The sequence below is a fragment of the Pseudomonas sp. BRM28 genome (assembly GCF_002939405.1).
In the GTDB taxonomy this organism is placed as follows: Bacteria; Pseudomonadota; Gammaproteobacteria; order Pseudomonadales; family Pseudomonadaceae; genus Aquipseudomonas; species Aquipseudomonas palmensis.
Genome location: NZ_PEFV01000001.1, coordinates 791521 through 906863 on the forward strand (window position 1 = coordinate 791521; position 115343 = coordinate 906863).

At 62.4% G+C, this 115343-nt stretch carries 92 protein-coding genes, 2 tRNA genes, 1 other RNA gene and 3 pseudogenes (2 of these 98 only partly in view); 53 read left to right on the forward strand and 45 right to left on the reverse strand.

Annotated elements, in window-relative coordinates; all coding sequences use genetic code 11:
* The 3 genes in view from hemL to CR917_RS03785 are tightly spaced (at most 23 nt apart) and all read right to left on the reverse strand, a layout consistent with a single transcriptional unit that may run on beyond the window.
* Nucleotides 1-920: the 5' portion of a glutamate-1-semialdehyde 2,1-aminomutase gene (gene hemL, locus CR917_RS03775; RefSeq protein WP_104571898.1), read on the reverse strand. It extends 361 nt beyond the left edge of the window; only the first 920 of its 1281 coding nucleotides appear in the window; its start codon is at nucleotides 918-920; its stop codon lies off the left edge, out of view.
* 11 nt (nucleotides 921-931) lie between these two features.
* Complete coding sequence (thiE, locus tag CR917_RS03780; protein WP_104571899.1) at nucleotides 932-1558, reverse strand: thiamine phosphate synthase; 627 nt, start codon at nucleotides 1556-1558, stop codon at nucleotides 932-934.
* Between the two features lie 23 nt (nucleotides 1559-1581).
* On the reverse strand, nucleotides 1582-2379 hold the full coding sequence (locus CR917_RS03785) for a hydroxymethylpyrimidine/phosphomethylpyrimidine kinase (RefSeq protein WP_054916370.1): 798 nt from the start codon (nucleotides 2377-2379) through the stop codon (nucleotides 1582-1584).
* 261 nt (nucleotides 2380-2640) lie between these two features.
* Between CR917_RS03785 and CR917_RS03790 the strand changes: the two genes are divergently transcribed.
* The 4 genes from CR917_RS03790 to CR917_RS03805 all read left to right on the forward strand — a co-directional run bounded on the left by CR917_RS03790 (nucleotide 2641) and on the right by CR917_RS03805 (nucleotide 8534).
* Nucleotides 2641-4629 carry a sensor histidine kinase gene (locus CR917_RS03790; RefSeq protein ID WP_104573138.1) on the forward strand — a complete coding sequence of 663 codons (1989 nt, stop codon included), beginning with the start codon at nucleotides 2641-2643 and terminating at the stop codon, nucleotides 4627-4629.
* A 74-nt stretch (nucleotides 4630-4703) separates the two neighbouring features.
* Complete coding sequence (locus tag CR917_RS03795; RefSeq protein WP_104571900.1) at nucleotides 4704-6356, forward strand: acyl-CoA dehydrogenase family protein; 1653 nt, start codon at nucleotides 4704-4706, stop codon at nucleotides 6354-6356.
* 69 nt (nucleotides 6357-6425) lie between these two features.
* Nucleotides 6426-7898 (forward strand): AMP nucleosidase, encoded by a 1473-nt coding sequence (gene amn / locus CR917_RS03800; RefSeq protein ID WP_043863881.1) that lies wholly within the window; start codon nucleotides 6426-6428, stop codon nucleotides 7896-7898.
* Nucleotides 7899-7904: 6 nt separating this feature from the next.
* The gene (locus tag CR917_RS03805; protein WP_043863880.1) at nucleotides 7905-8534 is read left to right on the forward strand and encodes a pseudouridine synthase; all 630 of its coding nucleotides are present in this window, start codon (nucleotides 7905-7907) and stop codon (nucleotides 8532-8534) included.
* On the opposite strand, the gene CR917_RS03810 is transcribed toward CR917_RS03805, so the two are convergent.
* Both CR917_RS03810 and CR917_RS03815 read right to left on the reverse strand, forming a co-directional pair.
* The gene (locus CR917_RS03810) at nucleotides 8531-8734 is read right to left on the reverse strand and encodes a DUF2788 domain-containing protein (RefSeq protein WP_043863879.1); all 204 of its coding nucleotides are present in this window, start codon (nucleotides 8732-8734) and stop codon (nucleotides 8531-8533) included. The two genes, CR917_RS03805 and CR917_RS03810, sit on opposite strands and share 4 nt — an antisense overlap.
* Before the next feature lie 55 nt (nucleotides 8735-8789).
* Nucleotides 8790-9266 carry an Lrp/AsnC family transcriptional regulator gene (locus CR917_RS03815; protein ID WP_043863878.1) on the reverse strand — a complete coding sequence of 159 codons (477 nt, stop codon included), beginning with the start codon at nucleotides 9264-9266 and terminating at the stop codon, nucleotides 8790-8792.
* Between the two features lie 400 nt (nucleotides 9267-9666).
* Between CR917_RS03815 and CR917_RS03820 the strand changes: the two genes are divergently transcribed.
* On the forward strand, nucleotides 9667-10464 hold the full coding sequence (locus tag CR917_RS03820; RefSeq protein ID WP_104571901.1) for a DUF6515 family protein: 798 nt from the start codon (nucleotides 9667-9669) through the stop codon (nucleotides 10462-10464).
* Between the two features lie 90 nt (nucleotides 10465-10554).
* Here CR917_RS03820 and CR917_RS03825 read toward each other — a convergent pair whose 3' ends face one another.
* Together CR917_RS03825 and CR917_RS03830 are read right to left on the reverse strand one after the other, a co-directional pair.
* On the reverse strand, nucleotides 10555-11427 hold the full coding sequence (locus tag CR917_RS03825) for a cation diffusion facilitator family transporter (protein ID WP_104571902.1): 873 nt from the start codon (nucleotides 11425-11427) through the stop codon (nucleotides 10555-10557).
* A 21-nt stretch (nucleotides 11428-11448) separates the two neighbouring features.
* The gene (locus CR917_RS03830; RefSeq protein WP_043863875.1) at nucleotides 11449-11868 is read right to left on the reverse strand and encodes a hypothetical protein; all 420 of its coding nucleotides are present in this window, start codon (nucleotides 11866-11868) and stop codon (nucleotides 11449-11451) included.
* 118 nt (nucleotides 11869-11986) lie between these two features.
* Between CR917_RS03830 and hrpB the strand changes: the two genes are divergently transcribed.
* Nucleotides 11987-14512 carry an ATP-dependent helicase HrpB gene (hrpB, locus tag CR917_RS03835; protein WP_104571903.1) on the forward strand — a complete coding sequence of 842 codons (2526 nt, stop codon included), beginning with the start codon at nucleotides 11987-11989 and terminating at the stop codon, nucleotides 14510-14512.
* Between the two features lie 3 nt (nucleotides 14513-14515).
* Here the strand turns inward: hrpB and CR917_RS03840 are convergent, their stop codons facing one another.
* Entirely contained in the window at nucleotides 14516-15595 is a 1080-nt protein-coding gene (locus tag CR917_RS03840; protein WP_104573139.1) for an endonuclease/exonuclease/phosphatase family protein, read from the reverse strand.
* Nucleotides 15596-15658: 63 nt separating this feature from the next.
* Entirely contained in the window at nucleotides 15659-16333 is a 675-nt protein-coding gene (locus CR917_RS03845) for a hypothetical protein (protein ID WP_043863873.1), read from the reverse strand.
* Between the two features lie 152 nt (nucleotides 16334-16485).
* Between CR917_RS03845 and CR917_RS03850 the strand changes: the two genes are divergently transcribed.
* The 3 genes from CR917_RS03850 (at nucleotide 16486) to CR917_RS03860 (ending at nucleotide 18441) form a co-directional block, all read left to right on the forward strand.
* Nucleotides 16486-17241: a DUF2076 domain-containing protein gene (locus tag CR917_RS03850; protein ID WP_054916353.1), complete on the forward strand. Its 756-nt coding sequence runs from the start codon at nucleotides 16486-16488 to the stop codon at nucleotides 17239-17241.
* 96 nt (nucleotides 17242-17337) lie between these two features.
* Nucleotides 17338-17817, forward strand: a complete 480-nt coding sequence (locus CR917_RS03855) for an NYN domain-containing protein (RefSeq protein ID WP_043863871.1) — start codon at nucleotides 17338-17340, stop codon at nucleotides 17815-17817.
* An 18-nt stretch (nucleotides 17818-17835) separates the two neighbouring features.
* Entirely contained in the window at nucleotides 17836-18441 is a 606-nt protein-coding gene (locus tag CR917_RS03860) for a PolC-type DNA polymerase III (protein ID WP_043863870.1), read from the forward strand.
* Here CR917_RS03860 and CR917_RS03865 read toward each other — a convergent pair.
* Entirely contained in the window at nucleotides 18438-18896 is a 459-nt protein-coding gene (locus tag CR917_RS03865; protein WP_043863869.1) for an Lrp/AsnC family transcriptional regulator, read from the reverse strand. The two genes, CR917_RS03860 and CR917_RS03865, sit on opposite strands and share 4 nt — an antisense overlap.
* 152 nt (nucleotides 18897-19048) lie before the next feature.
* Between CR917_RS03865 and yedA the strand changes: the two genes are divergently transcribed.
* The 3 genes from yedA (at nucleotide 19049) to CR917_RS03880 (ending at nucleotide 22230) form a co-directional block, all read left to right on the forward strand.
* Nucleotides 19049-19981, forward strand: a complete 933-nt coding sequence (gene yedA, locus CR917_RS03870) for a drug/metabolite exporter YedA (protein WP_104571904.1) — start codon at nucleotides 19049-19051, stop codon at nucleotides 19979-19981.
* Nucleotides 19978-20832, forward strand: coding sequence for a hypothetical protein (locus CR917_RS03875; protein WP_146094979.1), 855 nt, complete (start codon nucleotides 19978-19980; stop codon nucleotides 20830-20832). Before yedA ends, CR917_RS03875 begins: the two co-directional genes overlap by 4 nt.
* Before the next feature lie 66 nt (nucleotides 20833-20898).
* A complete protein-coding gene (locus tag CR917_RS03880; RefSeq protein ID WP_054916356.1) occupies nucleotides 20899-22230 on the forward strand; it encodes a DEAD/DEAH box helicase in 1332 nt (443 codons plus the stop codon).
* Nucleotides 22231-22311: 81 nt separating this feature from the next.
* On the opposite strand, the gene CR917_RS03885 is transcribed toward CR917_RS03880, so the two are convergent.
* Both CR917_RS03885 and CR917_RS03890 read right to left on the reverse strand, forming a co-directional pair.
* Entirely contained in the window at nucleotides 22312-23547 is a 1236-nt protein-coding gene (locus CR917_RS03885) for a TIGR03862 family flavoprotein (RefSeq protein WP_104571906.1), read from the reverse strand.
* Nucleotides 23548-23698: 151 nt separating this feature from the next.
* Nucleotides 23699-24613 (reverse strand): histone deacetylase, encoded by a 915-nt coding sequence (locus CR917_RS03890; RefSeq protein ID WP_054916358.1) that lies wholly within the window; start codon nucleotides 24611-24613, stop codon nucleotides 23699-23701.
* Nucleotides 24614-24711: 98 nt separating this feature from the next.
* Between CR917_RS03890 and CR917_RS03895 the strand changes: the two genes are divergently transcribed.
* The gene (locus CR917_RS03895) at nucleotides 24712-25137 is read left to right on the forward strand and encodes an EamA family transporter (RefSeq protein WP_043863863.1); all 426 of its coding nucleotides are present in this window, start codon (nucleotides 24712-24714) and stop codon (nucleotides 25135-25137) included.
* Here the strand turns inward: CR917_RS03895 and CR917_RS03900 are convergent.
* The gene (locus CR917_RS03900; RefSeq protein WP_104571907.1) at nucleotides 25103-25948 is read right to left on the reverse strand and encodes a phosphatase PAP2 family protein; all 846 of its coding nucleotides are present in this window, start codon (nucleotides 25946-25948) and stop codon (nucleotides 25103-25105) included. The genes CR917_RS03895 and CR917_RS03900 overlap by 35 nt on opposite strands.
* A gap of 2 nt (nucleotides 25949-25950) precedes the next feature.
* Nucleotides 25951-26643, reverse strand: coding sequence for a histidine phosphatase family protein (locus CR917_RS03905; protein WP_104571908.1), 693 nt, complete (start codon nucleotides 26641-26643; stop codon nucleotides 25951-25953).
* A gap of 246 nt (nucleotides 26644-26889) precedes the next feature.
* On the opposite strand from CR917_RS03905, the gene CR917_RS03910 reads away from it, so the two are divergent.
* The 4 genes from CR917_RS03910 to CR917_RS03925 all read left to right on the forward strand — a co-directional run bounded on the left by CR917_RS03910 (nucleotide 26890) and on the right by CR917_RS03925 (nucleotide 31240).
* On the forward strand, nucleotides 26890-29073 hold the full coding sequence (locus tag CR917_RS03910; RefSeq protein ID WP_104571909.1) for a TonB-dependent siderophore receptor: 2184 nt from the start codon (nucleotides 26890-26892) through the stop codon (nucleotides 29071-29073).
* 65 nt (nucleotides 29074-29138) lie between these two features.
* On the forward strand, nucleotides 29139-29708 hold the full coding sequence (locus CR917_RS03915; RefSeq protein ID WP_043863860.1) for a GNAT family N-acetyltransferase: 570 nt from the start codon (nucleotides 29139-29141) through the stop codon (nucleotides 29706-29708).
* A 75-nt stretch (nucleotides 29709-29783) separates the two neighbouring features.
* On the forward strand, nucleotides 29784-30653 hold the full coding sequence (gene tesB, locus CR917_RS03920; protein ID WP_043863859.1) for an acyl-CoA thioesterase II: 870 nt from the start codon (nucleotides 29784-29786) through the stop codon (nucleotides 30651-30653).
* On the forward strand, nucleotides 30650-31240 hold the full coding sequence (locus CR917_RS03925) for an HAD family hydrolase (RefSeq protein WP_054916361.1): 591 nt from the start codon (nucleotides 30650-30652) through the stop codon (nucleotides 31238-31240). Before tesB ends, CR917_RS03925 begins: the two co-directional genes overlap by 4 nt.
* Nucleotides 31241-31306: 66 nt before the next feature.
* On the opposite strand, the gene CR917_RS03930 is transcribed toward CR917_RS03925, so the two are convergent.
* The 3 genes from CR917_RS03930 to CR917_RS03940 all read right to left on the reverse strand — a co-directional run bounded on the left by CR917_RS03930 (nucleotide 31307) and on the right by CR917_RS03940 (nucleotide 35332).
* A complete protein-coding gene (locus CR917_RS03930) occupies nucleotides 31307-33778 on the reverse strand; it encodes a TonB-dependent receptor (RefSeq protein WP_080922927.1) in 2472 nt (823 codons plus the stop codon).
* Nucleotides 33779-33882: 104 nt separating this feature from the next.
* On the reverse strand, nucleotides 33883-34830 hold the full coding sequence (locus CR917_RS03935; protein WP_104571910.1) for a FecR domain-containing protein: 948 nt from the start codon (nucleotides 34828-34830) through the stop codon (nucleotides 33883-33885).
* Between the two features lies 1 nt (nucleotide 34831).
* Complete coding sequence (locus CR917_RS03940) at nucleotides 34832-35332, reverse strand: sigma-70 family RNA polymerase sigma factor (RefSeq protein WP_104571911.1); 501 nt, start codon at nucleotides 35330-35332, stop codon at nucleotides 34832-34834.
* Nucleotides 35333-35473: 141 nt separating this feature from the next.
* Between CR917_RS03940 and CR917_RS03945 the strand changes: the two genes are divergently transcribed.
* The 3 genes and pseudogenes from CR917_RS03945 (at nucleotide 35474) to CR917_RS03955 (ending at nucleotide 37141) form a co-directional block, all read left to right on the forward strand.
* Nucleotides 35474-36484, forward strand: coding sequence for an NAD(P)-dependent alcohol dehydrogenase (locus CR917_RS03945; protein WP_054916363.1), 1011 nt, complete (start codon nucleotides 35474-35476; stop codon nucleotides 36482-36484).
* A 171-nt stretch (nucleotides 36485-36655) separates the two neighbouring features.
* A pseudogene (locus CR917_RS27600) lies at nucleotides 36656-36800 on the forward strand (type II toxin-antitoxin system HicA family toxin); the annotation flags it as partial.
* Nucleotides 36800-37141, forward strand: a complete 342-nt coding sequence (locus CR917_RS03955) for a type II toxin-antitoxin system HicB family antitoxin (RefSeq protein ID WP_104571912.1) — start codon at nucleotides 36800-36802, stop codon at nucleotides 37139-37141. The pseudogene CR917_RS27600 and the gene CR917_RS03955, both read left to right, overlap by 1 nt.
* Before the next feature lie 82 nt (nucleotides 37142-37223).
* On the opposite strand, the gene CR917_RS03960 is transcribed toward CR917_RS03955, so the two are convergent.
* From CR917_RS03960 to CR917_RS03975, 4 genes are all read right to left on the reverse strand, one after another.
* Nucleotides 37224-39515, reverse strand: coding sequence for an autotransporter outer membrane beta-barrel domain-containing protein (locus CR917_RS03960; protein WP_104571913.1), 2292 nt, complete (start codon nucleotides 39513-39515; stop codon nucleotides 37224-37226).
* Nucleotides 39516-39978: 463 nt separating this feature from the next.
* Complete coding sequence (locus CR917_RS03965) at nucleotides 39979-41034, reverse strand: membrane protein (protein WP_043863850.1); 1056 nt, start codon at nucleotides 41032-41034, stop codon at nucleotides 39979-39981.
* Nucleotides 41035-41130: 96 nt separating this feature from the next.
* The gene (locus tag CR917_RS03970) at nucleotides 41131-41511 is read right to left on the reverse strand and encodes a RidA family protein (protein ID WP_104571914.1); all 381 of its coding nucleotides are present in this window, start codon (nucleotides 41509-41511) and stop codon (nucleotides 41131-41133) included.
* Nucleotides 41512-41539: 28 nt separating this feature from the next.
* On the reverse strand, nucleotides 41540-42676 hold the full coding sequence (locus CR917_RS03975) for an FAD-binding oxidoreductase (RefSeq protein ID WP_104571915.1): 1137 nt from the start codon (nucleotides 42674-42676) through the stop codon (nucleotides 41540-41542).
* Between the two features lie 181 nt (nucleotides 42677-42857).
* Between CR917_RS03975 and CR917_RS03980 the strand changes: the two genes are divergently transcribed.
* On the forward strand, nucleotides 42858-43472 hold the full coding sequence (locus CR917_RS03980) for a helix-turn-helix domain-containing protein (RefSeq protein ID WP_104571916.1): 615 nt from the start codon (nucleotides 42858-42860) through the stop codon (nucleotides 43470-43472).
* Nucleotides 43473-43535: 63 nt separating this feature from the next.
* Here the strand turns inward: CR917_RS03980 and CR917_RS03985 are convergent, their stop codons facing one another.
* The 4 genes and pseudogenes from CR917_RS03985 to CR917_RS04000 all read right to left on the reverse strand — a co-directional run bounded on the left by CR917_RS03985 (nucleotide 43536) and on the right by CR917_RS04000 (nucleotide 48300).
* Complete coding sequence (locus CR917_RS03985; protein WP_043863846.1) at nucleotides 43536-44573, reverse strand: ABC transporter substrate-binding protein; 1038 nt, start codon at nucleotides 44571-44573, stop codon at nucleotides 43536-43538.
* A 420-nt stretch (nucleotides 44574-44993) separates the two neighbouring features.
* A pseudogene (locus CR917_RS03990) lies at nucleotides 44994-46863 on the reverse strand (DNA/RNA helicase domain-containing protein).
* Nucleotides 46864-46887: 24 nt separating this feature from the next.
* A complete protein-coding gene (locus CR917_RS03995) occupies nucleotides 46888-47271 on the reverse strand; it encodes a nucleotide pyrophosphohydrolase (protein WP_104571917.1) in 384 nt (127 codons plus the stop codon).
* A gap of 549 nt (nucleotides 47272-47820) precedes the next feature.
* A complete protein-coding gene (locus tag CR917_RS04000) occupies nucleotides 47821-48300 on the reverse strand; it encodes a very short patch repair endonuclease (RefSeq protein WP_104573140.1) in 480 nt (159 codons plus the stop codon).
* Between the two features lie 430 nt (nucleotides 48301-48730).
* On the opposite strand from CR917_RS04000, the gene CR917_RS04005 reads away from it, so the two are divergent.
* Genes CR917_RS04005 through CR917_RS04020 form a run of 4 tightly spaced genes read left to right on the forward strand, consistent with a single transcriptional unit; the run spans nucleotide 48731 to nucleotide 55674 of the window.
* Nucleotides 48731-50395: a DNA cytosine methyltransferase gene (locus CR917_RS04005; protein ID WP_104571918.1), complete on the forward strand. Its 1665-nt coding sequence runs from the start codon at nucleotides 48731-48733 to the stop codon at nucleotides 50393-50395.
* Nucleotides 50392-52410 carry an ATP-binding protein gene (locus tag CR917_RS04010; RefSeq protein ID WP_256589617.1) on the forward strand — a complete coding sequence of 673 codons (2019 nt, stop codon included), beginning with the start codon at nucleotides 50392-50394 and terminating at the stop codon, nucleotides 52408-52410. Before CR917_RS04005 ends, CR917_RS04010 begins: the two co-directional genes overlap by 4 nt.
* Nucleotides 52410-54728: a Z1 domain-containing protein gene (locus tag CR917_RS04015; protein WP_104571919.1), complete on the forward strand. Its 2319-nt coding sequence runs from the start codon at nucleotides 52410-52412 to the stop codon at nucleotides 54726-54728. The genes CR917_RS04010 and CR917_RS04015 overlap by 1 nt, the downstream gene beginning before the upstream one ends.
* Nucleotides 54721-55674: a PD-(D/E)XK motif protein gene (locus CR917_RS04020; protein WP_104571920.1), complete on the forward strand. Its 954-nt coding sequence runs from the start codon at nucleotides 54721-54723 to the stop codon at nucleotides 55672-55674. Before CR917_RS04015 ends, CR917_RS04020 begins: the two co-directional genes overlap by 8 nt.
* A gap of 154 nt (nucleotides 55675-55828) precedes the next feature.
* On the opposite strand, the gene CR917_RS04025 is transcribed toward CR917_RS04020, so the two are convergent.
* The 9 genes and pseudogenes from CR917_RS04025 to CR917_RS04070 all read right to left on the reverse strand — a co-directional run bounded on the left by CR917_RS04025 (nucleotide 55829) and on the right by CR917_RS04070 (nucleotide 68378).
* The gene (locus CR917_RS04025) at nucleotides 55829-57796 is read right to left on the reverse strand and encodes an ATP-binding protein (protein WP_104571921.1); all 1968 of its coding nucleotides are present in this window, start codon (nucleotides 57794-57796) and stop codon (nucleotides 55829-55831) included.
* 251 nt (nucleotides 57797-58047) lie between these two features.
* Nucleotides 58048-58323 carry a hypothetical protein gene (locus CR917_RS04030; RefSeq protein ID WP_104571922.1) on the reverse strand — a complete coding sequence of 92 codons (276 nt, stop codon included), beginning with the start codon at nucleotides 58321-58323 and terminating at the stop codon, nucleotides 58048-58050.
* Nucleotides 58320-59300 carry an integrase domain-containing protein gene (locus tag CR917_RS04035; RefSeq protein WP_104573142.1) on the reverse strand — a complete coding sequence of 327 codons (981 nt, stop codon included), beginning with the start codon at nucleotides 59298-59300 and terminating at the stop codon, nucleotides 58320-58322. Before CR917_RS04035 ends, CR917_RS04030 begins: the two co-directional genes overlap by 4 nt.
* Nucleotides 59301-60246: 946 nt before the next feature.
* Nucleotides 60247-61502: pseudogene (locus CR917_RS04045) on the reverse strand (integrase domain-containing protein).
* 187 nt (nucleotides 61503-61689) lie between these two features.
* Nucleotides 61690-62081: a transfer-messenger RNA gene (ssrA, locus tag CR917_RS04050) on the reverse strand.
* A 101-nt stretch (nucleotides 62082-62182) separates the two neighbouring features.
* Nucleotides 62183-62464: a hypothetical protein gene (locus CR917_RS04055; RefSeq protein ID WP_043863844.1), complete on the reverse strand. Its 282-nt coding sequence runs from the start codon at nucleotides 62462-62464 to the stop codon at nucleotides 62183-62185.
* A gap of 147 nt (nucleotides 62465-62611) precedes the next feature.
* Nucleotides 62612-65422 carry an FAD-binding and (Fe-S)-binding domain-containing protein gene (locus CR917_RS04060; protein WP_104571923.1) on the reverse strand — a complete coding sequence of 937 codons (2811 nt, stop codon included), beginning with the start codon at nucleotides 65420-65422 and terminating at the stop codon, nucleotides 62612-62614.
* A 74-nt stretch (nucleotides 65423-65496) separates the two neighbouring features.
* Nucleotides 65497-66642 carry an FMN-dependent L-lactate dehydrogenase LldD gene (gene lldD, locus CR917_RS04065; protein WP_043863842.1) on the reverse strand — a complete coding sequence of 382 codons (1146 nt, stop codon included), beginning with the start codon at nucleotides 66640-66642 and terminating at the stop codon, nucleotides 65497-65499.
* 68 nt (nucleotides 66643-66710) lie between these two features.
* Nucleotides 66711-68378: a lactate permease LctP family transporter gene (locus tag CR917_RS04070; RefSeq protein ID WP_043863841.1), complete on the reverse strand. Its 1668-nt coding sequence runs from the start codon at nucleotides 68376-68378 to the stop codon at nucleotides 66711-66713.
* Nucleotides 68379-68631: 253 nt separating this feature from the next.
* Between CR917_RS04070 and CR917_RS04075 the strand changes: the two genes are divergently transcribed.
* Entirely contained in the window at nucleotides 68632-69399 is a 768-nt protein-coding gene (locus tag CR917_RS04075; RefSeq protein WP_043863840.1) for a GntR family transcriptional regulator, read from the forward strand.
* A 99-nt stretch (nucleotides 69400-69498) separates the two neighbouring features.
* Here CR917_RS04075 and smpB read toward each other — a convergent pair whose 3' ends face one another.
* Nucleotides 69499-69981 carry an SsrA-binding protein SmpB gene (gene smpB / locus CR917_RS04080; RefSeq protein WP_043863839.1) on the reverse strand — a complete coding sequence of 161 codons (483 nt, stop codon included), beginning with the start codon at nucleotides 69979-69981 and terminating at the stop codon, nucleotides 69499-69501.
* A 170-nt stretch (nucleotides 69982-70151) separates the two neighbouring features.
* Between smpB and CR917_RS04085 the strand changes: the two genes are divergently transcribed.
* Both CR917_RS04085 and CR917_RS04090 read left to right on the forward strand, forming a co-directional pair.
* Complete coding sequence (locus CR917_RS04085) at nucleotides 70152-70586, forward strand: type II toxin-antitoxin system RatA family toxin (RefSeq protein ID WP_043863838.1); 435 nt, start codon at nucleotides 70152-70154, stop codon at nucleotides 70584-70586.
* Nucleotides 70579-70890 carry an RnfH family protein gene (locus tag CR917_RS04090; protein ID WP_078481341.1) on the forward strand — a complete coding sequence of 104 codons (312 nt, stop codon included), beginning with the start codon at nucleotides 70579-70581 and terminating at the stop codon, nucleotides 70888-70890. Before CR917_RS04085 ends, CR917_RS04090 begins: the two co-directional genes overlap by 8 nt.
* Nucleotides 70891-70947: 57 nt before the next feature.
* Here the strand turns inward: CR917_RS04090 and CR917_RS04095 are convergent, their stop codons facing one another.
* The gene (locus CR917_RS04095) at nucleotides 70948-71472 is read right to left on the reverse strand and encodes an outer membrane protein assembly factor BamE (protein WP_043863836.1); all 525 of its coding nucleotides are present in this window, start codon (nucleotides 71470-71472) and stop codon (nucleotides 70948-70950) included.
* Nucleotides 71473-71569: 97 nt separating this feature from the next.
* Here CR917_RS04095 and fur point away from each other — a divergent pair, with 97 nt between their 5' ends.
* Nucleotides 71570-71974 (forward strand): ferric iron uptake transcriptional regulator, encoded by a 405-nt coding sequence (gene fur, locus CR917_RS04100; protein ID WP_043863835.1) that lies wholly within the window; start codon nucleotides 71570-71572, stop codon nucleotides 71972-71974.
* Nucleotides 71975-72082: 108 nt separating this feature from the next.
* Here fur and recN read toward each other — a convergent pair whose 3' ends face one another.
* The gene (gene recN, locus CR917_RS04105) at nucleotides 72083-73756 is read right to left on the reverse strand and encodes a DNA repair protein RecN (RefSeq protein WP_104571924.1); all 1674 of its coding nucleotides are present in this window, start codon (nucleotides 73754-73756) and stop codon (nucleotides 72083-72085) included.
* Between the two features lie 229 nt (nucleotides 73757-73985).
* On the opposite strand from recN, the gene grpE reads away from it, so the two are divergent.
* The 8 genes from grpE to CR917_RS04145 all read left to right on the forward strand — a co-directional run bounded on the left by grpE (nucleotide 73986) and on the right by CR917_RS04145 (nucleotide 84330).
* A complete protein-coding gene (grpE, locus tag CR917_RS04110; protein WP_043863833.1) occupies nucleotides 73986-74540 on the forward strand; it encodes a nucleotide exchange factor GrpE in 555 nt (184 codons plus the stop codon).
* A 102-nt stretch (nucleotides 74541-74642) separates the two neighbouring features.
* Nucleotides 74643-76559, forward strand: coding sequence for a molecular chaperone DnaK (gene dnaK / locus CR917_RS04115; RefSeq protein WP_043863832.1), 1917 nt, complete (start codon nucleotides 74643-74645; stop codon nucleotides 76557-76559).
* A 192-nt stretch (nucleotides 76560-76751) separates the two neighbouring features.
* Nucleotides 76752-77876: a molecular chaperone DnaJ gene (dnaJ, locus tag CR917_RS04120; protein WP_043863831.1), complete on the forward strand. Its 1125-nt coding sequence runs from the start codon at nucleotides 76752-76754 to the stop codon at nucleotides 77874-77876.
* Nucleotides 77877-77889: 13 nt separating this feature from the next.
* Nucleotides 77890-78693, forward strand: a complete 804-nt coding sequence (gene dapB / locus CR917_RS04125) for a 4-hydroxy-tetrahydrodipicolinate reductase (protein WP_058540555.1) — start codon at nucleotides 77890-77892, stop codon at nucleotides 78691-78693.
* 267 nt (nucleotides 78694-78960) lie between these two features.
* The gene (gene carA, locus CR917_RS04130) at nucleotides 78961-80097 is read left to right on the forward strand and encodes a glutamine-hydrolyzing carbamoyl-phosphate synthase small subunit (RefSeq protein ID WP_043863829.1); all 1137 of its coding nucleotides are present in this window, start codon (nucleotides 78961-78963) and stop codon (nucleotides 80095-80097) included.
* A 108-nt stretch (nucleotides 80098-80205) separates the two neighbouring features.
* Nucleotides 80206-83427 (forward strand): carbamoyl-phosphate synthase large subunit, encoded by a 3222-nt coding sequence (gene carB / locus CR917_RS04135; RefSeq protein ID WP_043863828.1) that lies wholly within the window; start codon nucleotides 80206-80208, stop codon nucleotides 83425-83427.
* Entirely contained in the window at nucleotides 83424-83906 is a 483-nt protein-coding gene (gene greA / locus CR917_RS04140) for a transcription elongation factor GreA (RefSeq protein ID WP_078481340.1), read from the forward strand. The genes carB and greA overlap by 4 nt, the downstream gene beginning before the upstream one ends.
* Nucleotides 83907-83934: 28 nt before the next feature.
* Entirely contained in the window at nucleotides 83935-84330 is a 396-nt protein-coding gene (locus CR917_RS04145; protein WP_104571925.1) for an MFS transporter, read from the forward strand.
* 12 nt (nucleotides 84331-84342) lie between these two features.
* Here the strand turns inward: CR917_RS04145 and yhbY are convergent, their stop codons facing one another.
* Nucleotides 84343-84651 carry a ribosome assembly RNA-binding protein YhbY gene (yhbY, locus tag CR917_RS04150; protein WP_038606752.1) on the reverse strand — a complete coding sequence of 103 codons (309 nt, stop codon included), beginning with the start codon at nucleotides 84649-84651 and terminating at the stop codon, nucleotides 84343-84345.
* 101 nt (nucleotides 84652-84752) lie between these two features.
* Between yhbY and rlmE the strand changes: the two genes are divergently transcribed.
* The 15 genes from rlmE (at nucleotide 84753) to pnp (ending at nucleotide 100094) form a co-directional block, all read left to right on the forward strand.
* Entirely contained in the window at nucleotides 84753-85376 is a 624-nt protein-coding gene (gene rlmE / locus CR917_RS04155; protein WP_043863826.1) for a 23S rRNA (uridine(2552)-2'-O)-methyltransferase RlmE, read from the forward strand.
* Between the two features lie 212 nt (nucleotides 85377-85588).
* A complete protein-coding gene (gene ftsH, locus CR917_RS04160; protein WP_043863825.1) occupies nucleotides 85589-87496 on the forward strand; it encodes an ATP-dependent zinc metalloprotease FtsH in 1908 nt (635 codons plus the stop codon).
* 8 nt (nucleotides 87497-87504) lie between these two features.
* Complete coding sequence (folP, locus tag CR917_RS04165) at nucleotides 87505-88356, forward strand: dihydropteroate synthase (protein ID WP_043863824.1); 852 nt, start codon at nucleotides 87505-87507, stop codon at nucleotides 88354-88356.
* A 20-nt stretch (nucleotides 88357-88376) separates the two neighbouring features.
* Complete coding sequence (gene glmM / locus CR917_RS04170) at nucleotides 88377-89717, forward strand: phosphoglucosamine mutase (RefSeq protein WP_054916542.1); 1341 nt, start codon at nucleotides 88377-88379, stop codon at nucleotides 89715-89717.
* Between the two features lie 66 nt (nucleotides 89718-89783).
* Nucleotides 89784-90539 (forward strand): triose-phosphate isomerase, encoded by a 756-nt coding sequence (tpiA, locus tag CR917_RS04175; protein ID WP_043863822.1) that lies wholly within the window; start codon nucleotides 89784-89786, stop codon nucleotides 90537-90539.
* A 3-nt stretch (nucleotides 90540-90542) separates the two neighbouring features.
* Complete coding sequence (gene secG, locus CR917_RS04180; RefSeq protein WP_078481335.1) at nucleotides 90543-90929, forward strand: preprotein translocase subunit SecG; 387 nt, start codon at nucleotides 90543-90545, stop codon at nucleotides 90927-90929.
* Nucleotides 90930-90948: 19 nt separating this feature from the next.
* Nucleotides 90949-91034, forward strand: a tRNA-Leu gene (locus tag CR917_RS04185).
* A 98-nt stretch (nucleotides 91035-91132) separates the two neighbouring features.
* Nucleotides 91133-91209: transfer RNA gene (locus CR917_RS04190), tRNA-Met, on the forward strand.
* A gap of 130 nt (nucleotides 91210-91339) precedes the next feature.
* Nucleotides 91340-91798 (forward strand): ribosome maturation factor RimP, encoded by a 459-nt coding sequence (gene rimP / locus CR917_RS04195; RefSeq protein ID WP_158255574.1) that lies wholly within the window; start codon nucleotides 91340-91342, stop codon nucleotides 91796-91798.
* Nucleotides 91799-91857: 59 nt separating this feature from the next.
* On the forward strand, nucleotides 91858-93339 hold the full coding sequence (gene nusA / locus CR917_RS04200) for a transcription termination factor NusA (protein ID WP_043863821.1): 1482 nt from the start codon (nucleotides 91858-91860) through the stop codon (nucleotides 93337-93339).
* A gap of 26 nt (nucleotides 93340-93365) precedes the next feature.
* Entirely contained in the window at nucleotides 93366-95870 is a 2505-nt protein-coding gene (infB, locus tag CR917_RS04205) for a translation initiation factor IF-2 (RefSeq protein WP_043863820.1), read from the forward strand.
* 122 nt (nucleotides 95871-95992) lie between these two features.
* Nucleotides 95993-96394: a 30S ribosome-binding factor RbfA gene (gene rbfA, locus CR917_RS04210; RefSeq protein ID WP_043863819.1), complete on the forward strand. Its 402-nt coding sequence runs from the start codon at nucleotides 95993-95995 to the stop codon at nucleotides 96392-96394.
* Nucleotides 96395-96397: 3 nt separating this feature from the next.
* Complete coding sequence (gene truB, locus CR917_RS04215; protein WP_043863818.1) at nucleotides 96398-97315, forward strand: tRNA pseudouridine(55) synthase TruB; 918 nt, start codon at nucleotides 96398-96400, stop codon at nucleotides 97313-97315.
* A gap of 153 nt (nucleotides 97316-97468) precedes the next feature.
* On the forward strand, nucleotides 97469-97738 hold the full coding sequence (rpsO, locus tag CR917_RS04220; protein WP_010222985.1) for a 30S ribosomal protein S15: 270 nt from the start codon (nucleotides 97469-97471) through the stop codon (nucleotides 97736-97738).
* Nucleotides 97739-97988: 250 nt separating this feature from the next.
* Nucleotides 97989-100094, forward strand: coding sequence for a polyribonucleotide nucleotidyltransferase (gene pnp, locus CR917_RS04225; RefSeq protein WP_043863817.1), 2106 nt, complete (start codon nucleotides 97989-97991; stop codon nucleotides 100092-100094).
* Nucleotides 100095-100169: 75 nt separating this feature from the next.
* Here the strand turns inward: pnp and CR917_RS04230 are convergent, their stop codons facing one another.
* Complete coding sequence (locus CR917_RS04230; protein ID WP_104571926.1) at nucleotides 100170-105242, reverse strand: hypothetical protein; 5073 nt, start codon at nucleotides 105240-105242, stop codon at nucleotides 100170-100172.
* 326 nt (nucleotides 105243-105568) lie between these two features.
* Between CR917_RS04230 and CR917_RS04235 the strand changes: the two genes are divergently transcribed.
* Nucleotides 105569-105922: a BON domain-containing protein gene (locus CR917_RS04235; protein ID WP_043863815.1), complete on the forward strand. Its 354-nt coding sequence runs from the start codon at nucleotides 105569-105571 to the stop codon at nucleotides 105920-105922.
* 137 nt (nucleotides 105923-106059) lie between these two features.
* Here CR917_RS04235 and CR917_RS04240 read toward each other — a convergent pair whose 3' ends face one another.
* From CR917_RS04240 to panC, 6 genes are all read right to left on the reverse strand, one after another.
* Entirely contained in the window at nucleotides 106060-108996 is a 2937-nt protein-coding gene (locus CR917_RS04240; RefSeq protein WP_104571927.1) for a DUF748 domain-containing protein, read from the reverse strand.
* Between the two features lie 101 nt (nucleotides 108997-109097).
* Nucleotides 109098-110114: a class I SAM-dependent rRNA methyltransferase gene (locus tag CR917_RS04245; protein WP_078481329.1), complete on the reverse strand. Its 1017-nt coding sequence runs from the start codon at nucleotides 110112-110114 to the stop codon at nucleotides 109098-109100.
* Nucleotides 110115-110173: 59 nt separating this feature from the next.
* The gene (locus tag CR917_RS04250) at nucleotides 110174-111043 is read right to left on the reverse strand and encodes an oxygenase MpaB family protein (protein WP_058540550.1); all 870 of its coding nucleotides are present in this window, start codon (nucleotides 111041-111043) and stop codon (nucleotides 110174-110176) included.
* Nucleotides 111044-111076: 33 nt separating this feature from the next.
* Entirely contained in the window at nucleotides 111077-113011 is a 1935-nt protein-coding gene (gene acs, locus CR917_RS04255) for an acetate--CoA ligase (protein ID WP_104571928.1), read from the reverse strand.
* Between the two features lie 132 nt (nucleotides 113012-113143).
* Nucleotides 113144-114808, reverse strand: coding sequence for a glucose-6-phosphate isomerase (pgi, locus tag CR917_RS04260; RefSeq protein ID WP_088514000.1), 1665 nt, complete (start codon nucleotides 114806-114808; stop codon nucleotides 113144-113146).
* A 103-nt stretch (nucleotides 114809-114911) separates the two neighbouring features.
* On the reverse strand, nucleotides 114912-115343 hold the 3' portion of the coding sequence (gene panC, locus CR917_RS04265) for a pantoate--beta-alanine ligase (protein ID WP_054916534.1). Its footprint extends 426 nt past the window's final position; 432 of the gene's 858 nt are visible here — the last part of the coding sequence; its start codon lies off the right edge, out of view — the gene reads right to left on this strand; its stop codon occupies nucleotides 114912-114914.

Sequence of the window (115343 nt, forward strand, 5' to 3'; positions counted from 1 at the left end):
GCGGCCATGGCCAGCGGGTTGCCCGACAGGGTGCCGGCCTGGTACACCGGGCCCAGCGGCGCGATCTGCTCCATGATGTGGCGCTTGCCGCCGAAGCAGCCCACCGGCATGCCGCCACCGACGATCTTGCCGAAGGTCGACAGATCCGGGGTCACCCCGTAGTGCGCCTGGGCGCCGCCCAGGGCCACGCGGAAACCGGTCATCACTTCGTCGAAGATCAGCACCACGCCGTGCTGGTCGCACAGGCTGCGCAGGCCTTCAAGGAAGCCCGGCGCCGGTGGCACGCAGTTCATGTTGCCGGCCACCGGCTCGACGATGATGCACGCCACGTCCTGGCCGACTTCACCGAGCATCTTCGCTACCGCGTCGATATCGTTGAACGGCAGGGTCAGGGTGTGCTTGGCGAACGCCGCCGGCACGCCGGCCGAGCTCGGCACACCCTGGGTCAGCAGGCCGGAGCCGGCCTTGACCAGCAGGCTGTCGGAGTGGCCGTGGTAGCAGCCTTCGAACTTGATGATGCTGTCGCGACCGGTGAAGCCACGGGCCAGGCGGATCGCGCTCATGGTCGCTTCGGTGCCGGAGCTGACCATGCGCACCATTTCCATCGACGGCACGATCGAGCAGACCAGATTGGCCATCTCGGTTTCCATCGCGGTCGGGGCGCCATAGGACAGGCCGTGGGCCAGTTGCTTGCGCACCGACTCCAGCACGTCCGGGTGGCTGTGGCCGAGGATCATCGGGCCCCACGAGCCGACGTAGTCGACATAGCGCTTGTCGTCTTCGTCAGTGACATAGGCGCCTTCGGCGTGCTTGAAGAACAGCGGCGTGCCGCCCACGCTCTTGAACGCACGCACGGGCGAGTTCACGCCACCGGGGATGTGCTTCTGGGCATTGGCAAACAGGGTTTCGGAACGAGACATGTCGGGCTCTCTCAGGCAGATGCGAACAGGGCGTTGAAGGCGCGGGCGCGGCGAGTGACCTCGGCCGTGCTGTCGGCGCCGAACAGGCCGTGAATCACCGCCAGCAGGTCGGCGCCATGGGCGACCAGCGGTGCGGCGTTGTCCAGGGTGATGCCGCCGATCACGGCAATCGGCAATTTGATGCGGCCACGGGCGTCGTCCAGCAGTTGCACGTTGCAGGCCGGGGCGCCGGGTTTGGTGACCGAGTTGAAGAAGCGGCCGAAGGCGACATAGTCGGCGCCTTCGCGGGCCGCCTGCTCGGCCAGGTTGAGCTGGGCGTGACAGGTGGCGCCGATGATCGCGCTGCGCCCCAGCAGGGTGCGCGCCGGGGTCAGCGGGCCGTCGGTCTGGCCCAGGTGCACGCCGACGTCCAGGCGCGCGGCCAGCTCGGCATCGTCATTGATGATCAGGCGGGTGTTGTAGCGCTCGCACAGGGCCTTGAGCGCTTCGGCCTCGCCCAGGCGACGTGCGTGGTCCTGGCTCTTGTCGCGGTATTGCAGCAGGGTCACGCCACCTTCGAGGGCCGCTTCGACGTAGGCAAGAAAGCGGCCAGCCAACAGTTGGCTGTCGGTGATGGCATACAAACCACGTAACTTCATCGTGCAGGCCTCGGGGCGGTCGGTCAGGAACAGAAATCCAGGGGCAGGCGGCGTGGCACGTACTGGCCCTGGCCGAGTTTTTCGGCGTCACGCAGGGTGCGCCAGGTGTAGTCCAGCGCCGAGCGTACCGCGCTGTGCAACTGCTCGCCCAGGGCCAGGCGTCCGGCCAGGGCGCTGGCCAGGGTGCAGCCCGAGCCATGGTAGTCGCCCGGCAGGCGCTGGCAGGTCCAGGTGTGGTGCTCGCCGTCGCGGCTGTACAGGCGGTTGTGAATTTCGTGTTCGTCGCCGTGGCCGCCGGTGATCAGCAGGTGCTTGACGAATGGCAGCAGTTTTTCGGCGCATTCATCGGCACTGCCTTCGGGCAGTTCGGCCAGGATGCGGGCCTCGGGCAGGTTGGGCGTGGCAATGGTGGCCAGCGGCAGCAGGCGTTCGCGCATGGCGTAGCCGACCTCGTCCTTGCCCAGGCGACCACCGCCACCGGCGCGCAGCACCGGGTCGCACACCAGCGGCAGGTGCGGGTGGGCGCTGAGCAGTTCGACGATGGTGTCGACCATGGCCAGCGAGCCAAGCATGCCAAGCTTCACCGCCGCGACGGTCGAGTCGGTCAGCACGGCATTGGCCTGGGCCAGCACCCACTCGCGGTCGAGCACGCGGAAGTCACTGACATTGACGGTATTCTGCACGGTCAGGGCGGTGACGGCCGGGGCGGCGTGACAACCTTGAGCGATCAGGGCTTCGATATCTGCCTGCAAGCCGGCGCCGCCACTGGGGTCGTGGCCGGAGAGACAGAGGACAACGGGGCGGGAGCTGTAGGTATTCATGGTGCGCGAGCTTACCACCAAACGCTTTTGGCGGGTCTTCCAGGCAGGCGGTGTTTTTGATCGACAGGTCAGATTGCTTCTCTGATATAGGCTGAAAGCCGCGAGATAGAGCCTCTGAATTGAATTGAAACAACACCGCTGGAAGCGCCGGGAACCTATGCTAGAGTGCTCGCCAATCGATAACAGGTACTGTCGGATTTCGTCGCCTCAAACGGACAGGAGGCCAACGCGACGCGACTGCACATGCCACGCCGGGGCTGTATGCGTAATTTGCTGACTTTCTTGCTGTGCTGTTTGCCACTGTTGGCCAGCGCTGCCGATTTCGACGACACCACCCGGCAGTTGCCGCTGGGCCGCCTGATGCAGGTGTATGAAGACCCCGATGGCAGCGCCAGCATCGCCCAGGTGAGCTCGCCGGACTTCGCCAGCCGGTTCGAGCCGCACCAGGCCGACGTGCTCAACGCCGGCTATTCGACCTCGGTCTTCTGGATCAGGCTCGACCTGCGCTACACCGCCACGGCCCAGGCGGCGCCACGTCACTGGCTGCTGGAGCTGGCCTACCCGCCACTCGATTACCTGGAACTCTACCTGCCCGATGCCGCCGGGCACTACTACCTGGCGCAGCGCACCGGGGATGCCTTGCCCTACGCCAGCCGCCAGATCCGCCAGAACAACTACCTGTTCAATCTGCCGTTCGCCCCCGGCCAGGCGACCACTTTGTACCTGCGCCTGCACAGCGAGGGTTCGGTACAGGCGCCGCTGACGTTGTGGTCGAGCGATGCGTACCTGGAGGCGCAGCCCACGCGGCTGTATGTGCTGGGGCTGATCTACGGCGTGCTGCTGGGGATGCTGGTGTACAACCTGTTCATCTTCATCAGTGTGCGCGACAGGAGCTACCTCTACTACATCCTCTACATCGCCTCGTTCGGCCTGTACCAGGTCTCGGTCAATGGCGCCGGGGTGGCGTACTTCTGGCCGGACCACCCGTGGTGGGCCAACGCCGCCACCCCGTTGTTCATCGGCGCCGCGGGCCTGTTCGCTTGCCAGTTCGCGCGCAGTTTTCTGCAGATGGCCAGCCACAGCCGCGCCTTCGACCGCTTCCTGCAGGGGCTGATGGCCTGTTCGGTGCTGGTGATGGTGATGTCGCTGGCGCAGGACTACGGGATCGCCCTGCGCCTGGCTACCGCGCTGGCGCTGCTGTTCACGGTGAGCATCTTCGCCGCCGGGCTGTTTGCCTGGTGGCGCGGCATGCGCGTGGCACGCTACTTCATCATCGCCTGGTCGGCCTTTTTGCTCGGCGGGCTGGTCAACACCCTGATGGTGCTGGGCTACCTGCCCAATGTGTTCCTGACCATGTATGCCAGCCAGATCGGTTCGGCGCTGGAGGTGGGGCTGCTGTCGCTGGCCCTGGCCGACCGCATCAACAGCATGCGCGAAGAACAGGCGCGCACGCTGCGTGAGGCCGGGCTGACCCTGGAGCAGGCCAACCTGCAGCTGGCGCGCAGCAATCGCCTCAAGGACGAGTTCCTGGCCACCGTTACCCATGAGCTGCGCACCCCCATGAACGGTGTGATCGGCTCGCTGGAACTGATGCAGATGGCCACCAGCGAGCAGGAGCGTACCCCCTACCAGCACACCGCCAACGCTGCCGCGCAGAACATGATGCGCATGGTCGACGACATCCTGATTCTCACCGAGCTCAAGGCCGGTCGCCTGCAGGTGCAGACCGAGCTGTTCAGCGTGCATGGATTGCTTCACGAACTGCGCGTGCGCTTTCTGCCCAAGGCCCAGGAAAAGGGCCTGTTCTTCAACCTGGACCCGGGCATGGATCTGCCGGACGTGATCCACGGCGACCGGCGCAAGCTGGCCATGTGCCTGAGCTACCTGCTCGACAACGGGCTCAAGTTCACCCATCGCGGCGGCGTGCTGCTCAAGGTGCGGGCCACGCCCATGGGCGTCGATCAGGCGAGCCTGACCTTCAGTGTGCGCGACAGCGGTATCGGCTTTCACTGCCTGGACGAGGCAGCGCCCTACCAGCGTTTCTTCCAGGTCGATGGGTCGATGACCCGCGAGTACGGCGGCCTGGGCATTGGCCTGTCGATCTGTCGCAAGTTGGCGCTGTTGATCGACGCACAGCTGAGCCATCAGTCGAGCCCGGGCGAGGGCAGTTGCTTCGAACTGACCTTGACGGCCCGGGTGCCCAGCGGGTTTTCCGGGGCGCCCAGATCGGGGCAAATCGCGGCTGATTAGGCGTTTTTGTCACTTTGAGCCGGGGGCGGGGCGTGATTCACTGGGGTCACGTCCGGATCTGCCAGGAGCCCCCGATGAACCTGCACCAGTACGCCGAAACCCACGAAGTCACCAACCAGCCGCCCAGCCTCGACGGCGCCAATCTGTATCGCCTCGACCTGCCGCTGCAGCAATGGTCGCGCCATTACGGCGCAGGCTGGGCCGAGGCACGTATCGATGCCTACGGCGCGCTGGCCGGTGGGCCGCTGATGGCCGCAGGCTTTCTGGCCAACCAGAACAAGCCGCAGTTCAGCAGCCATGACCGTTATGGGCATCGGATCGATCTGGTGGAGTTTCACCCGGCCTACCATGAGCTGATGCGGACTGCCATCGAGCATGGCCTGCCCTCGCTGCCTTGGGCCGAGCCGCGTGCCGGCGCGCATGTGGCCCGTGCCTCGATGACCTACCTACACAGCCAGGCCGAAGCCGGTAGCGGCTGCCCGCTGACCATGACCTTTGCCGCGGTGCCGGCGCTCAGGCTGCAACCGGACCTGGCCGAGTACTGGGTACGCAAGGTGCTGGCCACCGCCTACGACCCGCGCAATGTCGGCGACCGGCACAAGGTGGGGGTTACGCTGGGCATGGCCATGACCGAGAAGCAGGGCGGTACCGATGTGCGTGCCAATACCACCCGGGCCTACCCGGTGGGCGCGCCGGGGCCGGGCCAGGCCTACGAGCTGGTGGGCCACAAGTGGTTCTGTTCGGCACCGATGTGCGACGCGTTCCTGACCCTGGCACAGACCGACAAGGGCCTGAGCTGCTTTTTGCTGCCGCGCCATCGCCCGGACGACACGCGCAACCAGTTCTATATCCAGCGCCTGAAGAACAAGCTGGGCAACTGTTCGAACGCGTCCAGCGAGGTGGAGTTTCGCGGCGCCCTGGCCTGGATGATCGGCGAGGAAGGCCGTGGCGTGCCGACCATCATCGAGATGGTGGCCATGACCCGTTTCGACTGCATGGTCGGCTCCAGCGCGCTGATGCGCCAGGCCCTGACCCAGGCCGCGCACCACTGCGCCCACCGCACGGTCGGGGGCCGGGTGCTGGCCGAGCAGCCATTGATGCAGAACGTGCTCGCCGACCTGGCCCTGGAAAGCGAGGCGGCGCTGGCCCTGAGCCTGCGCATGGGGCATGCGCTGGACCAGCCCGACGACCCGCACCAGGCGCGCTTTGCGCGGCTGATGACGGCGGTGGGCAAGTACTGGATCTGCAAGCGCGCGCCGGCCATGATCAACGAGGCCGCCGAATGCATGGGCGGCGCCGGTTACGTGGAAGAGAGCATCCTGCCCCGGCTGTACCGCGAGGCCCCGGTCAACTCGACCTGGGAAGGCTCGGGCAACGTGCAGTGCCTGGACGTGTTGCGTGCCCTGTCCAAGGAGCCCGGTGTACTGGACACGCTGTTTGCGGAGCTGGGCGATGGCCATGGCGACCCGCGTCTGGCCGCACACATCGGCAACCTCAAGGCGGCCTTCGCCGATACCGGCGACATCCAGTACCGCGCCCGCCAGCTCACCGAGGACATCGCCCTGGCGGTGCAGGCCAAGCTGTTGCTGGAGGCCGGCAATGCGGCGGTCAGTGACGCCTTCATCGGCAGCCGGCTGTCCGGCAGCGGCCGGGTCTACGGCACGTTGCCGCGCGGGGCGGACGTGGCGGCGCTGGTGCAGCGGGCCACACCGAACTGGCCGCTCTAACGTGCGTGCCTTTGCCGGCGGATATAGGCAAGATGGGCCCATGCATGTCAGACAGACAGGAAGTACATTGTGAGCCGTACCGATGAAACCTTCGTTGTCGTGGAAACCGCCGAGCAAGCCGTCGACCAGTTGGCCGCCTTGCACGAATCCGCCACCGCCGCACTGAGCCAGGCGCTCAAGCGCTACCTCAAGGACCGCACCGAGCCCAATGCGGCCGAGCGCGCACAGTTTCGTTACCCCGAACTGCGCCTGACCTACCAGTATCAGGGTGACGTACCGGTGATCACCCGGGCCTACGCCAAGGTTCAGTTGCCGGGCACCTACAGCATCACCGTGACCCAGCCGGCCGCGTTTCGCGGCTACCTGCTGGAGCAGCTCGGGCCCTTGATGCGCGACTTTACCGTGACGGTCGAAGTGGGGCTGAGCGAGCAGAACATTCCCTACCCCTATGTGGTCGAGCAGGGCGATGAACTGGCCGGCACCGGCATCACCGCTGCGGCGCTGGCGCGGGTGTTCCCCAGCACCGACCTGTCGGCGGCCACCGACGGCATCGCCGACGGGCTGTACGACTGGGCCAACGTCGACCCGCTGCCGCTGGCGCTGTTCGACGCGGCGCGGGTCGATTTCTCGCTGCGCCGGCTGGTGCATTACACCGGCAGCGACTGGCGGCATGTGCAGCCATGGATCCTGCTCACCAACTACCACCGCTATGTCGACCAGTTCATCACCCACGGCCTGGAGCAACTGCGCCAAGACCCGCGCTTCGTGCGCATGGTGCTGCCGGGCAACGTGGTGATCGAAAAGGCCATGGACAATGGCGAGGCACAGGCGCTGGTGGCCGGGGTGGTGTGGCACCGCTACCAGATGCCGGCGTATCACCTGATTGCTGCCGACGGCCATGGCATCACCCTGGTCAATATCGGCGTGGGCCCGTCCAACGCCAAGAACATCACCGACCATCTGGCGGTGCTGCGCCCGCACTGCTGGCTGATGATCGGCCACTGCGGCGGCCTGCGCCAATCCCAGACCATCGGCGACTACGTGCTGGCCCACGCCTACATGCGCCGCGACGGCATCCTGGACCGTGTGCTGCCGCCCAACATCCCGATCCCGGCCCTGGCCGAGGTGCAGTTGGCGTTGCAGGAAGCGGCGGCGCAGGTGACCGGCGAACGTGGCGACGAGCTGAAAAAGCGCCTGCGCACCGGCACCGTGCTGACCTACGACGACCGCAACTGGGAGCTGCGCTGGGCCCAGGAGCGCCCATTGATCAACCTGTCGCGGGCTGTGGCAGTGGACATGGAAAGCGGCACCATCGCCGCCCAGGGCTACCGCCTGCGCGTGCCCTACGGCACCTTGCTGTGCGTGTCCGACAAGCCGCTGCACAGCGAGATCAAGCTGCCGGGGGCGGCCAACGCCTTCTACAACCGGGCGGTCAGCCAGCACCTGAAGATAGGTATTGCGGCGCTCGACCTGCTACGCACCGAACTGAACTCGCTGCACTCGCGTAAACTGCGCAGTTTCGACGAGCCGCCGTTCCGCTGAGGCCCCATGCCGTTACCCCCCCGTTCCAAGCCGCGGCCTGCCGCGGCCAAACCCGCCGGCCCGCGTCGCCAGGCCAAGGCGCCGCCGGCCGCGCCGCGCCTGCTCCTGTTCAACAAGCCCTTCGACGTGCTGACCCAGTTCAGCGACGGCGAGGGCCGCGCCACCCTCAAGGACTTCATCGATGTACCGGGCGTATACCCGGCCGGGCGCCTGGATCGCGACAGCGAAGGGTTGTTGCTGCTGACCAATGACGGCCAGTTGCAGGCGCGCATTGCCGACCCCAGGCACAAGTTGCCCAAGACGTACTGGGTACAGGTGGAGGGCGAGCCGACCGAGGAGCAGCTGCAGCGCTTGCGCGAGGGTGTGCAACTGAATGACGGCATGACCTTGCCGGCCCAGGCGCGTCATCTGGAAGAGCCGCAACTGTGGCCGCGCAACCCGCCGGTACGCTTTCGCAAGAGCGTGCCGACCGCCTGGCTGGAGTTGGTGATCAAGGAAGGGCGCAACCGCCAGGTGCGACGCATGACCGCGGCGGTAGGCTTGCCGACCCTGCGCCTGGTGCGCGTGCGGATCGGCGACTGGAGCCTGGATGGGCTGGACCAGGGCTGCTGGCGCGAGGTGCCGGCGCGGCGCTAGACGCCTTCGATGAAGCCGATGACCACGCTCTTGATGACGAAGGCGAGAATGCCCAGGCCCAGCACGAAAAACAGGATGAAGGTGCCGAACTTGCCAGCCTTGGATTTTTTCGCCAGGTCCCAGACGATGAAACCCATGAAACCAATCAGAATGGTGACCAGGATGGTCATCATCCATTCTTCGAACAACGCAGGATCCATCGATCTTCTCCGCCAGGTTGAAGCGCGCGATTATACGCCCGGCCCGCAGCGCTGACTAACGCAGGTGCGTAAGGGGCAGCTCGGTGCTGGCCAGCACCTGGTTGAGCACGAAGCTCGAACGCACGCTGGTGACGCCTTCGATGCGGGTCAGGTGGCCGAGCAGCAGCTTCTGGTAGTGGTCCATGTCTGGCACCACTACCTTGAGCTGGTAGTCGGCATCCATGCCCGTGACCAGGCTGCACTCCAGCACCTGGGGCAGGCTGCGGATGGCGGCCTCGAAGGTTTCGAAGCGCTCGGGGGTGTGTCGGTCCATGCCGATCAGCACGTAGGCGGTGAGGCTCAGGCCCAGCTTCTTGCGGTCGAGCAGGGCGACCTGGCGCGAGATGTAGCCATCGTCCTCCAGTTGCTTTACCCGCCGCGAGCAGGGCGAGGGCGACAGGCCGATCCGTTCGGCCAGTTCCTGGTTGGAGATGCGCGCATCGCGCTGCAGTTCGGCAAGAATGCTCAGGTCGTATCGGTCGAGCTTGCTCATGAATGAAGCCTTTTCTGTTTCGATTGCTGCGGATTATCAATCCTTAGTTAAAAATTGCGCAAGTAATGTTTTGTTGAGCAATTTTAGCAATCCTCTGTCGCAGCGCTTGCCTATGATGGTCAACAGAATCACTGCCCGGACACATGTCCACAGCGGCGGCCCCAATCAGGGGCGCTGCGGCCAGCAACCCCACCGGGTTGTGCTCGGCCCCCGGGCTGCACACTGTTCACAAGACAGCGTGAGGTGAGCCGGCGTCACAAGCGCCGAGCACGGACGAAAATCTCGAAGGGTGGCCTCAGGGTCACCCTTTTTTAATGTCCGCAATTTCATCCGGCGCCTGCTGGCGCGTGGCAGGCGGCCTGATAGAGTAGGCCATGAATGCCAGCGGGAGAGAAACAGCATGAAGTCGCGCATCTGGCAGTTGGCAGGTGTTGGTCTGCTTTGCCTGAGCCTGGGCGTACAGGCCCAGGACGAGCGTCGCGGACCACAGCAGGACCCCAATGGCGGCGAGCGCCCGCCTGCGTCCTCGCCGCTCAACGCGCGCCCGGACGAGGTCCGCCAGACCCAGCCGCCACGCCAGGGGTACTATCAGGACGTGCCGCGGCGCAATGACGCCAATCAGCACTGGCAGGCCGGCGGGCCGGGGCAGCGTCCTGGCGAAGGGCACGGCAATGGCTGGGGCCCCGGGCCTCAGTATCGGCCGGGGCACACCATAGACCGCTTTCCGGAACCGTACCGGCGCGTGCCGTATCGTGGCAGTGACTACTACTATTCCGGTGGCTACTGGTATCGCCCGCAGGGGCCGCATTACGTGGTGGTGGCGCCGCCTTACGGGGTACGGGTGAACTACCTGCCCGACTATGCGCGGCAGGTGTGGGTGGGCAGTGCGCTGTTCTTTCTGGCTGCAGGCACCTATTACCAGTACCTGGACGACAGCCGCGACTATGTGGTGGTAAGCCCGCCGATGGCTGCGGCGCCGGCGCAACCGGGCAATGGCTATGACGTGATTGCCTACCCGGCCAACGGGCAGTCGCCACAGCAGGTCGATCAGGACCGCTACCAGTGTTACCGCTGGGCTGTGCAGCAGACCGGGTTCGACCCGGCATCGGCGACCTACGCGCCTGCGGCGCAGGTGGCGGACACCTATCGGCGGGCGCTGGGGGCGTGTTTGAGCGGGCGCGGTTACAGCGTCAACTGAAGCGCAAAAGCTTCGCCGGCAAGGCCGGCTCCTACACATACAGCGTGAATCCTGTAGGCGCCGGCCTTGCCGGCGAAGGGGGCTGCTGTGTCACTCCACCGGGTCGGCATGCACCAGCACTTCGGCCTTGGGGTACTCCCGGCGGATCGCCGCCGCTGCCGCATCGCACAGCACGTGGGCCTCGGTCAGCGTCAAGGTGCCCGGCAGCTCCAGGTCCACCTGAACGAACCAGTGGTTGCCCGACACCCGGGTGCGCAGGTCATGCGCGCCCTGCACGCCAGGCACCGCGCACACCAGTGTCATCATCTGCTCGCTCACCTCGCCGGGCAGCTCCTTGTCCATCAGGATCGCCGAGCTTTCACGGGCGATCTGCAAGGCACTCCATAGAATGTACAGCGCGATGCCCAGGCCAAAGTACGCATCCACCTGTGGCCAGCCGAACCGCGCCAGCACCAGCGCGACCAGGATGCTGGCATTGAGCAGCAGGTCGGAGCGGTAGTGCAGCGAGTCGGCGCGCACGGCGGTCGAGCCGGTGAGGCGCACCACCCTGGCCTGCACCATCAGCAAGGCGACGGTCAGCCCCAGCGACAGCAGCATCACGACAATGCCCACCGTGGCATCACCCAGCGGCGTGGGATTTTTCAGGCGTTCGACCGCCTGTACGCCGATCAGTACCGCACTCCCCCCGATGAACAGTGCCTGGGCCATGCCGGCCAGTGCCTCGGCCTTGCCGTGCCCGTAGCGATGATCGTCATCGGCCGGGCGCAGGGCATAGCGCACCGCCAGCAGGTTGAGGAACGAGGCCACGCCGTCGAGCATCGAGTCGGTCAGGCCGGCCAGCAGGCTGACCGAGCCGCTGAGCCACCAGGCCACCGCCTTGCTCACGATCAGGATGCTGGCGACCCCGAGCGAGGCATTGGTCGCCAGGCGCAGCAGGCGGGCGTGTTCGGCGCTGGTGTTCATCGGTCGTCCTTGTGCGGGCGGTCAGGCGGCGGGCTTGAGGCCGTACATCGCCAGTTGTTCAACGCTGCCCTTGTGCTGGATCAGGCGCGGGTCGTTCAGCGGCAGGCGCTGGCCCAGCTCGCTCTCCAGGATGGCCTGCAGGCGCACCTTGTCGACCTTGCCATCGGCAGCGATGGCCTTGTTCAGCGTGTGCGGGTCGACCTGGGCGGTCTTGCCGCCGGGCAGGTAGATGGCACCGGTGGCAAAGTCGACGCCGAAGGCGATCAGCCCGGGGATCACGTAGAACAGGATACCGATGGCATCCAGCGCCACGATCACCGGGTCGACCTTGCCTTCGATCTGGCCGCGACGGTCGGGGAAGAACAGGGTGCCGCAAGCCGTCAGCTGGGTCAGCAGGGCAGCAACCACGGCACCGCCGATAAGGCGTGAAGGAATACGCATGTGAATCTCCGCAAAGTAGGCCGCACCGCTACCGGCGAAATGCCGGAGGGTGCAGCTAAGACCATGATAAGGCAGGCTCGGTTCGCCGTTATACTCGGCCGATTGTTCGAGGGCTACCATGAATTCATTACCGATCGATGCCGTGCTGCCGGCCTTGCGCACCGCTTTACAGCAGCGCCACGAAGCCGTGCTCGAGGCACCGCCGGGCGCCGGCAAGACCACCCGCGTGCCACTGGCCCTGCTCGATGAGCCGTGGCTGGCCGGCCAGCGCATCCTGATGCTCGAACCGCGCCGGCTGGCTGCCCGCGCGGCAGCCGAACGGCTGGCCAGCGAACTGGGCGAGGCGGTGGGCGAAACCGTCGGTTACCGCATTCGCCTGGACAGCAAGGTCGGCCCGCGTACCCGCATCGAAGTGGTCACCGAAGGCATCCTCACCCGGCGCCTGCAGGACGACCCGGCGCTGGACGGGGTGGGCCTGTTGATCTTCGACGAATTTCACGAGCGCAGCCTGGATGCCGACCTGGCCCTGGCCCTGAGCCTCAACGGCCGCGAGCTGCTGCGTGATGAGCCGCCGCTGAAGATCCTGCTGATGTCCGCCACGCTGGAAGGGCAGCGCCTGTCCGCGTTGCTCGACGACGCCCCGGTAATCAGCAGCGAGGGGCGCATGTACCCGGTGCAGATGCGCTGGGGGCGGCCGTTCCAGCCCGGCGAGTTCGTCGAGCCGCGGGTGGTCGACACGGTGTTGCAGGCGCTGGCCGACGAGCCGGGCAGCCTGCTGGTGTTCCTGCCTGGCCAGGCCGAGATCCGCCGTGTGCACCAGGCCTTGCAGGAGGCCCTGGGTGAGCGACGCGAGATCCTGCTGTGCCCGCTGCACGGTGAACTCGATCTCGCGGCCCAGCGCGCCGCCATCGAGGCGCCGGCCGCGGGCCTGCGCAAGGTGGTGCTGGCGACCAACATCGCCGAAACCAGCCTGACCATCGACGGCGTGCGGGTGGTGATCGACGCCGGGCTGGCGCGGGTGCCGCGTTTTGACCCCGGCAGCGGCATGACCCGCCTCGATACCCAGCGCATCTCGCGCGCCAGCGCCACCCAGCGGGCCGGGCGCGCCGGACGCCTGGAACCGGGCGTGTGCTATCGGCTGTGGTCCGAGGCCCAGCATGACCAACTGGCTGCCTACGGCAGCGCCGAGATCCTGCAGGCCGACCTTGCCGGGCTGGCCCTGCAATTGACCCGCTGGGGCGTGGCCCCGGCGCAGCTGTGCTGGCTCGACCTGCCACCGGCGGCGGCCTATGCCCAGGCCCAGGGCCTGCTGGTGCGCCTGGGGGCGCTCAGGCCGGGGCAGTTGCTGGCGCTGACCGAGCATGGTCAGGCCATGGCCGAGTTGCCGGCACATCCGCGCATCGCACACCTGCTTTTGCGCGGCCAGGACCTTGGCCTGGCACAGATGGCCTGCGATGTGGCGGCACTGCTGGGCGAGCGCGACATTCTGCGCGGGGCGGGTGCCGACCTGCACAGCCGACTGGCCCTGCTCAGTGGCGAAACCCGTGCAGCCCGAGGAGGGCAGGGCGGGGTGCAGCGGGCGCGACAACTGTCCCGTCAGTACCGCAGCTACCTGCGCGGCAAGGCCGGCGCGGCCGTGGCCGACCCCGAACATTCCCGCTGGCTCGGTGCCCTGCTGGCGCTGGCCTATCCCGACCGGGTCGCTCAGCAGCGCCGTGCCGGCGGCGCCGAGTACCGGTTGGCCAACGGGCGTGCGGCGCTGTTCGGTGAGGCCGACGCGCTGATGAAGCAACCCTGGCTGGTGATCGCCGACCTCGGCAGCCGCCAGGGGCAGCGCGAAGAGCGCATCTACCTGGCGGCCGAATTTGACCCGGCGCTGTTCGACGACGTGCTCGCCGAGCAGGTGCGCCACGTGGATCAACTGGATTGGGACGAGCGTGAGAACGTGCTGCGTGCCGAGCGCCAGCGCAAGGTCGGCGAACTGGTGCTCAGCCGCGAGCCGCTGACCGGGCTGGGCGAGGATGCGCGTGCGCGGGCGCTGCTTGACCTGGTGCGGCGCAAGGGCCTGGAGCTGCTGCCCTGGACCCCGGAGCTGCGCCAGTGGCAGGCGCGGGTGGCACTGTTGCGCGGGCTGGATGTTGCGGCGGCAGGCCAGAGCGAATGGCCGGACCTGAGCGACGCGGCCTTGCTGTCCAGCCTTGAGCACTGGCTGCAACCCTTCCTGGGCAAGGTCACCCGGCTCAGTCATTTTGCCCAGCTCGACCTGTCGTCCATCCTGCGCAACCTGCTGCCCTGGCCGCTGCCGCAGCGCCTGGACGAATGGGCGCCGGTGCACATCGGCGTGCCCTCGGGTTCCAACATCCGCCTGGACTACAGCGAGACGCCGCCGATTCTGGCGGTGCGCTTGCAGGAACTGTTCGGCCTGGCCGAAACCCCGCGCATCGCCCAGGGCCGCCAGCAGGTGTTGCTGCACCTGCTGTCACCGGCACGGCGCCCGGTGCAGGTTACCCAGGACCTGGCCAATTTCTGGCACAGCACCTACGCCGAAGTGAAGAAGGACCTCAAGGGCCGCTACCCCAAGCACTACTGGCCGGACGACCCGCTGGTGGCCGAAGCCACCGCGCGGGCCAAACCGCGCAAGTAGCCGCTAGGGCGGCGTCGGCAACAGCAGGCGCGCGCTCAGCGGCAGGTGATCGGAAATCTGCAGGGTGTCCTGCTGCAGCACCCCGGCGCTCAGGCGCTGCAGCTTGTGGCTGTGGAACAGGTAGTCCAGGGTGCGGTCCGGGCCGTTCAGGCGCGGGTCGTTGGGGTAGTGGGTCAGCCAGGCGCTGCGCTCGGCACCACCGGCTTCGGCGTTGCTGGGGATCATCGGATACTTGTCCCACAGCAAGTGCAGGTCGCTGTCGGCGCCATAGTGCTGGCGCTGCTCGGGGGTGAGCCGGCGGTACTGGCCCAGCGGCAGCAGGTTGAAGTCGCCACCGATAAGCCACGGCGTGCCCTGGCTTTCCAGCTTGTCGAGCAGCGCGCCGAGCTGGCGCACCTGCTGGCGCTGGATATCGCTGCCGGGAACGAAGGGCGCCAGGTGCGTGTTGAGCACCGCCAGCGAGCCGCCATCACGCAGCGGCAGGTAGCTGGCCAGCACCGCCTGTTGCGGCTGCAGCAGGCGGCTCAGGGCGTTGTCGGGGGCCGAGGGCAGGGCCAGGCGTTCGGCCTGCTGGATGGGGTAGCGGCTCAGGGTCGCCAGGCCGCGGCCGACGCTGCCGAACACATGCCGGTCGGGCACGAAGTCCGCCTTCCAGTCGTAGGCCTGCACCGCACAGGGGTAGAGGTCGGCCAGGCGCTCGCGCAGCAGGGCCAGCTGGTCCTGGTAGGCGCTGGCCTTGGCGTTGGTGTCCAGTTCCTGCAACAGCACGATGTCGGGGTTGTCGGCGCGGATCACCCGCGCCACCTCGTCGAGGTTGAACGCCAGGTCCTGTTCGGTAGGGAGGGTGTCACTGCCCCGGCCTTCGTCATACCAGAACACGTAGCCCTTGCCGGCCAGGTACTGGATGTTCCAGCTCATGACCTTGAGCATCTGGCCCGGCACCAGCGGCGTGGCCGTGCCACGGCAGGCCACCGGCAGGGCCTCGCGCGGCTCGGGTTGCCAGCTCAGGTGACTGGCCAGCAGCCACAGCAGGGCAAGTATCAGCAGCAGGGTCAGCAGGGCATTGCGCAGTAGTCGGATCATCGGCTCGGCTTGGCGTCGCAGGTGAACCCGCAGCATACCCGAGCCGTTCGTCGCCTGCTTGGTTCAGCTCGGGTCGCGGGCCAGCGGCGGCTCGGTGACCAGCATGAACATGCGAAAGCTCACCAGGGTGCTGAACAGGGTGAGGAAGCCGTTGAAGCTGCCCACCAGCAGTTCCAGCCACAGCTCGGGCTCTTCGCCGATCAGGCTGCGGGTCAGCGCATCGATCAGCCATAACGGGATCATGGCCACGATCATGCACACCAGGATCTGCCAGAAGTGGCCCTTGCACAGCTCGAAGCTCTGACGCATGGCCGGCAGCGGTTGCAGGCCGCGCAGCACAAGCAGGTACTCGGCGAACACCAGGTTGACCATCACCCAGATGCCCGGAAGGATGAACAGCGCGCAGCCGGCCACGATCAGCAGCAGGCAGACGATCATCAGCAGCGCGAACGAGGGCCACAGGCGCAGCGACATGGCCAGCAGGTCGCGCTTGCGCGGCTCTTCACCCTGGCTGCGGGCGTCCAGGTAGAGGATCAGTGCGCCGCTGTAGAGCGGGTAGAACACCAGGCCCAGCAGCATGCCGTAGGCCAGGGTACGGGTCTGGCTACCGAACTGTGCATAGATCGCCTGGGCCAGCAGCGTTTCGATGACGATCAGCGGCAGGCACAGCTTGGCGATGCTCAGCAGGTGGCGGCGGAAGAAATACAAGGAGTCTTGCAGAACGCTAAGCGGATTCATCAGTCGATATCGCAGTGACAGAGCAGGCCGCTACTTTAGCCCAGCGGTCGAACCTGAACAAAGTTTCATGCCGCGGGCCGATTGAATCGCCCATGCTGGAACCCCATCTAGTGCTCACCTGTAATCCCCCGGCTATCCAGTGAGGTCGCCCCATGAACCACGAAGAACAAACCTTGATCGACGGCCTGTTCGGCCGCCTCAAGCAAGCCGAGAGCGAAGGCGCACCGCGTGATGCCCAGGCCCAGGCGCGCATTGCCGAGCACCTGCAGCAACAGCCGTCGGCCCCTTACTACATGGCCCAGGCGATTCTGGTGCAGGAGGCCGCGCTCAAGCGCCTCGATGAACAGAACAGGCAATTGCAGGCCGATCTGAACCAGGCCCGCGCACAGGTGGCGGCCACTGCGCCGAGCAGCGGCGGCTTCCTGTCGAGCATCTTCGGCGGGGGGGCACGGCAACCCGAGCCGCAGCCGCAGCGCGCGGCCCAGCCGGCCCCGGCACCTGCCACCAGTGGTGGCGGCTGGCGTGAACCGGCCAGCGGCTTTGGCGGGCCCGGCGTGGCCCCTCAGCAGCAGGGTTTCAACGCCGCGCCCCAGGCCGCACCGGCCCGCGGCGGCGCCAGCAGCTTTCTGGGCGGTGCACTGCAGACCGCCGCCGGCGTGGCAGGCGGGGTGATGCTGGCGCAGGGCATCAGCAGCCTGTTCGGCCATCATTCGTCGCAGCCCCAGGAAGTCACCGAGATCATCAACGAAGCCCCGGCACCGGCCAGCGACAGCGGCTGGGGCGGCAACGACGAGCAGCGCCTGACCGCCGACAACGGTGGCTACGGCAATGATCAGGGCGGCTTCATGGACACCGACTACGGTGACGATGGCGGCGGCTTTTTTTCGGACGACGATTCCTTCGTCTGAGCCGCGCACATACCCGTACTGCCGTCAGGCTGGCATACTGGGCGCCGAAACGGCCCCGGTATGCGGGGCCGGCCCCTGGCGTGACGAGGAAGTGCGGTGAAGAAGATTGCGGTGTTCGCCGATGTCCAGAACCTCTACTACACCGTGCGCCAGGCCTATGGTTGTCATTTCAACTACGCCGCCTTCTGGGCGCACGTCAGCCAGGACGGCGAGATCGTCGAGGCGGTGGCCTATGCCATCGACCGCGGCGACAGCAAGCAGCAGCAGTTTCAGCAGATCCTGCGCAACCTCGGTTTCACGGTCAAACTCAAACCCTATATCCAGCGCAGCGACGGCTCGGCCAAGGGCGACTGGGACGTGGGCATCACCCTGGACGTGATCGACGCCGCCTCGCGGGTCGACGAAGTGGTGCTGGCCTCCGGCGATGGCGATTTCGACCTGCTGCTGGAACGGGTGATCAACCGTCATGGCGCCGAAGCGGTGGCCTATGGCGTACCGGGGCTCACCGCCAACTCGCTGATTCGCGCCGCCACCCGCTATGTGCCCATCGAAGGCGCACTCCTGCTCAAGCACTGAGAGCTACCCGAGGTTTTTGTGGAACGTATTGCGGTCATCGACTTTGAAACCACCGGCATCTCGCCGGGTGCCTACTGCCGCGCCACCGAAGTGGCGGTGGTGATGCTCGAACGCGGGCGCATCGTCGATCGCTACCAGAGCCTGATGAATGCCGGCGTGCCGGTACCGGCCTTTGTCGCCGGGCTGACCGGCATCACTACCGCCATGCTGCGCAGTGCGCCGGCCAATGCGCAGGTGATGAACGAGGTGGCCGAGTTCGTCGGCAGCACGCCCTTGCTGGCGCACAACGCCTCGTTCGACCAGAAGTTCTGGGACTACGAACTGAGCCTGATCGGACGCTCGCGGGTGCAGTCGTTCGCCTGTTCGATGCTGCTCTCGCGGCGCCTGCTGCCGGCTGCGCCGAACCACAAGCTCGGCACCCTGACGCGCTGGGCCGGGCTGCCCGACACCGGCACCGCTCACCGGGCCATGGCCGATGCCGAGATGGCCGCCAACCTGGCCCAGCACCTGGCCGGCGAACTGCGCCAGCGCCACGGTATCAGCGAGGTGTCGCACCCGCTGTTCTGCAGCCTGCAGAAGGTCCCGGCAGCCAAGGTTGCCGAAACCCTCAAGCGCTACCGCTAGGCTTTCTTGCCGTTGCTGTCGAGCTGGCCGAGCGGCACCCGTCGCTCTACCGCGCTGGACAGGATGATCGAGGTCTTGCTGAACCCGAACTGCGCCACGTGGTTGATCAGCTCTTCGAGTTCCGGCATCGAGCCGACCGCCGCCTGCATGATCACGCACGGATCGCCGGTGACCCGGTGGCACTCGGTGATCTGCGGGATACGCGCCAGGTCCTCATAGGTCTGCTGGTTGCCGTGGCTGGCCAGGCGCAGCTCGATCACGCACTGGATCGGCAAGCCGATCCGGCTCATGTCGACCTTGGCCTGGTAGCCGGTGATGACCCCGCTGGCCTCGAGCTTGGCCACCCGCTCGGCCACCGCCGGGGCCGACAGGTTGACCTTGCGCGCCAGTTCGGCGAAGGAGGCGCGGCCGTTGTCGAGCAAGGCGGCGAGGAGCATGCGATCGTACTTGTCCATGGGGCGTGGGTACCAGGTGTTGAAACGATGGCGAATCGGGCAAACATCCGTTTTTTCGAAAGTCTGGTGGCCGTATAAACAGGGTTTGTAACTTAAAAATACCCGTTTGGCTTTCTAAACTACAGCTCCCAAACCCTGATTTCGAGCCTCCCATGCCTGCCTCCCGTCGCTTTCCGCTGGTGCTGATCGGTGCCTTCCTGGCCTTGTACCTGGTGTGGGGGTCGACCTATCTGGTGATCCGCATCGGTATCGAGTCGTGGCCACCGCTGCTGATGGCCGGGGTGCGCTTTCTGATTGCCGGCAGCCTGCTGTATGGCTTTCTGCGCTGGCGCGGGGTGCCGGCGCCCAGCTGGGCGCAATGGAAGGCCGCCGGGGCCATCGGCATATTGCTGCTCAGTTGCGGCAACGGCGGCGTGACCCTGGCCGAACATGCGGGCGTGGCGTCCGGGGTCGCAGCCCTGGCGGTGGCGACCGTGCCGCTGTTCACCCTGGTGTTCGGGCGATTTTTCGGGCACCGCAACACGCGTCTGGAATGGGCCGGTATCGGCCTTGGCCTGGCCGGCATCGGCCTGCTCGACCTGGGCTCCAACCTGCAGGCCAGCCCGCTGGGCGCGGCGCTGATCCTGTTTGCTGCAGCGTCCTGGGCCTTCGGTTCGGTGTGGAGCAAGAGCCTGCCGCTGCCGGCCGGGCCGATGGCCAGTGCCGCCGAAATGCTGGTGGGCGGCGCGGCGCTGCTGCTGGGCAGCGCGCTCAGCGGTGAACGCATGACCCAGATGCCGACCGCTGCCGGCTGGGGGGCGTTGCTCTACCTGGTGTTCTTCGGTTCGATCCTGGCCTTCAGTGCCTACATGTACCTGCTCAAGCATGTGCGCCCGGCGGCGGCCACCAGCTATGCCTACGTCAACCCGGCGGTGGCGGTGCTGCTGGGCATCCTGTTCGCTGGCGAGCAGATCGGCGTGGAGGAGTGCGTGGCGATGGCGGTGATCATCGGCGCGGTGGTGTTGATCGGCGTTCCGCAATGGCGCAAGGTGCCGGCCAGCGTGGCCACCCCGGCTGACGCCTTGAGGGGTGAGTTGTCCAAGTGAAGCGTCGTATTGCCATGGCAGGCTTGTTGGTTGGGATGCTGTCCGGTTGTGATGAACAGGAAGTCGGCCTGGAGTTTCAGGTATCGGTTATCGACAATTACGCCCACGGCCATGCAGACCGGTATTACGCCGAAGCGGTCCGTAACCTGCTGGCCGAACAGCAGATCGACCTGGCCCGAGTGGAAATGTGGGCCGATGACGAGACCCCTTGGGTGGTGAACCTGCGCATGCCAGGCGACGTATTGACCCCGGCGCGGCGTGAGGCTCTGCAGGCAACGGTCGACGCCGTGCTGGCTGCGCGCCAGGCAGTCACCGGCAACGTCACCCTGACCCTCGCGGATCAACCTGACCAGCCGATCGCGTTGCGGTTGGCCTTCCCCAACGATGTCGCGATCAAGAGCCATCCTACGCTCAGCGAAGCGATGCGCTCGCTGATCGAGAACACGGCGCGTGGCGAGGTCGATTGCCGGGTCCCGGTGAGGCTCAGGGCCAACCTGCCCTTCGAGGTGCTCGACTACAGTCAGGGCGTGATGACGCTGCGCACCCCGGACCAGAAGCTCAGGCGCACGCCGGTGCGCCTGGAGTTCGCTGATGGCGGGTTGCGTAGTCAGGTAGCGCGCGGCCAGGTAGCCGTCAGCTTCAGCCGCGAGAAGGACCGCGACCACATGATTTTCGAACTGGGGTCGCTGGGCATGCACAGCTGGACGCCGATGTCGGCGCGCGATTCGAGTCTGAACGAGATCTACGGCCTGTGCCGTTCGCGCGCCAGCCAGCTGGGCAGGCCGCTGTCGCTGTTTGTCGGCAATGGCCTGGATCGCCTGACGTACGTGTACCTGCCGCCTGTGGATTGAAGCTCGGTGAACCCGCGCGAACAGGGTAAACTTGCGCCATTGCTGAATTCCCCAGACGGTATTGCCATGACATTCGCCAAACTTGGCCTGATTGAACCCTTGCTGCGCGCGCTCGAGCACCTCAAGTACACCACCCCGACACCGGTGCAGGCGGCGGCCATCCCGGCCGTGCTGGCCGGCCGCGACCTGATGGCGGCGGCGCAGACCGGCACCGGCAAGACTGCCGGCTTCGCCCTGCCACTGCTGCAGCGCCTGGTGATGGAAGGCGAGAAGGTCGCCAGCAACTCGGTACGTGCGCTGGTGCTGGTGCCGACCCGCGAGCTGGCCGAACAGGTGCACGCCAATATCGTCGAGTACGCCGAACACCTGCCGCTGCGCACCTACGCGGTGTACGGCGGGGTGAGCATCAACCCGCAGATGATGAAACTGCGCAAGGGCATCGACCTGCTGGTGGCCACGCCCGGGCGCCTGCTCGACCTGTTCCGCCAGAACGCGGTCAAGTTCAACCAGTTGCAGGCGCTGGTGCTCGACGAGGCCGACCGCATGCTCGACCTGGGCTTTGCCGAAGAGCTGCGCTCGATCTACGCGGCGTTGCCGGTCAAGCGCCAGACGCTGCTGTTTTCCGCAACCTTCTCCGACGAGATCCGCCTGATGGCCGGGCAGATGCTCGATGACCCGCTCAGCGTCGAGGTCAGCCCGCGCAACGTGGCGGCCAGCAGCGTCAAGCAGTGGGTCGTGCCTGTGGACAAGAAGCGCAAGCCCGAGCTGTTCATGCACCTGCTGCGCAAGCAGCGCTGGAAGCAGGTGCTGGTGTTCGCCAAGACCCGCAACGGTGTGGATGCGCTGGTGGAGCGCCTGCAGGCGCAGGGCGTGAACGCCGACGGCATCCATGGCGATCGCCCGCAGGCCACGCGCCAGCGTGCGCTGGACAGCTTCAAGGCGCGCGAGATCCAGATCCTGGTGGCCACCGATGTGGCGGCGCGCGGGCTGGATATCGACGACTTGCCGCTGGTGGTCAACTTCGATTTGCCGATCGTGGCCGAGGACTACATTCACCGTATCGGGCGTACCGGGCGTGCGGGCAATACCGGCGAAGCCATTTCGCTGGTGTGTGCCGACGAGGTGAACATGCTGTCGGCCATCGAGATGCTCACGCGCAAGACCTTGCCGCGCCATGAAGAGCCGGATTTCGTGCCGGAGCACCGGGTGCCGGAAACCGACGCCAGCGGGCAGGTGGTGAAGAAGCCGAAGAAACCGAAGAAGCCCAAGCAGGGCAGCGGCAAGGGCAGCCTGGGGCGCTGGACCGACAGCGGGGATACCCCCGCAGCCGCGCCGCAGGTCAAGCCGGTGCGCAAGGTGCCGACGTTCAATACCGGGCCGCGCAAGCGCAAGCCTTGATTGGGCACGGGCTGCGCTGCAGCCCTTTCGCCGGCAAGGCCGGCTCCTACAAGGGCTGTGCGTACCCTATAGGCGCCGGCCTCACCGGCGCAGCCACTCCAGCACCCCCAACCCCGCCCTTCGCCCACTGGCAAAGCACGCCGTCAGCAGGTAGCCGCCGGTCGGTGCCTCCCAGTCGAGCATCTCGCCCGCACAGAACACCCCCGGCAACCGGGTCAGCATCAGGTGCCGATCCATCGCCTCGAACTTCACGCCGCCGGCGCTGCTGATCGCCTCGTCCAGCGGGCGCGGTCGTACCAGCGTGATCGGCAACGCCTTGAGCGCTGCCGCCAGGCGCGCCGGGTCGGCAAACACCTCGGGCCCGGTCAGCTCGCGCAGCAGCGCCGCCTTCACCCCGTCCAGGCCCAGCTGACCGTGCAGGTGCCTGGCCATCGAGCGCGAACCACGGGGTTTGCGCAGCGCCGCCTCGATCTTGTCCACAGGCCGGTTCGGCAGCAGGTCGAGCAGCACCGTCGCGCTACCTTCGCGGTTGATCGCTTCACGAATCTGCGCCGACCAGGCATACACCAGGCTGCCCTCGACGCCGCCCTCGGTCAGCACGAACTCGCCCAGGCGCGGCGCCTGGCCGGCCAGGCTCAGGGCGATGTTCTTCAGCGGTGCACCGGCGAACCTGCCCTTGAGCACGTCGCTCCAACCCGTTACCTCGAAGCCGCTGTTGGCTGCCTGCAGCGGCGAGATATCCACACCCCGCGCCTGCAGCCAGGGCAGCCAGGCAGCGTCCGAGCCCAGCCGCGCCCAGCTGCCGCCGCCCAGCGCCAGCACCACGGCATCGGCCTGCACACTCACCTCGCCCTGTGGACAAGTGATCCGCAGGGCGCCGTCGGCTTCCCAGCCGTGCCAGCGATGCCGGGTGTGGATAACCACCCCGGCATCGCGCAGGCGCTTGAGCCAGGCGCGCAGCAGCGGGGCGGCCTTCATGTCGCGCGGAAACACCCGGCCGGATGTCCCGACGAAAGTGTCGATGCCCAGGCCGTGTATCCATGCCCGCAGTGCGTCGGCATCGAAGCCGTCGAGCAGGCGCGCGATGTCGTGTTCGCGTTCTGCATAGCGCGAGATGAACGCGGGGTAGGCTTCGGAATGGGTGATGTTCATGCCGCCCACGCCCGCCAGCAGGAACTTGCGCCCCACCGAGGGCATGGCGTCGTACAGGTCTACCCGCACACCAGCCTGGCTGAGGACTTCGGCGGCCATCAGCCCGGCCGGCCCGCCTCCGATAACGGCAACGTGGGGGGCGGTGGTTGGGGGGGTATCGGTCATGGGCGGCTGCAGGCTGGGGATAAAAGAGCGGGCATTCTACCCGACACGGCCCCGCCCAGGCACTGTACAAAAAACGATCAGTACGGTGCAGGCCCCGTGCCACAAGGGCCGGATGGGCTTGCGCTCAGGTTATCCACAGGCAGCTCCACAGTCATTGTGGGTAATCGAGTACCCGTTGTGCGCTGTGGTGCAGGATGCCGTGGCGTCGGGCCAGGGCGTGGCGGTCCTTGCTGTAGCCGCCGCCGATCAGGCCAACCACCGGGATATCGCGCCCCAGGCAGTGGCGCAGCACGGCTTCGTCGCGGGCAGCGACGCCTGCGTCGGTCAGTTGCAGGTAGCCCAGCGCATCGTCCTTGTGCACGTCCACGCCGGCGTCGTACAGCACCAGGTCGGGCTGGTACAGCGGCAACAAGTAGTTCAGCGCGTCGTGCACCACCTTCAGGTAGTCGGCGTCGCCCATGCCGCGCGGCAACGGGATGTCCCAGTCGCTCTGGGCCTTGCGTGCCGGAAAGTTCTGTTCGCAGTGCAGCGACACGGTGATCGCGTCCGGGGTGTCGTGCAGGATGCGCGCGGTGCCATCGCCCTGGTGCACGTCGCAGTCGAAGATCAGCACCCGGTGCACGCGCCCGGCTTCGAGCAGGTAGCGGCTGATCACCGCCAGGTCGTTGAAGATGCAGAAGCCGGCCGGGTGATCGTAGTGGGCGTGGTGCGTGCCGCCGGCCAGGTGGCAGGCGATGCCATGCTGCAGGGCCTGTTCGGCGGCCAGCAGCGAGCCGCCGACCGCGCGCACGGTGCGCCGTGCCAGCGCTTCGCTCCAGGGCAGGCCCAGGCGACGCTGGTCTTCGCGGCTCAGGTCGCCATTCATGTAGCGCTCGATGTAGCCCCGCTCGTGGGCCAGGGCGAGGATGTCGCTGGGGCAGAGCTCGGGGCGCAGCAAGGCCGCATCGGTGGTCAGGCCGCTGTCGACCAGGTGGTCGCGCAACAGGCGGAACTTGTCCATCGGGAAGCGGTGCCCGGCAGGAAACTCCGGGCTGTAGTCGTCGTGGTAGATCAGGGGCAGGGGCATGGCAGCTTCTAACCGGGGCAGGCCTCGATCTTGCCAGTTGCTGTACAGCCAGCGCCAGCGATCTACACTGCGCGCAGGTTCTCGACAGGGGTGCACCCATGCTGGCTTCCTGGACGTTCTGGGCGATTCTGTCGGCGATATTCGCCGCCTTGACCGCCATATTTGCCAAGGTTGGCGTGACCGGCATCAATTCGGACTTCGCCACCCTGCTGCGCACGGTGGTGGTGCTGGTGAGCCTGGCGCTGATTCTGTTCGCCACCGGCCAGTACCAGTCACTGGGGTCGATCTCGCCGCGCAGCTACCTGTTCCTGCTGCTGTCGGGGCTGGCCACCGGCGCCTCGTGGATCTGCTACTTCCGCGCCCTGCAGCTGGGGCAAGCCTCGCAGGTAGCGCCTGTGGACAAACTCAGCGTGGTGCTGGTGGCGGTGCTCGGCGTTACCCTGCTGGGCGAGCGACTCGACCTGCGCCAGTGGGGCGGCATCAGCCTGATCACTCTGGGCGTAGTGATGCTGGCATGGCGTTAGCGCGCAGAGGTGTTGCCGGTAACTCCAGCGGTGCCTTCAGCGGTGCCTGCAGCGCGGTGCGGCCATAGAAGCACAGCGCGGTCGGCAGGCAGGTCAGCCAGACGAAGATCCCCGCCCAGAAGGTGTGCGACATGTAGTGCCAGCCCTGCATCACGCGGGTGGTGCCGTACACCATGCCCAGCAGCACGATGAACCCCAGCAGCTTGCGTGCGTGCGCCCAGCGCCAGCGGCGGGCCACGAAGTACAGCGCCATCAGGGTGAAGCCGCTGGAGGCATGCCCGCCGGGCCAGCAGCGCCCGTCACCGGCCTTGCGCAGCAGGTCGAACTGTTGGTACCACTCCAGGCGCGGATGGGTACCGCCGTAGAATGTGGTCTCTACCGGGCAGTACACCCCGGTGTGACTCTTGAGGTAGTGAATGATGGCAGTGCACAGTGCGAATGCCACCACCACGAACAGCAGGTCGCGCCGGTGCCGGGTGGTGAAGCGCAGCACGCCGGCAATGCGGCTGCGTTGCAGCAGCCGGGTGGCGGCGGCCTGCGGATGGCGGGCGAAAAGCGGCCACACGAAGGACAGCAGGGCGCCGATCAGTGCGGCTTCGCCTGTCCAGTTGGGCAGGATGCGGGGCCACTTGTGGGTCACTTTCTCGAACCAGGCGTCGTGCAGCAGGGTGAACTGGCCGCTGGCCGGGTCGATGAACAACTGGCTGAACCAGCGGTCGAGGCCGGTGAGGTCGAAGGCCACGAACACGACCAGTGCCAGCAGCAGGGGCAGGCCCAGGTGGGTGAGGTAGAACGACTGGCGTGGCGACATGCTCATTGCTCCGCCCTGGCCAGCAGCTTGCGCCATTCGGGGGCGTTCATGCGGCCGAGGATTCTCGGTTTGCCGCTGGCGCCCACCGAGACGAATACGGCTTCGGCGTAGGCGCTGGAGCGTTCGCCACCGGGCACGTTCAACTGGCGTTCGAGCTGGTCTATGCAGCCGCTGTGGGTCACCAGCACCAGGTTGCGCTCGGCGGCCTTGCGCGCCAGGGCGTTGTCGGCGAAACCCTTGTTGCATTGCTGCAGCCAGTCCTCACTGGCTGCCAGCTTGCCGAACATGAAGTGCGCGGTTTGCTGGGTGCGGGTCAGGGGGCTGGTCAGTATGTCGGCATGCTCCAGGCCCAGGCGCTGCAGCCCTTCGCCCACCTGCGCCGCAGCCTGGCTGCCCGCCTGGGTGATACCTTGCGGATCATCCAGGCACGGGTTGCGCGAGCGGTCGCAACGCTCGGCATGCCGCACCAGCACGATGACTTCACCTTTGGCCCAGTCGGCATACACACCGCTGTTGCGCATCTGTCTTTCGCTACCCAGGTCCACGATCGCCAACCCTCTGACCAGCCACAGGCTTGAAACGGCCAGTGCAAGCAAGGTGCACAGGCCCAGCAGGAACGTCGCCGAAGGCAGGCGTCGTCGTCGCCCCGGACGGGCTGGAATCAAGGTCTGGTCGAGTACTGCATCGTGCAACATGGGGCCGCTCCGGCTACCGCGAGAATGTGTGCACGGTAAGCAACGGCCTGTGGTGAATCGGTGAAGGCGATGTGAAAGCCTTGTGGGGCAAGGGGCAACAGCACGTTGCAGTTTCAATTCAATGAAGTAATAAGTTGTTACTCTCGGACATAAACTGAAACGCGGCGTAAATAATGTAAATCGGCTTTGAGTGATAATTGCTCGTAAATAGTATTGCGCATCATTTTCTGATGGTGGGCATTACCAATGGCACAACTTTCAATAAAAAGCCGTCGTTCTGAATCCGGTCATCTGTGTACTGCACTGGGGTTGGCGGTAGCCTCCTGGTCGACAGCCAGTATTGCGCAAACTTCCACACCGGCTGCATCGTCCACCGCATCGTCGGTGGAACTCGATGCCACCGATGTGAAGGGCGTGCACCATGAAACGTTCAAGGTCGATAACGCCTCCTCGCCCAAGTTCACCGCCCCGCTGCGCGACACGCCAAAGTCCGTGACCATCATCAATGAAGCGCTGATCAAGGAGCGTGGCGCCACGTCCCTGACCGATGTACTGCGCACCACTCCCGGCATCACCCTGGGCGCGGGCGAGGGTGGCACGCCACTGGGCGACCGCCCGTTCATTCGCGGCTTCGAAGCCAGTACCGATATCCAGATCGACGGCCTGCGCGACCTGGGCCGCGCCTCCCACGAGGCGTTCAACATCGAGACCGTGGAAATCGTCAAGGGGCCGGGCTCGGCCTACAGCGGCCGGGGTTCCACCGGTGGCTCGATCAACCTGGTGAGCAAGGCGGCCAAGGCCGAGGACTTCATTGGCGGCAGCTTTACCCTGGGTACCGACCAGCTGCGTCGCACCACCCTCGATGTCAACCAGTACCTGGGCGAGCAGGACCTGGCGTTTCGTCTCAACGCGATGAAGCACGAGGCCGACACCCCCGGGCGCGACCATGTCGAGGTCAGCCGCTGGGGCATTGCGCCGACGATCACCTGGGGCCTGCAGGGCCCGACCCGGGTCACCGCCAGTTACTACCACCTGCAAACCGACGACATTCCCGATCAGGGCCACCCGGTTTCGTTGATTACCAACAAGCCGGTGAAGGTCGACCGCGACAACTTCTACGGGCTGGTGGATCGAGACTTCCGGAAAACTTCCGCCGACCTTGCCACCTTCAGCATTGAACATGACTTCAATGAACACCTGAGCCTGCGCAATACCCTGCGCGGTGGCCGCACCATGCAGAACTATGTCATGAGCCGTCCGGTGTTCGCCAATGTGGGCCAGGAAGAGAGCGGGCTGGTGTCCCGGGGCTTTCGCCCGCGCAATGTGGTCAACACGTCGCTGATCAACCAGACCGACCTGTTCGGTACCTTCGACACCGGCACCATCAAGCACACTTACGCAGCCGGTATCGAAGTCAGCCGCGAAACCATCACCGACAAGGACAAGTACCAGGGCAACAACGGACGCCCGGGCGACCTTTACGACCCCAACCCGCACGACGGGGGCTGGACCCTGCTGCCGGGCACCGGCCAGGTCACCAGCAAGTACCAGACCGACACCCGCTCGCTGTATGTGTTCGACACGCTCGGCCTGCATGAGCAGTGGGACCTGAACCTGGGCCTGCGCTACGACGACTACGACGTGAAGAACCGCGTCGCCGGTGGCGCCGAGTCGTCCAGCGAGCTGTGGAACTACCAGGTGGGTATCGTCTTCAAGCCATTGCCCAACGGCAGCATCTACCTGTCCTACGGCACCTCGTCCAACCCGTCGGGCGAAAACACCCAGTCCGGTGGTGCCGATGGTGCCGGTGCCGGCAACCTCAACGGCAACAAGGCCAACCTCGACCCCGAACGCTCGCGCAGCCTGGAGCTGGGCACCAAGTGGGACGTGTTCAACGAGCAGCTGTCGCTGACCGCAGCGGTGTTCCGTACCGAGAAGACCAATGCACGCGTGACCGATCCAGTCTCGGGCCTGGTGGCACTGGATGGCGACCAGCGTGTCACCGGCCTGGAGCTGGGCGCCACCGGACGCATCACCGATGCCTGGGCGGTGTGGGCCGGCTATACCTACCTGGATGCCGAAGTGGTGAAGGCCGGTGGCAACGGCGCCAACGACGGCAACCAGTCCAAGTTCATCGCGTCCAACAGCTTCAGCCTGTGGACCTCGTACGACATCGATGCACGCTGGACAGTCGGCGCTGGCGCCAACTACATGGACGAGCGCTACATGAACGACGCCAATACCATCACCGTCGACGACTACTGGCGCTACGACGCGATGGTCGGCTACAAGGTCAACAAGAACCTCGACCTGCAGCTCAACCTGCTCAACCTGACCGACGAAACCATCTACGACGCCTCGCACGTGGGCCTGTTTGCCACGGTGGCCCCGGGGCGTTCAGCCGAGTTGACTGCCAACTTCCGTTTCTGAGGCTGGGCGCTCGGGCATTGCCTGCCTACGCTGTACACTGCAAGGCAGTGATCACGGAGCAGGCAATGACCCCGATACTTGAACTGGAGAGCGCGCGGCTGCGGCTGCGCCAGTGGCAGGACGACGACCTCGCCGAGTTCGCCGCCCTGTGTGCCGACCCACTGGTGATGCAGTACTTCCCGGCGCCGCTGAGCCGGGTCGAAAGCGCCGCACTGATTGGCCGCATCCGCGGCCATTTTGCCGAGTACGGGTTCGGCCTGTGGGCCCTGGAGCGCCAGGACAGCGGGGCGTTCATCGGCATGACCGGCTTGCTCAATGTGAGCTTCGATGCGCCGTTCACCCCGGCGGTGGAGATCGGCTGGCGGCTGGCGCGGCGCCACTGGGGCCAGGGCTTCGCCAGCGAGGCGGCCTGGACCTGCCTGCGCTGTGCGTTCGCCCAGCTGGGCCTGGACGAAGTGGTGTCGTTCACTACCCAGGGCAATCTGCCGTCGCAGAAGGTGATGCAGGCCATCGGCATGCAGCCCGATCCGCTGGGCGATTTCGAGCACCCGCGCCTCGAGCCTGGCCACCCCTTGCGCCCCCATGTGCTGTACCGGATCAACCGCGCCCAGTGGCAGGCCACCTTGCATGGCTGAATCGCAGAACATACAGGTCGCCAATGACAAACCCTGTATTATTTGCGCCCTGGGCCTTGCTTTGGAGAATCTCGAATGAGCCACGTGTTGGACGATCTGGTCGACCTGTTGAGTCTGGAGGCGATCGAGGAAAACCTGTTCCGCGGACGCAGCCAGGACCTGGGCTTTCGTCAGCTGTACGGGGGCCAGGTACTGGGCCAGTCGCTGTCGGCGGCCAGCCAGACGGTCGAAGAGGCGCGCCACGTGCATTCGTTGCACGGCTATTTTCTGCGTCCGGGCGATGCGTCGATGCCGGTGGTGTATTCGGTGGACCGCGTGCGTGACGGCGGCAGCTTCAGCACCCGCCGGGTGACGGCGATCCAGAAGGGCCAGCCGATCTTCACCTGCAGCGCCTCGTTCCAGTACGACGAGGAAGGCTTCGAGCACCAGGGCCAGATGCCCCAGGTGGTCGGCCCCGAGAACCTGCCGTCGGAAGTGGAACTGGCCGAGCGCATGGCCGATCAGTTGCCCGAGCATATTCGCGACAAGCTGCTGTGCGCCAAGCCCATCGAAGTGCGCCCGGTGACCGAGAAGGACCCCTTCAACCCCAAGCCCGGCGACCCGGTGAAGTACGCGTGGTTTCGTGCCGACGGCAACCTGCCCGACTCCCAGGCGCTGCACAAGTACATGCTGGCATACGCCTCGGACTTCGGCCTGCTGACCACTTCGCTGATGCCCCACGGCAAGTCGGTGTGGCACCGCGACATGCAGCTGGCCAGCCTCGACCATGCGCTGTGGTTTCACGGCAACCTGCGCGCCGATGACTGGCTGCTGTACGCCATGGACAGCCCGTGGGCGGGCAATGCGCGCGGCTTTGCCCGTGGCAGCATCTTCAATCGCGCCGGGCAGCTGGTGGCCTCGTCGTGCCAGGAAGGCCTGATTCGCCATCGCAAGGACTGGGCATGAGCCTGCGCTCGATTCGCCACTGGGTGTTCGACATGGACGGCACCCTGACCGTTGCCGTGCATGACTTTGCGGCCATTCGCGTGGCGCTGGACATCCCGGCGCAGGACGACATTCTTACCCATCTGGCGGCCCTGCCTGCGGCAGAGGCGGCGGCCAAGCATGCCTGGCTGCTGGAGCACGAGCGCGAACTGGCAGTGGCCTCGCAGGCGGCGCCGGGGGCGGTGGCGCTGGTGCGCGAGCTGGCGGCGCGGGGCTGCCGGCTGGGGATCCTGACGCGCAATGCGCGCGAGCTGGCGCATGTGACGCTGGAGGCGATCGGCCTGGCCGACTGCTTCCCGGTGCAGGACATCATCGGCCGCGACGAGGCTCCGCCCAAGCCGCACCCGGGCGGGCTGCTGCAACTGGCCCAGGCGTGGGACGTGGCACCGGCGCAGATGGTGATGGTCGGTGACTATCGCTTCGATCTGGACTGCGGGCGTGCGGCGGGTGCGCGCACGGTGCTGGTGAACGTGCCGCAGAACCCGTGGCCGCAGCTGGTGGATTGGCATGCGGCTGATTGTGGGGTGTTGCACGGGATGCTGGAGTAGGTCCGTGCTGGCCTCTTCGCCGGCCTTGCCGGCGAAGAAGCCCGGATCATCAACCCAGGCCCTCGATCAGAACGCCCAGCGCGTAGTCAGCATCAGGTTGCGCGCTTCGCCATAGTAGGTGGTGTCGAAGTTGCCCAGCCCGGCCAGGTAGCGTTTGTCGAACACGTTGTTGGCGTTGAGCGTGAAGCTCAGGTGGTCGTTGTACTGGTAGCGGCCCATCAGGTCGACCAGGGTGTAGCCACCCTGCTTGATGAAGGTGTAATCCTTCACCGTAGGGCTGTAGATCTGGCCGTAGAACGCGCTCTGCCAGTTCACCCCGCCACCCACCGTGACCTTGTCCAGCGCCCCCGGCAGGCGGTAGGTGGTGAACAGCCGCAGCAGTTGCTCAGGCTTGGTGGTGCTCATCGGCGAGCCGAAGATGCGCTGGTGGTCCTTGTCGCGAGAACGCGCATAGGTATAGCCGGCCGACAGGTTCCAGCCCTCCTGCAGTTCGCCGGCAATCTCCAGCTCCACGCCCTCGGTGGTTGCGCCGCGGGTAGCCTTGTAGATCCCCTCGTTGGTGTTGGTGGTGCCGGTCTGCACCGCCACGTTGTCTTGCTCGATACGGAACAGCGCCAGGCTGGCATTGAGCCGACCCTCGAAGTAGGCCGCCTTCAGCCCTGTCTCGTAGCTGTCGCCCTCCACCGGATCCAGCGGGGTGCGGTTTGCGTCCTTGTAGGTCTGTGGCTGGTAGATCGAGGTGTAGCTGGCATACACCGAGTAGGTGTCGTCCAGGTCATACACCACGCCGGCATACGGGGTCACCACACCATGCTGCTTGTAGCCGGCCTGGTTGTCGCTGAAGTACACCGGGTTGAGGCCGTCGTAATCGTAGTTGTCGTTGTACTTGAAGGTGCTGACGCGGGTGCCGAGGATCAGCGACAGGTCGTCGGTGGGGCGCAGGCGGGTGGCGATGTACGCGCCGTTCTGGCGCTTGGTCTGCTCGTACTTGCCGTTTTTCGGGAAGTCCGGCACGCCGATCTTGCCGTTCCATTCGTAGATGTTACCCGGTGTGCCGCCCAGGCTGGTGTCCCAGGTGGCGCCGGTCTGGCGCGAGTTGGCCGCGTTGAAACCCATCACCAGGTCGTGCTGGCGGCCCAGCAGGGTGAAGGGGCCGGACAGGTTGATGTCGGCGGTGTTCTGCACCCGGTGACCTTCCCAGCGGCCCCAGAACATGAACATGCCTTCGCCCGTGGCACGGTCGGGATTGCCGCCGCTGGCCGAGGCCAGGCGCGTGTCGTGGTCGCTCTGCAGCTGGTTGACGCTGAGCTTCAGGCTCCAGTCGTTGGCCAGCGCCTGCTCCAGCGAGGCGAAGTAGGTGCGGTTCTGGAAGTCGCGACGGCTCCAGTCGGCCCCCGGGTTGAACCGGCGCGAAAAGTCGGTGCGTCCGCCATCGGCGAAGTACACCGGGTTGCCGGTCCAGGAGGTGCCGCGCGGGGTGGTGGTCTGCTGGTCGATACCCACGGTCAGCAGGGTGTCGGGGGTGACGTCGACTTCGAGGATGCCGTAGTACACCTCTTTCTTCTGCTGGTAGTGGTCCTGGTAGCCCTTCCTGTCCTGCTGCGCGCCGACGAAGCGCCCGCGCACGCTGCCGCTGTCGTTCAACGGGCCGGAAACATCGCCTTCGCCACGATAGTCGTCCCAGCTGCCGGCGCTGCCCGACAGCGAGGCCTGGAACTGCGCGGTGGGTTTCTTGCGGATCAGGTTGACGGTGGCCGAAGGGTCGCCGGAGCCGGTCATCAGGCCGGTGGCCCCCTTGAGCACTTCGACGTGGTCGTAGATCGCCATGTCGACATGCGCGGTGCCTTCATCGTACACGCCGTCGTAGATGGTGTTGACGCCGTCGTACTGGAAGTTGGTGATGGCCAGGCCACGGCTGGAGAATTCGGTACGGTCGCTGTCGTAGGCCTGGGCGGAGACGCCGGGGGTGTTGCGCAGCACGTCGGTGATGCTCTGCGCGCCCTGGTCATCCATCTGCTGGCGGGTGACCACGGTGACCGATTGCGGGGTTTCGCGGATCGACAGCGGCAGCTTGGTGGCGGTGCGGGTGGCGGCGGTGGTGTAGGCGCCGGTGTTTTCGGTGGTCTCGCCAAGGGTATTGCTTTCGATGCTGGTGGCCCCCAGCTCGACGGCGCCGCCGTTGCCGGCTGGCACCAGCACGTAGCCGCCATTGGACTGGCGCTGGGCCTGCAGGCCGCTGCCCGCCAGCAGTCGCGCCAGGCCTTCATCGATGCTGTAGCTGCCCTGCAGGCCCGCCGATTGCAGGCCCTGGGTTTGCCGCGCATCGAACGACAGGGTGATGCTGGCGCGGGTGGCGAACAGGCTCAGCGCGGTGCCCAGCGGGCCTGCGGCGATCTGGAAGTGGGTGCTTGCGCTTTGTGCCAGGGCGTTTGACGGCAGCACCGCCAGCAACGGCAACGGTGCCAGCGGCAGGCTGAACAGGGCCAGGTGGACGGCGCGTAGCAGAGGGCGAGGCGCTCGCGGGCAAGGGGCGGACATGCAGGTTTTCCTTCGATTGGCTGGGCAGGGGCGCGGCTTTTTTTCCGCTTTAACTGCGTAGCCGAATGAGAATGAAAATCGGCAACCCGGTTTTCGATGTTTTTTCAGACCGGCTCGACGCTCACCCAGTACCGCGTGAGGTAGCGCACCTTGACCGGCAGCGAGGTGCCCAGGTTCTGCAGGACGGTGTCGGTATCGTCAATGCGAAAGGCGCCGGACAGGCGCAGGTCGGCAATACGCTCATCGCAGCGCAGCAGGCCGGGACGGTAGCGGCGCAGCTCGCTGATGAAGTCGGCCAGGCGCCACTCGATCACGGTCAGCATGCCGTCGGTCCAGGCACCTGTGCCGGGGGCCGCGCTACCGACCGCTCCGAGCTGATGCGCGTCGAAGCTCACGCTTTGCCCGCTGTCCAGGCGCAGCACTTGCCCGGGCTGATCGGCGGGGCGGATCTCCACGGCGTGCTCCAGTACGCTGACCCGGCTCAGGCCGCCCTCGCTGTGCACGCTGAAACGGGTGCCCAGGGCGCGGATGCGGCCTTCCGGGGTTTGCACCAGGAAGGGCCGGCCAGCGGCGTCGGCGGCGGTTTGCACCATGATTTCGCCGCTGTACAGGCGCAGCAGGCGCTGCTGGCCGTCGAATTCGATATCCAGCGCGGTGTCGGTGTTGAGTTCCAGTTGACTGCCATCGGCCAGTGTCACGTGGCGGCGCTGGCCCTTGCCGGTACGCAGCCCGGCCATCAGCTCGCGGCCCGTGTTGCTTTCGCGCACGGCCCAGCCGGTGATGCCCACGCCCATCAGCAGGGCCAGGGTCTTGAGCACGGCGCGGCGTCGTGCGCGTACACCGGCCAGGGTCGGCAGGGCCACGTCGGCGGGCAGGCGGCCAAGCTGGCGCTGCAGTTTTTCCACCCGCGCCCAGGCCTGGGCATGGGCCTGGCTCTTGCCCAGCCAGTCCTGCCAGGCCTGCACCTGGGCCTCGCTGGGCGGCGCGGCATTGAGCTTGACGTACCAGCTGGCCGCCGCCTCCAGGGTTGAGTAGTCCAGGGGCTGGGCCATGTCAGTCGTCCGTCAGCAGCAGGCAGTGGGTCAGGGCGCGGATCATGTGTTTTTTCACCGTGGTCACCGACACGCCCATGCGCTCGGCGGTGGCCACGTAGCTCAGGCCCTCGAGCTGCACCGCCAGGAAGATCTGCCGGGTGCGTTCGCCCATGCCGTCGAGCAGGGTATCGACGGCCACCAGGGTTTCGAGAATCAGCAGGCGCGTTTCGGGCGACTCGACGACGCGCTCCGGGCGGGTGGCCAGTTCGGCGAGGTAGGCCTGTTCCAGGGCCTTGCGGCGAAACTTGTCGACCATCAGCGCATGGGCGATGGCGCCCAGGTAGCTGCGCGGTTCACGAATGGTCTGGGCATTGCGTGCGGTCAGCACCCGGATGAAGGTGTCCTGGGCAAGGTCTGCGGCATCGCTGGCGTTGCCCAGGCGCGCGCGCAGCCAGCTTTTCAACCAACCGTTGTGTTCGCTGTAGAGCGCGTGCAGGGCAGCGTGATCGGGTGCGGGCATGGCGCGGAGGATACTGAGTAATTGATAATTAGTCGCATTATTGTGGTTTGCCGGCGGATTGTGCAAGTGCTGGTGCTTGACCTGCGTCAGGCACGGGCGAAGACTGGTTGACCCTTTACAGACACGAGCGAGGCGCTTCCCATGAGCCACAAGGCCATTTACGTTCAACCCGGCGGCGGATATGACAAGGTGCAGGTGGGCACGTGCGAAGCGCCGGCGCCGCAGGCGGGCGAGATCACCGTGCGCCTGCGTGCCAACTCGCTCAACTACCACGACTTTGCCGTGGTCAGCGGCATGTGGGGGCCTGCCGAACCGCGCATTCCGATGGCCGATGGTGCCGGTGAAGTGGTGGCCGTGGGCGCCGGGGTCAGCGAGTTCGCTGTCGGTGATGCGGTGGTCAGCACCTTCTTCCCCGACTGGCTGGATGGCGCGCCGCTGATCGAAGGCTTTGCCACGGTGCCGGGCGATGGCATCGACGGCTATGCCCGCGAGCAGGTGACGGGCCGTGCCACTTCGTTTACCCATGCGCCCAAAGGTTGGAGCCACGCCGAAGCGGCCACGCTGACCACTGCGGGCTTGACCGCCTGGCGTGCACTGATGGCCGACGACGCACTCAAGCCAGGCGACACGGTGCTGGTGCAGGGCACCGGTGGGGTATCGATCTTCGCCTTGCAGTTCGCCAAGCTGGCGGGTGCCACGGTGATCGCCACCTCCTCCAGCGACGCCAAGCTCGAACGCCTCAAGGCCCTGGGCGCCGACCACCTGATCAACTACCGCACCACCCCGGCCTGGGGCGAGCAGGTGCGCAGCCTGACCCACAATCGTGGTGTGGACCATGTGATCGAAGTGGGCGGCCCGGCCACGCTGGAGCAATCGATGATTGCCGCGCGCATTGGCGGGCACATCTCGTTGATCGGTATCCTCACCGGCGTGGCGGGGCAGTTGCCGCTGGTGCAGGCGCTGGTGCGCCAGTTGCGCCTGCAGGGGGTACTGGTAGGTAGCCGTGCCCAGCAGCAGGCCATGGTGCGCGCCATCGACGCCAACGGCCTTCGCCCGGTGATCGACAAGCACTTTGGCCTGGAGCAGATCGCCGATGCGTTCCGCTATCAGGAAACCAACCAGCATTTCGGCAAGATCGTGCTGGATATCTGAGGCACGCCCCGACACGACAAAGCCCGCTTCTGGCGGGCTTTGTCGTGTCTGACTCGAGGAAATCAGGTAAGGCGGGTAGGCAGTTTCCTCAATTGGGATGAGAGGTGTCTTGACCACTGTGAGGCTGCTGTTCACAGCGGTTCATCTGGGGTTTCCTGGCGCGCCTGAGTGATCAACGGTAACGGAAGCCGAGTGAAGTTCGATAACGGGAATCCGCTGGCGATGATCAACTTGCATAAGCCACATCCCGGCAACGAGCTGAAGGCTTACATCAGATGCCAGGATTGAACATTTGAAAGCCGGAGGGTTGATTTGATGGGCACACTGTTGCATTACAGGGGGTATCACGGCTCCATTGAAGCCAGCCCAGAAGACAACTGTCTATACGGCAAGGTGCAGTTCATCAGGGCTCTGGTGAGCTATGAAGGAGAGACTGTGGCACAGTTGGACGCGGCATTTCGCGAGGCCGTGGATGACTATCTACACACATGTGCAACCTTGCATCAGGCTCCCGAAACCCCATGTAAAGGCTCATTCAATGTGAGGGTTGGCCATGACCTGCATTTGGCCGCCAGTGTGGTTGCCAACCAGCAGAGTATTTCGCTCAACGACCTGACGCGCCGGGCATTGACCGCCTACCTGAGTCACCATGAGTAGTACGATACGCTTGCAGCGCGCCTGAATACGCGCCACGACAAAGCCCGCTTCTGGCGGGCTTTGTCGTGTCTGGCGGTTGAGGTCAGAAGTCGTAGCGCACGTTGGCGGTGAAGGTGTCGGCATCGAAGCCGCTGCTGGTCAGGTAGTTGTACGACCCGCCCACGCTCCAGGCACCGACGCGGTAGGTTGCGCCCAGGCCCAGCTCGTAGCTGTCGCGGGCCGGGGTGGCGCCGCGGGTGGTGAATGGCGTGCCACCCAGCACGAAGGTGGAGGTGGTGCCGGCCTTGTCGCCGATGAAGTCATGCCAGGCCATCAGCTTGGCTTCCGGCTCCAGGCTACCCACGCCCAGGTCGAAGGCGGCTGCCAGGCGTGCGCCCAGGCCCATCTCGCCGATTTCGTAACGCTGGCTGCCGACGTTGAGCGCCGCCGAGCTGCCTTTTTCACGGTACGAGTCGATCGAGACATTGGCGTAGCGCGCGCCGATCTGCGGCTCGAGCACTACCTGGCGGTCGAGCTGGAAGGTGTAGCCGGCCAGCGCGTTGACGCCGAAGATCTCGCTGTCGTAGTCGGCCTTGGCGCGGCTGCCGGCGATGTAGCGTTTGGACTCGTTGTCGTTCCAGCCGTACATCACCGAAGCGTCGACGAAGTAGTTGTCGTGGGTCCAGTTGCCGTACAGGGTCAGGGCATGGCCGCTGACATCGGTCTTGTTGCCCCTGTCGGATTTGACGTCGCTGGTCAGGTAGCTGTACGCCAGGCCCACGGTGGTATCGGGGTCGAGCTTGCCGTCGGCGCCCACGGCGATGCCGTTGGTGTTGGCATCGTAACCGTCGATACCGTGGCGACGATCCTGATCGGCATCGCTGGACAGTGCCTGTACCCATACGCCAGTGCCCGACAGGCCTTCACCGGACGACAGGCCGTTGCGGGCATTGCTGGAGCGGCGGGTGACGGCGTTGCCCACCAGGGTCTGACTGCTGGTGGCGGCATTGATCACGCCGCGGCTGACATCCGGGGTCAGGGTTTCGGCGAGACTGGCCAGTTGCGCATCGCTGCTGGCGTTGGCGAAGGCCTGGAATACCGGATCGCTTTCGCTGAGCTGGCCCATCACGGCGTTCTTGAACGGTTGTATTGCATTGACCGCATTGCGCGAGGCACGGGCGCCGAGCAGGGTCTGCTCGATCGCTTCATCGCTGCGGGTTGCGACCAGCGCCTTCACATCCTGGCCCTCGATGCCGAAGTTTTTCACTTCGAGCAGCGCCGAGGACGAGACCACCGACAGGTTCTGCGCCTCTTCCCAGGTGCCGGAGTTCAGCAGGGTGTAGCGGGTGCCCTGGGCCGGGGTGCGGAAGTCGTCGGAGCGGGCTTGCAGCTCGATCTGGCTACCTGCGGAGAAGTAGGTGTTGCCGGTCACCTTGAGAATCGGTGAATCGGGCAGGGTCGTGTTATCCAGCAGCAGACGCAGGCGTGCGGTGTCGCTGTCGAGGTCGAGATCGCCGTCCAGCGTGGTGTGCGGTGCCAGCAGGGTCAGGGTGCCACCGTCGATGTCCACGTAGCCGGCACGGATGGTCGAACCGTCGAAAGCCACGTCGCCTTTGACCAGCACGCCACTCAGCCCCAGCAGATCACCTTTTACCTGGCCGCCGGACCAGTAGAAGTACGACTGCGCGTTGCTGTCTTCGGCCAGAATCGCCGCAATGCCGCCTTCGAGCAGGCCGGCGGTCTGGGTGATGGAAAAGAGGTTGCTGCCGCTCAGGTTGACCAGATGGATGCCGATGCCATCTGCCGAAATGGTGCCGCTGTTGTTGATGTTGCTTTTGTAGGGCGGGGTGATGGACCCGCTGAAGACGGCATTCTCGACTTCGATACCGGCCGAGTCGGCGCCACGCGCGGTGATGGTGCCGCTGTTGATGATGCTCGACTGGGTGGAGGTGATCATCATGCCGTTGGCGTTCTGGCCCGTCACGGCAATGCTGCCGCTGTTGATCACATCACCGGCAATCTTGGCCAGGTACAGGTCCAGGCCCATGGCGCCTTCGCCGGTCACGTTGATGCTGCCCTGGTTGACCAGGTTGCCGCCGATGCTGGAATCAAGGGTGAGGGAAATGGCCGAGGGAATATCGGTGGCACTCGCCGCGCTGAGGTTGATCGCGCCGCTGTTGGTCAGGTTGCCCAGCACGGTGACATCGATCAGCTCGACGCCGGCGTTCTGCGATGTGCCGCTGAAGGTAGCGCTGCTGAAGGTATCGCCGTTATTGCTGTAGGCACCGGAGCTGAGGTCGTGATTCAAGTCGATAGCGGGAGAGGCATTGGCCGTGGCTGTAGCAGCGGCAATGGAAAGCGCCAGCAGTGAGCGGCGCAGCGATGCAGTATTCAAGAGGGTGTCCCTTCCAGGGTCGGAAACCGACGCGGGACAACCAGCGCATGCTGCGTCTGTATCGGCCATCCCTGCCGGCTTGTCAGTGAGTGCTGAATCAAGCGCTGGGTACTGTACAGGATGGTTGTAGGACAATTCAGCAGCAAAAGCCGGTTAGGCTGCTTTTCACGGAAAAAATGTGAATCAGCCTGCATCTGTAGGGAAAACAGGCAGATTGGCGGGAATTTAATCGATCGTGTGGGGTCGACCGGTGTCGTCCTGGCGAAGGCCAGGACGTCTTGCAACCGCAATCAGGCGAAGCTGATGTTGATGCGCTGCTGGCCGTAAACGACTTTGGCGGCAGAGATCAGCTGGTGCGGGCTGCTAGTTCGCTTGCCAAGCATATCGGCCTGGCATTGGATTTCGAGAGGGCAGGTTCGATGCAATTTGTGACGCGCCCGATCAGCGCGTCACTGTGCATTGCTCAAGCCTGGGCCAGGCGGCCGACGCGTAGCCAGCCAAGCACGACCGCGCCAATCAGAAGGAAGCCCAGGTAGCCGAACAGCGGGTAGACCTGACCCACCAGGCTGACGAACCCGACCAGGCTGCCAACGAACGCCAGGGCGCCGGCGGCCGCCGAGCCGATGCGGAACGTGCGGGTGCCCGCTGGCAGCAATCGCGCCGAAAAGGAGTACAGGGTGCCAACGGCGGTGTTGAGGATCATCAGGAAAATGACCACGGCCATCACCAGGCCAAGCACCGGTGAAATCTCGGTGGCGATGGACAGCATGGGCATGGGCAGGTCGGCCACGCTGTCCAGGCGCGACAACAGCCCCAGGCTCATCACCAGCATCAGCACCCCCAGCAACGCGCCGCCGAAGATGCCACCCCAGATGGCGTGCTTCTCGGTCTTTGCGGTGCCGCCCATGATCGACAGAAAGGGCACCCCGGCCACGATGTTGTAGGACACGTACAACAGTGCCCCCAGCAGCCAATGGCTGGCGCCGGCGTCCTGCTGGCTGGCCAGTTGATCGAGCTCGCCGAAACTCAGGCCTCGGGTGGCCACACCATACAGGGCCACCGCTACTGCCGTGAGAATCAACAGCGGGGTGGCGGCGCCGATCATGCCAATCACCTTCTGCACATCCAGGCACACGATGGCGACCACGATCACGGTTACCGCCAGGCTGCCGAACAGGGCCGGGATGCCGAACTGCTGCTCCAGCAGGGCACCGCCACCGGCCAGCATGACCACGGTCACCGCAAACATGAAAAAGGTGATCATCAGGTCGACGAAGGCGCCCAGGTAGCGTCCGCACAGGGCGTTCACCACGTCTTTATGGGAGCTAGCCCGCAGGCGGCTGCCCATGCCTGCCAATGCCATGCCGAGAAAGATGAACAGTGAGGCGCTGACCACTGCCCCTAGCAATCCCCATACGCCGAAATCGACGAACATCAGCAGCAGTTCCCGACCGGAAGCGAACCCGGCGCCGACAATCACACCGACGAACGCGCCGGCTATTTTCAGGCTCTCTTTCATGACGATTTCCCTCGAATTATTGTTGTTAGGGCTTATGGGGCGGGCCACTTTCCGTGGCCATGCCGGGGCATCGCAGTGGCAGGCGGGAAGGGTGTGCTAGCGGGCGCCGACCCAGGCCTGGACTTCGATCTCTACGTCGACCCCCAGTGCCAGCTGGCTGCCGCCGACCGTGGAGCGCACCGGAAAGCCATTGTCGAAATAGCGCTTGTACACCTCGTTGAAACCGGCGAAATGTTGCATGTCGGTCAGCCAGACCGTGGCCTTGACCACCTGATCGAACCCCGCACCGCACTCGGTCAGGGTTTCGCCGATACGGCTCATGACCGCCTCGGTTTGCTCGCGGATATCCCCGAGCACCACGTTGCCCTGTGGGTCCATTGGTACCTGCCCCGAGAGAAACAGGAAATCGCCGACACGGATGGCCTTGGAGAACGGGTAGGGCAGATGGCTGGGGTAACGCTGCAGTTGTTCGGACATGGCATTGAACCTCGTGGGTGATGAGTGATTAACGCAAGCGGGCAGGTGCCAGGCGCTGTGGCTCGACACCTTGATGAAGCAGTGTTTGGGGCAGCGGCTGATCGAGCAACTGTGCGCAGGCCAGTTGCGACACGCCGGCCGCAGACTGGATGCCATAGCCGCCCTGTGCCGCGAGCCAGAAGAAGCCTTCGCGGTGATTGTCCCAGCCGACCACCAGGTCGCCATCGGCGACGAACGAGCGCAGGCCGGCCCAACTGTGACGCGGGCGGCGGATGGTCAGGGAGGTGGCGGCCTCGATGTGGTAGATGCCGGTGGCGATGTCCAGCTCTTCAGGCATCACGTCATGAGGCGGCACGGGGTCGGCGTTGGCCGGGGAGCCCAGCAACTGGCCGGCATCGGGCTTGAAGTAGAAGCTTTCGTCGATGCCGATCACCGTGGGCCAGCGCGAGAAATCCATGCCCTGGGGGCCGTCGAAGGTAAAGGCTGTGCGTCGGCAGGGCTGCAAGCCGATGGGCTTCACGCCGCACTGCTGCGCAACCTCATCAGCCCAGGCGCCTGCGGCATTCACCAGCGTGCGCGCGCGCAACTGGCGACCGTCGGCCAGGGTCAGGTGCCAGTGACCGCCTTCGCGTGTGGCGACGCTCAGTTGCGCATCGCATTGCAGCACACCACCGGCACGGCGCATGGCGCGCAAGAAGCCCTGGTGCAGTGCATGCACGTCCAGATCGCGGGCGTCGGTTTCGAGCATCGCGCCAACCATTGCTTCCGGGTTCAGGCACGGCACCAACGCGAGCGCATGCTCGGTATCGATCAACGACACATTGCCAGCCTGTGCTGCACCGACAGCGAAGGTCTGTTCCAGCAGAGCCTGTTGCCCCTGGCCTGCGACATACAGGCAACCGCGAGTCTCCAGCAGCGCATGCTCGGTGAAATCAGCGGGCGGTTGCTCATAGAAAGTGCGGCTGGCGCGGGTCAAGGCCTGGATCTGCGGTGTTCCGTAACTTTCCATGAACATGGCTGCGGAGCGGCCGGTGGCGTGATAGCCCGGCTGGCTCTCGCGCTCGAGCACCACGACCCTGGCTTGCCCAGCCAGGCGATAGGCCAGAGAGGCCCCCGCTATACCGCCGCCAATGATGGCGAAATCGAAACATTCGCTGTCGTGCATACCGAGGTGCCTCCTGTTCCGAGTGGGAGAAGCAATGTCTTCGCCGCTGTTCTTGTAATTCTCAGATACGAGAAATGTAAGATATGAGAATTTTCCAGTCAACCTATTACCTTGAGGTATTATTTTTGGCCCTTGCCCGGCTTGGCCCAAGGCATTGTTTCCGTATGGCAGAGAAGTTTGCATGAGCTCCGATCCAGTCTCGCGTTCCCCGGCCCACCCCTTGATAGATCGCACCCAGGTGGGTGCCCGTCTTCGTGTCATACGCAAGAACCAGAAGCTCACGCTCAAGCAATTGTCCGAGCGTTCAGGCGTGGCGTTGTCGACCCTGTCGAAGATGGAGCTGGCGCAGGTATCGGTGAGTTACGAGAAGCTGGCGGCGGCAGCGCGGGCATTGGGTGTGGACATCGCCCAGCTGTTCAGCCCGGCCAAGGTGAGCGTGGGGGCGGTACAGCCCACGGTGGTGAGCACGGCCATCGATACGGCGGCGGGTTACAGCACGGGCAACTACGAGTACCACCCGATGGCGGGGGATTTTCCCGGGCGCAACATGACGCCGATGTATGCCCGTATCTGCGCGCGTGAGATGAGCCAGTTCGAAGACTACATTCGCCACCCCGGGCAGGAGTTTGCCGTGGTGCTTTCGGGCCGTGTGCGCATTCAGTTCGAAACGGGTGAATCCGTCAGCGTTGGTTGCCGGGAGACGGTGTATTTCAACAGCGCGATCGGGCACATCTACCTGGCTGAAGGCGAGGCGGGGAGTGACGCCGAGGTGATGGTGGTAATGACGGAGGTCTGACCTTGTGCTCGGCAGATTCCGAAAGCCATGGGGTGAGTGCCCCATGGCTGGCCGTTCAGGGGGTTAGCGCGACGCCCAGGCGTTGAAGCGTTGCTCCAGTTGTTCGCCATGGTCGGCCCAGAACAGGGGGTCTACCGGCACCTGCTGGGAAAGGTTCGCTGGCGCGGTGGGCAGTTCGGCGATGCGGTCCTTGTCGAGCAGTTGCATGGCCTGCAGGTTGGCGGCGCCGTAGTCGATATGTTCGGCGAAGCTTTTCTGTTGCGCGGGGTCGAGCGTGAAGGCAATGAACTCGCGGGTTTTCTCCTGGCGTGAAGCGCCCCGCGGGATAGCCCAGGAATCGAACTCGTAGAGGCCGCCGGACCAGACGATGTCCAGGTCGTACTTTTTCTTCTGCTTGGCCGAGAGGCGGCCGTTGTACACCGAGCTCATCACCACATCCCCCGCGGCGAGATACTGAGGTGGCTGGGCACCGGCTTCCCACCACTGGATATGCGGCTTGATCTCATCCAGCTTGGCGAAGGCGCGGTCCTGGCCTGCCTTGGTGGCCAGCAGCGTGTAGACGTCAGCGTGCGCTACCCCGTCGGCGATCAGGGCGAACTCCAGAGTCGACTTGGCCAGCTTGCGCAAGCCGCGCTTGCCCGGGAATTTCTCCACATCCCAGAAATCCTTCCAGCCGGTGGGGGCTTGCTTCAGCTTGCTGGTGTTGTAGGCCAGCACCGTCGAGTACACCAGGAACCCTATGCCGCAGGGCTGGATGGCGCCGGGAACGAAATGCTTGGTATCGAGGCCGATCTGAGCTGGGTCCAGCGTCTCGAACATGCCCTCTTCACAGCCCCGGGCAAGCTCGGCGGACTCCACCTCCACAGCATCCCAGGACACGCTGCGGGTATCGACCATGGCCTTGACCTTGGCCATTTCGCCGTTGTACTCGCCGGAAATGATCTTGCTGCCCCGGGCTTGTTGCCAGGGCTTGTAGAAGGCCTTTACCTGGGCCTCCTTGTTGGCGCCACCGAAGGAGACGATGGTGAGGTCGGCCGCGAGGCCGTGGCTGGCAGTGACTATCCCCGTTGCGAGTGCTGCGAATTTCAGAGCTTTGATCATTATTGTTATCTCCTACTGTTCAAGGGTGATTGCACATCACTCGAGACACCGGGATCAATCGGTCCTCCCAGACGAGAGACATCCGGTTCTCGTTCCATGCGCTGCAGGGCAAACCGCACAGCCAACAGCAAGGCTCGCCACGCAGCGCAGTGTTCTCCTAAGGTGGTTTTGTGGTGCCCTAAGGTTTCATGAGGGTAAGGAGGGTAAAAGCTGACTTTTTCGATTCTTGGATTGGGGTTTACTAAACTATGGGGGAGGAGGGGGTGTAGTTTGTCTTCGGTTTTTCAGCGATGGCGCTTCTGTATTTACTGAACTTCAGGCATCCAAGAAAGCCTGCAGACGTCTTTTTTCTATCTTTTGTGGGCCGCAAAAGTTTGAAAAAAGACTCGCAGGTACAGGGGCTCCTAGCAATCGATACCTTCAATGATTACTGTGCTGGCAAAGCCGACTCTCGAAGTACCGCGCAGTCTCTTTGTCGGTGCAGTAAAGGTAGCAACCCTTCATCCCGCGGGTCATCAACGTTCGGTATGTATTCTTGATGATCAGATCTGTTTCATTTTTCGCTAGGATAGGTCGCTCTTTCATCATTTTTTTCCAGCCGCGAATCGATTTATCGTGCTTGTCGCGCTCATCCGGAGATGTCACTACCTTACCGTCACGTACGACAAGATCTGGCCCGATGATCACCCCAATGTAGTCGACCTCCAAACCTTGGCAGGTATGGATGCAGCCAACCTGTTCGATGGAGTTTTCAGCGATGATCCATAGACTGCCATCCTGGTCCAGGTTCCATTGGCGTTTGTAGTCACCAATAACGATATCGGCAGCGGTGGAGTCTTTCTTGCTCAGCCAGGGCCAACAATATCCCGCGACCACACGAGCTTTGTTTCCGTGATTTTTCTCGTTGATTGCTTCATGCATCGCCTGGGGTGAGTCGAACACCTTAAACTCGTACTCTTGAGTCTCAAGCGTCGGATTTGCCGTCGAGCGAATGCCTAGCGTGTCATCCAACCATGCCAGGTAACCGTCAGAACCACTGCAGCGAAACTGCGAAGACAGCACGTGTTCTTCGACCACAGCGCCCTTGGCTTTTGCAAAGGAGCGTATCGCCTGCTTGCTGCCGATATCGTTCAAGGTTACACGCTGGTCTTCATCAATGAAGAAAATTGAGCATTTCGCTGAATCAATCAGCTCTTTGATCTGGTTCTCCCCAAGGTTTCCGTAAAGCCCGCTTTTCTCATTCAGCCGGTGAGCTTCGTCCACGATAAGCGCATCGAATGTGTTGGGTTCAGTGTCGATGAATGCCCCAGAGCCTGAAAAGAAATTCGAGAAATGGCTGCGCTTGATGGTGCCAACCAGTTTGCTTTCATAGACCTTGCGGGGGGCAGCATTCTTGGAGACGTATTTGCTCAACAGCTTCAATCCGGTCAGCCTCACCAGCAGATTGATAGCTAGCACAGTTTTCCCAGTGCCGGGTCCCCCTTCGATGATCAGCACCTTTGGCGTCTCCCCCGATGCCTCGCTTGCCGCTGCGAGCACCGACTCGAAAACTGCCTTCTGATCATCAATCAATACGAACTCAGGATTGCCTTTCATCAGTCCGCTCAGGGCTTCGGCTAGCGCTTTTGACGGGCGTATTTTTCCATCGGACAGTTCGTAAAGGACCTCTTTGTTGTCGCCGTGAGCAATGTGAGCTTTCAGAAAGCTTCGCAGCTTGCTGAGCTCTTCAGGGCCTTTCAGAAACAGTGGAGCTTTGCTGATATGAGGCTCGTAGTGCGCTGAGTCTATGATGCCGTCGCTGACGTAGTTATGAAGGTAGGCACAGGGACGGGTCTCGATGCTTTTGTCGTACACAGCCTCGTTGAAGCCTTCGTGCAGCGCTGCATATGACCATACTTGATAGGACGGGTGAATAGTTTCAACGAGGCCGCGCACCAAGCGCCGTTTTGACGATGGCGTCCTTGGTCGTGGCGTTGGCTTTGCTCCATTGCTTCAACTCGATCAATACAGCTTTTTTTGCTTGGTTTTCGTCGCGCCCGGTGAGTAGAAAATCGATCCGTTTCGACGACTGCGGAATGTGCAATTCGATGGCCAAGCCTGCGTCGTTAGGCAAGCCTTCATCTCTAAGGACCTTGGCCATGTACGTAAGCGATCCTTGCCACGACCTGATTTCCGAACTGCCAACGTTCTTGCCGGTAGCTTCCTTGTAGTGTCTGAGGATCACCTCCTCGATATCATCGTTATCGTTGTCTTTTAGAAATTGCTGTTTGGTCGCAGCGTAAACGATCACGGGGTGTCCTTAGATTCGAGTTGTTCAGAGTCGGTCGTACTTTTTGCTGCTGCTTCTGGCTTTATCCACGGGATACTTCTGGCCGTTCGAGGCGAGTTTCCTTGTCACCGCCTCGTTGAGGTCGATGCCGAGCACGCTACTCAAACGGACCAGATACATCAGTACGTCCGCCAATTCGTCTTTTACGGCTGATCCGATTTCGGGGTCCTTGGCTACAGAGAGCGAATCGGTATCACTCATCCATTGGAAAATCTCGCACAGCTCTCCTACCTCGCCAGTGAGCGCCAAGATGAGATTTTTTGGGGAGTGGAACTGCTGCCAGTCGCGATCATCTGCGAAACGCTGGAGGGATGCGGCAAGCTGCACTACGTCAACCAGTGGCGCGGATGAGCTGTCTGAGTCACGCACGGGGCTATCTCTTGAGTATCGGGAGGGCAAAAAATGTGTATGAAATCTGGCTGAAGATTGTAAGAGTTTTCGCCGCTTGCACAGCTTTTTGTTTTTCTTCTCACACATTCTTTGCCGGCCGCATTGTTTGCTTGTCAGTTCCGGCGAAGCTGTAGCTCAAAAATCTCAGAGCTCTGCAAAATTGCTGGCGTACTTACTGAATCGCAGGCACAAAAAAAGACGTCCGTGGACGTCTTTTTTTGATCATTTGGTGGGCCGGGGTAATCTGAAACTGGTTGGTATCTATCTGTTTTGGTTAGTAAAAAATTGTTTGGTCAGTTTACTTGGAATACCAGTTGGAACGCTGGGTGCTCTGGATTCTGATGGACGGTGTATTTTGAGCTCCGCCCCATCAATGATTCGGGATCGAATTCATCAAGAAAATGGTCGTGAAAAAATTAGACATGGCTGTTGAAAAGTTGCTTTTGATCGTAACGCGCCACCCCCGCCAGACTGATTCGCATAATCTTTTGGAGGGTTTGGAAATTGACTGCTGCAAGGTGACTAAGCTCAGCTTGCTGTAGGCTGATCCATGGGACCGAACGGGTCGGAGTAATTGGGCCAAGAGACGTACTTTTGAGTGCAGTCCGGGATCGTTTCAAGAAGCCAGTTCATCCCCGCTTCTGGTCCGCGTATTCCGCACTCCCAGAGCTCGATCACTCGCCAGCCTGACCTCAGCAGTTCATCTCGGTTTCTGATATCACGCTTCACATTTTGATCGAATTTCGTCTGCCAAAAGTCCTCACGGGTCTTTGGTTTCGTGGCGTATCTGCAGCTCGGATGCCTGTGCCAGAAGCAGCCATGAACAAAGATGCAGACACGATGACGAGCGAGTACGAGATCGGGTCTGCCGGGAAGATTTCGCTGATGCAAGCGATACCTGAAGCCTTGTCGATGAAGCAGCTTCCTGACCTTCATTTCCGGCGATGTATCGCTACCGCGGATGCCCGCCATCATTCGAGACCTGACTTCTCTGCTGACTATGTCCATGCCCCCCCCAAAAAAATCATCTTGTCCCTGTCTCAGGATACCTCCCTGGAAAAACTTTTCCGCTTCGTGAGCCAATTTGAATCTTGGATTTCTTCGCAGGTCTGTAGGGCTCCGTGAAGGAGTTGTCTCATCAGGCAATGGTAAACGACTAGAGATCGTCGCTTAGGTCGAGACGGACCCCGTTGCCCGTGAACCTTGAGGTTAAGGGCATTCTTCGCTGGTTGGGGCTGGCAGGCTATGAAGATTCCCCCAGCCTGCGCAGGCGACACCTCGCGGCATTTTCATTACACTCTGACACGATGTAACATTTGGCGCCCGGTTGACGATTCGTCTATCGGGCTGCGCCGCGTGGCCTGAACAGGCCTGAGCCGCCGTCCTACTGCGCTCCGTGCAGCTGGTCTTGGCGCATGTTCCCTATGAGAGATACTGGATGTCCATCCAAACCGAGCTGCGCAAATCGCAGCCCAGCAGTACCTATGAAGAGCCCATTACCCCAGCTGAGGCCCTGTCCCCCTCGACTGGCAAGAATTCCTGTGCCTCCACTTCAGACGACGAGCTTATCCGCAGCAAGCTGCAGCGTATCCAAGAAGGCGGCGAAATCCGCTACATGGACATGTTCGCAGGCTGTGGCGGCATATCTCTTGGCTTCCTGACCGCAGGATTCACACCGGTCGCATCGATCGAAATGGACCCGTGGGCTGCGAAGTCGCACGGAGCCAACTTCGGCTCGCGCTCAGTTGGGGGTGACAAGGAAGCGCACCACACCCCGCGCGACGCGGTAACCGAGACTGCTGACTCCGTCTTCGGCGATCTCGGGCTTCAGGGCGCCACGGACCGTCAGATCGATGTCCTCGTCGGCGGGCCACCGTGTCAGGCGTTCGCCCGTGTAGGTCGGGCGAAGCTCCGCGAGCAAGCGCGCCTCCGCGAAGAGGTGACCGCAGATCAGGCCTTCCTGGTGGATGGGCGGGTCAGTTTGTGGGAGCGGTACGTCGCATTCATCCGGGCGACGAAGCCTGTTGCGCTTCTGATGGAGAACGTGCCAGACATCCTCAACCATGGCGGCACCAATGTTGCCGAGCTCGTCTCCAAAAGCCTTGCCGAAGAAGGCTACGACGTATCCTACACACTGCTGAATTCCGTCTGGTATGGCGTTCCGCAGATGCGGGAGCGCATGATACTGGTCGGCTTCCATCGTTCGACCGGTATCAAACCAAGATTCCCGGTGCCAACGCACCATTTGGTTCTGCCATCCGGCTACACCAGCTCCAAGAATGCTGCGAGGCGGGTTATCAAAGCCGAAGGCTCGGAGCACCACCGCTGGATTCCCGATCCAGCTCCCGACTCTCCCGCGGCCACATCGGCTTCTGATGCGCTGGCAGATCTGCCGCACTTGTACGCGGAAGAAATGCTTCGCTCGGGTGCCATTCGTCGCGGGGCGAAAGACCCGTCAGAACCTGTCGAATACACAGCGAAAAATCCGTCGACTGCCTATTCGCGCCTGATGCGGGAGTGGCACGGATTTACGACCAAGTCCACGACTGGCCATGTATTCCGGTATCTGCCGCGCGACTACAAGATCTTCGCCGAGATTCAGCCTGGCTGGGAGTACCCACAGGTGCATGCTTATGTAGAGCAGAAAATTGCGAGCTGGCTTGCCGACCGCAGGAAACTCGGTTTGCCCACCGACCCGAGACACGCAGACGTCAGCACATACATCTCTTCTTGGCGCATCCCTTATGACCCGGGAAAGTTTCCCAACAAGTGGTGGAAGCTTCGGGCCGATGCTCCGGTACGTACGCTAATGGCGCACCTCGGCAAGGACTCTTATTCCCACATCCACTTCGACTCGGAACAGGCACGCACCATCACCGTCCGTGAGGCTGCGCGGCTCCAGTCATTCCCGGACGGCTTTGTTTTCAAAGGATCGATGAACCCGGCATTCAAGCAGATTGGCAACGCCGTACCACCACTGTTTGCCTATGCAATCGCTCGTGGAATGAGGGAGTGCTTGGGGGCACCGGAGACTCAGGATATGCGGGTGGCATTGTTCGATTTGGAGCAATCACAGATCAAGACGACAGAGGGTAGGAAGTGAAGTTCACCATTCTCCGACTGCTTACTCATTCTGAACTCGGCATGTTTCATGAGTACCGCCGCCAGGGGAAAGAACGCGCCAAACAGCGTTCCATCAATTTCGACTGGGACGTCGTCGGCAAGGTTTTTCCTTCAGCAGAAAGCCCGGACACCATTCCAATCACCTGCCGTCGTCTCGAAGACGAAGGCACGGTGGTTGAGATCGATTCATGGCTCAAGAGGCAGCACAAAAATTGGAGATTCGAAGGCGATTGCCCGAAGAGCTCCTTCTACAGTTTCGTTGACCCAGGCGTCCTGTTCGCGATGGTAGTTGACGCCTCGAGCACCCCAGCCAAGGCATCTTGGGTTGTCATCCCGGCAGATCACCCAGCTCGCTCTTCGATCCTGAACCATGGAGAGAGCGCCCAGCTTGGTAAATCCGCAATGATTGCGTTGTACGGCGAGGAAGGCCAGCACTGCCAAGCAGTGCTCTCGGATCAATTCCCGGAGCTATTCAAGGAGGCAGAAAAAGTGTCCGAGACGTCACAAAATGAAAACGACAACATCCGCAACGATGACGACGCCGCACCGGACCCGCTCGGTCTCTTCAAGATCCTGGCTCGTGCCGGACACAGCCTGCCAAGCGCCGTGGCCGATCTGGTGGACAACAGCCTGTCGCATGGTGCTCGGGAAATCGACATCACCTTCCCGAATCCCAATACGGGCGGCCGGTGGATGTGCATTCGTGACGACGGCACGGGCATGACTCCATCGGGTCTGCGCGACGCCATGAAGATCGGGCACCAGCGTGAGTATGACGACGGCGATCTGGGCAAGTTCGGCTATGGGCTTAAGGGGGCAGCTTGGTCCCAGGCTGATCGACTGACGGTCGTCTCTAAAGCTTCCGGAAGCGAGAGCACGACACTCACGTGGGACAAGGAGCATCTTGCTAAGACACGCCGCTGGGAGCTTCTGAGCGATCCTGTAGCTCCCGAGCATGCCTCGGCAGTGGACATCGGCGACTCGGGCACGGCCGTGCTGCTTACGCAGATGCGCCCCTCGATGGAGCCTGTGAGAGGCAAAGCAGATTCTCTCTATGCGCAGGAGCTCGCTGCCATCAAGTCGCACCTCGAACTGGTCTTCCACCGGTATCTTGAAGGCAAGGCGCGCGGGCGCGAGAAGGTAGTCATCCGGATGAACGATGACGTTCTGCGTGGCAATAACCCTATGGGGCACCCGCTGACGAAAGAGTTCGACCAGCATCGCATCGAGCTTCCCGGCGCTTCTCCGGACAAGACGCCTGTCCTCTATGTTCGTGCGTACGTCACTCCAAACGAGGCAGAGCTTGACGAGTACACCAGGGACCTGTCTCCGTTGGTACAGCGCGTCGAACGAGACCGCCACTCCCTCAATGGCCGCGCAAACGATGCTCAGGGCCTATACTTCTATCGACTTGACCGCCTCATCAAATGGGGCGGCTGGGAAGATCTCTTCGCCAAGGATGAGCACACCAAGCTGATTCGTGTCGCAGTCGACTTTGACAGGCTGGCAGATGAGCAACTGCAGGTAGATATCAGCAAGCAGCTCATTCGCCTGCCCTATGCGATCACCAAGCCCCTCGGAGATCTGCTGAAGGCCCCTCGTGCAGCAGCCCGCGCCCGTTACAACAAGAAGGAAAAAACTGCGCCGGCTCCGAAAGGTGTCGGAAAGACTGTCTTGCCCGCCGACACACCAGCGCCAGGCGGCTTCATGCCTCCAACGACAACAGCGGGAGGCACTCCCGTGGCCGCACCTGTTCTGGCCTCGGCAACAAAGAAGGACAGAGCTTCAATCCGCCTTGTCAGCAGCGGCGACAAACCATGGCAACGCAAGACCGGGTTCAAGGGGGAGGAAGTTGAGGTCACCCCACTGATGCCGACGCTGGTCACGCTCGTGCAGCTCATCGACAAGGATGCCGAGGTCAAAACGGCTCTGTCTGAATTCCTTCGCGCATTGGAGTCGGCCGGAGTTCCGGACCAGCTGACGGACAAGGTCTGATGAACGTCCGGCTTCCGCTTCCCCTTACACTGAAGCCCAGGCTGGCACTGTGGACTGATGCAACCACCTGGACCAATTGGTCTCGGCATGAATCCTATCTGCGCGCCCAGCCCAAATGGAAGCCGCACCAGATTGCGTCGGTCGCAGAAGAGTCACTGCGGATCATCTCGAAGACCACACCGGTAGATCGCCCGGAGTTTCAGTGCCGCGGTCTGGTCGTCGGCTACGTACAGTCCGGCAAGACCGCCAACTTCACGGCCGTCGCAGCGCGTGCAGCCGATGTCGGCTACCGTCTGATCATTGTTCTTTCAGGCATTCACGATTCACTGCGGAACCAGACGCAGAAACGCCTGGATCTGGAGCTGACCGGGACCGGAGTAGATTGGATCTCGCTAACCGATGAGGCATCAGACTTTCGTGAGCCGGAGGTGGCCGACGGATTCGCATCTACCGGTACCGTTCTGATCGTTGCGAAGAAGATCACCCCCATCCTTAAACGGCTCAACCAGTGGTTCGGTAAACTCGAAGGCCGGCTCGCTGATGTACCGGTTCTTCTCATTGATGACGAAGCCGATCAGGCCTCCATCAATACACGCGGAAATCGGCGCGACCCCAGTATCGACACCGACACCGAACCTGATGACGACACGGCCCCGTCACTGACCAACGCCCTGATTCGCGACATCCTCAGAAAAATTCCGCGGGCCACATACATCGCCTACACGGCTACACCATTCGCCAACATTCTCATCGACCCAGACGCTAGTGATAGCCAAGTAGGCGAAGACCTGTTTCCCAAGGACTTCGTCGTGCAGCTTCCGAGGCCTGACGGCTACACGGGCACGGAAGAGCTTTTCGGCGTCAGCTCGCAGGGGCGCGATGTAATGCGCCCCGTAGACGCTGCGGATGTGAAAGCTTTGAAGCCGAAGCAACGCAAAAGGAGCGAAGCAATTGTTGCTCGCGGCCCGCTGGATCTTCCACAGTCGCTTGCCGATGCCCTCCTGACCTTCGCGCTTGCTGGCGCCATCAGACTGCAGCGCGGCCAGGTGGGTAAGCCGAATACTATGCTGGTGCACGTATCACGGCTCCAGCAGGACCAGTTGAGTGTTGGGGAGGCGATCGAGGAGCAGATTCGTAACTGGTTCCAGCATGAGAACGCCGAGCCCGGTGTGCTCAAACAGATGTTCCGATCAACGCTCGCAGGGCTGGGGCAGGTAGATCTGCCTTGCAGCGTAGAGGTTCTACTGGAAGAGGCAGTGACTAACTTAGCCCGGTTAGTGGTGGTTGTGCTCAATAGCACGACGGGCGACGAACTTGATTACGAAGCCAAGCCTGGACGGCAGCTCGTTGCGGTAGGTGGCAATAGGCTGTCGCGCGGATTGACGCTTGAGGGACTAACGATTGCATACTTCCTGCGGACTACAACGCTGGCAGATGCTCTGCTGCAGATGGCCCGCTGGTATGGTTTCAGGGCTGGCTATGAAGACCTGATCCGTATCTGGACCACCGAAGGCATCGCTCAGTGGTTCGTGGAGCTGGCGCTGGTCGAAGAATCCCTGCGGGACTCCATTACAGCACTCAACAAGGCCGGCCGCAGACCTGACCAGATGGCCATCCGGATGCGCGCCCATTCAAAGCTACTGCTCACGAGTAAGAACAAGAGCAGGATGCAGATGGACGATGCGCGGTCATGGTCTGGCGAGAACCCGCAGACGATCCTGTTTCCCATGCAAGATCGGGAAATGCTGGAGCGGAACGTGGACCTTGCGTCTGCCCTGCTGCGACAGCATCCCCCGACACAGGATGCATACGGCGGCGCCATAGCACACGATGTACCGGCCGAGCACATCGCACTGTTCCTGAGGCGTTATGAAGGGCACCCGAACAGCATTGCATTTCAGGGCGCGGAGATTGCCGACTGGATCCTGGAGCGAGCTGAAAAGGGAGAGCTCACGAACTGGACCGTGTTCGTAGCCAACCCGGATCGGGAACGACAGGTACTCCTGGGTGGAAGGCCTTTCGGCCTTGTTCGGCGTTCGTTGCAGGCCAACGAGTCGATCGGCATCCTGATCGATCCACGCCATGAAGGTGTCGACCTGCATGGCGGACCGGAGAACTACCGCGTTGGTTCAGGGTTCAATGCACGAGCAATGCGCGAGGACCGACCCGTACAACAGGGCCTGCTTCTGCTCTACCCCCTCGATCCCGAACCGCTCCGCGCGCCAACGCAGACAGTGCTGGGCCTCGCACTGTCGCTGCCACGCACTACGGACGGTGAACAACGGTTTGTTGTAAACCGTGGGGTACGCAATGTTTGAGATCACACAGGACCGCTGGGCAAGTCTGCGCGAGCAGCGCCTTCCACACGAGGATATTTACGAGCAGGCCGCTGAAGACCTGGAGGCGGCCCTGATAGGAGTGTCAGACGACGGACGTCTGCACCTGATGCTGGCCATCGATATTGCCCCGCAGAAACTACCGCCGGATCTGCAGAGCCTTCAGGTGCGCATCCTGGAGGGCGGACAGATTTGGTTGGACGTTTCCGCACGCAGCCACCACGAAGAGCTACTTACGCTGGTAGCCAATAAGGTCATCCACGCTATTTGCATTGAAGGCCGCGATCCTGCTATCTCGGTTGAACGTATCATCGACGATATGCGTGCGGCTTTGCGCCCGCTTGCACTTGACCTGAGTGCGGCAGAGCAGATCGGTCTTTTCGGCGAGCTCTGGGTGCTGTCCAATGTGCTGCTCCCGACCATCGGGCCGCGCGTCAGTCACCTTTGGAGCGGGCCTGAAGGCGAACGTCATGATTTCATCGGCCAGGGAGTTCACGTTGAAGTGAAAACCACCACGCGATCAGAACCGAAGCACGAAATATCCCGTCTCGATCAGCTGAAAGCGCCCACCAGCAAGCGCCTCCTGTTTGTCAGCGTTATGCTAGAGCGCAGTCTGGGTGGCGATGAAACGCTTGCAGACCGCGTCGATGAAATTCGGAAGAAGCTGGTGTCCGATGGGCATGCTCTAGATGTTTTCGACTCACGCTTGGCACAACTCGGCTGGCACGAGGGCCTACGACAGACAGGTGCTCTTCTCCGGTTCACATTCCGCGATGTCCATGTCTTTGAAGTTGCCGGAAACTTCCCCAGGCTCCCCGATGACTACGTGCCGCCACTCGGTGTGACCGGCATTAAGTACAGCATCAATGTCGGCAGCCTGCCGTCCCTCGACGTATTGGAAGTTCAGGAGGTTCTTCTAACCGCCTGATGGGCGCGAGGGCAGCAGGCAACTGTCACCGTTGCCGCAACCAAGCATGTGGTGGGGAATGAATGGAACCAAATCCTTGTTTCATCTTGGGATGCATGACAGCCATGCAGAGCTAGTATTCTGGCAGCAATCCCAAGCTATTCAATGTGGCAGATTAGTCGAACAGCTCGCCGCTGTAGGTCTTACGGTGATATTCCTGAACTCCGTCTACCGAGTTCAGATAGTCGATTAGCTCTTTTAGAGCGATGACATAGAATTTAGTTGTTGTGGAGTTTAAAATGTGAGTAATTCCATGGTAGTCTCGCAGGTGCAAGTTGTCCAAGTCTAATAACGAAACGACATCATAATTACGGTGACATTCCGAGCCTAACTCCCAGGCGATAGCGAGATGGATTTCTTTTTCGCTTTTGTATTCGGACTCAAATTCGCGAATTAGCGCATCAATATTGAATTTGTACTCAAGGATTTTTGGAGGGCTAGTGTACTCTTTGTTGTACTGAAGCTGTTGAACTCCCAGTGGGTTGTTTTCTTTGTCATACTCATGGTTGGGTAAAGGGTCTCTAATAATAAACTTAAAAACTCCATCGTACTGCTGGGTCTGGCTGGTGGCCAATAATTTGATCCCTCGAATAACTCCGCCAGCAACTAACTGATTGAATAGTACAATCACGTCTTGCTCTGATACAGGCTCGGATGTTATTGAGATTTCATTTGTGGGTGCAAAGAAATTCTTGTTTGTGAGGCTCAATGGTCGTTCTATTTCATGGGCTTCTTGCGCTCGGACCCAGTCGTGAAGGGACCCTTCCCTAGTTATATCGTTCTTGGCGCCTGTATCTATTCTTAGGAGGCGACGCCATTTCTGGAAACGTTTCACTATCTCAACTGAAATATGTTCTGCAGCCTCTTTCAGTTCAGGTTGAAAACCTTTCCGTCCTAAATCTGGATCTGCATCTACAAAGTGAACAATGACATGGCACTGGTTCTGGTGGCCAATGTTAGAGGTCAGTGGGATTGTGATCAATTCACCCTGTATCATCTGATTGTTAGCAAGCTGTAGGCCACCTTTCAAGACTCTGTACTGTTTTCTTAGCTTTGCAAGCTCGTCATTGAATTGATCCCAAATAGACGTAGAATAAGCAAAGTAGCCGTATGCTGAAATCTGATATTGATTGATTAGAGAGTTAAACTTATCGCTGGGTGATAACAGGGAAAGCAAATCGTCAGGGCTAAAGAATTCATAAATTCCATTCGCCTTCAGATATTTCATAGGAAGGTTGGATGAATCTTTTCCCTGGGCTTGAAGCTTTTTCTGAACTTCCAGTACGTCTTTTAGATTGACGCTGGCGCTTAATTTTGTATGTGGATATATATAACTGCAGCTTTGCTCGGGTAGAACTGAGACTTCGCCCTGCTTGTTTTTGACTGTGAGCTGGAATTTAATCTTTGAGCTTTCTGATGCAAATGTTATTGCGCCGAGTGGGGTTTTAATAAGCAGTAGGTACAACCATTGTTCGGCAGTAGTGGCTGAGTACCAGGATAGATCTTTCGGTCGAGTGCTGGATCCTCCAAATTTTATTTTGAACGTAGATCCCCTTGTTACTTCTGCGAACGCTGGGTCAGTAATCTCCGAGGATGTAACCATTGGGCGCGTAACCGTGCCGTGAAAGTCCTCTACCCAGTCCCGACCCTTCAAAAGCTCTCCATGGAACGTATGGCCGGAAACTTTTGTGCCAAACTGTAGGTAGTCGAAGCCATAGCCTATGTAGGTAGCTCCAACTCCTTTATTACCCCTTGTTTGCCCCCCATTTTTAAATGAAATATTTGGAGCAAGGAATGATTTAAATTCTTTTTCGTTGAATCCAATGCCATTGTCAGTTATGGAAAAAGAATTTTCCTCAAGATTTATGGTCAGCCAAAGCTTGGGGATGTAGCCTGGCTCCTCAAGCTCAGTTGCGCGGCGGTCCACGGCATCCATCGCATTTTGAATGAGCTCGGAGAATGAGTCATACATACCAACGTAGGACTTTAAAATATTCTTGATTTCACGCTTCTTCGCAGCGAATAGGATCTCTGCATCCACATCTTGACCGCTGGTCAGCGGATCCCATGATTCTAGCTTCATAGCAGTCCCTTTAGGTCAGCAAATGATTGGATTCTGTCTCAAAGCCCAGCTTGAGAGCCCTGAAAGTTTCATTAGCAGGACGTTACCAGCGGGATAGACCTTCAAATATTAAAAAAATTAATCAGGATTTGCTCCGTCTATAGAATTAATTGTGAGATGCCGCTGGTTTTTTAGGTGCGTCCTCACCTATCTATGGTCGCAGGATGTCCTCCATGAAGGGCAGCCCAGGTGGTGACAGCAGACGGTTTCAGTCAGGGGTTGAAAACCCATGACTTGTCTAGACGACGAGCGAGTAGCCTGACAGTCAGCAAGTAGTAGTATCGCGTAGCGTCGCTGCGGTGGCTTAAGCGATGCTCAAGAAACCAAGCCACATGCTTTCTCTGCCAACCCCAAGGTGTTTCTCGCTGCCAGCGCTTTGCGATGTCAGCCTGGATGATATTCGCTTGGCGCACATGACGCTGTCGGGTTGCGTGCGAGCCGGTCAGCACTCCAGCCAAGAACAGTTGCATGTCGAATTGCTTACTCATCTCCGCCCACCGATGTAGGCAGCGACCACGTCAATCCGTCCATGGCCAAGTTCATGGCTGATTTGCCTTCGGGCCTCACGATCTAGGTGCCTATCGACCTGGAAACATTGGCCGCCGTTGATAGGTGCGCAGAGCTGGGTGATTTGCTCATAGCGTTCACATGCGTACGCCGCTCGCAGTTCATGGAATCCCTTAAGGTTGTGTGCATGCAGGACGGCCCGCGCAGGGCGAATGATTTCTCGCAGAACATTCAGGTAGCTTTCGTGTGGCGCAATCAGGTTGCGGCTACCCGGAGGTGACACCTTCTGTGCAAACCTAAGTGCGTCACGTATATGCTCATCCACCGTAATCCAACGGGGGGCAGAGGCTCCGGCGCGGCCGCCTTTGGTGCCATCCTGAATGTTAATCCTGCCTATCTCTCTAACCTTACGGCTCAACCGTGGCAGGTCTGCCAAAATAGCCTCACGCAAGCGCATGCCGGTTGCTCGTGCCAACAGAACGATCGCTGCAGCCCTTAGCAGATCGTGGCGGCAAAGCGCATCGACGATCTGCTTAACCTGTTCGCGGTCTTGGCCCTGCGGCACTGAGTCTCGTACCCAGGTGCGCTGCTTACCCAACGCCTTACTCGGACTGGGCAATTTCACATACTGATCACCGCGAAGCGCCGCCATGGTCCTGTTAACGCTGGATAGCCGGTTTTGTGCGGTGCTGACGGCGAGTCCTCCACGCCGAACCAGGTCGCGCAGATACGCCGCATAGCCGGCCAACACTTTGCGATCAATCTGCCGCGCATCATTGATGCCGGGCCCCTGTTCGGAGCGGCACCACCTCACGAATGCCAACCATCGATCACTGTGCGCCTTGACCGTGCCGTAGTGGCCGCCGCCGAACATGTCTTTCAGCGCTTGCGGCCCTGCGTAGCTCAATTGCCTGCCATAGCCGAAAATACGGCCATCGCGTCTACCTACCAATGCCATGTCGGTCACCTCATCTACCGTTCTCCGATCCTCGCCCCACGTCATCCCGCCAAGAATGCTGAGTGTTATCAGGGATCAAGTCCCCTGCGACCTGTGGGGATGTCCTCTAACGCGGGACTGGCGGCTCCTTACGACCGGGAGCAAGGGCATCTCATGATCTGGCCTCCTGATCACCGTTACCGGTGGGCGGGTGGAGGCTGCGTTGGTTGACGAGACCAGCGCCGCGAAATCCTGAGTCGGGTGAACGCAGCGGTGCGATGACCGGGCATGCCTGACTGTCAGTCAGGTGCAGTCCATTCCCTGGTCTGCGGTACCATCATCTACAGCGCTGTTGCTGGCGACATCGGCGTTTGTCACGCCGATTGTCACGAGGGGAATTGCCGCAAAGCCATGTGCGATCAGGGCTGCAGCAGTGGTAGAAGTGCCCGTCTCTTTCCAGAGAAAGAGACGGGCACAGGTTGGCGCAGGATTCGGCCAAGCGGATAGGTTGCTGCAGGGCAGCGCAAAGGAAGTGTCGTCTGGCGCACGAGGGCCATGATCTGAAGTAGGCATCCATCACCGGGAAGGTGACCGGGCGAGCTGCCGGATGCGAATCGCCCTTGGGGAGAACCACCGCGGGAGCGGCGTGACCTTTAAGGTTCGGGTCACCTGGGGTGCTGTCATCGACAGCTTGCACGGCCAGTTCTACGCCTGTGGATAAACCCGGTCAAGGGCCTACATTAGGCGCTCTTGGGGACATGAAAAGCGGTTATCCATTGGTGGAATTCTGTGGTAAATCCCGGACAACGTCGTGGCTTTTAGCTCTTCAAAGTGAGGTCCATCCAAACAGGGCGGCTTTGCAGCCCTGTTTGGATGGACCCGCGCTGAGACGCGGATGAGCGAGGCTGCTCGCCCTGAATCTTGAGCGCTCAGTTGCTGTCGCCGCCGTTATTGCGCCTGTACAGCGCTAGCGAATCGGCACCACATTCTTGTCTCTGACTTGGCCGTAGGCTGAGGCAAGCAGGCTGCCGGTGGCGGCTTTCTGGATGTACTCACTCCGCCAGGCCATCATCGGGCGCCGGCGCTCAATATAGTCGGCTCGGTTGTAGGCGCTGCGCACCTCATCCTTGTCGACGTGCGCCAGTGCCACTTCGATGAGCTCCGGGTCCCACCCATGCTCATTCAAGATGGTACTGGCCATCGAGCGCATGCCGTGGCTGACCAAGCGATCTTGGAAGCCCATGCGCTTCAACGCCATGTTGGCGGTTTGGCTATTAGCGTGGGTGCGCGGATTTCTGTCTGCCGGGAAGACGTATTCGCGATGGCCGCTGTGAGTCTTCAGTGACTCCAACAATGCGACGGTGTGATCACTCAACGGGATGCTGTGAGGGCGGCGCTTCTTCATCCGCTCCGGTGAAATAGTCCAGACACGCCTTTCAAAGTCGATGTCTGCCCAGCGAGTAGTTGCCGCCTCGGCGGGGCGAGTCATTGTGTGTAACTGCCATTCGATCAGGCAGCGGGTGGTGCGTTTGATGCTGGCGTTCGCGATCTCCAACATGAGCTCGGGGAGTTCTTCGGGCGGAAGCGCAGCCATGTTCTCTTTTTTGGGCTTCTTGAATACCGCCCTGATGCCGCTGAGTGGGTTGGCGAAGATCAGGCCTGAGTTCACGCCGTAGGTCATGATCTCGTTTAGCCGCTGGCTAAGACGTTTGACAGTCTCCAGGCTGCGTTTCGCTTCGATTGGGCGAAGCAATGCGATCACCATCGGAGCGGTGATCTTCGTCAGTGGCGTCGTCTTCAAATCGGGGAACACGTGCAGTGTGAGCGACCGCCAGATGTCCTCGGCGTAGGCCGGGGTGACTGAGTCTTTCTTGAGCTCGAACCAGGCGGTGGCCACGTTCTCGAAGGTGTGTTCCGTTTCTGCGCGCTTGGCTTCATTCAACGTATTGCGCTGCACCTTCGGATCGATGCCTTGGGCGAGCAGCTCGCGGGCTTCGACTGCCTTCTTTCGTGCGTTCGCCAGTGACAGTGCGGGTAGGTCCCGAAGCCGATGTTGATACGCTTCTTGGTCACCGGTTCGCGGTAGTTGAAATTCCACAGCAACGAGCCGTTGCTGCGTACTCGGAGCTGCAAACCGTCACCGTCTGTGAGGACGTAATCCTTGGGCGCGGGTTTGACTCCCTTGAGCTGTCGATCGGAGAGGCGGTGGTTTTGAGCAGGCATGAGATTGTCCTCAAGCACTGATTCGGTATTCCAAAGATTAGCGCCGGGTGAGGTGGAATACCGTCTGGAATACCCGAATGACTGGAACTCAAAAACTCTGAAAAGACCGCAAAAGCGCTGGAAGCCGCGTATTTACTGGATCGCAGGCACAAAAAAAGACGTCCGTGGACGTCTTTTTTTGATCATTTGGTGGAGCCGGGGGGATTTGAACCCCCGTCCGCCAGTACTCCGCTGTCGGTACTACATGCTTAGCCGTGTCTATTGAGTTAATCCGCAGCCGCCCGACGGGCAGGGTGCTTTGGACGAGTTGGGTAAGTTTTAGTCGCTTTGCCCCCAACGTGCTACACGACGATCCTGTTCTGTATGACAATCACTTCGGGTTTACAGGCATCCCCTAGTGATTGCTGGAGCCGAAGCTACCAGGAGAGCGGGCTCGGCTGCTTACGCAGCGAGAGCGTAACCCTCGTAGTTTTCGTCATTGGCAACTATAGAAAGTTGCAACAGTGGATTTACGAGTTCTGTTACCAACTCGGCATGCACCTAGAGTTTCATCACCGGCGTCGAATCCTAATCGGCCCCATTTTTTACTGCTCTAGCGCTAGCACCGTTTCGGGTGCATGTGACGGAGTATACGCCATCGGTCGGGCGACGTCGACTACCGGTCCGGTCGCCCACCGAGGTTACTGACCGTTGCCGCCCTTGTCGGTCTTCTCGAGGCGCGACAGCACCTTGGCGCTGATGGTGATGCAATCCTTGTCGTTGCCCGCCGCCTGCGCGGCCTTGGCGTCAGCCACATGCTGCTTCAGCGCATCGTCCAGCCCTTCGGAGGTCGCGCCCATGGTTGCCATCTGGTCGTCGATCTTCTGCAGGTTGCTGGTACACAGGTCTTTATCCGCCGCGAACACAGGCGAGGCTAGCAGTGCGGCGCTGAGGAACAGTCCGGTAATCGCAGTACGCTTCATGTGAATCTCCTTGGCTGGGAAGGCCTCAGGATAAGGGGCCTATTTGCATGGACTGCGGCCGATGCCAGGGGTTCAGACGGATGTTGTGGCAGATGGCCTGTTCGCCGGCAAGGCCAGCTCCTGCCGGTGTGCAGGAGCCGCCTTGGCTCACAGCGCCCTGGCTCTGGTCACCCGGTCCACCAGGTACACCAGGCCGTGATAGTCGATGCCGCCATGCTCGCTCAGGCCGATTTCACAGGTGCGGCTGGTGGAGATGCCTTCGCTGCAGTACTGCACGGCGTCCTTTAGGCTGCGCAGTGAATGTGCGTTCAGTTCGGGGGTGGTGAAGCCCTTGTCGCCGGCGAACCCGCAGCAGTGGATGCCCTCGGGTATCACTACCTCTTTGCTGCAACGCCGCGCCAGGTCGATCAGGGCCTGGCTCTCGCCCAGGTGCTGGGTGCTGCAGGTCACGTGCACGGCAATGGGTGCGTCCTGCGGGGTGAACTCCAGCTTGTCCACCAGGTGGGTGCGGATGAAGCGCACCGGGTCATACAGGTCCAGGCGCGAGTCCTTGAGGTCTTGCACCAGGCGCAAGGTGCACGGGCTGGTGTCGCAGTAGATCGGGTCGAGCCCGCCGCGGCTCGCATGCAGCAGCGCGCCGATCAGTTCCTGGCGCTTGTGCTCGGCCTGTTCGGCATAGCCCTTGGAAGCGAACGGCTGACCGCAGCACAGGCTGTCCTGGTTCTCGGGGAACACCACCTGGTAGCCGGCCTTTTCCAGCAGGCCGCGGGTCTTGTCCAGCAGCGAGGTCTGTTCGCGATCGCCAGCGGCCGGGCCCATGACGCGCGATACGCAGGCCGCCAGGTACACCACGCGGGGCCGCGCATCGTTGCTCGCCGGGCTGAATTGGATGGGCTGCAGGGGCTGCGGCATGGCCGGCGTCCAGAGCGGCAGGCGGCCGTTGCTGGCTTTGCTCAGCGATTGGCTGATGCGGGCCAGACGTGGCGCGCCCAACAGGCGGCGGGCACCGTTGGCTGCGCGCAGGGTGAGGCGGGCGCCGCTTAGCGCGGTGTGGAAATGCTCCGCCAGCCAGTCGGCTGTCTTCACGTGGCTGGCAGCCTGGGCGCGCAATTTCTTCACCAGTTCGCCGGTGTTGATGCCTACCGGGCAGCGCTGGGCGCACAAGCCGGTGGCGGCGCAGGTGTCGATGCCCTGGTACTGGTAGTCGCGTTCAAGCGTGGTGGTATCGACCCCGGCGCGCTTCTTGGCCTGGATGTCGCGCCACATCACGATGCGCTGGCGCGGGCTCAGGGTCAGCCCCTTGGACGGGCACACCGGTTCGCAGAAGCCGCACTCGATGCACTTGTCGACGATCTCGTCGGCGGCGGGCAACGGCTTGAGGTTTTTAAGGTGGATCTGCGGGTCGTCGCTGAGCACCACATCCGGGTTGAGGATACCGTTGGGGTCGAGCAGGCGCTTGAGCGTCCACATCAGCTGGTAGGCATCGTGGCCCCATTCCAGTTCGACGAACGGCGCCATGTTGCGCCCGGTGCCATGCTCGGCCTTGAGTGAACCGCCGAATTCGACCGCCACCAGGTGTGCCACGTCGTCCATGAACGCCTGGTAGCGGGCGACCTCTTCGGCACTGTTGAAACCCTGGGTGAACACGAAGTGCAGGTTGCCCTCCAGCGCATGGCCGAACAGGATGGCTTCGTCATAGTGGTGCCGCTCGAACAGCTCGATCAGGCGGTTGACGCCGATGGCCAGTTGCTCGACCGGGAAGGTCACGTCTTCGATGATGACCGTGGTGCCGGTCTTGCGCACGGCGCCGACGGCCGGGAAGGTGTCCTTGCGGATGGCCCAGAGCTTGGCGTTTTCCTTGGCGTCTTCGGTGAAGTCGACCTGTTTCTCGACCGGAAATTGCGCCAGCGAGGCCATGATCAGGCCCAGCTGCTCGTGCAGCAGTGTCTGGGTGGCAGCGCGGGACTCGATCAACAGGGCGCACGCACCCTCGGACAGCTGCTGCACGAAGGCCGGCATGCCGGGCTTGTCCTGCACCGAGCGCAGGCTGCGCCGGTCGAGCAGTTCCACGGCCGATACCGGCTGGCTTTTCAGCACGGTGACGGCGGTGCAACAGGTTTCCACGTCCGGGAACACGATCAGCGCCGACGCCTTGTGCGGGTGATCGATCACGGTGTCGTAGGTAACCGCGCTGATGAAGCCCAGGGTGCCCTCGGAGCCCACCAGCAGGTGGTTGAGGATGTCCAGTGGCTGGTCGTAGTCGACCAGGGCGTTTAGCGACAGGCCGGTGGTGTTCTTGAGCCGGTACTTGTGGCGGATTTTCGCGGCCAGTTCGGTGTTGGCGCGGGTCTCGCGGCCCAGGCGCGCGAGCGATTCGAGCAGGTCGGCATGGCTGCTCTGGAAGGCCGCGACGCTGGCCGGGTCTTCGCTGTCCAGGCGGGTGCCGTCGGCCAGCACCAGGCGCAGGCCGGCCAGGGTGTGGTAGGTGTTCTGGGCGGTGCCGCAGCACATGCCACTGGCGTTGTTGGCAACGATGCCGCCGATCTTGCAGGCGTTGATGGACGCCGGGTCGGGGCCGATCTTGCGTCCGAACGGCGCCAGCCAGGCGTTGGCCTGGGCGCCGATCACGCCGGGTTGCAGGCGGATCTGCCGGCCTTGCTCGCGAATCTCGCGACCGTTCCAGTTGTCGCCCAGTACGATCAGCACCGAGTCGCTGATGGCCTGGCCCGACAGGCTGGTGCCGGCGGCGCGGAAGGTCACCGGCACGCGGTCGCGCTGGGCCAGCTGGAGCAGGCCCACCACTTCGTCTTCGCTTTCCACGCGCACCACCAGCTTGGGGATCAGCCGGTAGAAGCTGGCGTCGGTACCGAAGGCCAGGGTAGACGTGGGGTCGTCGAAGCGGCGCTCACGGGGGATCAGGCGTTCAACCGAGTCGAGAAACGCGGTGGGCAGGCTCATGCAAACTCCTCGCGGGGCCACGGCGTCTATCGCGCCGCGTGCCCCGGACAATCAGGCGGTGATGGGGCAGGCGGTCAGGCGCCGAATTCGCGTACCAGCGAATCGCGAGTGATCTCGCTGATGGACTTGGCGCCGGTCAGCACCATGGCCACGCGCATTTCCTTTTCGAACAGGTCGAGCAGGTTCTTCACGCCGGCTTCGCCTGCGGTGGCGAGGGCATAGAGGAAGGCACGGCCGATCAGTACGGTGTCTGCGCCCAGGGCGATCATGCGCACCACGTCCAGGCCGCTGCGGATACCGGAATCGGCAAGGATCTTCAGGTCGCCCTTGACCGCATCGGCGATGGCCGGCAGGGCACGGGCGCTGGACAGCACGCCGTCGAGCTGGCGACCGCCGTGGTTGGACACCACGATGCCGTCGGCACCGAACTTCACGGCGTCGCGCGCGTCGTCCGGGTCGAGAATACCCTTGATCACCATCGGGCCATCCCAGAACTCGCGGATCCATTCCAGGTCCTTCCAGGAAATCGACGGATCGAAGTTGGCGCCCAGCCAGCCGATGTAGTCGGCCAGGCCGGTGGGGCTGCCGCGGTATTTGGAGATGTTGCCCAGGTCGTGGGGCTTGCCCAGCAGGCCTACATCCAGCGCCCACTGGGGGTGGGTCATGGCCTGCCACATGCGCCGCAGCGGTGCGTTAGGGCCGCTCATGCCGGAGTGGGCGTCACGGTAGCGTGCGCCGGGTACGGGCATGTCCACGGTGAACACCAGGGTGGTCACGCCGGCGGCCTTGGCACGCTCCAGGGCATTGCGCATGAAGCCGCGGTCCTTGAGCACATAGAGCTGGAACCACATGGGCCGGTCGATGGCCGGGGCCACTTCCTCGATCGGGCACACCGACACGGTCGACAGGGTGAAGGGGATGCCCTTGGCCGCCGCGGCACGTGCCGCCTGCACCTCGCCGCGCCGGGCGTACATGCCGGTCAGGCCGACCGGTGCCAGGGCCACGGGCATGCTCAGGGTTTCATCGAACAGGCGGGTCTCGAGGCTGAGCTCGGACATGTTCTTCAGAACGCGCTGGCGCAGGGCGATGCTGGCCAGGTCTTCGACGTTGTGGCGCAGGGTGTACTCGGCGTAGGCGCCGCCGTCGGCGTAGTGGAACAGGAAGGGCGGCAGCTTGCGTTGGGCTGCGGCGCGGTAGTCGGTAGAGGCTGAAATGATCATGGTGTCTCGCAGCGTCGGTTGAAAGGGGCAGCTGCCGGGCGCCCTTGGGGCGCCCGGCCTCTTTCACTTTAGTGAACCAGCATGCCGGTCAGCCAGTACGCCTGGATCAAGGTGATCAGGCCGACGATGGTGGCGAAGAACAAGCTGTGCTTGAGGGTGAAGCGGAACAGGTCCGACTCTTTGCCAACCAGCCCGGTGGCCGCGCATGCCACGGCGATGGACTGTGGCGAGATCATCTTGCCGGTAACGCCGCCGCTGGTGTTGGCGGCCACCAGCAGGGTGTCGTTGACCCCGATCTGGTGCGCGGTGGTGGCCTGCAGCGAGCTGAACAGCGCGTTGGACGAAGTGTCCGAACCGGTCAGGAACACGCCCAGCCAGCCAAGGAACGGCGAGAAGAACGGGAACGCTGCGCCGGTGCCGGCCAGTACCAGGGCCATGGTCGACGACATGCCCGAGTAGTTGGTGACGAAGGCAAAGGCCAGCACCATGCCGATCGACAGGATCGGCCAGCGCAGTTCGAAGAAGGTTTCCTTCAGCGTGGTCAGGCCGGTCTTGAAGTTGATCTTCAGCACCAGCATCGACAGCAGCGCGGAGAAGAAGATCGCGGTACCGGTGGCCGAGATCGGGTCGAGCTTGAACACCGCCGGCATGGCGGTCGGGGCGGCGACGATCGGCGCGGTCTTGATCACCAGCTGGTCAAGGTGCGGGATGGCGAAGTTGAACACCCAGCTGTACATCGAACCACCGGCGGCAAAGGCCGCCTTGAATGGCTTTAGGGTCCAGATGGTGACCAGCACGGTGAGGATCAGGAACGGCGACCAGGCCTTGAAGATCTCGCCAAAGCTGTAAGGCGAAGGCTGGCTGCCGCCACCGTTGACCACGGCTGCACCGACGCTGCCTGTAGCGGTGGTCATCGAGCGCTTGGGCTGCCAGACCTTGAGGAACAGGGTCAGGGAGATCAGGCTGGCCAGTGCCGAGGTGATGTCCGGCAGTTCCGGGCCGATGAAGTTGGAGGTGAAGTACTGGGTGACGGCGAAGCTCAGGCCGGCCACCAGGGCTGCAGGCCAGGTCTCCTTGACGCCGCGCAGGCCGTCCATCATGAACACCAGCCAGAACGGCACGAACAGCGACAGCAGCGGCAATTGACGACCGGTCATGGCGCCGATCTTGAAGGCGTCGATACCGGTGACCTGGCCGGCCACGATGATCGGGATACCCAGGGCGCCGAAGGCCACCGGGGCAGTGTTGGCGATCAGGCACAGGCCGGCGGCGTACAGCGGGTTGAAGCCCAGGCCCACCAGCAGTGCAGCGGTAATGGCCACGGGTGCGCCGAAGCCTGCCGCGCCTTCCAGGAAGGCACCGAAGCAGAAGCCGATCAGCAGAACCTGCAGACGCTGGTCGTCGGTGATCGACAGCACCGAGCTGCGGATCACTTCGAACTGGCCACTCTTGACCGTCAGTTTGTACAGGAACACCGCCGCGACGATGATCCAGGCGATGGGCCACAGGCCATAGGCAAAACCGTACCCGGCAGCAGCCAGGGCCATGTCGGCGGGCATCTGGAAGGCGAAGATGGCGACCAGGATCGACAGCGCCAGCGTGATGCTGCCTGCCACATGACCCTTGAGGCGGAACACGGCCAGCGCCAGGAAGAAGAACACGATAGGGATGACTGCCGCCAGGGCGGACAGGCCGAGACTACCAAGCGGACTATAGAGTTGTTGCCAGGTTTGCATATGGGGTGGCCCCTAATTGTTGTTGGTCATGCAGTGGCATTGGCTAATTGGTCATACCAATTTACAATGTCGAGCCGCTAGGTTAAGAGCCCTGTGGTGGGTGTGTCAATTTGCCCCGCTAAAACTTTCGTCGGACGGTTGAAAAAAGGTCGGCTGAGCGGCTTCGAAATTCGCCAACTGGTGGGTGTGGCGTGGGCACCGATAGGCCAAAATAGGCGGCCCCGAACGAACTCGGGATTGTGGAGAGCATGTGATGGTTTTCAACCAGGTCCGCCAACGCCGTTTGTCCGACGATATCGTCGAGCGGCTTGAGGGGATGATTCTTGAAGGCACCTTGACCGCCGGTGAGCGGTTGCCGGCCGAGCGACAACTGGCCGAGCAGTTCGGGGTGTCACGCCCGTCGTTGCGCGAGGCGATCCAGAAGCTGGTAGCCAAGGGCATGCTGGTGAGCCGACAGGGCGGCGGCAATTATGTTGCCCAGTCGATGGGTTCGACGTTCAGCGACCCCTTGTTGCAATTGCTGGAGAACAATCCGGAGGTCGAACGCGACCTGCTGGAGTTTCGTCATACGCTGGAGGCGTCGTGTGCCTATTACGCCGCATTGCGTGCCACCGCGGTGGATCGCGAGCGGTTGAAGGTGGCGTTCGATGCGCTGCAGGACTGTTATGCGCGTGCCGATGAGGTGAGCCGCGCCGAGGAAGGGGCGGCGGATGCGTCGTTCCACCTGGCGATTGCCGAGGCCAGCCATAACGCGGTGCTGCTGCATACCATTCGCGGGTTGTTCGACCTGCTCAAGCGCAACGTGGTGACCAACATCGGCGGTATGTACAAGCAACGCAGCGAGACCCGCGACATGCTGATTGCGCAGCACCGGGACCTGTACCTGGCGATTGTCGAAGGGCGTGCGCAGGATGCACGGGAGGTGTCGAGCCAGCACATTCTGTATGTGCAGGAGGTGCTCGAAGAGGTGCGTCAGGAAGTGCAGCGGGTCGCGCGGGCAGAGCGGCGCAACGGGCGCTAGACAAGCGTTGCGGCTTTCGCCGGCAAGGCCGGCTCCTACAGGGTTTCGCTTGGCCTGTAGGAGCCGGCCTTGCCGGCAAAGTGGCTAGAGCAGGCGTGCCTACTCGTCGCGGCCCTTGCTGCGCACGGCGCGCTGCAACTCGCGATCGGAATCACGCTCGCGCTGGGTATCGCGCTTGTCGTATTCCTTCTTGCCCTTGCCCAGGGCAATCTCGCACTTGATCAAGTGCTTGCTCCAGTACATCGACAAGGCCACGCAGGTATAGCCCTTCTGCTGTACGCCCACGAACAGGCGCTCCAGCTCGCGGCGATTGAGCAGCAGTTTACGGGTACGGGTCGGGTCGGCGATCACGTGGGTGCTGGCTGCGGTCAGGGGGGTGATATGGCAACCCATCAGCCATGCTTCACCGTCCTTGAGCAGCACGTAGCTGTCCACAAGATGCGCCTTGCCGGCACGCAGACTTTTTACTTCCCAACCGGACAGGACCAATCCGGCCTCGAACTTGTGCTCGATGAAGTAATCGTGACGCGCTTTTTTATTCTGCGCGATGGTCCCTGTCGGATGCTTCTTTTGTTTAGCCATAGGGGCGGCATTATAGGCAGTCGTCGCGCTGTCGGCTACGGGGTAGCGGTACGCTTGAGCCGTTGGAGTGAATCCCGGACAATACGCGCTGTTTTTCCTCTTGATGCGCTATGTGGCGCCCCTCGGCATTCGCATCGTGTTTACCGCTCAGCTTTGGAAGTGACGCCTGGATGACTACCCATATTCAACGTTCGGCACTGTTGCCGTACCCCGCTCAGGCGCTGTATGACCTGGTGAATGACGTCGCCCGCTATTCGGAGTTTCTGCCGTGGTGCTCCTCCAGCACGGTGCTGGAGCAGAGCGAGACCCTGATGCGAGCGCGAGTCGAGGCGGCCAAGGGCGGCATGAGCCAGAGTTTTGTAACGCGAAATGAGTTGGTGCCAGGGCAGTCCATCGAGATGAACCTTGAGGAGGGGCCGTTCAATCAGCTGCACGGGCTGTGGACGTTCAAGGCACTCGGCGACAAGGCCTGCAAGATCAGCCTGGACCTGTCGTTCGATTACGCCGGGCCGCTGGTGCGCGCCACCCTGGGGCCGATCTTCAACCAGGCGGCCAACACCCTGGTGGATGCGTTCTGCCAGCGGGCCAAGCAACTCAATGGCTGAGCCGATGCTGCCCATCGAAGTGGTCTACGCCACCGCCGAGCAGCAGCTGTTGCTGGCGCTGGAGGTGCCAGCGGGTACGTCGGTGAGCGAGGCGGTTCGCTTGTCGGGCATCGCCGGGCAGTTGCCGGGCGTGTCGATCGGGGATTGCCCGATGGGTATCTTTGGCAAGGTGGTTGCGTCGCAGCATCCGGTCGAGGCGGGTGATCGGATCGAGCTCTATCGGCCGCTGCTGATCGACCCCAAGGAGGTGCGCAAACAGCGCGCGGCCAAGGTAGCCAGGGTGTTCAAGAAGGCCAAGCGGTGAAACGCCGCGCATGAAAAAGCCCGGAATGATCCGGGCTTTTTATTGCCTGCGCCTTGCTTACTGCGGCGAGGTGTCCAGCGGTTCCGGCACTGGAACCGGGATGACTTCGATGGTATCGACGTCGCGCTGGATCGTGTCTTCCAGCGAGCCAGGCTTGGCGGGGGCTTCCTGCTTGGCAGGTGTCTCGCCTTCGGCAGGGCTGACAGTGGTGCCCGCTGCGCCGCCAAGGATTTCCTGATCGCGGCTCACACCCGGCATGAAGTCACCCGACAGGCTGGCGAGCTGGTCGTTCTCGTTGAAGAACACGCTCATCCGTTCCTGCTGGCGCTCGCCCCCACCTGGTTGCAGACTGTACAGGTAGTCCCAACGGTTGGTGTGGAAGGTGTCCTGGATCAGAGGGTTGCCCATGATAAACCGTACTTGCCGGCGGGTCATTCCCGGCCGCAATTGGTCTATCATGTCCTGCGTGACGACATTGCCCTGCTGGATGTCGATTTTGTAAACCCCGGGGAACGAGCAACCGGCGAGTGCGAGCAGTCCCACAAAGGTGAGGCTGGTTAGCAAGAGCTTGGTGTTTTGCATCGGTGGGCGACTTCCACTATCTTGGCTGGACAACGTAAACCCCGATCATACCCGTATTCAGAGAAGCTGCGAAGCAGCATCGGCGAGAAAGCTGACCATGGTTGAAAATAGCGAATTACGCAAAGCCGGTCTCAAGGTGACCCTGCCTCGAGTCAAGATTCTACAGATGCTCGACTCCACCGAGCAGCGCCACATGAGTGCTGAAGACGTCTACAAGGCGTTGATGGAGGCAGGCGAGGACGTCGGTCTGGCCACGGTTTACCGTGTTCTGACCCAGTTCGAGGCGGCAGGTCTTGTCGTTCGTCACAACTTCGACGGCGGTCATGCAGTGTTTGAACTGGCCGACGGCGGCCACCACGACCATATGGTCAACGTGGAGTCTGGCGAAGTCATCGAGTTCTTCGATGCCGAAATTGAAAAGCGCCAGAAGGAAATCGTGCTGGAGCACGGCTACGAGTTGGTAGATCACAATCTCGTGCTGTACGTGCGCAAGAAAAAGTAAGCACTTTGCTTTGAATTGCACGGCATTGAAGGCGACCCTGGGGTCGCCTTCGTGCTTTGTGGGGGCTGTAATGTTGTACGCCGGCAAGGCCGGCTCCTGCGGGGGCACTCAGGCTTTGCTGGTGACGACCATCTTTCTGGCATGCGCCAGCGATTCCTTGGTCAGGTCGATGCCGCCCAGCATGCGCGCCACTTCTTCGACCCGCTCACGTTTGCCCAGGCTCGCCACCGCCGTATGGGTCGCATCGCTGTTGCGCACCTTGTGCACGAACAGGTGATGGTGGCCCTGCGCGGCTACCTGCGGCAGGTGGGTGACCGTCAATACCTGCCCACGCTCGCCCAGGCGACGCAACAGCTGCCCCACGATTTCCGCAGTCGGGCCGCCGATACCCACGTCGACTTCGTCGAACACCAGGGTCGGAATGCGCGAGGTCTGAGCGGTAATGACCTGGATTGCCAGGCTGATCCGTGACAATTCACCCCCGGAAGCCACCTTGGCCAGTGCCTTGAGCGGCTGGCCGGGGTTGGCGCTGACCAGCAGTTCGACCTGCTCCAGGCCCTGGGGCAACAAGTCTTCGCCACTGTTGGGGCGAAGTTCGATGCTGAAGCGTCCGCCAGGCATGCCCAGGCGCTGAATCTCAAGCTCCACCGCGCCAGCCAGCTGGGTCGCGGCCTGCTGGCGCAGGCGGCTCAGCTCCGAGGCCTTTTCCTGGTAGTGGCGGGCATAGGCGGCAAGTTCGTCACCCAGTCGGGCAATGGACTCGTCGTTGGCGTTGAGGCCTTCGAGCTCCTCCATCAGTCGTTGCTGCAGGTCGGCCAGCTCGCTGGGGTGCACGCGGTGTTTGCGCGCCAGGGTGTACAGGGCGTCGAGACGTTCTTCCAGCTGCTGCAGCCGCGCGGGGTCGGCGTCGAAATGGTCGAGAAAGCGGTTGAGCTCGCCCACTGCTTCTTCCACCTGAATCTGCGCACTGGCGATCATGTTGGCCGCCTCGGCCAGCGCCTTGGGGGCATTCTGTACGGCGGTCAGGCGATTGAGGCTGACGGTCAGCGCACTGAGCACATTGCCCGAGTCGCTCTCGCTGCAATGGTCGATGACCTGGCGGCAGATACCGAACAGGGCCTCTGCATTGGTCAGGTTCTTGTGTTCCTGTTCCAGCAGCTCAAGTTCGTTTTCGCCCAGGTTGAGGTTTTCCAGCTCTTCGAGTTGATAGCTGAGCAACTGGTGCTGCGCGCGCTGTTCGTCCCCGGAGTTGCTCAGCCGCTCGAGCTCCTGGCGGGTCTGCCGCCAGCGCTGCGCCGCCAGCTGCACCTGGCGTGCAAGGTCGGTGGCGCCGGCGTATTCGTCGAGCAGGCGACGATGGGTGTCGGTCTTCAGCAGCGACTGGTGTTCGTGCTGGCTGTGGATGTCGATCAGCAGCTCGCCCAGGGCCTTGAGGTCGCCCAGCGGGCAAGGCGTGCCGTTTATATAGCCGCGGCTGCGGCCTTCGGCGGTGATCACCCGGCGTAGTATGCACGGGCCGTCGGTGTCCAGGTCGCGCTCGGCCAGCCAGGCGCGGGCCTCGGGAATTTCGCCCAGGTCGAAGGTGGCCAGGATGTCGGCCTTGTCTGCCCCGGGGCGCACCACGCCGCTGTCGGCGCGATCACCCAGGGGGAGGCCGAGGGCATCGAGCATGATCGATTTGCCGGCCCCGGTTTCACCGGTGATGACGCTCATCCCGCGGGCGAGTTCGAGGTCCAGGTGTTCGACGATGGCGTAGTTGTGTACGGAAAGATGCACCAGCATTGGGGCGGCTCCCAGGCGTAAGGTCTGGTTATTTATACAGTGTTTTGAAATCGCCTGACAATGCTTGTGCTTAGTTTGATTCGGTTGCTCGGTAAGGGTTTTGATCGCAAGGGGTTATGAGGGTAATGCTGCTGACTGTTCATCAGCCCTTGAAGCTGCATTTTCAGACCCCATATAGCCGGCAGACGTGCGAGTAAGTTCGCTGACGAAATTGCAAAGGAGAGATTTTATGGCTGACGAACAGACGCTGGATGAACAGAATCTGAACGCCGAGGCGGCCGGCGATGAGCTGAGCACGCGCGTGCAGGTGCTCGAAGAGCAACTGGCGGCGGCCCAGGATCAATCCCTGCGCACCGCCGCAGACCTTCAGAACGTGCGCCGTCGCGCCGAGCAGGATGTCGAGAAGGCGCATAAGTTCGCCCTTGAGAAATTCGCTGGTGACCTGTTACCGGTGATCGACAGCCTTGAGCGCGGCCTGGAGCTGTCCAGCGCCGAAGACGAGAGCATCCGCCCGATGCGTGAAGGCATCGAGCTGACCCTGAAGATGTTCCACGACACCCTCAAGCGCTACAACCTCGAGGCGATCGACCCGCACGGCGAACCGTTCAACGCCGAACTGCACCAGGCCATGGCCATGCAGGAGAGTGCGGACGTCGAGCCCAACAGCGTGCTCAAGGTGTTCCAGAAGGGCTACCAGCTCAATGGGCGTCTGCTGCGCCCGGCCATGGTCGTGGTCAGCAAGGCTCCGGCTCCGGTTTCGCCCTCGATTGACGAGAAGGCTTGAAATTAGCCTGGCGGCCCCCATTTAAGTGTCAAGCGTTTAAGTGCTACCGCAGTTGGCAACCACCGCTGCGGCAACCAAATCCAAAGTTTCGGGAGAGTTAACATGGGCAAAATTATCGGTATCGACCTGGGGACCACCAACTCCTGTGTCTCCATTCTGGAAAACGGCAACGTCAAGGTCATCGAGAACGCCGAAGGCGCTCGTACCACCCCTTCGATCATTGCCTACGCCAATGACGGCGAGATCCTGGTCGGCCAGTCGGCCAAGCGTCAGGCGGTGACCAACCCGCACAACACCCTGTACGCGGTAAAGCGTCTGATCGGCCGTCGTTTTGACGAAGAAGTCGTTCAGAAAGACATCCAGATGGTCCCTTACAAGATCGTCAAGGCTGACAACAACGACGCCTGGGTGGAAGTGAACGGCCAGAAGATGGCTCCGCCTCAGATCTCGGCTGAAATTCTGAAAAAGATGAAGAAAACCGCCGAAGACTATCTCGGCGAGGCAGTGACCGAAGCGGTCATCACCGTACCTGCCTACTTCAACGACAGCCAGCGTCAGGCTACCAAGGACGCCGGTCGCATTGCCGGTCTGGACGTCAAGCGCATCATCAACGAACCGACCGCAGCCGCACTGGCCTACGGTATGGACAAGGCCAAGGGTGATCACACCGTGATCGTCTACGACCTGGGTGGCGGTACCTTCGACGTGTCGGTGATCGAGATCGCTGAAGTCGACGGCGAGCACCAGTTCGAAGTACTGGCTACCAACGGCGACACCTTCCTGGGTGGTGAAGACTTCGACATTCGTCTGATCGACTACCTCGTCGACGAATTCAAGAAAGAAAGCGGCATGAACCTCAAGGGTGACCCGCTGGCCATGCAGCGCCTGAAAGAAGCTGCCGAAAAAGCCAAGATCGAGCTGTCCTCGAGCCAGCAGACCGACGTGAACCTGCCGTACATCACTGCAGACGCCACCGGTCCTAAGCACCTGAACGTGAAGATTTCCCGCGCCAAGCTGGAATCGCTGGTCGAAGACCTGGTTCAGCGCACCATCGAGCCATGCCGCATCGCGCTGAAAGACGCCGGTATCGACGTGAGCAAGATCAACGACGTGATCCTGGTCGGCGGTCAGACCCGCATGCCACTGGTGCAGAAGCTGGTGACCGACTTCTTCGGCAAGGAAGCACGCAAGGACGTGAACCCTGACGAAGCTGTCGCCATGGGTGCTGCCATTCAGGGCGCCGTACTGGCTGGTGACGTGAAAGACGTGCTGCTGCTGGACGTCAGCCCGCTGACCCTGGGTATCGAAACCATGGGTGGCGTGATGACTGCGCTGATCGAGAAGAACACCACCATCCCGACCAAGAAGTCGCAGGTGTTCTCGACGGCCGACGACAACCAGGGCGCCGTGACCATTCACGTGCTGCAGGGCGAGCGCAAGCAAGCCGCGCAGAACAAGTCGCTGGGTAAATTCGACCTGGCCGAGATTCCGCCAGCGCCACGTGGCGTACCGCAAATCGAAGTGACCTTCGATATCGACGCCAACGGCATCCTGCACGTAGGTGCCAAGGACAAGGCGACCGGCAAGCAGCAGTCGATCGTGATCAAGGCCAACTCGGGTCTTTCCGAGGAAGAGATTCAGCAGATGGTGCGTGACGCTGAAGTCAACGCCGAGGAAGACCGCAAGTTCGAAGAACTGGCCGCTGCCCGCAACCAGGGTGACGCGCTGGTTCACTCGACCCGCAAGATGGTCGCCGACGCCGGTGACAAGGTAACCGCGGACGAGAAGGCTGCTATCGAAGCTGCCGTTGTCGCCCTGGAAGCCGCTGTCAAAGGCGACGACAAGGCTGCCATCGAAGCCAAGGTCGAAGAGCTGTCGAAGGTCTCCGCGCCAGTGGCTCAGAAGATGTACGCCGAGCAGGCCGAACAGCCTCAGGGCGGTGCTCAGCCAGAAGCTGAAGAGCCCAAGCACGACGACGTGGTCGACGCTGAGTTCGAAGAAGTAAAAGACAACAAGTAATAGCTACAGGTTGTCGCCCGGTTGACTGCTGTTCGGCAGTGACTGGTAGGATGTCGCCGCGCGGGGGCTTGCTCCCGCGTTGGCGTGTCTGGAATACCCGAATTTTTACAGCATTCGAGCGTGCTTGAATGCTGGCGGCACAGCGCGGTATGCGCCGAGGTATGCCGAACGTCCTCAAGAGTGCAAAGAATTATGGCAAAGCGTGACTATTACGAGGTTCTGGGAGTCGAGCGCGGCTCGAGCGAGGCCGACCTGAAGAAGGCCTATCGTCGCCTGGCGATGAAGCACCACCCGGACCGTAATCCTGATGACAAGGCCTCGGAAGAGCTGTTCAAGGAAGCCAACGAGGCTTACGAAGTGCTCTCCGATGCCAGCAAGCGTGCTGCGTATGATCAGTATGGCCATGCCGGTGTCGACCCGAGCATGGGTGGCGGCGGTGCCGGTTTCGGTGGCGCCAACTTCTCCGACATCTTCGGTGATGTGTTCAGCGACTTTTTCGGCGGTGGCCGGGGCGGTGGTCGCGGTGGCGCTCAGCGTGGCAGCGACCTGCGCTACACCCTCGAGCTGAACCTGGAGGAGGCCGTGCGCGGCACCACGGTCAACATCCGTGTGCCGACGCTGGTCAACTGCGCACCGTGCGATGGCTCGGGTGCCAAGAAGGGCTCGTCGCCTTCGACCTGCCCGACCTGCGGCGGTATTGGCCAGGTGCGCATGCAGCAGGGCTTCTTCTCGGTGCAGCAGACCTGCCCGCGCTGTCACGGCCAGGGCAAGATCATCACTGATCCGTGCGATTCGTGCCATGGCGAAGGCCGTGTCGAAGAGTACAAGACCCTCTCGGTCAAGGTGCCGGCCGGCGTCGATACCGGTGACCGCATTCGCCTGTCGGGCGAAGGCGAGGCAGGTTCCCAGGGTGGCCCGACCGGCGACCTGTACGTGGTGATCAATGTGCGCGAGCACCCGATCTTCCAGCGCGACGGCAAGCACCTGTACTGTGAAGTGCCGATCAGCTACACCGATGCGGCGCTGGGTGGCGAGCTGGAAGTGCCGACCCTCGATGGCCGGGTCAAGCTGAAGATCCCCGAGGGGACCCAGACCGGCAAGCAGTTCCGTCTGCGCGGCAAGGGCGTTGCGCCGGTGCGTGGCGGTGGCGCGGGCGACCTGATGTGCCGGGTGGCGGTAGAAACGCCGGTCAACCTGAGTCGTCGTCAGCGTGAGTTGCTCGAAGAGTTGCGTGTTTCGCTGGATGGCGACAGCTGCCATTCTCCCAAGGCCAATGGCTGGTTCGAAGGCGTGAAGCGCTTCTTCGGCGATCTGTAAGAAGGAACAGGGCATGCGACGTATAGCGGTAATGGGCGCGGCAGGGCGGATGGGCAAGACCCTGATCGAGGCAGTGCAGCAGACGCCGGGGGCGGGCCTGACCGCCGCCGTGCATCGTCCGGACAGTACGCTGGTCGGGGCCGACGCCGGCGAGCTGGCGGCGCTGGGGCGTATTGGTGTGCCGCTGTCGGGTGATCTGGATCGGGTGGTCGACGAGTTCGATGTGCTGATCGACTTCACCCATCCTTCGGTGACCTTGAAGAACCTGGCGTTCTGCCGCAAGGCGGGCAAGGCGATGGTCATCGGCACCACCGGTTTCAGTGTTGAAGAGAAGCAACTGCTGGCCGAGGCGGGCAAGGACATCCCTATCGTGTTTGCCGCCAACTTCAGCGTTGGCGTCAACCTCAGCCTGAAGCTGCTGGACATGGCGGCGCGTGTGCTGGGCGACGATGTGGACATCGAGATCATCGAGGCCCATCACCGTCACAAGGTGGATGCGCCGTCGGGTACCGCGCTGCGCATGGGCGAGGTGGTGGCCAATGCACTTGGCCGTGACCTGCAGGAAGTGGCCGTGTATGGCCGGGAAGGCCAGACTGGCGCGCGGGACCGCAAGACCATCGGCTTTGCCACCGTGCGTGCCGGTGACGTGGTAGGTGACCATACCGTGCTGTTCGCCGCTGACGGCGAGCGCCTGGAGATCACCCACAAGGCCTCCAGCCGCATGACCTTCGCCAAGGGTGCGGTACGTGCCGCGCTGTGGCTGGATGGGCGTGCGCCGGGCCTGTACGACATGCAGGACGTGCTCGACCTGCGTTGATCGCTGCACCAGGGGCTGCCATGCGGCCCCTTCGCCGGCCTCCCTGGCCGAGCGTTTGAAACAAGCGACTTTCTGTCGCATTCCCATGCCTTTCAGGCACATCAGTGGTAGACCGAAAAAGCCTTTTTCTGTAAGCTACAGCTTTAGTGTGTCCACTAAAAGCGCGCAGATAATTCGACGAAGAAAGCGGGGTGACGTGTCTATACGTCATTCCGCTTTTTTGCAACCTGCGATCGCCCCTTCAGGCTTTATTTTTGGGAGGTCTTCTTGACTAAGCCAGCCATACTCGCCCTTGCCGATGGCAGCATTTTTCGCGGTGAGGCCATTGGAGCCGACGGTCAGACCGTTGGTGAGGTGGTGTTCAACACCGCAATGACCGGCTATCAGGAAATCCTGACTGACCCTTCTTACTCGCAGCAGATCGTTACCCTGACCTACCCGCACATCGGCAACACCGGCACCACGCCGGAAGACGCCGAGTCCGATCGGGTCTGGTCGGCCGGCCTGGTCATCCGTGACCTGCCGCTGATCGCCAGCAACTGGCGCAACACGATGTCGCTGTCCGATTACCTCAAGGCCAACAATGTGGTGGCCATTGCCGGTATCGACACCCGTCGCCTGACCCGCATCCTGCGTGAGAAGGGCGCGCAGAACGGCTGCATCCTGGCTGGCGACAACATTTCTGAAGAGGCGGCCATCGCAGCCGCGCGCGGCTTCCCGGGCCTGAAGGGCATGGACCTGGCCAAGGTCGTCAGCACCAAGAGCCGCTACGAGTGGCGCTCCAGCGTGTGGAACCTGAAGACCGACAGCCACCCGACCATCGACGCCGCCGAGCTGCCGTACCACGTCGTGGCCTACGACTATGGCGTCAAGCTGAACATCCTGCGCATGCTGGTCGAGCGCGGCTGCCGCGTCACCGTGGTGCCGGCGCAAACCCCGGCCAGCGAAGTGCTCGCGCTCAACCCCGATGGCGTGTTCCTGTCCAACGGCCCGGGCGACCCCGAGCCTTGCGACTACGCGATCCAGGCGATCCGCGAAATCCTCGAAACCGAAGTGCCGGTGTTCGGTATCTGCCTGGGCCACCAGCTGCTGGCCCTGGCCTCCGGTGCCAAGACCGTCAAGATGGGTCATGGTCACCACGGTGCCAACCACCCGGTCCAGGACCTGGACACCGGCGTGGTGATGATCACCAGCCAGAACCACGGTTTCGCGGTAGATGAAGCGACCCTGCCAGGCAACGTGCGCGCCATCCACAAGTCGCTGTTCGACGGTACCCTGCAGGGCATCGAGCGCACCGACAAGAGCGCCTTCAGCTTCCAGGGTCACCCTGAGGCGAGCCCGGGCCCGACCGACGTCGCGCCACTGTTTGATCGTTTCATCGATGCCATGGCCAAGCGCCGCTGAGCACCCCCCGGAGGCAGCCCTGAACCGGCACAGGCCGCGTTCAGGCGCTCCTCGAGTGGATTGTTCGACACAGCTTGCCCACTGACCCGCGGATTTGAGTGACAACCCATGCCAAAACGTACAGACATCAAAAGCATCCTGATTCTCGGCGCCGGCCCGATCGTGATCGGCCAGGCCTGCGAATTCGACTACTCCGGCGCCCAGGCCTGCAAGGCCCTGCGCGAGGAGGGTTTTCGCGTCATCCTGGTGAACTCCAACCCGGCCACCATCATGACCGACCCGGCCATGGCCGACGCCACCTACATCGAGCCGATCAAGTGGCAGTCGGTGGCCAAGATCATCGAGAAGGAGCGCCCTGACGCGCTGCTGCCGACCATGGGCGGCCAGACCGCGCTGAACTGCGCACTGGACCTGGAGCGCGAAGGCGTCCTGGAAAAATTCGGCGTGGAAATGATCGGTGCCAACGCCGACACCATCGACAAGGCCGAAGACCGCTCGCGTTTCGACAAGGCCATGAAGGCCATCGGCCTGGAATGCCCGCGCTCGGGTATCGCCCACAGCATGGAAGAGGCCAATGCGGTGCTCGAGAAGCTGGGCTTCCCGTGCATCATCCGCCCGTCCTTCACCATGGGCGGCACCGGTGGCGGCATCGCCTACAACCGTGAAGAATTCGAAGAAATCTGCGCCCGTGGTCTGGACCTGTCGCCAACCAAGGAACTGCTGATCGACGAATCGCTGATCGGCTGGAAAGAGTACGAGATGGAAGTGGTCCGCGACAAAAAGGACAACTGCATCATCGTCTGCTCCATCGAGAACTTCGACCCGATGGGCGTGCACACCGGTGACTCGATCACCGTCGCACCGGCACAGACCCTGACCGACAAGGAATACCAGATCATGCGCAACGCCTCGCTGGCGGTGCTGCGTGAAATCGGTGTCGAAACCGGCGGCTCCAACGTGCAGTTCGGTATCTGCCCGGACACTGGCCGCATGGTCGTGATCGAGATGAACCCGCGGGTTTCGCGTTCCTCGGCCCTGGCCTCGAAAGCCACCGGCTTCCCGATCGCCAAGATCGCCGCCAAGCTGGCTGTTGGCTACACCCTCGATGAACTGCAGAACGACATCACCGGTGGTCGCACGCCGGCCTCGTTCGAGCCGTCGATCGACTACGTCGTCACCAAGCTGCCGCGCTTTGCCTTCGAAAAATTCCCGAAAGCCGATGCCCGCCTGACCACCCAGATGAAATCCGTGGGTGAAGTCATGGCCATCGGCCGCACCTTCCAGGAGTCGCTGCAGAAAGCCCTGCGCGGCCTGGAAGTCGGTGTATGCGGGCTGGACCCGAAAGTCGACCTGGCCAGCCCGGAAGCTGCCAGCATCCTCAAGCGCGAGCTGACCGTGCCGGGCGCCGAGCGTATCTGGTACGTGGCCGACGCCATGCGTTCGGGCATGAGCGTGGATGAAATCTTCGCCCTGACCATGATCGACCGCTGGTTCCTGGTGCAGATGGAAGACCTGATCAAGGAAGAAGAGAAGGTCAAGACCCTGGGCCTGGCCGATATCGACAAGGCACTGATGCTGCGCCTCAAGCGCAAGGGCTTCTCTGACCAGCGCCTGGCCAAGCTGCTGGGCATCACCGACAAGAACCTGCGTCGTCACCGTCACAAGCTCGAGATCTTCCCGGTCTACAAGCGCGTCGATACCTGCGCTGCCGAGTTCGCCACCGACACCGCCTATCTGTACTCCACCTACGAGGAAGAGTGCGAGGCCAACCCGTCGACCCGCGACAAGATCATGATCCTGGGTGGCGGCCCCAACCGTATCGGCCAGGGCATCGAGTTCGACTACTGCTGCGTCCATGCGGCACTGGCACTGCGTGAAGACGGCTACGAGACCATCATGGTCAACTGCAACCCGGAGACCGTCTCCACCGATTACGATACCTCCGACCGCCTGTACTTCGAGCCGCTGACCCTGGAAGACGTGCTGGAAGTGGTGCGTGTCGAGAAGCCGAAAGGCGTCATCGTGCACTACGGCGGCCAGACTCCGCTGAAACTGGCCCGTGCCCTGGAAGAAGCCGGCGTACCGATCATCGGTACCAGCCCGGACTCCATCGACCGTGCCGAAGACCGTGAGCGCTTCCAGCAGATGGTTCAGCGCCTGAACCTGCTGCAGCCGCCAAACGCCACCGTGCGCAGCGAAGACGAAGCGATTCGTGCTGCCGGCGTCATCGGTTACCCGCTGGTGGTGCGCCCGTCCTACGTACTGGGCGGCCGTGCGATGGAGATTGTCTACGAACTGGACGAACTCAAGCGCTACCTGCGTGAAGCGGTGCAGGTGTCCAACGACAGCCCTGTGCTGCTGGACCACTTCCTCAACTGCGCCATCGAGATGGACGTGGATGCGGTCTGCGACGGCACCGACGTGGTGATCGGCGCGATCATGCAGCACATCGAGCAGGCCGGTGTTCACTCCGGTGACTCGGCATGCTCGCTGCCGCCGTACTCGCTGCCTGCCCACGTGCAGGACGAAGTGCGCGACCAGGTCAAGAAGATGGCACTGGAACTGGGCGTTGTCGGCCTGATGAACGTGCAGCTGGCGCTGCAGGGCGACAAGATCTACGTGATCGAGGTCAACCCGCGTGCTTCGCGTACCGTACCGTTCGTGTCCAAGTGCATCGGCACCTCGCTGGCGATGATTGCGGCTCGCGTCATGGCCGGCAAGACCCTGAAGGAGATCGGTTTCACCCAGGAAATCATTCCGAACTTCTACAGCGTGAAGGAAGCGGTGTTCCCGTTCGCGAAGTTCCCGGGCGTCGATCCGATCCTCGGCCCTGAAATGAAGTCCACCGGTGAAGTCATGGGTGTCGGCGACACCTTCGGCGAAGCCTTCGCCAAGGCCCAGATGGGCGCCAGCGAAGTGCTGCCGACCGGCGGCACCGCGTTCATCAGCGTGCGTGACGACGACAAGCCGCAGGTGGCTGGCGTTGCCCGCGACCTGATCAACCTGGGCTTCGAAGTGGTTGCCACGGCCGGTACCGCCAAGATCATCGAGGCGGCAGGCTTGAAAGTGCGTCGCGTGAACAAGGTGACCGAAGGTCGTCCGCACGTGGTCGACATGATCAAGAACGACGAAGTGTCGCTGATCATCAACACCACCGAAGGTCGCCAGTCGATTGCCGACTCCTACTCGATTCGTCGCAATGCGTTGCAGCACAAGATCTACTGCACCACGACTATTGCGGCCGGTGAAGCCATCTGCGAAGCGCTGAAGTTCGGTCCGGAAAAAACCGTACGTCGCTTGCAGGATCTGCATGCAGGACTCAAAGCATGAGTATTACCAAATACCCGATGACCGTTCAGGGCGCTCGCGCCCTGGAGGAAGAGCATCTCTTTTTGAGCAAGACCGAGCGCCCGCGCCTGAGCCAGGCGATTGGCGAAGCCCGCGAGCTGGGCGACCTCAAGGAAAACGCCGAGTACCACGCTGCCCGTGAAGAACAGGGCATGGTCGAGGCGCGTATCCGCGATATCGAAGGCCGCCTGCAGAATGCGGTAGTGATCGACGTTACCACCATTGCCCACACGGGCAAGGTGATCTTCGGTACCACCGTGAACCTTGAAAACACCGAAACCGGCGATCAGGTGACCTACCAGATCGTTGGTGAGGACGAGGCGGACGTCAAGAACGGCAAGCTCTCGGTCGGTGCTCCGATCGCCCGCGCCATCATCGGCAAGGAAGAGGGTGACACTGTGGTGATCAAGACGCCGAGCGGCACAGTCGAGTACGAGATTGTCGAAGTCCGTCACATTTGATCGCCCACGCGGCTTTGCCGCGTCGGCAGTGATCTGGCAGCTGGCCCAGGTGCTCTGGGTCGGCGGCGTGTGGATGCTGCATTTTGCGGTACTGCCGGTGCTGGGCCAGATTGGCCTGGCGCCGCTGTTGATCGAAGATTTTGGCGTGCTGGCCGCGTCGCTGCTGGTCGCCTTTGCGGCGGCGGGCTGCGGCGTGCAGGTGCTGGTGCTGATTCAGGCCGAAGGGATGGCCAGCCTGTGGCGAGACATGCGTGGGCAACTGCTGCTGATGGCAGTGGCGGCGTGCGTGATGTATTTCGTCTTGCGGGTTGGCGGGGCGGGGCAGTTGCGTTGGCAGCTGTTCTGCTACCTGGTGCTGGGCCTCAGCGGTTTGCTGCTGGTGCTGCAGCCGCCACCGGGCAGGGCGCGCAAGGCGCGCCACTGAACGGCGCGAACATCACTTGTAGCGGTGGATGTTCGACAGTTGCTTGTTGGGCTGCGGGTTGCGGCGATAGATCAGTGCCTTCTTGCCGATGGTCTGCACCAGTTCGGCGCGACCGGCCTTGCACAGTGCGGCAATGGCGGCGGCACGTTCTTCGCGGTCTTCCGAGCGGATCTCTACCTTGATCAGTTCGTGATCGGCCAGGGCGCGCTCGAGTTCGGCGATAACCCCTTCAGTCAGGCCGTTGCCTGCCACAATCAGAACTGGTTTCAGATCGTGGCCAATGGATTTGTACTGTTTCTTCTGCTCGTTATTGAGCGGCATAATCTGACCCTTTGTCTAGATTCTGTAAAAATGGCGGCCATTTTACCCGAGGGCCCGTGGATCCGCCCAGTTAATCACGACCCTTATCATCGAGGTGCCCAGTGGCGCGTTCCAAGACAAGCCTTGGCTGGCTGAAAGAACACTTCAACGATCCTTACGTCAAAAAGGCGCAAAAGGACGGATATCGCTCGCGCGCGAGCTACAAATTGCTCGAAATCCAGGAAAAGTACCGTTTGATCCGCCCGGGCATGAGCGTGATCGATCTGGGCGCGGCGCCCGGTGGCTGGTCGCAGGTGACCAGTCGTCTGATTGGCGGTCAGGGGCGTCTGATTGCCTCGGACATCCTCGAAATGGACAGTATTCCCGACGTTACCTTCATCCAGGGCGACTTTACCCAGGATGAAGTGCTGGCGCAGATTCTCGAGGCGGTCGGTAATTCGCACGTAGACCTTGTGATTTCCGATATGGCCCCCAATATGAGTGGTACGCCCGCTGTGGATATGCCCAAGGCCATGTTCCTGTGCGAGCTGGCCCTTGATCTGGCGACCCGGGTACTCAAGCCGGGTGGCGATTTTCTGATCAAGATCTTTCAGGGCGAGGGGTTTGACGTCTACCTCAAGGACGCCCGCAAGAAATTCGACAAGGTGCAGATGCTCAAGCCCGATTCTTCACGCGATCGCTCCCGCGAGCAGTACATGCTGGGGCGTGGCTACAAGGGCGAGTAGGGCTTCAGGCCGGCAGCTTCCAGGGTATCCGATAGCTATTTCCAATCGGATGTCCTGCCTGACCTGGATGAACATCGTGTAGTCTAGGTTTCACAAAGGGTTACAGACGGCGCCTGCAGACATGTAGGTAATGTAGTAAGTTAAGCCGGTGATTATCATGCGAGGCACGGCTGCGCCTAAGGCCTGCCTCAGAGGGTAGCTAATTGAACGACATGGCAAAGAATCTGATCCTGTGGTTGATCATCGCCGCGGTCCTGGTGACCGTGATGAACAACTTCTCCAGCCCGAACGAGCCGCAGACCCTCAACTATTCCGACTTCATTCAGCAGGTCAAGGATGGCAAGGTCGAGCGTGTGACGGTCGACGGTGCAGTCATCATTGGTAAGCGTACCGACGGCGACAGCTTCAAGACCGTGCGTCCCGCGATCGCCGACAACGGCCTGATCGGCGACCTGGTCGACAACCACGTCGTGGTCGAAGGCAAGCAGCCTGAACAACAAAGCATCTGGACCCAGTTGCTGGTCGCCAGCTTCCCGATCCTGGTCATCATCGCCGTGTTCATGTTCTTCATGCGCCAGATGCAGGGCGGTGCCGGTGGCAAGGGTGGGCCGATGAGTTTCGGCAAGAGCAAGGCGCGCCTGCTCTCCGAAGACCAGGTCAAGACCACCCTGGCCGACGTCGCAGGTTGCGATGAAGCCAAGGAAGAGGTTGGCGAGCTGGTCGAGTTCCTGCGTGATCCAGGCAAGTTCCAGCGCCTGGGCGGTCGTATTCCGCGCGGCGTGCTGATGGTCGGCCCGCCCGGTACCGGTAAGACCCTGCTGGCCAAGGCCATTGCGGGTGAGGCCAAGGTGCCGTTCTTCACCATTTCCGGTTCCGACTTCGTTGAAATGTTCGTGGGTGTCGGTGCCAGCCGTGTACGTGACATGTTCGAGCAGGCCAAGAAGCACGCACCGTGCATCATCTTCATCGACGAAATCGACGCCGTCGGTCGCCACCGTGGCGCCGGCATGGGCGGTGGTCATGACGAGCGCGAGCAGACCCTCAACCAGTTGCTGGTGGAGATGGACGGCTTCGAAATGAACGACGGCATCATCGTGATCGCCGCTACCAACCGTCCGGACGTGCTTGATCCTGCGTTGCTGCGTCCAGGCCGTTTCGACCGCCAAGTGGTCGTTGGCCTGCCCGACATCCGTGGTCGCGAGCAGATTCTCAAGGTGCACATGCGCAAGACGCCGATCGGCGACAACGTGAACCCTGCCGTAATCGCTCGTGGTACGCCCGGCTTCTCCGGTGCCGACCTGGCCAACCTGGTCAACGAGGCGTCGCTGTTCGCTGCGCGCGGCGGCAAGCGTGTGGTCGAGATGAAGGAGTTCGAGCTGGCCAAGGACAAGATCATGATGGGCGCCGAGCGCAAGTCGATGGTCATGTCCGAGAAAGAGAAGCAGAACACCGCTTACCACGAGGCGGGTCACGCCATCGTCGGTCGCGTGGTGCCCGAGCACGACCCTGTGTACAAGGTCTCGATCATTCCGCGCGGTCGCGCCCTGGGCGTCACGATGTTCCTGCCGGAAGAGGACCGCTACAGCCTGTCCAAGCGTGCGCTGATCAGTCAGATCTGCTCGTTGTACGGTGGTCGTATCGCCGAGGAAATGACCCTTGGCTTCGATGGCGTTACCACGGGTGCCTCCAACGACATCATGCGAGCCAGCCAGATCGCTCGCAACATGGTCACCAAGTGGGGCTTGTCGGAAAAACTCGGCCCGCTGATGTACGCCGAAGAAGAAGGCGAAGTGTTCCTGGGCCGCAGTGCCGGTTCCCAGCACGCCAGCGTTTCGGGCGAGACGGCCAAGTTGATCGACTCCGAGGTGCGCAGCATCATCGACCAGTGCTATGCCACTGCCAAGCAGATCCTCACCGAAAACCGTGACAAGCTCGATGCAATGGCCGATGCACTGATGAAGTACGAGACCATCGATGCTGACCAGATCGACGACATCATGGCCGGTCGCGAGCCGCGTGAGCCACGTGACTGGGAAGGTGGTTCGGGCACTTCGGGCACCTCTGCCACGCAAGGTGATCGCCCCGAGTCCCCGATCGGTGGTCCGGCGGCGCAGCTCTAAGGGTTGACATGACTTCACAGCAGTACCCAACCCGGTTGCCTTGCGGCAACCGGGTTCTCGACCTTTCCCGTACCCATGTGATGGGTATTCTCAACATAACCCCTGATTCCTTCTCGGACGGCGGTCGTTTCACCCAGCGTGATGCGGCCTTGCGCCATGCCGAAGCGATGGTGGCGGCCGGTGCTACGCTTGTCGATGTCGGTGGGGAGTCCACCCGGCCAGGTGCACGCGTGGTTACTGCTCTCGAAGAGCTCGAGCGGGTTGCACCCATTGTCGAAGCGATCAGTCGCGAGCTGGATGTCATCATCTCGGTAGATACCTCGACGCCGGCTGTGATCCGCGAGACTGCCCGCCTGGGCGCGGGGCTGATCAACGATGTGCGCTCGCTGACCCGCGATGGCGCCCTGGATGCCGCTGCAGCCACCGGTTTGCCGGTCTGCCTTATGCACATGCGCGGCGAGCCCGGCGACATGCAGAACAACCCGCACTACGACGATGTGACCGTCGAGGTGGCGATGTTTCTCGAGCAGCGCATGGCAGCCTGTGCTTCGGTGGGTATCGGCGCCGAAAAGATTGTGCTCGATCCGGGCTTTGGTTTTGCCAAGACGCTTGCGCACAACCTCAGCCTGTTCAAGCATATGCAGGACCTTTATCGCCTGGGCCGTCCCCTCCTGGTGGGCGTTTCGCGCAAGAGCATGATCGGCCTGGCGCTGGAGCGTCCGGTCGGTGAGCGGCTTTATGGCAGCCTGGCGCTTGCTGCGCTGGCGATGACCCGGGGTGCGAGCATCCTGCGGGTTCACGATGTTGCCGAGACCGTCGACGTGGTACGGATGATTGCAGCGGTTGAAGCCGCCGAATAAGAGTGACGGAGCATTTCACTATGAGCAGAAAATATTTTGGTACCGACGGCATTCGTGGCCGTGTCGGCGAATACCCGATCACGCCGGATTTCATGCTCAAGCTCGGTTGGGCCGCAGGCATGGCCTTTCGCAAGCTCGGCGCCTGCCGGGTGCTCGTAGGCAAGGACACGCGTATCTCCGGCTACATGTTCGAGTCGGCCCTTGAGGCCGGTCTGTCTGCGGCGGGCGCAGATGTGCTGCTGCTCGGCCCGATGCCGACGCCGGCCATCGCCTACCTGACCCGCACCTTTCATGCCGAAGCCGGGATCGTCATCAGTGCGTCGCACAATCCGCATGACGACAACGGCATCAAGTTCTTCTCCGGTCAGGGCACCAAGCTGCCCGACGATGTGGAGCAGATGATCGAGGAGTTGCTCGACAAGCCCATGACAGTGGTCGAGTCGAGCAAGCTGGGCAAGGTGTCGCGCATCAACGACGCGGCCGGCCGCTACATCGAGTTCTGCAAGAGCAGCGTGCCGACCAGTACCGATTTCGCCGGCCTCAAGCTGGTGGTCGACTGCGCCCACGGCGCCACGTACAAGGTGGCCCCCAGCGTGTTTCGCGAGCTCGGCGCCGATGTCACGGTGCTGGCCGCGCAGCCGGATGGCCTCAACATCAACGAGAACTGCGGTTCGACCCATATCGAGTCGCTTCAGGCGGCGGTGCTGGTAGGGCATGCCGACCTGGGGATCGCGTTCGACGGTGACGGTGACCGGGTGCTGATGGTCGACCATACCGGCGCGATCGTCGATGGTGACGAATTGCTGTTCATCATTGCCCGTGACCTCCAGGAGCGTGGCAAGCTCAATGGTGGCGTTGTGGGTACGCTGATGAGCAACCTGGGCCTCGAACTGGCCTTGCAGGAGCTCTCGATACCGTTTGTGCGTGCCAAGGTGGGTGACCGCTATGTGATGGCCGAACTGCTGGAGCGCGACTGGAACATCGGCGGCGAGAACTCCGGGCACGTGGTGTGCTTCAGTCATACCACCACAGGGGATGCGATCATCGCTGCCCTGCAGGTGCTGATGGCGCTCAAGCGTCGCGGTGAAACCCTGGCTCAGGCCCGTCAGGCGCTGCGCAAATGCCCGCAGGTGCTGATCAATGTTCGCTTTGGCGAGAGCAAGGTAGACCCTGTCGAGCACCCGGCGGTCAAGCAGGCCTGCGAGCGGGTCACCGAGGCCATGGCGGGTCGTGGTCGCGTGCTGCTGCGCAAGTCCGGCACAGAGCCACTGGTGCGTGTGATGGTCGAAGGTGATGACGAAAGTCAGGTGCGCGGCTATGCCGAGGAACTGGCAAAGCTGGTAACTGAAGTTTGCGCCTGATTAGCGCTTGCCAGTGGTGATCGGGTTGGGTAACATCTGCGCCCACTTTGACCGACGAGGTACAGCATGCGTCGCCCTATGGTAGCTGGTAACTGGAAGATGCACGGTACCCGCGCCAGCGTCGCTGAGCTGATCAAGGGCTTGAGCAATCTAGCCCTGCCGAGCGGTGTTGAAGTCGCGGTGTTCCCGCCCTGCCTGTACATCAATCAAGCGATTGAAGGGTTGCAGGGCAAGTCGATAGCCGTGGGTGCTCAGGATTCTGCGGTAGAGCCCCAGCAAGGCGCGCTGACCGGTGAGGTTGCTCCGAGTCAGCTGGTCGATGCGGGATGTGAGCTGGTGCTGATCGGGCACTCGGAGCGTCGCCAGATACTGGGCGAAAGCGACGAAGTGCTGAATCGCAAGTTCGCTGCGGCTCAGGCTTGCGGGTTGAAGCCTGTGCTCTGTGTAGGGGAAACCCTGGAGGAGCGCGAAGCTGGCAAGACGCTTGAGGTTGTAGGGCGTCAGTTGAGCAGCATCATCGACGCATTCGGTGTTGAGGCCTTCGCCAGTGCAATCATTGCCTATGAGCCTGTATGGGCCATCGGCACCGGCCTCACGGCCAGCCCGCAACAGGCTCAGGATGTGCACAAGGCCATTCGTGAGCAACTGGCGGCAAAGAATTCAGAGGTCGCGATGAATGTGCGGCTTCTATACGGCGGCAGCGTGAAGGCGGCCAATGCGGCTGAGCTGTTCGGCATGCCGGATATCGATGGGGGGCTCATTGGTGGAGCTTCCCTGAACGCAGACGAATTCGGTGCAATTTGTCGCGCCGCAGGAAACTGAAAAATGCTGGAAACAGTCGTAGTAGTTTTTCATCTGTTGGGCGCACTGGGTTTGGTAGTGCTGGTGTTGCTGCAACAGGGTAAAGGTGCGGAAGCAGGTGCATCTTTCGGCGCAGGGGCTTCAAATACTGTGTTCGGAAGCCAAGGTTCTGCTACCTTTCTTAGTAAGTTTACTGCTATACTTGCCGCCAGTTTCTTCATAACTGCCCTAGGGTTAGGTTACTTTGCTAAAGAGAAAGCTCATCAGCTGACTCAGGTAGGGCTTCCAGATCCAGCGGTACTTGAAGTGAAGCAGCAAAAACCGGCAACAGATGATGTACCGGTGCTCCAGGAGCAACAGGCACCCGCCAGCAACACCGGCGATGTACCTCCAGCTCAAGAGCAGAAGTAACGGGTTTCAAAGTAGTATTGCCGAGGTGGTGGAATTGGTAGACACGCAACCTTGAGGTGGTTGTGCCCATAGGGTGTAGGGGTTCGAGTCCCCTTCTCGGTACCAATTGAAACAAGACAGCCCGCTACAGCGGGCTTTCTTGTAGGTGGAGGTTAGATTGACCCCTCGCGGGGTTCGGTCGTATACTTTCGCCCCAGCTTTGACGCGGGGTGGAGCAGTCTGGTAGCTCGTCGGGCTCATAACCCGAAGGTCGTTGGTTCAAATCCAGCCCCCGCAACCAGTTTCAGCAGAGCCCCTTTTCAGGGGCTTTTTGTTAGCTGATCAGTTCTCAGCGCCGGTATTCACCCGGCGTATCAGGGATGGGCGCTTCGCCCATTTTTTATTTGCATAGCATGCACAAGGGGGTTCAGGTGTCGAGCAAGCTAGAAGAGTTGCAGGCCTTGTTGGCCCCGGTGGTCGTGGCCCTAGGCTATGAATGCTGGGGTATCGAGTTTTCGGCTCAAGGCCGCCACTCAATGTTGCGCGTTTATATCGACAAAGAAGGCGGTGTGCTGGTGGATGACTGCGCCATCGTCAGCCGTCAGATCAGCGGCATTCTGGATGTCGAAGATCCCATTTCCGTTGAATACACCCTTGAAGTTTCCTCTCCTGGCATGGAACGCCCGCTGTTCACACTTGAACAGTTTGCAAAGTATGTCGGTGAGCAGGTGAAGATTAAACTGCGCTCGCCTTTCGAAGGTCGACGTAATTTTCAGGGCCTTCTGCGCGGTGTGGAAGAGCAGGATGTCGTGGTGCAGGTAGATGAACACGAATTCCTTCTGCCGATCGACATGATCGACAAGGCCAACATTATTCCCAGTTTTGACTGAGACATGCCGGGTCCGATAGTTCGTGCGGACCCAATGGCTTGCGAAAGGCGAGGCGTACGATGAGCAAAGAAGTACTGCTGGTTGTTGAGTCGGTATCCAATGAAAAGGGTGTACCGGCAGACGTGATTTTCGAAGCATTGGAAGTGGCCCTGGCCACTGCTACCAAGAAGCGCTTCGAAGATGAAGTCGACCTGCGTGTGGAGATCAACCGCCACACCGGTAACTACGAGACCTTCCGTCGCTGGACGGTGGTCGAGGAAGAGGATCTTGACGATCCTGCGATCGAAACCTGGCCAAGCAAGATTCAGGAAACCCATCCTGAAGCCAAGGTTGGCGATGTCATCGAAGAGAAGATCGAGTCCATCGAGTTCGGCCGCATCGCTGCACAGACCGCCAAGCAGGTCATCGTGCAGAAGGTCCGCGAAGCCGAGCGCGCACAGGTGGTCGATGCCTATCGCGAGCGTCTGGGCGAAATCATCTCGGGTACCGTCAAGAAGGTTACCCGTGACAACGTGATCGTCGACCTGGGCAACAACGCCGAAGCGCTGCTGGCCCGTGAAGACATCATCTCCCGCGAGACTTTCCGTGTCGGTGTGCGTGTACGTGCGCTGCTCAAGGAAATCCGCACCGAAAACCGCGGCCCGCAGCTGATCCTGTCGCGTACCGCGCCCCAGATGCTGATCGAACTGTTCCGCATCGAAGTGCCGGAAATCGCCGAGGGCCTTATCGAGGTCATGGCGGCTTCCCGTGACCCGGGTTCTCGCGCCAAGATCGCTGTCCGCTCCAAGGACAAGCGCATCGACCCGCAAGGCGCCTGCATCGGTATGCGCGGTTCGCGCGTACAGGCAGTGTCTGGCGAGTTGGGCGGCGAGCGAGTGGATATCGTCCTGTGGGACGACAACCCGGCCCAGTTTGTCATCAACGCCATGTCGCCGGCAGAAGTCGCGGCGATCATCGTTGATGAAGATGCCCACGCGATGGACATCGCTGTAGCCGCGGACAATCTGGCGCAAGCCATTGGCCGTGGTGGTCAGAACGTACGTCTGGCCAGCCAGTTGACCGGCTGGACCCTGAACGTGATGACCGAGTCGGACATCCAGGCCAAGCAACAAGCTGAAACCGGCGACATTCTGCGTAACTTCATCGAAGAGCTGGAAGTCGACGAAGAGCTGGCGCAGGTTCTCGTTGACGAAGGTTTCACCAGCCTGGAAGAAATTGCCTACGTACCGCTGGAAGAAATGCTCAACATCGATGGCTTCGACGAGGAGATCGTCAACGAACTCCGCGCGCGTGCCAAGGACCGCCTGTTGACCAAAGCCATCGCTACTGAGGAAAAACTGGCAGACGCCCATCCGGCCGAAGACCTGCTCTCGCTTGAGGGTATGGACAAGGATCTGGCGGCGGAACTGGCGGTGCGCGGCGTGGTTACCCGCGAAGACCTGGCCGAGCAGTCGATTGATGACCTGCTCGACATCGACGGCATCGACGAAGAACGTGCCGGCAAGTTGATCATGGCCGCCCGAGCCCACTGGTTCGAGTAAGTAGGCTGGCCTGAGGAGAGAAGTGCATGACGCAAGTCACGGTGAAAGAATTGGCCCAAGAGGTCGCTGCACCGGTAGAGCGCCTGCTGCAGCAGATGCGTGAGGCAGGTCTGCCGCACACCGACGCCGGTCAGGTAGTGACCGACAGTGAGAAGCAGGCTCTGCTGACCCACTTGAAAAGCAGCCACAAGGCGAAGGTGGAAGAGCCGCGCAAGATTACCTTGCAGCGCAAGACCACCAGCACCCTGCGTGTTGCTGGTAGCAAGAGCATCAGCGTAGAAGTACGCAAGAAGAAAGTTTTCGTACAGCGCAGCCCCGAAGAAATCCAGGCTGAGCAGAATCGCGAGCTGGAAGAACGTCGTGCCGCTGAAAACGCAGCACGCGACAAGTCTGAAGCTGAAGCGCGTAAACGTGCCGAAGAATCCGCCAGCCGTCAGCCGGCCAGCGCACCTGCGCCAGCCGCTGCAGCACCAGCCGTGACGGCTGCGCCTGCAGCTGCCGAGCCGGTTGCAGCTCCGGCCCCGGGTGTCGAGCGCAAGAAAGCCGAAGACGCCCGTCGCAACGACAAGTCGCGTGACGACGACCGCCGTGGTGGCGAGCGCCGCAACGAGGCCCCGCGCGTATCGGTCAAGGTCAAGGAAAAGGAAAAGGCGCCAGCTCCACGTGCCGCCCCACGTACCACCGAAGAGGAAAGCGACAGCTTCCGCCGTGGTGGCCGTGGCAAGGGCAAGATGAAGAAGCGCAATGCCCACGGCTTCCAGAGCCCGACCGGTCCGGTTATCCGCGACGTGGCCATTGGCGAGACCATCACCGTTTCCGAGCTGGCACAGCAGATGTCGGTCAAGGCCGCTGAAGTCGTCAAGTTCATGTTCAAGATGGGTACTCCGGTCACCATCAACCAGGTGCTCGATCAGGAAACTGCTCAGCTGATCGCCGAAGAGCTGGGCCACAAGGTCACGCTGGTCAGCGACAACGCGCTGGAAGATTCCCTGGCCGAGTCCCTGAAGTTCGAAGGCGAGTCGTTCTCCCGTGCGCCGGTCGTGACCGTAATGGGCCACGTTGACCACGGTAAGACTTCCCTGCTCGACTACATCCGTCGTGCCAAGGTAGCTGCCGGCGAAGCCGGTGGTATCACCCAGCACATCGGTGCGTACCACGTGGAAACCGACCGCGGCATGGTCACCTTCCTCGACACCCCGGGTCACGCCGCGTTTACCGCAATGCGTGCCCGTGGTGCCAAGGCGACCGACATCGTGATCCTGGTGGTCGCGGCGGACGACGGCGTGATGCCGCAAACCCGTGAAGCGGTACAGCACGCCAAGGCGGCAGGTGTTCCACTGGTCGTTGCAGTGAACAAGATCGACAAGCCAGGTGCAGACCTGGACCGCATCCGCAACGAACTGGCCGTCGAAGGCGTGACCTCCGAGGACTGGGGTGGCGACACGCCATTCGTCAAGGTTTCGGCCAAGATGGGTACCGGCGTCGACGAACTGCTCGAAGCCGTTCTGCTGCAAGCCGAGATCCTCGAGCTCAAGGCCACCCCATCGGCACCTGGCCGTGGTGTCGTGGTCGAGTCGCGTCTGGACAAGGGCCGTGGCCCGGTGGCTACCGTGCTGGTTCAGGACGGTACCCTGCGTCAGGGCGACATGGTGCTGTGCGGTTCGAACTACGGCCGTGTACGGGCCATGCTCGACGAGAACGGCAAGCCTGTTAAGGAAGCCGGCCCGTCGATCCCGGTCGAGATTCTTGGCCTGGATGGCACCCCGGATGCCGGTGACGAACTGAGCGTGGTTGCCGACGAGAAGAAAGCCCGTGAAGTGGCTCTGTTCCGTCAAGGCAAGTTCCGCGAAGTCAAACTGGCACGTGCCCACGCTGGCAAGCTCGAGAACATCTTCGAGAACATGGGCCAGGAAGAGAAGAAGACCCTCAACATCGTACTCAAGTCCGATGTGCGTGGTTCTCTGGAGGCCCTGCAGGGCTCCCTCAGCGGTCTTGGCAACGACGAAGTACAGGTTCGCGTGATCGGCGGCGGTGTCGGTGGTATCACCGAGAGCGACGCCAACCTGGCCCTGGCTTCCAATGCAGTACTGTTCGGCTTCAACGTGCGTGCCGATGCTGGCGCGCGCAAGATCGTCGAGCAGGAAGGTCTGGATATGCGTTACTACAACGTGATCTACGACATCATTGAAGACGTCAAGAAAGCCCTGACCGGCATGCTCGGCAGCGATGTTCGCGAGAACATCCTGGGTATCGCCGAAGTGCGTGACGTGTTCCGTTCGCCGAAGTTCGGCGCCATCGCCGGCTGCATGGTCACCGAGGGTGTGGTTTACCGCAACCGTCCGATTCGCGTACTGCGCGACGACGTGGTGATCTTCGAAGGCGAACTGGAGTCGCTGCGTCGCTTCAAGGACGATGCGTCCGAAGTACGTGCCGGCATGGAGTGCGGTATTGGCGTCAAGAGCTACAACGACGTCAAGGTCGGCGACAAGATCGAAGTCTTCGAGAAAGTCCAAGTGGCTCGCACGCTCTAAGCCGCGAGCTTGGGAGCCGCAGATCGCCCGCCGCAAGGCGCAGGTCGGCGGCTCTGAACGCAACGCCCGGTCAGGCCCAAGCCTGGCCGGGCGTTTGCCGCTTTAGTTACAGGTAGCAAAACATGGCAAAAGAATACAGCCGTACCCAACGTATCGGCGATCAGATGCAGCGCGAGCTGGCGCAACTGATCCGTCGCGAAGTCAAAGATCCGCGCGTCGGCCTGGTGACCATCACTGCCGTCGACGTCAGCCGCGATGTCGGCCACGCCAAGGTGTTCATCACCGTGATGGGCGAGGACAGCGCAGAAGACATCAAGCAAAGCCTCAAGGTACTCAACAGCGCCGCCGGTTTCCTGCGCATGCAACTGGGCAAGGAAATGAAGCTGCGCAGTGTGCCGCAACTGCACTTCCACTACGACGAGAGCGTGACCCGCGGTGCCCATCTGTCGGCACTGATCGAGCGCGCGGTCGCCGAGGACAGCCAGCACAAGTCCGACGATACCCCCCTGGACACCAAGGAGTAAGCGGTGGCTCAGGTCAAGCGTATCCGTCGTAACGTCAGCGGCATCATCCTGCTCGACAAGCCGTTGGGGTTCACCTCCAATGCTGCCCTGCAGAAGGTGCGCTGGCTGCTCAACGCCGAGAAGGCCGGACATACCGGCAGCCTCGACCCGCTGGCCAGTGGCGTGCTGCCGCTGTGCTTCGGCGAGGCGACAAAGTTCTCGCAATACCTGCTCGAGTCCGACAAGGGCTACGAGACGGTGATGCAACTGGGGCAGACCACCAACACGGGCGACGCCGAAGGCGAAATTCTGCAAACCCGCGAAGTGACCGTTGGTCGCAGCGACGTTGAAGCCGTACTGCCACAGTTTCGTGGTCCAATCAGCCAGATACCGCCGATGTACTCGGCGCTCAAGCGCGATGGCCAGCCGCTGTACAAGCTGGCACGTGCAGGCGAAGTAGTGGAGCGTGAAGCGCGTTCTGTTACTATTAACCGCTTGGAGCTGCTCGAGTGCGAAGGCACCCGGGTACGCCTCTCGGTAGGCTGCAGCAAGGGCACCTACATCCGTACGCTGGTAGAGGACATCGGTGAGCAGCTGGGCTGCGGCGCCTATGTTGCAGAACTGCGCCGTACGCATGCAGGCCCCTTCGAACTGGCCCAGACCGTCACCCTCGAAGAGCTCGAGCAGGTGCACGCCGAAGGTGGCAACGAAGCGGTCGACCGCTTCCTGATGCCATCGGACAGCGGGTTGCAGGACTGGCCGTTGCTGCACTTCTCCGAGCACAGCGCGTTCTACTGGCTGCATGGTCAGCCGGTGCGTGCACCGGATGCGCCGAAGTTCGGCATGGTCCGCGTGCAGGATCACAACGGTCGTTTCATCGGTATCGGTGAAGTGAGCGAAGACGGGCGCATTGCGCCACGTCGACTGATTCGGTCGGAATGATCGAAACCTTCAGTGTCGGGTTCAGGCCCGGCACTGGCGGGCAAGAGGATGGCTGTCAATAGGCACGGTCACGCCTCACTTTTAAATACAGGGATCTGTCCCTGGCCTATTGGAAACCGTGTGTACGGTTTCCCTTGATATTGGAGAAGCCAGATGGCACTCAGCGTTGAAGAAAAAGCAAAGATCGTTGGCGAATACCAGCAAGCAGCCGGTGACACCGGTAGCCCGGAAGTGCAGGTTGCCCTGCTGACCGCCAACATCAACAAGCTGCAAGGCCACTTCAAGGCCAACGGTAAAGACCACCACTCCCGTCGTGGTCTGATCCGCATGGTAAACCAGCGTCGCAAGCTGCTGGACTACCTGAAAGGTAAAGACACCACTCGTTACAGCGCCCTGATCGGTCGTCTGGGCCTGCGTCGCTAATAGCGGCCTGGTCAGTGGTGTGCACGGCGTGCTGCTGTCATCCGCCGAGGGCTTCGGCCCCCGCGCGGGTGAGCACGCCGCGCGTATCTATGAGGTTGGCTGTCTGCCTCGCCCGCGCGGTTTACCGCAAGGGCAGGGCAGGCTCCCAACCTCTAGTTTTATCTGGACTGCCAACAGGGCCGATTCCCTGTGCTGCCCAAGAATTCGCAAGAACCAGTTCCCCCAGAGCCACTGAAGAAGGTAGGAAACCGTGAACCCGGTAATCAAGAAATTCCAGTTCGGTCAATCGACCGTTACCCTCGAGACGGGCCGTATTGCTCGTCAAGCGTCCGGCGCCGTATTGGTCACCGTCGACAACGATGTCACCGTGCTGGTGACCGTGGTCGGTGCCAAACAGGCCGATCCAGGCAAAGGCTTCTTCCCCCTGTCCGTTCACTATCAGGAAAAGACCTACGCCGCCGGCAAGATCCCTGGTGGTTTCTTCAAGCGTGAAGGCCGTCCTTCCGAGAAAGAGACCCTGACCTCGCGTCTGATCGACCGTCCGATCCGTCCGCTGTTCCCTGAAGGCTTCATGAACGAAGTGCAGGTTGTCTGCACCGTCGTTTCCACCAGCAAGAAAACCGATCCGGACATCGCTGCCATGATCGGTACCTCGGCTGCGCTGGCCATCTCCGGCATTCCGTTCGAAGGCCCTATCGGCGCCGCCCGTGTCGCTTTCCACGAAAGCACCGGCTACCTGCTGAACCCGACCTACGAGCAACTGGCTGCCTCGAGCCTGGACATGGTCGTTGCCGGTACCTCCGACGCCGTGCTGATGGTCGAATCGGAAGCCAAGGAGCTGACCGAAGACCAGATGCTGGGCGCCGTGCTGTTCGCCCACGACGAATTCCAGGCCGTGATCCAGGCCGTCAAGGAGCTGGCTGCCGAAGCCGCCAAGCCTACCTGGGACTGGACTGCCAAGGCCGAGAACACCCCGCTGCTGAGCGCCATTCGTGGCGAATTCGGTGCCGCGGTGTCCGATGCCTACACCATCACCGTCAAGGCCGACCGTTACGCTCGCCTGGGCGAGCTGCGCGAGCAGGTCATCGCCAAGTTCTCCGGCGAAGAAGGCCAGCCGACTGCCGCTGAAGTCAAAGAGATCTTCGGTGAAATCGAATACCGCACCGTTCGCGAAAACATCGTCAACGGCAAGCCACGTATCGATGGTCGCGACACCAAGACCGTGCGCCCGCTGAACATCGAAGTCGGCGTGCTGCCGAAAACCCACGGTTCGGCCCTGTTCACCCGTGGCGAAACCCAGGCCCTGGTCGTTGCGACCCTGGGTACTGCGCGTGACGCACAGCTGCTGGACACCCTGGAAGGCGAGCGCAAAGACCCCTTCATGCTGCACTACAACTTCCCGCCGTTCTCGGTGGGCGAGTGTGGTCGCATGGGCGGTGCTGGTCGTCGCGAAATCGGTCACGGCCGTCTGGCCCGTCGTTCGGTCCAGGCCATGCTGCCGGCCGCCGACGTGTTCCCGTACACCATCCGCGTGGTGTCGGAGATCACCGAATCCAACGGTTCGAGCTCGATGGCTTCGGTCTGTGGCGCTTCCCTGGCCCTGATGGACGCTGGTGTACCGATGAAGGCGCCGGTAGCCGGTATCGCCATGGGTCTGGTCAAAGAGGGCGAGAAGTTCGCCATCCTGACCGACATCCTGGGTGATGAAGACCACCTGGGCGACATGGACTTCAAGGTAGCCGGTACCGCCAAGGGTGTGACCGCGCTGCAGATGGACATCAAGATCAACGGCATCACCGAAGAGATCATGGAAATCGCCCTGGGTCAGGCCCTGGAAGCGCGCCTGAACATCCTCGGCCAGATGAACCAGATCATTGGCCAGTCGCGTACCGAGCTGTCGGAAAACGCACCGACCATGATCGCGATGAAGATCGACACCGACAAGATTCGCGACGTCATCGGCAAGGGCGGCGCAACCATCCGTGCCATCTGCGAAGAAACCAAGGCGTCGATCGATATCGAAGACGACGGTTCGATCAAGATCTTCGGCGAAACCAAGGATGCTGCAGAAGCTGCGCGCCAGCGCGTTCTGAGCATCACTGCCGAAGCCGAGATCGGCAAGATCTACGTCGGCAAGGTCGAGCGCATCGTCGACTTCGGTGCATTCGTCAACATCCTGCCGGGCAAGGACGGTCTGGTTCACATCTCCATGCTGAGCGATGCTCGCGTCGAGAAAGTGACCGACATCCTGAAAGAAGGCCAGGAAGTCGAAGTACTGGTACTGGACGTGGACAACCGCGGCCGTATCAAGCTGTCGATCAAGGACGTTGCCGCCGCCAAGGCGTCGGGCGTCTGATGATGCAGCAGGGCAGGTAACTGCCCGGTAGTGCCAATGCCCCGTATCGCAGGATACGGGGCATTTTTTTTGCTTTCAGCCGGCAGCGCCGGCAAAGCGCCTGCGCCCCAGGTTGGTGATGATCAGGCTCAGCGAGTCGGCGTTGGCCAGGATCAGGTCGGTGCGTACCTGCGGATCGCTGTAGAACGCAGTGCGTGCAGCTGCCAGGGTGTTTGTCTTGCTTAGCCGAAAGATCGCGGGCAGGGCTCGTCCATCCTTTTTCCTGATATCTCTCCAGGTCTGGCTCGAGGTGTCGAAGGTTCTGAACAGCGCCTGGGCGGGGGTGTTGATCGACAGCCCGTTCTGTTTGTAGCCAAGGATCGTCTGATAGGCGATACGCCCGCCCCGCGTGTGCTGGCTGATCTGGTCCGGGAAGGGGGCCGCGGCTTCCACGTAGGCGATATCCACGGTTCGAAGTACCTGGTGTGACAGCTCGTGTATCAGCGTCGTTGCTTGCTGGTGGGCGAGCAGCTCGATGGCCGGTGGCGTTGCGTAAATCGAAACGTCCCATGGCAGGGTGAACACGCGCTCGGTGAGAAAGATCCGCTTGCCGGGGTCGTTGTGGTAGGTGAAACCGTAGGTATCGCGCTGATCGGGCATGTTCATGCCCACCACGAGGCGTTTGGAGGTGACCGTGTCCATCGAGGCCGACAACAGCTCGTCCAGTATCCGCTGGGTATAGTCACGCAGCAGGCGTACTGTCTGGTCGGAGGGAGGGTGGTCGAACACGTTTTGCAAGATGCTCAGTGTCTCGGGCGGCAGGGGCGCCTGGGGCGAAGACAGGTTGAGGTTCTTCAGGCAGGTGTCCAGATAGTGGCGGCTCAAGGCATGGGCACGCAGTAGCATCTGGTACTTGGTCGGCTGGAGCGCGGCAATGTTCTTCATTCCCGAAGCCAGCGTGGTGTAGCGCAGGGATATGTCTTCGTCGGCCAGGGCCGTTTCGAAACTGCTGTAGGCCGCGCCGCCGCCGCGCAAGCCTTCCTGCAGATCAACCTGCCACTGATTTCCCGTTCTTTGCAGCGTGGGCCCGAGTCGGCCCTGCTTGATGATCTGCCACTGCTGTGCTGGCTTGGCCACTTCATAGACGTGGCCCGCGATCACGCAATAGAAACGCTCGGTACCCGGGGCGAAATAAAGCCCCAGGGTGGTGTTGCGGACCATGTCCTTGAGTTGCACGTTCTGCGCCTGCAGGTCACTCAGCCGGTTGGGTACCAGGGGGTTGAGCAGTACCTCGTTCCAGGCAGGGTCCAGTTCCAGTGCAGGCGTGACGGGTGAAGGCTCGTTAGGTGTCTTCCTGCTCACGCTCGAGCCACCTGGCCGCATCATGACCAGGCCACTCAGGGCGGTGACGAACTCCGCAAGCGATTCGCCCCAGTTGTGCTGCAAAGCGGCGTTACCGGATGCCTGCAACCACTGGACACTCTGTAGCGAGCTGAGCATGGCTGCCAGCTTTCCAGGCAGGAAAAACGAACTCTGCTCGATGGCAAGGCCCATTACATAGCGCAGCACATTCCAGTATTCCTCGGCGGTAGTTACCGTGCGTGCCTTGGTCAGTGCCCGCAGGAATGCCACGTTCTCGGTGAACAGGTAGTCAAGGGCATTGCCTTCGATCTCGCTGCGCACCAGTTGAACCGCACCGGGGGTGGGCGAGAAATCGAACAGGTCCGATGAGGACCAGAACAGATGGGGGTGAAGAAAGCCGTTGTGGTCGTATCGCGACTGCACCGTGTCGGGAAGCCGGTTCAGAATATCTCGTTGCAGCTCTGGGTCCGAGAGGATGGCACTGCGCAGTGCGCCCTGGTCCTTGAATTCGAGCAACATCTTGTGTGGCCGGTAGGCGCAGTACAACACCAGGGGCCCGTCCTGTTCGCCCTGCGGTCCGATCACATACATGCCCCTCACGGTATCGGGGGCGAACCCTTGCTCGGCTCGTAGCTGCAACTGGCACAGGGTGATCTTCCTGCCCTCGACCAGGTCGCGGGCGAGGGCATCCGGCTTGGCCAGCACATGGGAAAAGTAGTAAAGCGCCTTGGCCGATAGTTTGTTGTCCAGAAAATGCTGATACCCCTCTTCCATCAGGTAGGCGGTGGCTACCAGCGTGTAGCGATGACGGCGTTCGAGGTAGTCGGGATCCTGCGGGGTGAACTTCTTCTCGAGCAGGGCACGGTATGCACTGGCCACGTCGAGGCGGTCGATCATGTTGCGGATTGTGGCTGCTTCCAGCGCTTCAGGTGCCATGCCTGGTCGCGTGACGCTGACCTTCATGCTTGTCGCTGTGCCGGTCAACCGGCTGTGGGTCAGGGCATACTCGCTCAGTGTCTTGGTGGTGGTGGCCAGGTCCGAGGAAATCGGCGAGGGCGTCTGGCCGGGCATTACCAGGTTGGGGGTGAAGTGCGTGAAGGTGACGGTAATCAGGTCGGGATCGTCCGGTGCGCTCGGGTAATCCTGGGCGAGCCCTGCCTTGAGCTGCTGATTGGCGAAGTCGTTGAGCGTTGGGATCGAGAACAGGTAGTTGAACTTGGGGTTGCTGACACGGGCGCAGGCCTGCACCAGTTGCGCGTAGTTTTTCATTTGCTGCGGTGTCGCGTTGCATAGCCATGCCGGTAGAAGGGTGCGCAAATACTGACCCTCGAGGCTGTCGCGTACCCGCTGCAAGGCCCCTTCGAACGGGTGCCTGGCGGCCTGGTTATCGATGAAGCGTTGCAGCAATGATGTGCCGAGCCTGCTGCGCAGGGCATAACCCAGGTAGTAACGCCGGGTTGCAGCACGAAAGCGTGCCGCACTGTGTTCAACAAACGCGAACAGCTCGCTTTGTTCGATGAGGCGTACGCTGGGCTGACTGGCACCTGGAAGCTGCGCCAGGGTGTGCCAGTTGCGCAGGTCTTCGGCGTTCACCAGGCTCAGCCACTGATGAAGCTTCTCCGGGTCGTCGAATGCGCCGGTCATTTCCGAGCGCAAGGCTGCTTCGCTGCTGAATTGACTCAGTGGCTCCAGCGGTGACCAGAGCAACAGGCTGTCATTGTCGGCCGTTGCCCGCTGCAGCACGAATGCATCGGCCAGTGGCAGCAGCCCGGCCTTGCCGGGTACCGACAAGCTCAGGCTGTGCAGGCGAATGGTACTGTGCCCCGGCCGGTCCAATGCTTGCTGCAGCAGGTCGAGCAGCGCGCCATCGATCACGCCGTTCTCGCGGGCTTGCTCCAGTTCGATGCGCAGCAGCGCTTCGTACAAGCTGCGCATGCTCGTGAGCGGGGACACCACACTGTCCTTCAGGCGCAACCGACCCGTGTCGAACGCCTCGAGTTGTTCAAGGTAGGTCGAGGCAAAGCCCGCTTTAAGGGTGTCGATCTGTTGCCGGATCACGGGTGCCGACGGCCACGACAGTGGCAAGCCTTGCCGGTCCTGCACCTGCACCTGATCCTGATCCTGCGGCGCGTGCTGGTTGCCTGTTTCGCCCAGCTGTTCGAGAAACCTGTCGACCACCGTGCCAGTCTTTTCTGCCCATTTGAGCTGGATGTCCAAGGGGTGCAACTGGCCGTCGCTGATGGCGTCGAGGCTGGGGGCAAGCATGTCCAGAACACAGGACTGCACCTTCGGCTGGGCGGTGGCCAGGGATTGAAACAGCTGATGCAGTGCCCTGGCACGGGTGAGGCGCTCTACCAGCGTAACGCTCTGGCTGGGTGGCACGGGCAGCCTCATGGCGACTGCTGGCTGTGCATCGGGCAGCCATCGACCGTTGACCCCCAGGTGGGTCAGGCGCCTGTCCACCAGTGCGCGCATGTCCAGTGCATCTTCGACCCCGGCCATGGCCGTGCTGCTCTGGGCACCGGGGAAGCGTAGTGCGTGGGCAAGACGCCGGTTGACCAGTGCGATCAGCGCATCAGCAAGTGCGAGGAACATCGGTTGGCCGACCTCGACCAGCCTGACCACAGGTGTCGCGCTGGCTTGCAACTGCTCCCAGTCATCGCGGCTGATCGAGGCGGGGCAAGCAGGTTGTGTGAGCAGGGCCTGGCAATGCCGTTCAAGGGCGGCCTGATCGGCGAAGTGTTGGAACCCGGTCCGTGTGCTGAACAGGAACACCCCCTTGCTGGTATCGGTCGGTTGCTGCAGGGCCAGGCTGTCGGCCAGCAGCACCGTCCTACCCATGTCCTGAGCCGCTGGCACCAACGCCAGGCTACACACCCGCAAGGCGCCCAGGTCGGGGATCAGCGCTTCACGCAGCCATTGCAGCTGAGGGGTGTCGATGCGTTGTTCATTGGCCGCTCGCAACAGCGTACGACAGTAGTTGTCGGCAAGGCCAAGTGCCAGGGCTTCGCGGTTATCGCTGCCCACGTCGTTGTCGACACTGCTCCAATAGCTTCGCAGGGCCTGTGCAAAGGCCCCCGGAACGGCCTTGGCAGTGCTGGCAAGGGCCTGCTCGCAGGCGAGCGGGTCGGGCGTGTCGTGCGTTGCGGTGCCATCGCGTACGAAACGGCGCTTCAGGTCGATGCCCAGCGGCTGGCCGCTGAACGCGTCCAGTGCAACATCGGCCAGGGCCTGCGTGCGCACCACGCTGGCGTTACTGGCAATGACCTGGACCCGTTGTTGCGCGATGTCGTCGACGCCCTCCAGCAGCGTCGAGAAGGCTGTGCTCAAGCAACTGTCGAGAACACCGGTCAGGGTGGGCAGTTTGGCCAGCCCGCCGGATTGCCCCCGCAGCAGATCGATTTGCTGTTGCATCAGGTGGTGTGACCACCGGGTGAACACGGCATCGCTCAGGTTCACGAACTGCAGCGGTTCGCTCGGCACGCCCAGGTGAGTCAGCTGGGCCTGCAGGGCACTTTCAAGTTGTTGCAGCGTGTTGAAGCCCTGTACGCCATGCAATGGGCTGTACAGGTAGGTCGCCTCAAGCAGTGGGTCTCGCTGATGAATGACCAGGCAATTGGCAGACAGTGGTTGCAGGTTGCCTGTCACCTCCACCCGCATGCTCGCCGGCAGGGTCGTTTGATCGGCCAGGCGACGCAGCCACCGCGCTTCGATGATGCTCAGGCTCAGGTCGCGCTGTGCGGTCTCCAGCGCGGTGATGAAGCCTGCGCGCAAGGTGCCGGGCTCAAAGTAGGGCATCACGATCATGGCGTTTCCTGCAGCGGGGGACCCGGTTCATCCGGCTCACGACGCCTGCCACGTTAGAGGGTGCCCTGTTGCAGGCAGTGGTACATATTGCAACGCCCGTTGGATTCCCGGGCATGGGTGCGGCGGTATTTTGTGAACATGCAACTTGCACGCGCATCCATCGCAAAGCATGCAATGTGCACGATGGGCTATTTTTTGGTGATTTTTAAGCTGTTGATTTTTAAAGGTTTTATTTTTTATTCGGGTTGGCACAGCTTCTGCACTATCCCTGTTACCTGCTGCCAGGAATGACGGCGCAGACCTTTCGAAAAACAGGAGTGTCTCGTATGAAGAAGTTCGCTATTGCTGCTGCTACTGCCACCGCGCTGACCCTGACCATGGCTAACGCCGCCTTTGCAGCCCAACCTGCATCGCAAGCACCGATGATGCTGGCTGCTGGTGAAATGACCAAGGCCAAAGAAGAAACTTCCGATACCTGGATCACCACCAAGGTCAAAGCCGACCTGGTCACCGAGAAAGGCATCCCGGGTACCGACATCAAGGTCGAAACCAACAAAGGTGTGGTTTCCCTGTCCTCGACCACCGCGATCACCGAAGCGCAGAAAACCACTGCGGTGAACATCGCCAAGAAAATCAAGGGCGTGAAAGCCGTTTCGGCTGATGGCCTGAAAGCTGAGTAAGCGTTTCGCTCGCTGATCCTGACGGTTCATGCGAAAGGCCACACGGAGGTGGCCAACTCTAAAGCCCCGGCGCAGTCAGCCGGGGCTTTTCTTTGTGCGCTGGAACACTGGCCTGGCGTCAGTGCTCCCCGCCAGCCCTACTCGGCGTCCAGGTGCAGGGGCGAGATCACCCGGCCATCCGCTTCGGCCTGGCCCAGCGTGGCGTCGATGAAGTACACCCGGTCGTCTTGCAACTGACCCTTGTCGACCAGGTAGTCCTTGATGCTGCTGGCGCGTGCCTGACCGAGCTGACGCAGCAGCACGGTGCTCTCGGCCCACGACTTGATCACCGCTTCCTGCAGCTTGGCAGTACGCTGTGCACGGTCCAGCTGCTCCCACTCGGCCGGTGGCTGCTGCTTGAGACGGGTACGGTAGATGCCCTCGAGCATGGCCGGCTTGTCGCCATCGGGCACCTGCAGTTGCGAGGCCTGTGCCGGCACCTTGTCGCCGCGACGCTGAAGGATCTTGTAGTAGGTGCTCTGGTACTCACGATCCAGACGCTGTGCGGCAATCAGTGGCCCGTCGCTGCTCTGGGCGCTGGTGCCTTCGATTTCCAGGCGCAGGGCAGGGCGTTCCTTGAGTGCTGCCGCCAGCTTGTCCAGCGAGCCCTGGGCATCGCTGCTCAGCTCGCTTGAGCCGGGGGCGAAGGACACGGTGCCCAGGTCTTCGGAACCGCCACCACTGACCAGCCCGCCGATGAACTTGAACGGCGCCTGGGCGGCGCGCAGCACCAGGTTGCGCAGGGTCTGCCACACGATCGGCATTACGCTGAACTGCGGGTTGTTGAGGTCGCCCGACACCGGCAACTCGATGGAGATCTTGCCCTCGGTGTCCTTGAGCAGCGCGATCGCCAGGCGAATCGGCAGGTTGACGGCGTCGGGGCTGTCGACCTTCTCACCCAGTTGCAACTGCTCGACCACCACCTTGTTCTCGGCCTTGAGCTGGCCCTTGGTGATCAGGTAGTGCAGGTCCAGGTTCAGGCGGCCCTTGCGAATCCGGTAGCCGGCGAACTTGCCCGAGTACGGCGTCAGGGTCGTCAGCTCGACACGCTTGAAGCTGGTGGCGATGTCCAGGCTGGCCATCGGGTCGAACGGGTTGAGCGCGCCCTTGATGGTGACGGGCGCATAACGGTCCACCTTGCCCTTGATATCGACCTTGGCCGGGTGTGGCTGGCGGTTGTCGATGGTGCCGATCTGGCCGTTCAGCTGCTGGATGGCGGTGGCGAAGTTGGGCGTCAGGCTGAAGTCGGCGAAGTTGGCCGAGCCATCGTTGATGTCGATGCCACCGATACGGATACCCAGGGGCTTTTCATTGCTGGCCGTGCGCTTGCCCTGGGGCTTGGCGGCGCCGTTGGCCGGCTGCGGAATCAGCAGGTCATCCACGCTGGTGGTGCGGTCTTCGTTGATCATGAAGCGGGCATAGGGCTGCTGCAGGGTCACCTTGGCAATGCTCAGCGCATCGCCGTGGCGATAGTCCAGGCCGTCCACGTTCAGTTGCTGCCATTTGACGAAGTCACGGCCCTTGATGGTGTCCAGGGTATGCAACTGATTGACCTGCGCCTTGCCGGTGACGCTGAACGCCAGCGGGGCGGTGTTCTTCAGGTCCACGTTCAGGTCGCTGCCGAGCATGCCGCTGCGCAGCTCCAGGCGAATGAACGGGCTGATGTAGGCCTGGGCTACCCGCAGGTCGATGTCCTGTGTGCTGACCTTGAGCCGGGCGCTGACCGGTGCCAGGTTGACCTCACCCGATGCCTGCAGCTTGCCCTGGCGGCCGACGCCGCTGTCGAGCTTGAGGGTGAAGGGGCTCTTGTTGAGGCTGTCGAAGTTCTGCAGGTCGAGGTTGAGCGGGCCGACATCCAGCGCCACCGCTTCTTTCTGCGAGCGATCGGCCAGATGAACCTGGTAGTTGCGCAGTTGCACGTCGCGCAGCAGCACCTGCCACGGCTTGCCGGGCGCGGCCTTGGCGCTGGCTTCCTGCGGCGTGGGCCCGGCAGTGGCCGGTTCGGCCTTTTCCTTGGGGGTGGCCTTGGCAGGCTGGCTGGCGAAGAGTTTTTGCCAGTCGAGCTGGCCGTCGGCTTCCAGGGCAGCCCAGGTTTCCAGCTTTTCACTGCGGATCTTGCCGACCGTGACCAGCTGTTTGGCCAGGTCGACCGTGGTTTCACTCACGTCCAGTCGGGCCAGGCGGGCCAACGGGCGACCGTCCGGGGCCTTGATCGCGAAGGGGGCGATGCTGAGCGAGGCGTTGTCCAGCAGCAGCTCGGTTTCCTTCGACAGGTTGAGCTTGTAATGGGTGTCCAGGTTGAGCACGCCGTCTTCCAGCACCAGCGGCAGGGCGTCGCGCACGTACGGCCACCACACCTTCATCTTGCCGTCGGTGACCTTGAGGGTGCCTTCGGAGGCGATCGGTACCAGGCTGATGGTGCCGGCCCAGTCGATGCGCCCGCCCTCTGGCCCGGCGGCCACCAGGGTCATGTCGGCATTGTCGTCGGGCAGGGTGCTGAGGTTCTTCAGCTCCAGGTTCATCGAGTCGTAGAGGAACTCGATCGGCTCGCTCGGGCGCAGGTCCTGGAAGTGCAGGTAGCCCTCGCTCAGCTTGATGCTGCCGATGCGCAGCGGGAACGGTTCGCTTGCCGGCGTCTCGGGCTTGGGCTCGCTGGGCGGCAGCTTGAACAGCTGGGTCAGGTTCAGGCTGCCGTCCTTGGCGAACAGCAGCTCGGTGCGCGGCTTGTCCAGCTCGACGGCTGCCAGGTGCAGGGCACCGGACCACAGGCTGTCGAGCTGCAGGTTGGCGTAGAGGCGTTCGAAGCCGACCTGCTCCTTGCCGGTCTCGCCGATCTGCAAGCCCCATAGCGTCAGCTCGAGGCTGAACGGATTGAGCTCGATACGCTGGATGTGCGCCGGCACGGTGGCGTAACTGGCCAACTGCTGATTGGCGATGCGCAAGGCTACGCCAGGCAGGATCAGGAAACCGAGGAGGCTGTACAGGGCCAGGCCGGCCAACAAGGCGCCGAGGGCGCGTTTCAATCCTTTGGGCATGTGCGGCGTCGTCTGTCTAGAGCGGGAGTGCTTGGAGTATGGCACGTTAATTCGGTTCCGAAGGTAGTCCGAAATACCGGACTACCTGCGGTTTTTTCCACTTACAGCTGCAGGATCAAGCACTTCAGCGGCGGCTGTCCGTCCAGTGACGGGAAGTCGTCTGCCGGCTTGAGCACCTGCCATTCCCGCACCGGGCGGCCGATCTTCTGTGCGCAACGCAGCACCTGCTCGCGCCAGTCGTCGAGGCCGACCTTGGCCAGGTTGTTGCAGCAGATCAGCACGCCGCCTTCGGCCGTGCTCAGCAGGGCGGGCTTGAGCAGGCTCTGGTAATCACGCAGCAGGTCGACGGTGCCGAACGCGCTCTTGGCCCAGGCAGGCGGGTCGAGCAGTACCAGGTCGAACTCGCGCGGCTCCAGGCGCGGGTAGGCCGGCAGCTTGTGCCCGCGACGCTGGCTGACCGGCAGGCCTGCCAGCTGGCGAATGGCCGGAAAGTAGTCGGACTGGATGAACTCCATGGGCGCCAGTTGCGGGTTGAGTGCGCCGTTCTCGCGGCCAACGGCCAGGTTGCCTTCGGCGAAATCCAGATTGCACACCGCGCTGGCACCTCCGGCGGCAGCGCTCAGGCCTACCCCGCAGGTATAGGCGAACAGGTTGAGCACGCGTTTGCCGGCACTGTGTTGCTTGACCCAGCCACGGGCATTGCGCAGGTCCAGAAACAACAGCGGGTCCTGGCCGGCATGGCGACCGCGCACGCGGTAGTTCAGGCCCCACTCGTGACCGACCAGGTCGGCCAGCGCGGCCTCGCTGGGCTGGTAGACCGGGTCGCGCCGGTCGATGCGGCTGTTGCCCTGGGAGCGGTCGTTGTACACCAGCAGCAGTGGCAGGCCCAGTTCGCGCTCGATGTGCCCATGCAGGTCCAGCAGGGCATCACGCTCGAGGGTGTGGTGAAAGCTCTGTACCAGCAACTGCGGGCCATAGCGGTCGACGGTCAGTCCGCCCGCGCCTTCCTGGCTGCCGTGGAACAGCCGGTAACAGTCGGTGCCCTGGGAGTGCAGCTCACTTAGAAGCTGCTGGCGGGCGTCGAGGGCGGCGCGCAGCGCCTGATTCAAGGAGGACATGCACGTAGCCTTGGTTTGCGGGCGTGCAGTTTAACAGCAGGCGGGTGCCTTGCACCTGTTCAGGCGCAGCCCACTCGCCGCCTGGCCCGGTGCAGCGAACTGTCGCGCATGGCCCAGCGCAGCACCGGCGCCGTGCTGTCGATGCCCAGGCCTACCAGCCGCCGCTTGAGCGGGTGCGGCGTGCGCTCGAGCAGTTCGCCGGCCCAATCGGGCAGCAGGTTGATCCCCGCCTGCATCATCAGGTTGGCCACCGGTTTGGCCAGGCGGCTCGGCGCCGGGGCCTCCAGCAACACACGCACCACTTCGCGGCTGCGCTCGTCGCATACCAGTTGCGGGCGCATGGCTTGCAGGTAGTGCGCCACCGCCTGGCGCGAACGCGGCACGTTGCGAGCCCCCAGGCGTTCGGCCACCAGGGCGATCTCGGCGTAGTAGGCGTCCTGGTCGGCCAGCGAGAGGTGCGGGTTGCGGTAGCGCAGGTGCGCGGCCATGAAGCTGCTGACTTCGGCCACGTGCACCCAGGTCAGCAGGTCCGGGTCACTGGCGGCATACGGGCGGCCATCGGCCGCGGTCCCCACCACCTGCAGGTGAATGGTGCGTACCTTGTCGATCAGCCATTCGGCGTCGCGGGTGGAGCCGAAGGTGGTGCCGGAGATGAACTGGCTGGTGCGGCGCAGGCGGCCGATGATGTCCTGGCGAAAGCTGGAATGGTCCCACACCCCGGCCAGGGCCAGCGGGTGCAGCACCTGCAGCAGCAAGGCGCTGATACCGCCGATGAGCATGCTGGGGAAATCCCCGTGCACCTGCCAGCTGATGCTGCGCGGACCGAACAGCCCGGGGTCGCCCTTGGGCTGTTCGAGGTCGAGTTGGCCCAGGGCCAGGCCCGTGAGGCTCAGCAACTGTGTTTCGATACGGCGGCGTAGCGCTTCCATGGGTACCTTGAGGCACCGTCGCCGCGGTGCCGCTCATTGGTTCAGGCGTTTGTCGATCAGGCCTTGGACCACGCTCGGGTCGGCCAGGGTCGAGGTGTCGCCCAGGTTGTCCAGCTCGTTGCAGGCGATCTTGCGCAGGATGCGGCGCATGATCTTGCCCGAGCGGGTCTTGGGCAGTGCTGGCGCCCACTGGATCAGCTCGGGTTTGGCAAAGCTGCCGATCTCCTTGCTGACCAGCGCCAGCAGTGCCTGCTTGAGGTGGTCGTCCGGGGTCACGCCGTTCATGGGCGTGACGAAGGCATAGATGCCCTGGCCCTTCAGGTCGTGAGGGTACCCGACCACGGCGGCTTCGGCGATGCTGTCGTGCAGCACCAGGGCACTTTCCACCTCGGCAGTGCCGATACGGTGCCCGGACACGTTGATCACGTCGTCGATGCGCCCGGTTATCCACAGGTCGCCATCGGCATCGCGGCGCGCGCCGTCGCCGGTGAAGTAATAGCCTGGCAGGGGTTTGAAGTAGGTGTCGATCATGCGCTGATGATCGCCGTATACGCTGCGGATCTGCCCCGGCCAACTGGCCTTGATCGCCAGCAGCCCGCTGCCGGTGCCCTCGATCAGCGCGCCCTTGTCGTCCAGCAGCACCGGCTGCACGCCGAACAGCGGACGGGTGGCACAACCGGGCTTGATGTGGCGGGCGCTGACCAGCGGGCTGAGCATGATGCCGCCGGTCTCGGTCTGCCACCAGGTGTCGACGATCGGGCAGCGCTTCTCACCGACCTTCTCGAAGTACCATTCCCAGGCTTCCGGGTTGATCGGCTCGCCCACGCTGCCCAGCAGGCGCAGGCTCTTGCGCGAGGTACCGTCGAGCGGCGCCGAACCTTCGCGCATCAGTGCCCGCAGAGCGGTGGGGGCGGTATAGAAGATGTTCACCTGGTGCTTGTCGACCACCTGCCAGAAGCGCGAGGCATTGGGGTAGTTGGGCACGCCTTCGAACATCAGGGTGGTGGCGCCGTTGGCGAGCGGGCCGTAGACGATGTAGCTGTGGCCGGTTACCCAGCCGACATCGGCGGTGCACCAGAACACCTCGCCGTCGCGGTAGTCGAACACCACCTTGAAGGTCAGGGCGGCCTGTAGCAGGTAGCCGGCGGTGGTGTGCAGTACGCCCTTGGGCTTGCCGGTGCTGCCGGAGGTGTAGAGGATGAACAGCGGGTCTTCCGCATCCATCGGCTCGGGCGGGCAGTCGTCGCCCACCTGGCTGATTGCCTCGTGGTACCAGAGGTCGCGGCCTTCGTTCCAGTCCACTGGGCCGCCGGTGCGGCGTACCACCACCACGCTGCTGACGTCCGGGCAGCTTTGCAGGGCCTTGTCGACGTTGTTCTTCAGGCCAATGCTCTTGGCGCCGCGCACGCCTTCGTCGGCGGTAATCACCGTGCGGCAGTCGGCGTCGAGGATGCGGTCGCGCAGGGCGTCGGGGGAAAAGCCGCCGAACACCACCGAGTGAATCGCGCCGATGCGGGTACAGGCCAGCATGGCGAAGGCAGCTTCGGGAATCATCGGCATGTAGATGCACACCCGGTCGCCCTTTTTCACCCCGCGCTGCTTGAGCACGTTGGCCAGGCGGCACACCTGCTGATGAACCTGGCGGTAGGTGAGGGTGGTGGACTGCTGCGGGTCGTCGCCTTCCCAGATGATCGCCGGCTGGTCGCCGCGCTGAGCCAGGTGGCGGTCCAGGCAGTTGTAGCTGACGTTGAGCTTGGCATCCTTGAACCAGGTTGCCTGGCCCGTGCGCAGATCGCTCTGCTGAACAGCCGACCAGGGGCTGATCCAGTCCAGGCGCCTGGCTTGTTCCGCCCAGAAGGTGTCGGGATCGTCTACGGACTGGCGATACAGGCGCTGGTAGTCGGCCTGGGAGAGTTGTGCCGCCTTGCTGACGGCATCGGCTTCGGGGTAGTCGCTGATATCGAACATTGGGGGGCCCTTTCCTGTTGGATAGGTGTCGCTCCCATCGCGGACCAAGCCCGCTCCCACGCGGTGTACATCGTACCTGTGGGAGCGGGCTTGGCCCGCGATGGGGATAACAACATCCCGACAGTGTAGCCCTTAGCCCCGGTGACGCCCGCGGAAGTAGTTGATCAGGCCCTGGGTCGAGGCATCTTCGGCCGGCTCTTCGATACCGCCGGTCAGGCGCTGGTACACGCCCTTGCCCAGTTCCTTGCCCAGCTCCACACCCCACTGGTCGAAGGCATTGATGCCCCACACCACGCTCTGCACGAACACCTTGTGCTCGTACATCGCCACCAGCGCTCCCAGGCGCCGCGGGCTGATACGCTCCACCACCAGGGTGTTGCTCGGACGGTTGCCCGGGATCACCTTGTGCGGCGCCAGGCGCTGTACCTCGGCTTCGGCCATGCCCTTGTCGCGCAGCTCGGCCTCGGCCTCGGCGCGGGTCTTGCCGAGCATCAACGCCTGGCTCTGGGACAGGCAGTTGGCGTACAGCCACTGGTGGTGGTCGGCCACCGGGTTGAAGCTCACCACCGGCACGATGAAGTCGGCCGGGATCAGCTGGGTGCCCTGGTGCAGCAACTGGTGATAGGCATGCTGGCCGTTGCAGCCCACGCCGCCCCAGATCACCGGCCCGGTGTCGTGGTCGACCGGGGTGCCGTCCTGGCGCACGCTCTTGCCGTTGGACTCCATGTCCAGTTGCTGCAGGTGCTTGGTGATGTTGCGCAGGTAATGGTCGTACGGCAGGATCGCGTGGCTCTGGGCGCCCCAGAAGTTGCCATACCACACGCCCAGCAAGGCCAGCAGCACCGGCATGTTCTGCTCGAAAGGTGCGGTCTGGAAGTGCTGGTCCATGGTGTGGGCACCCGACAGCAGCTCCTTGAAGTTGGCGGTGCCGATGGCCAGGGCGATCGGCAGGCCGATGGCCGACCACAGCGAATAGCGTCCGCCTACCCAGTCCCACATCGGGAAGATGTTCTCTTCACGGATACCGAAGGCCACCGCAGCGGCCTTGTTGCTCGATACGGCGATGAAGTGCTTGTACAGCTCGGCTTCCGAACCACCCTGGGCCAGGTACCAGACCCGAGCCGCCTGGGCGTTCTTTAGGGTTTCCAGGGTATTGAAGGATTTGGACGACACGATGAACAGCGTGGTCTCGGCACGCAGCTTGGCCGACAGCTCGTGGAATTCGCTGCCGTCGATATTGGCCAGGTAGTGGCAGCGCACGCCGCGCTGGGCGTAGGGCAGCAGGGCCTCGGAGACCAGCTCCGGGCCGAGGAACGAGCCGCCGATGCCGATGTTGACCACGTCGGTGATCGGCTTTTCGCTATAGCCGCGCCACAGGCCGTCGTGGATGCGCCCCACCAGCTCGGTGACCTGATTCAGCACCTTGTGCACGTCGGGCATGATGTTCACGCCATTGACGCTCAGCTTGTCGCCCACCGGGCGCCGCAGTGCGGTATGCAGTGCCGGGCGGCCTTCGGAGGCGTTGACGATTTCGCCGGCGAACAGCGACTTGATCGCGTCCTGCAGGCCCACTTCGTTGGCCAGCCCCACCAGCAGGTCGCGGGTCTGGTGGTCGATGAGGTTTTTCGAATAGTCCAGAAACAGCCCGCAGCTGCTCAGGCTGAACTGCTCGAAGCGCTGCGGGTTGGCGTTGAACGCATCGCGCATGCTGAAGCCCTGCATGGCGCTGCGGTGTTGCTGGAGCGCCTGCCAGGCGGGCAGCGTAGTGACATCGTGGGGGGTGCGGTAGTACGCCATCGCTGCAGGTTTCCTTGGTACGTGAACTGCCTTTGACACTGGAAAGACGGGCCCGTTTCCAGTGTGGCAGGTTAATTGCCCGGCAGCCCGGCCGGGTGCGTTGTCACTGTTCGTCGAGGTTCAGGTGCAGGTTGTCGATCAGGCGCGTGGCGCCCAGTACCGCTGCTACCAGAATCACCAGGTCGCGGTCGTGCGCCGCTGCCGGGCGCAGGTTCAGCGCCTGACGGATTTCCAGGTAGTCGGGCTTGAAGCCGGCCTCCACCAGTTGTTGCCGACCTTCGGCGATCAGCACCTCGAAGTCACGGCGGCCCTGGCCGATTGCCTGGGCGATCCGGCTCAGGGTGCGGTAGATCGTGGGCGCAGTGGCACGTTGTGCGTCGGTCAGGTAACCGTTGCGCGACGACAGGGCCAGGCCGTCCTCGGCGCGCACGGTCGGCTCGCCGATGATCTGGATGGGCAGGTTGAGGTCGCGCACCAGCGCGCGGATCACCGCCAGTTGCTGGAAGTCCTTCTGGCCGAACACGGCCAGGTCGGG

Bases quoted from the DNA above. Each gene is read 5' to 3' on its own strand.
- CR917_RS04085 (WP_043863838.1), top strand. From the start codon at position 70,152: ATGACTACCCATATTCAACGTTCGGCACTGTTGCCGTACCCCGCTCAG.
- CR917_RS04095 (WP_043863836.1), bottom strand. From the start codon at position 71,472: ATGCAAAACACCAAGCTCTTGCTAACCAGCCTCACCTTTGTGGGACTG.
- thiE (WP_104571899.1), bottom strand. From the start codon at position 1,558: ATGAAGTTACGTGGTTTGTATGCCATCACCGACAGCCAACTGTTGGCT.
- CR917_RS03975 (WP_104571915.1), bottom strand. From the start codon at position 42,676: ATGCACGACAGCGAATGTTTCGATTTCGCCATCATTGGCGGCGGTATA.
- CR917_RS03905 (WP_104571908.1), bottom strand. From the start codon at position 26,643: ATGTTGCACGATGCAGTACTCGACCAGACCTTGATTCCAGCCCGTCCG.
- CR917_RS03810 (WP_043863879.1), bottom strand. From the start codon at position 8,734: ATGGATCCTGCGTTGTTCGAAGAATGGATGATGACCATCCTGGTCACC.
- dapB (WP_058540555.1), top strand. From the start codon at position 77,890: ATGCGACGTATAGCGGTAATGGGCGCGGCAGGGCGGATGGGCAAGACC.
- CR917_RS03785 (WP_054916370.1), bottom strand. From the start codon at position 2,379: ATGAATACCTACAGCTCCCGCCCCGTTGTCCTCTGTCTCTCCGGCCAC.
- CR917_RS03815 (WP_043863878.1), bottom strand. From the start codon at position 9,266: ATGAGCAAGCTCGACCGATACGACCTGAGCATTCTTGCCGAACTGCAG.
- CR917_RS04070 (WP_043863841.1), bottom strand. From the start codon at position 68,378: ATGCAAACCTGGCAACAACTCTATAGTCCGCTTGGTAGTCTCGGCCTG.
- lldD (WP_043863842.1), bottom strand. From the start codon at position 66,642: ATGATCATTTCAGCCTCTACCGACTACCGCGCCGCAGCCCAACGCAAG.
- CR917_RS03970 (WP_104571914.1), bottom strand. From the start codon at position 41,511: ATGTCCGAACAACTGCAGCGTTACCCCAGCCATCTGCCCTACCCGTTC.
- CR917_RS03880 (WP_054916356.1), top strand. From the start codon at position 20,899: ATGACATTCGCCAAACTTGGCCTGATTGAACCCTTGCTGCGCGCGCTC.
- rbfA (WP_043863819.1), top strand. From the start codon at position 95,993: ATGGCAAAAGAATACAGCCGTACCCAACGTATCGGCGATCAGATGCAG.
- CR917_RS03885 (WP_104571906.1), bottom strand. From the start codon at position 23,547: ATGACCGATACCCCCCCAACCACCGCCCCCCACGTTGCCGTTATCGGA.
- CR917_RS03955 (WP_104571912.1), top strand. From the start codon at position 36,800: ATGGGCACACTGTTGCATTACAGGGGGTATCACGGCTCCATTGAAGCC.
- CR917_RS03910 (WP_104571909.1), top strand. From the start codon at position 26,890: ATGGCACAACTTTCAATAAAAAGCCGTCGTTCTGAATCCGGTCATCTG.
- glmM (WP_054916542.1), top strand. From the start codon at position 88,377: ATGAGCAGAAAATATTTTGGTACCGACGGCATTCGTGGCCGTGTCGGC.
- recN (WP_104571924.1), bottom strand. From the start codon at position 73,756: ATGCTGGTGCATCTTTCCGTACACAACTACGCCATCGTCGAACACCTG.
- CR917_RS03845 (WP_043863873.1), bottom strand. From the start codon at position 16,333: ATGAATCCGCTTAGCGTTCTGCAAGACTCCTTGTATTTCTTCCGCCGC.
- CR917_RS03965 (WP_043863850.1), bottom strand. From the start codon at position 41,034: ATGAAAGAGAGCCTGAAAATAGCCGGCGCGTTCGTCGGTGTGATTGTC.
- pgi (WP_088514000.1), bottom strand. From the start codon at position 114,808: ATGGCGTACTACCGCACCCCCCACGATGTCACTACGCTGCCCGCCTGG.
- secG (WP_078481335.1), top strand. From the start codon at position 90,543: ATGCTGGAAACAGTCGTAGTAGTTTTTCATCTGTTGGGCGCACTGGGT.
- tpiA (WP_043863822.1), top strand. From the start codon at position 89,784: ATGCGTCGCCCTATGGTAGCTGGTAACTGGAAGATGCACGGTACCCGC.
- CR917_RS04230 (WP_104571926.1), bottom strand. From the start codon at position 105,242: ATGATCGTGATGCCCTACTTTGAGCCCGGCACCTTGCGCGCAGGCTTC.
- CR917_RS03865 (WP_043863869.1), bottom strand. From the start codon at position 18,896: ATGGACAAGTACGATCGCATGCTCCTCGCCGCCTTGCTCGACAACGGC.
- hrpB (WP_104571903.1), top strand. From the start codon at position 11,987: ATGAATTCATTACCGATCGATGCCGTGCTGCCGGCCTTGCGCACCGCT.
- CR917_RS03790 (WP_104573138.1), top strand. From the start codon at position 2,641: ATGCGTAATTTGCTGACTTTCTTGCTGTGCTGTTTGCCACTGTTGGCC.
- CR917_RS03915 (WP_043863860.1), top strand. From the start codon at position 29,139: ATGACCCCGATACTTGAACTGGAGAGCGCGCGGCTGCGGCTGCGCCAG.
- CR917_RS04235 (WP_043863815.1), top strand. From the start codon at position 105,569: ATGAAGAAGTTCGCTATTGCTGCTGCTACTGCCACCGCGCTGACCCTG.
- CR917_RS03825 (WP_104571902.1), bottom strand. From the start codon at position 11,427: ATGAACACCAGCGCCGAACACGCCCGCCTGCTGCGCCTGGCGACCAAT.
- nusA (WP_043863821.1), top strand. From the start codon at position 91,858: ATGAGCAAAGAAGTACTGCTGGTTGTTGAGTCGGTATCCAATGAAAAG.
- greA (WP_078481340.1), top strand. From the start codon at position 83,424: ATGAGTATTACCAAATACCCGATGACCGTTCAGGGCGCTCGCGCCCTG.
- carB (WP_043863828.1), top strand. From the start codon at position 80,206: ATGCCAAAACGTACAGACATCAAAAGCATCCTGATTCTCGGCGCCGGC.
- ftsH (WP_043863825.1), top strand. From the start codon at position 85,589: ATGGCAAAGAATCTGATCCTGTGGTTGATCATCGCCGCGGTCCTGGTG.
- CR917_RS04025 (WP_104571921.1), bottom strand. From the start codon at position 57,796: ATGAAGCTAGAATCATGGGATCCGCTGACCAGCGGTCAAGATGTGGAT.
- CR917_RS04020 (WP_104571920.1), top strand. From the start codon at position 54,721: ATGTTTGAGATCACACAGGACCGCTGGGCAAGTCTGCGCGAGCAGCGC.
- tesB (WP_043863859.1), top strand. From the start codon at position 29,784: ATGAGCCACGTGTTGGACGATCTGGTCGACCTGTTGAGTCTGGAGGCG.
- CR917_RS03895 (WP_043863863.1), top strand. From the start codon at position 24,712: ATGCTGGCTTCCTGGACGTTCTGGGCGATTCTGTCGGCGATATTCGCC.
- CR917_RS03980 (WP_104571916.1), top strand. From the start codon at position 42,858: ATGAGCTCCGATCCAGTCTCGCGTTCCCCGGCCCACCCCTTGATAGAT.
- dnaJ (WP_043863831.1), top strand. From the start codon at position 76,752: ATGGCAAAGCGTGACTATTACGAGGTTCTGGGAGTCGAGCGCGGCTCG.
- CR917_RS03935 (WP_104571910.1), bottom strand. From the start codon at position 34,830: ATGGCCCAGCCCCTGGACTACTCAACCCTGGAGGCGGCGGCCAGCTGG.
- CR917_RS04015 (WP_104571919.1), top strand. From the start codon at position 52,410: ATGAACGTCCGGCTTCCGCTTCCCCTTACACTGAAGCCCAGGCTGGCA.
- folP (WP_043863824.1), top strand. From the start codon at position 87,505: ATGACTTCACAGCAGTACCCAACCCGGTTGCCTTGCGGCAACCGGGTT.
- CR917_RS04000 (WP_104573140.1), bottom strand. From the start codon at position 48,300: ATGGACATAGTCAGCAGAGAAGTCAGGTCTCGAATGATGGCGGGCATC.
- CR917_RS04060 (WP_104571923.1), bottom strand. From the start codon at position 65,422: ATGAGCCTGCCCACCGCGTTTCTCGACTCGGTTGAACGCCTGATCCCC.
- CR917_RS04030 (WP_104571922.1), bottom strand. From the start codon at position 58,323: ATGAGTAAGCAATTCGACATGCAACTGTTCTTGGCTGGAGTGCTGACC.
- CR917_RS03830 (WP_043863875.1), bottom strand. From the start codon at position 11,868: ATGCGTATTCCTTCACGCCTTATCGGCGGTGCCGTGGTTGCTGCCCTG.
- CR917_RS03900 (WP_104571907.1), bottom strand. From the start codon at position 25,948: ATGTCGCCACGCCAGTCGTTCTACCTCACCCACCTGGGCCTGCCCCTG.
- CR917_RS03940 (WP_104571911.1), bottom strand. From the start codon at position 35,332: ATGCCCGCACCCGATCACGCTGCCCTGCACGCGCTCTACAGCGAACAC.
- CR917_RS04035 (WP_104573142.1), bottom strand. From the start codon at position 59,300: ATGGCATTGGTAGGTAGACGCGATGGCCGTATTTTCGGCTATGGCAGG.
- yhbY (WP_038606752.1), bottom strand. From the start codon at position 84,651: ATGCCGCTCAATAACGAGCAGAAGAAACAGTACAAATCCATTGGCCAC.
- CR917_RS04075 (WP_043863840.1), top strand. From the start codon at position 68,632: ATGGTTTTCAACCAGGTCCGCCAACGCCGTTTGTCCGACGATATCGTC.
- CR917_RS04240 (WP_104571927.1), bottom strand. From the start codon at position 108,996: ATGCCCAAAGGATTGAAACGCGCCCTCGGCGCCTTGTTGGCCGGCCTG.
- smpB (WP_043863839.1), bottom strand. From the start codon at position 69,981: ATGGCTAAACAAAAGAAGCATCCGACAGGGACCATCGCGCAGAATAAA.
- CR917_RS03805 (WP_043863880.1), top strand. From the start codon at position 7,905: ATGCCGTTACCCCCCCGTTCCAAGCCGCGGCCTGCCGCGGCCAAACCC.
- CR917_RS04090 (WP_078481341.1), top strand. From the start codon at position 70,579: ATGGCTGAGCCGATGCTGCCCATCGAAGTGGTCTACGCCACCGCCGAG.
- CR917_RS03850 (WP_054916353.1), top strand. From the start codon at position 16,486: ATGAACCACGAAGAACAAACCTTGATCGACGGCCTGTTCGGCCGCCTC.
- CR917_RS03840 (WP_104573139.1), bottom strand. From the start codon at position 15,595: ATGATCCGACTACTGCGCAATGCCCTGCTGACCCTGCTGCTGATACTT.
- CR917_RS04005 (WP_104571918.1), top strand. From the start codon at position 48,731: ATGTCCATCCAAACCGAGCTGCGCAAATCGCAGCCCAGCAGTACCTAT.
- CR917_RS03930 (WP_080922927.1), bottom strand. From the start codon at position 33,778: ATGTCCGCCCCTTGCCCGCGAGCGCCTCGCCCTCTGCTACGCGCCGTC.
- CR917_RS03945 (WP_054916363.1), top strand. From the start codon at position 35,474: ATGAGCCACAAGGCCATTTACGTTCAACCCGGCGGCGGATATGACAAG.
- CR917_RS04055 (WP_043863844.1), bottom strand. From the start codon at position 62,464: ATGAAGCGTACTGCGATTACCGGACTGTTCCTCAGCGCCGCACTGCTA.
- grpE (WP_043863833.1), top strand. From the start codon at position 73,986: ATGGCTGACGAACAGACGCTGGATGAACAGAATCTGAACGCCGAGGCG.
- CR917_RS03985 (WP_043863846.1), bottom strand. From the start codon at position 44,573: ATGATCAAAGCTCTGAAATTCGCAGCACTCGCAACGGGGATAGTCACT.
- CR917_RS04250 (WP_058540550.1), bottom strand. From the start codon at position 111,043: ATGGAAGCGCTACGCCGCCGTATCGAAACACAGTTGCTGAGCCTCACG.
- CR917_RS03890 (WP_054916358.1), bottom strand. From the start codon at position 24,613: ATGCCCCTGCCCCTGATCTACCACGACGACTACAGCCCGGAGTTTCCT.
- acs (WP_104571928.1), bottom strand. From the start codon at position 113,011: ATGTTCGATATCAGCGACTACCCCGAAGCCGATGCCGTCAGCAAGGCG.
- CR917_RS03795 (WP_104571900.1), top strand. From the start codon at position 4,704: ATGAACCTGCACCAGTACGCCGAAACCCACGAAGTCACCAACCAGCCG.
- CR917_RS03820 (WP_104571901.1), top strand. From the start codon at position 9,667: ATGAAGTCGCGCATCTGGCAGTTGGCAGGTGTTGGTCTGCTTTGCCTG.
- CR917_RS04245 (WP_078481329.1), bottom strand. From the start codon at position 110,114: ATGTCCTCCTTGAATCAGGCGCTGCGCGCCGCCCTCGACGCCCGCCAG.
- infB (WP_043863820.1), top strand. From the start codon at position 93,366: ATGACGCAAGTCACGGTGAAAGAATTGGCCCAAGAGGTCGCTGCACCG.
- fur (WP_043863835.1), top strand. From the start codon at position 71,570: ATGGTTGAAAATAGCGAATTACGCAAAGCCGGTCTCAAGGTGACCCTG.
- CR917_RS03925 (WP_054916361.1), top strand. From the start codon at position 30,650: ATGAGCCTGCGCTCGATTCGCCACTGGGTGTTCGACATGGACGGCACC.
- yedA (WP_104571904.1), top strand. From the start codon at position 19,049: ATGCCTGCCTCCCGTCGCTTTCCGCTGGTGCTGATCGGTGCCTTCCTG.
- rpsO (WP_010222985.1), top strand. From the start codon at position 97,469: ATGGCACTCAGCGTTGAAGAAAAAGCAAAGATCGTTGGCGAATACCAG.
- dnaK (WP_043863832.1), top strand. From the start codon at position 74,643: ATGGGCAAAATTATCGGTATCGACCTGGGGACCACCAACTCCTGTGTC.